Genomic DNA, 115343 nt, shown 5'->3' on the forward strand with positions numbered 1-115343 from the left:
ATCAGGGTTCGTACGGCGGCCAGCCGCTGGTGGGCATTAGTGGGCGTGGCGGCGGGCAGCCGCGCTACGTCGGTTTTCAGGAAGGCCGTTTGGCCGAGCTCATGCCCGAATTCCTCGTGCCGTAGCAGCAGGGCGTCGATATGCTCCCAGGTGTCAGTGATGCCATTGCGGGCGTGGTCGGCCAGTTCAAAGCTCAGCTCGTCCACGTAGTCGGCGGTGGTGGTCATGTAAGGCTCGCGGCGCAGGGCAGGTACGTTCTGCATGGCCCAGCGGTAGCGTGGCAGCAGCCCCTGCTCGTCGGCCCGCTCTTCGATGGCCAGCGGCTGGGTGCGCTGCACAAACATCTTGTAGTTAAACCGATGCGGAATCACGGCGCGGTACTCACTCCAGCGCGTCGGGATGCTGGTCTGAAACTGCCAGCCCCGAAACCGTATCACGTAATCCGACAGCAGCGAATAGCTGAACTCAATCACCGAGCCCTCGCGCACGTTGGGCAGCGCAAATTTGTAGAGCGAATACTGGTCGGTCACCTTCTCCAGAAACGCGCTGCTGGCCACCAGCTTGTCCTGCGTCACTTTGCCCGCTACCAGGTTGTAGGTCAGGCCGCGCAGCTCCGTCACTTGCTCGGTTTGGCCGGGCATGCCGTGCCGGAGCAGCACTTCTACCTTCGCCCAGTCGAAGCCCGCTTTTTTCAGAATCTTGATGCGCGTAATCCGGTCGAAGCGCAGCTGTACTTTCTGGGCATCCTCGCGCACGATGCTGCTTTTGCCGTAGTTGCACAGTATCACCGCCGCCGCGGCCGTATCGGCCGCGAAGGGGGCTGCCGTGAGGTACTGGGGCTCCAACTGACCGAAGGTAATGGGGTCGGGCTGGGCCTGGGTAGGGTGGGCGAGGAAGAAACTGAACAGAACCCAGAGGGCAGTCTGAAAGAAGCGTAAGCAGGGCAAAGCGGTAGAAGTGAAGTTCTGATGAATCTTCAAAGTTACGGAATGCCCACGGTGGCCCACGCCTACCTTCGGATATAGCCCGCGAGTCTGTCAGCCCTTATACGGCGCAATTTGGCTTACAAAGCTCGCGCTACATCGCGCCGTAGCGCCAGCAAATAACCCAGCGCCAGCACCACGCAGCCCAGGCTCATGCCGTGCACCCAAGGCAGCCGGGCCGGGTGGTTGTCGAAAATCCAGCCCGCCAGCAGCGCGCCCAGCCCGATGCCTACTTCCAGGGCAATGTACATGGTGGCCACGCCGCGCCCCCGGTGCTCGGGGTGGCTCAGGTCGATGGTCCAGGCGTAGAGCGTGGGCGAGTTGAGCCCCGTGCCCAGCCCAAAAATCACCGCCGCCGCCAGAAACACCGGCACCGACGGCGACCACACCAGCAGCGCCAGCCCCAGGCCCAGTACGGCCGTGCTCCAGCGCAGCACCGGCACCCGCCCGTGGGTGTCGGAAGCACGGCCCGCCACCAGCCGCACCGCCAGCGACGCCACCGTGTAGCAGATGTAAAACAGGCCCTTGCCTTCGCCGGTGAGGCCCAGCAGGCGGCTTTGGTCGGGCACCACCGTCAGCAGCGCGCCGTAGGGGAAGAGGTTGAGCAGCGTCACCACGGCCGGGGCCGTCACGCGGGGTTCCAGCACCTCCTTCCACTTCAGCTTCAGCAGCCCCCAGTGGAAGCGCTGCCGCTGCGCCACGGGCAGCGTTTCGGTGAGCGTGCCCTGCACCAACAGCGACAGCAGCGCCGCCCCGCTGGAGCAGTAAAACATGGTATTCAGCGAGAAATGCGTGGCTACCCACGAGCCGAAGGCCGGCCCCACGGCCATGCCCAGGCTGCCCGTCACGCCCAGCAGGCCCATGGCCTCGCCGCGCCGCTCCACCGGCACAATGTCGGCAATGAAGGCCGCCGTGCCCGTGGGCTTAAACCCCGTGCTGAAGCCGTGCAGCAGCCGCAGCCCCAGAAACCCCGTGACCGTGAGGGCCCAGGGATAGAAAAACCCGCACACAAAGCACACCAGCGAGCCAAACACCATCACCGGAATGCGCCCCACGGTATCGGCCAGCTTCCCCGAAAATGGCCGCGACAAGCCCGCCGTGAGCGTAAACAAGGCAATAATAAACCCCTTGTAGTCGGCCCCGTGCAGCGGCTGCCCGCTCCAGCCCGTGCCGCCCAGGCGGCTGAGGTGGTCGGGGAGCTCGGGCAGTAAGAGGTTGAAGCTAAGGAAAAACAGAAAGGACGACAAACACATCAGCCAGAAGCCTAATGTGTACGTGCGGGCAGGGGGAGTCGGCATGAGTGCCGCAAAGGTCGGGAGGAAGTGGGGTTGGTGTAGCTTGAAAAGCTCCCGTTGCTCCCGAAACAGCTGGTACGGCGCTTGTATGCTAGCGAATGCTTTAGTTGCCTACTTCGCAACCGCCTCCCGCGCCGCCTTAGCCGCCCCGGGCTGCGCGCGGGGCTTCCGGTGCGTTACGGCCCAGATAACAATGCCGATAACCACGCCAATGAGAAGGGCTCGGAAAATGGGGGAGTTTGTATTCATCAGGTTAAGTCAGTTGGGGCTGCCGCGTAGCAGGGGGACTTTTTTACCATGCTGGTTTTGTGTTGACTAACGGCTTTAGTGCAGTTCCGTTCGGTACCAGCTGGCTATTCCATTAGGGAATGAAAGAGGAGAAGGCAGGTACTGATAAGGGCTTTGCAGCGTCAGGCGGTGGTCGGTGAGTTCGGTGATGGTGTAGGGCATCGGACCGGCAGAGCCCTGCCAGCGCAATACAGTGTATCACCTTGCTGGCGACAGGGGGGTGATGCTGTTCACATTGCCTGCGGTGTCGGTGTAGCTCATGGTGGAATCCGCAATGACCGTAGCGGCGCCGGGCCTCGACGCGAACGTAGTCCGGTCGATATAGACGTAATCGCGGCTGTAGTAACGTTCCTCCGAGCCCTCATTGGTCCAGCGTCCTTGCAGGGTGGTGGCAGCAGCGACCGGCTTGGGGTCGTTGCTGCTCGAACACCCCGAGGCGGCAAGAGCGAAGCCCGCAACCAGAACGTATTGTAAGCGGAAGGCCATGTAAACAGGTTAATTAGGGCGTTGGCACCCGCTCCCCCGCGCTGGAGGATTCAGGCGCTGCAGCGGTAGTTAAAAGTCACTTGGGTCTTTGCCTTTAGCCTGCAGGGCGGCGTCGAGGCTGGCGATTTCGGCTTGCACCTGCTGGTCAACCTTGGCCAGGGTGGCGGCCCAGGCCTTCTTGCTGAAGCCGGGGATGGGCGCGGCGGGGTCGAGCGGGAAACGGGTGACGTCGCGGGAACTGACGCCCTTGAGCGACAAGTCCGTGAGCACGTATTTGTAGCGGCCGTCCTTGAGGTAGAGACTCAGGGTTTGCTCAAGCAGCATGGTAGATGGCTGGGGCACACCGAGCATGGCCATGCCCACGTTGGGAGCCGCGAGCGTTACTACCATAAAGCCTTTGGCGACAAGCTTGCCTTGCTCGGCGTCCTTAAGCTGCACGGCGTCGTTGGCCGACTGGTAGGTTCTGGCCATCCACTCCAAGCCCCGGGCGTAGAGCTGGGCTTTCGTGGCACCGGGCGCTTCAACTACGCCGGTGTAGGTGACGGCCCGGGTATCGGGGTCGACGGGCAGCACTGGAACGGACGCATCGGCCTTTGCCTTTTGGGCCCGGGCGATGGGAGCGGCCAGGAGCAGCACCCCGATAAGTAGAGCATGCTTCATTTATTCAGTGGTTTAGCCTCCCGCGCCGGCGGCTTCAGGGGCTTCGGTGGGGAGTGGTGAGCGGGCATCTTGCGGCTGGCAAATGCTGCTGACAGCTCCGCCCGAGGAAGCGGCGTGCGGGCAGCCTGCGGCCGGCTGGCGGCGGGAGGCGTTGGGGCTTTGGGGGGTGGTGCGGCCGGCCCAGCACATGAAGAGCAGCAGGAGGAAGCCAAGGCCAAACAAGAGCTTGTTCATAGAAAAATTAATGAGCTGCACCCACCGGCTCCTCACCGGTTCAGGTATCCCCGCACATCCACCGCCAGCACGCCCACGGCGAGCACGGCGTTACGCAGCCGGGTTTCGGTGCAGTTCAGGGTGTGGCACCAGTAATTGACCTCGTTGGTGGAGAGGACGTTTACGCGGGCGGGGTCGGCGGGGGGGGGAGTGGTGTGGGGGCTGGACATGGTAGAAAGATAATGAGAAAGCCGCGGGAGCGGCAGCCCCGGCTTCGGGCGCCCTATCCTGATTTTGACTTTGAGTAAGGTAAAAGCTTAGAGCCGGGCGCCCTGCGGTGGCGGCTTACTTCGCGGGCGTTTCGTTTTTCGCCAGGTAGGCGGCCGTCAATTTCAGGGTGCCCTTGTAGGCCTCGTACAGCTGGGTCGAAGCAACTACGCGGTTGTTGTAGCTCTGCATTTCCTTGTCGATGCTGCGCACGGCGGCTTTCACTTCGCTCCGGAGGGCTTTTTGGTCGCTGGCTGGGTTGGCCACGGCCCTTGCTGCCAGGGCGTTAAATGCGCGCACGGCTTCGGCCAGCTGGGCGCCGGCCGCCAGCTTGTCGGCCTGCGCGGCGGCGCCGATGAGCTGGGTGGCCGTGGCCTGGTCGAAGGTGTCGTTGGCCAGCATCTCGTCGAGCCGGCCGATAGCAAAGGGGGCAGGCACCGGCGTGGCCCCGGCAAGGTCGTAGCCCAGCAGCTCGCCCGTGAGCGTGGCCAGCGCATTGCTGTGTGCCACTAGCTTACCGCGCAGCTGCGGGCCATCCTGCTGGCTCCACCAGGAACTGCTCTGCAGCTCCTGGCTGATGTTGTGCAGGTCTTCGAGGCCTTTCAGCGGCAGCGTCTGGGCCTGCAGGGCGCTGGTTATCTGGCCCGGCAGAAACACATCCTGGTAGTTTTTCACCGTGAGCCGGGTGAGCTGCCGGGCGTCTTCTTTTTGCTGGGCGGCCGCCTGCTGGGCATCGGCAGCGGGCTGCTCCAGGCGCTTGCGCTGTTGGGTCTCGCTCAGCTGCGCCACCTGTTCGGTGGCTTTCTGCTCGGCCAGGCGCTGCAGGTTCTGGTCGGCGGCCAGCTGCTGCAGGCTGCGGCGGCGCTGCAGGGCTTGTTGTTGGCGGGCCGCCATCTGCCACATCATCTGGCTTTGCTGCATCTGCTGCATGCGCGCCTGGTGCTGCTGCTGAGTCATCTGGTGGTAGCTCTGCGCCATCTGCATTTGCTGGGCCTGCTGTTTTTGAAACTGCTGGTGCGCCTGCTGCTGCGACTGCCGCTGCGCCTGCAAGCTATTATTGAGGTAGCTATTGTTGGGGGCAGGCGTGTAGAGGGGCCGGGTCGGGGTGGGGCTGTTCATGGGGCGATACTGCGCAACAGCCGACAGCGGCAGCAAAAGCAATAGAAGTAGCGAGTGCTTCATAATAATAAGGGGGGCGGGGTTACTGGCCGCAGCTGCAAAAATACGCAGTAGATTTTCCGCAACTCGCGGCGGCAGCTTCGTTTTCAGGCCATAAGAATGAGCGCGGCCAGCATCAGCCGCCGCTGGCCTGGGTGAGGTAGCTGGCCGTGGCCTGCAGCAGGCTCTGCTGCACCTGCAGCAGGCTACCGGCAGTGATAATGCGGGCGTTGTAGCGCTCCATTTCCTGGTTTGCAATCCGCACGCTCTCGCGTATTTCCTGCTGCCGGTTTTGCTGGGTTTCGGCGGCCGGCGGGGTAGTGGCCAGCGCCGCCACCTGGGCATTGAGCGACTGGAGGGCGGCTACCAGCGGCCCACTAGCGGCCAGCTTATCGGCTTGGTTGGCGCTGAGCAGCAGCTGGTCGGCCACCGACTGGTCGAAATAGCCCCGCGCCATGGGCACCTCGAAGCTGCTGGTGGCCAGCGGCAGCGGCGCCGGGGCTGGCAGGGTAATGTCGTAGCCCAGTAGCTCGCTGGCGAGCGTGGTCAGGGTTTGGCTGTGCGCCGCCAGGGCTGCGGGCGGCTTGCTCCACTCGGCTTTGCTTTGCAGGGCTTTGGTGGCCGCGTTCCAGTCCTGCTGCGCCCGGGCCGACAGCATCCGCGAGCGCAGAGCGCTGGTCAGGCGGCCGGGCAGGTACACCTCCCGGTAGTTTTCGACCAGCAGCTGGGTGAGCTGCTGCATATCCTGCCGCAGCTGCACCGTGGCCAGCTGCTCATCCTGGGCGGGGGCGGCCAGCCGCTTGCGCTGCTGCTCCCGCACGAGCTGGGTGTGCCGGGCGGCGGCTTGCTGCTCGGCCTCGGCCTGCCGCTTCTGCGCGGCGGCAATTTCCGGCGCCGACTGGCGGCGCAACGCCAGCTGCTGCTGCGTGGCTTCCTGCTGCAGCTGGGCCGGCTGCGGCTGGCTGGGGCGCCGGGCGCTGGCCGGGCGCTGCAGCTGCTTTTCCATCATTCGGCGCTGAAATTCCCGCTCGGGGTAGTTGCGCTGCTGCTGCTGCACGCGGAAGTTATAGTTGGACTGAGAGGTCGTCGGGCGCGGGTTGAAGGTGCTCGACTGCGCCATCACGGGCAGCGGCAGGGCCAGCAGGAGGAGTAGGGAAAGTTTCATAGGCACTACAGATTCTACCCCTAAGTAAGGTGAAAGTTGGAAATCAGGCCCCAAACCAAGGGTCGCCGTCACGCCCCGGCCGGCCGCAGGCCGGCTTCAGTCCCGCAACCAGACCGCGCCCCGCAGCGTCAGAAAATAGCAAGCCACCACGCCCAGCGCATTGTAGGGCATCGACAGTAGCAGTATCAACCAGCCGATTAGCAAGCCATCCCCGGCGCCGATGAGCAGTACGGCCGGCCAGTTGGCGGGGAAATAGCCGGCCTGCATATCGTGCAGGTGCCACAGCGCCCCGCCCACCGGCGAGCTCAGCAGCACCGTACCCACCACCAGCAGGGCCGTGGCCCCGAGGCGCCGCCCCAGCGGCTGCCGGGCAATGGCCGGGGCGTGGCGGGCCGCCAGCAGGCCGTAGCAAAAGCAGCACACCGCAATGTAAGGCAGCGGGTGCCGGTCGTGGTAATCCAGCATCCGGTACCAGCTCCCGAATACCCGGTGGCCGGGCAGCAGCGCCCGCAGCAGGAAGTAGCCGGCCGTGGCCAGCGCCAGGCTGCTCAGCCAGAAGAACAATAGGCGCCGGCCGAACGCGCCAGTGGCGGCGCTCATTCGCCGGCGGCCCAGGCGCGGGCGGCCGTCAGGTCGTCGAAGCGGCGGATTTCGTAGCTGATGGCCGGCATCGCCCGCTCATACATGCCCGCAATAGTGCGGCGGTTTAGGGCATCCTCCGATTCGAGCAGGGCGAAGCGGCGCAGTCCCAGGTTTTCGAGCACCAGCAGCACTTCGTCGTGGGTCCATTCCAGGTCGCGGGGGCGCACGGCGCCCAGCTGGCGGTCGTCGGCAATCCAGCCCAGCACGCGGTGCTGGCGGGCAATTTCAACGGCTTGCTCGATGGCCGACCGGAAATCGGCGCTGGGGGCAAAGCCCAGCCAGTGCGTTTCGAGAGTCGGGATGGGGCCTTCGTGGAGGTTCACCTCCAGGTAAGGAAACGAAAGAACGGTGCGCATGAGGACAAAGGGTGTTACTGAGCTTGTATGGCCCAGGTTCGGGCATCGTCGGCCGAGGTGAACGTTTGGCTGAGAATAGCGGTGTCCGGGATGATTTCGGATAAAAAAGACTTGATACCCATGCGGTTCATGGCATCCTGTGAGTCGATGACGGCTAGCCGGCGCACCCCCAGCTGGTCGAGGGGTGTCATCACGTTGGGCCCCATCCATTCGTAGTCTTTGGTGCGCAGGGCGCGCAGCAGGCGGTTGTCGGCAATGTAGGCTTTCACCTGATACTGCCGGGCCAGGCGCAGCACTTCGAGCAGCGAGGCCCGCAGCGTGTCGCTGTTCACAAAATCCAGCCACTGCACTTCCAGGGTATTGTGGCTGGGGCCGGAATGGAGAAATACGTTGATAAGGGGAGCCGAGAAAACCTTCTCCATAGTGTGGGATAATAGAAAGATAGTGCGATGCTTACGGCGGGTGGCCGGGCACCGTTATGGCTGTAAAGCTAGGCAAGAAAGAGTATCCGTTATACTGCCAAAACGGCTACTTGCCGGTTTCGGTCCCAAGTTTGGCGCTGCGAACCGTGAGCGGTACTCCGCCCATCTTGCACCAATTTCCTGCGATGTCCTGGATTTCTTCCCTCATCACCGCCATCCAAACCCGCCGCCGCAAGCGCCGCCAACCCGACGCCACCCAGGTGAGCGTGCGCGAGCGGGTGAATGCCCTGCGCCATCTGCCCGCCTTTTTGCGGCTGGTGTGGGCTACCAGCCCGGCCCTCACCCTCGGCAATGCGGCCCTGCGCCTGTTGCGCGCCGGCCTGCCGCTGGCCACGCTCTACGTGGCCAAGCTCATTCTCGACGCCGTGGTGGACCTCACCCAGCTGCCGCCCGAGCAGCGCCAGCTCGGGCCGGTGCTGGGGCTGGTGGCGCTGGAGTTCGGCCTCGCCATTCTGGCCGATGCCCTGGGCCGCACCGTGGCCCTGCTCGACAGCCTGCTCGGCGACCTCTTCGCCAACCGCACCTCGGTGCAGCTCATGCAACACGCCGCCGAGCTCGACCTCGACCAGTTCGAAGACAGCGCCTTCTACGACAAGCTCGAACGCGCCCGGCGCCAGACGCTCTCGCGTACCGTGCTGCTGAGTCAGGTACTAAGCCAGGCGCAGGACGTCATCACGATGGTGCTGCTGGCCGTGGGGCTCGTCGCCTTCAACCCCTGGCTGCTGCTGCTCCTGCTGCTGGCCGTGGTGCCCGCCTTCCTGGGCGAGTCGCACTTCAACGAGCGCAGCTACTCGCTGGTGCACTCCTGGACGCCCGAGCGCCGCGAGCTCGATTACCTGCGCCAGACCGGTGCCAGTGACGAAACGGCCAAGGAAGTCAAGATTTTTGGGCTGTCCGATTTTCTGATTGAGCGGTTTCGGGAGCTGTCCGAGAATTTCTACCGCCAAAACAAAGTGCTGGCGCTGCGCCGCGCCGGCTGGGGTACGCTCTTCGCCGCCGTGGGCGCGGCCGGCTACTACGGCGCTTATGTGTTCATCATCACCCAAGCCATGCACAGGCACATCTCGGTGGGCCAGCTGACTTTTCTGGCCGGCTCCTTCGCCCGCATGCGCAGCCTGCTCGAAGGCATTCTGAGCCGCTTCAGCTCGGTGGCCGACGGGGCCTTGTATTTGCAGGATTTCTTCGATTTCTTTGCCCTGCGGCCGCGCATCATCCGGCCCGTCGAGGGCGTGCCGGTGCGGCCCTTTCCCCGGCCCATACGGCTGGGCTTCGAGTTTGAGAACGTCGGGTTTCAGTATAAAAATGGTACAAAATGGGCCATTCGCAACCTGTCGTTCACGCTGCGAGCGGGCGAAAAGCTGGCCCTGGTGGGCGAAAACGGCGCCGGTAAAACCACGCTGGTCAAGCTGCTGGCCCGCCTCTACGACCCCGCCGAAGGCCGCATCCTGCTCGATGGTCACGACCTGCGCGAGTACGACCCCGCCGAGCTGCGCCAGGAAATCGGCGTCATCTTCCAGGATTTTGTGCGCTTCCAGCTGCCCGCCGGCCAGAACCTGGCCGTGGGCCGCATCAGCGAGCGCAACAACCAGGCCCGCATCGAGGACGCCGCCCACCAGAGCCTGGCCGATGCCGTCATCGCCAAGCTGCCACTGGGTTACGAGCAGATGATTGGCCGCCGCTTCAACGGCGGCGTGGACCTGAGCGGCGGCGAGTGGCAGAAAATTGCTCTCGGCCGCGCCTACATGCGCGACGCCCAGCTACTCATCCTCGACGAGCCCACCGCCGCCCTTGACGCCCGCGCCGAATACGAAGTTTTCCAGCGCTTCAACGAGCTGACGCAGGGCAAAACGGCCGTGCTCATCAGCCACCGTTTCAGCACCGTGCGCATGGCCGACCGCATCCTGGTGATTGAAAACGGGCAGTTTGTGGAAATCGGCTCGCACGAAGAATTACTGTCCAAGGGCGGACGCTATGCAGAATTATTTCAGCTGCAGGCGGCTGGATACCAATAGTGACGGGCCTGGTTTGGGCAACCGGTCGGACGCCCCAGGCGCCTGACCGGTTGAGCTTTTGCGCCATTACAGCTAAACTTCGTAAATTCAGACCGGTAAAAGCCGGGCGGAGCACAAAAGGGTAACCTGACCCCGCGAGGCAACTACAATCCGATTGACTTCCGATTGGCGTAGTAGTACTGGGCGCCGCAAATACCGCCCTCCGGATGCTGGAAACGGGTTTTTGCTTGAAAAGAAGTATGATTTTTTACGGCCGATGTAACTGCAAGCCGCTAACATTGGTATTATTAGCTCTGATTTAACCGCTGCGCATTCCTATGAAGAACCCATTACGCTTACTCGGTTTCACGTTGTTATTGCCCGTGCTCGGCGGCTGCTTCACGCTGCACGAGTCGCGCATCGAGTCGGACTACAGCTACAGCGGCGATTTCCGCTACTACAAAACCTACGATTTTATGCGCGAGCCCAGCCAGGCCGGCGACACCACGCACCTGTCGGCCATGCTGCGCGAAGCCATCAACACGCGCCTGCGGCAGCAGGGCTACCACCCCGCCACCCGCCGCCCCGATTTGCTAATCAGCTACCGCCTGTTTGAAGGCACGATGCGGATGCGTGGCTACGACCAGCCAGATATCCAGGACTGGGTGGCCAACGGCGTGGTGCAGAAAGAAGACGCCGACGAAAACAGCGAGCACGAAAGCTACCACCCCACGCGGGTGCTGCTTACCAATGGCACCCTCTTAATCACGCTGGTCGATGCCCGCAGCCAGCGCGCCGTCTGGAACGGCTACGCCTCGGGCGTGGAGGTGCCCGACAACGCCCTGGCCGAAGTGGTGATGCGCCGCTCGGTGCGCTCCATTTTCGACCGGTACCGGGTGTTTACCCAAGGATTTCTGGTTAACCCGGATGAGCGGCAGTAAAATAATGATTAGTGGTTAATGATTAGTGGTTAATGTCGTTCAAAAAGCGTAATTCACCACTCACCATTCACCATTAAATTTCGCACCCCAATCAACTCCGCCGCTACGCTAATGGCAATTTCCTCCGGAGTGCGGCTATTAATGGCCACACCAATAGGCCCGCGCAGGCGTTCCAGCGCCTCCTCCGCAAAGCCTGCCTCCCGCAAAACCCGGCGCAGCTCGGCTAGCTTGGCGGCGCTGCCCATCACGCCGAGGTAGCGGCAGGGGCGGCCGAGTAACTGACGCAATACCAAGGCATCGCTACGGTAGCCCACGGTCATCACCACCACGTACTGGTGCGGGTTTTCGGGAATTTCAACCAGGATGTTATCGTAGCTGATGCGCCGCCGGTGGTGGGCATAAATATTGGCGTCCAGCGTAGGCAGGTCGGCGCGGTCGTCGAGCACGGTGAGCTCGAAATCGAGCTGGGCCAGCACCCGCGAGAGGGCCAGGCTGACGTGGCCGCCGCCCACTAGCGTGAGCTGGTCGCGCAAACCCAGCCGTTCGCGGTAGCGCCAACTGGGGCCGGGCGCGTAGTCGTAGAAACCGGAAAACCCCGCCGGGCTAGTCTGGCGCAGGCCGGCGGCGCTGAGCTCGAAAGCGCCGGGCGAGTGCGTTTGCAAGGCCTGCTCAATGGCCATTACCGTGAACAAATCCAGCGTCGTGAGCGGCAGCAGCAGCACTTCCTGCTCGCCCGAGCACATCATGCCCGAGCGGTCGGCCGGCGCCTCCCGCCGGTGAATCTGCGGGCGCAGCAGGGGCGTTACCTCGGCATTCAGCAGGCGCTGGCGGGCCAGCTCCACCCACTTGTGCTCCATGATGCCGCCGCCGATGGAGCCGGCTATGGCGTTGGCCGTCACGGCCATCTTGAAGCCCTGGCGGCCGGGGCTGCTGCCCTCGCTGCGCACCACGCACAGCAGGGCCACGGGCACGCCCGCGCCGAGGCTGGCAGCGGCCAGGGTCCAGACGGGCAGGTCGCGGGAGTGGGCAGGCATTTTTTTTAATTAATAATTATTAATTAAAAATTATTAATTTTTTGCGCCCTGCTCAATCCAGCACCGAAGGATGTCGCGCTCCTCCTGCGTCATCTCGGTTTTGTTGTTCTGTGGCATCGTTTTCGTTACCACCACGCGCTGCATGATTTTGTCCTTGAGACGAATGATGTCATCGGGCGAGTCGTAGACCACGCCGTTGGGCGCGGTCTTGAATATGTCGTCGGTGGGCTTGGCGGAGTGGCAGCGCACGCAGCGGGCCTGCACGATTTGGTTTACCTGGGCCATGCTGACTTGCTGGGTGCAGGCCGGGGCGCCGGCAGTGTCGTTTTTGGGAGCCGTGACGAAGGCCACCGCCAGCAGCAAGCCCACCGAGGCGGGCAGTACCCAGGTGCTGGGCAGGTGCTTTTCGCGCAGGTTGAGCCAGTGCTTCATGCCGGCCGTGCCCAGCGTGATGGCCGCCAGCACCAACCAGGGCTGACTGTGGCTGAAGGTGCTGGGAAAGTGGTTGCTGACCATCACGAACAGCACCGGCAGCGTGAAATAGTTGTTGTGCAGCGAGCGCAGCAGGGCGTTTTTGCCCAGCGTCGGGTCGAGCGGCTGGCCCAGGGTGGCGGCCTTCACCATGGCCTTCTGGGCCGGGATGATGGTGAAGAATACGTTGCCCACCATGAGCGTACCCAGCATGGCGCCGAAGTGAATGTAGGCCGCCCGGGCGCTGAATACCTGGCAGTAGAAATACGCAAAGCCGGTGGCTACCAGCAGCCCGAAAGCCGCAAACCACAGCCCTTTGCGGGCAAACTCAGTCTTGCACAGCGCATCGTACACCAGCCAGGCCACCACAAACGAGCCCACGCCAATGCCCACGCCCGTGAGCGGCGCCATGGCCAGCACCTTAGGGTCGATAAGCATAGAGCTGGCGTTGAAGTAGTACACCACGAATAGCAGGCTGAAACCCGACAGCCAGGTGAAGTAGGCTTCGTACTTAAACCAGTGCAGGCTCTTGGGTATCTCTTTGGGGGCCAGCTTATACTTCTCCAAATAATAAAAGCCGCCGCCGTGCACGGCCCAGAGGTTGCCGGCCAGCTCGTCGCGCACGTTGTCGGTGCGGTTGAGGGCGTTTTCGAGGAAGACGAAGTAGAACGAGGCACCAATCCAGGCGATGCCGAAGGTGATGTGCATCAGGCGCACCACGATGTTGAGCCACTCCATGAGGTGGCCTTCCCAGGGCGTGCCGCGCAGGTACACGTAGCCCACGCCCAGCACGTAGAACACCGTGAGCAGGATGAGAACGTAGCTGAAACCCTGCACCGTGAAGCTGCCGTCGCCGAGCGGGGCGCCGCCCGGGCGGCTGCGGGCGAAGCGCTGCAGGGCGTAAATGATGCCCACGAGCAGCCCGAGAACGACCAGCAGCAGGCAGGGAATTAGAAAGGAAAGCATGGCTGAAATAGGAAGCGGCGGGGTGGGAGCGTGCAAGAACCAAAGAGTTTCCTGACTTTTGCAATCTTTTCCAAAAGCCGGCCGCCCCAATTGGAGCGGAAAAAGGCCACCAAGTTAGCGCTAAAACCCGTCGTTTATGTCTGCTTTCGCTTTGCGCAGCCGCCAAGTGGTGTTTCCCGATGGCGTGCGCGCCGCCACTTTGCTGCTTGATAATGGCCGCATTGCCGAAGTGCTGCCCTACGAAGCCGAGCTGGCCTGCCCGGGGCAGGACGTGGGCGCGCGCGCCATCCTGCCCGGCGTTATCGACCCGCACGTGCACCTCAACGAGCCCGGCCGCACCCACTGGGAGGGCTTCGACACGGGCACCCGCGCCGCGCTGGCCGGCGGCCTCACCACGCTCGTGGACATGCCGCTGAACTCGGCTCCGGTGACGACCTCGGTAGCCAGTTTAGAAATAAAGCGCGCCGCCACCGCCGGCCAATTGCACACCAACGTGGGCTTCTGGGGCGGTATCGTGCCCGGCAACGCGGGTGAGGTGGAAGGCCTGATTGCGGCCGGCGTGCTGGGCTTTAAAGCCTTCCTGACGCACTCCGGCATCGACGATTTTCCCAACGCCACCGAGGCCGACCTGCGCCAGGTGATGCCGCTGCTGGCCCGCCACGGCCTGCCGCTGCTGGTGCACTGCGAACTGAGCCAGGACGACGACTGGGCCGCCCGCTGCGATTCGCGCCAGTACCCGAATTACCTGGCTTCGCGCCCCAAAAGCTGGGAAGACGAGGCTATTGCCCTCATGATTCGCCTCTGCGCCGAAACTGGCTGCCGCACGCACATCGTGCACCTATCGTCGGCCAATTCCATTGCGCCCATCGCCGCTGCCCGGGCCCGGGGCCTGCCGCTGACGGTGGAAACCGGACAGCACTACCTGTTTTTCAACGCCGAGGAAATAGGCGAGGGCCAAACGCAGTTCAAGTGTGCGCCGCCCATCCGCGAGCGGGCGAATAACGAGCAGCTCTGGCAGGCGCTGGAAAGCGGCCTCATCGACTTCGTGGCCACCGACCACTCGCCCGCGCCGCCCGACCTCAAGCAGCTCGCCAGCGGCGACTTTGCCACGGCCTGGGGCGGCATCGCCTCGCTGCAGCTGGCCCTGCCGGTGCTGTGGACGGCCGCCCACCGGCGCGGCGCCACGCTGCCCGACCTGGCCCGCTGGCTGAGCGCGAACCCAGCCAAACTTATCGGCTTTGAAGGCCGAAAAGGCCAGATTGCCCCCGGCTACGATGCCGATTTGCTGGTGCTGGATGCCGAACAGGAGTTCGTGGTGCAGGAAGCCGATTTGCACCACCGCCATAAGGTGTCGCCCTATCTCGGGCAGACCCTGCGCGGCGTGGTGGAGCAGACCTTTCTGCGCGGGCAGGAAACGTACCGGCGGCCGGAGTTTCGACAATTAAACCAGGGTGAATTGCTATAGAAAAGGTGCTGGGTGTTTGGTATTAGGTGTTGGGCTTTAAATCTTCCCAATACCAAACACCGAAAACCAAATACCCAACACCCAAATACCAAAAACCAGACACCAAACCCCGCGCCAGCCACTCATGACCCCATACCTTTCCCGCGCCACCCAGGTCCTGCAGCGTATCAACGAGCTGGCCGCCATCAGCGAAGACGCCGATGGCGTGACGCGCACCTTTGGCACCCCGGCCTTCGTGGCGGGGCGCGACCTCGTGCAAAGCTGGATGAACGACGCGGGCCTAACGACGCGCATCGACAGCATCGGTAACCTGCGCGGGCGCTGGCCCAGCACCCAGCCCGGCGCCAAAACCTTCGTCATCGCCTCGCACATCGATACGGTGGTGAATGCCGGTAAATTCGACGGGCCGCTGGGGGTGCTGCTGGGGTTGGACGTGCTGGAAAACCTCGTCCGGCAGCCGGCGGCGCTGCCGTTTCACGTCGAGCTCATTGCCTTCAGCGACGAGGAAGGCGTGCGCTTCCACACCACTTACCTGGGCAGCAAGGTGCTGGCCGGCTCCTTCGATACCAGTTGGCTGAGCCGCACCGACGCCGCCGGCATCCCGCTGGCGCAGGCCATTGCCGAGGCGGGCGGCAACCCTGCCCAACTGGCCGCCGATGCCCTGCCCGCCGAGGAGTGGCTGGGCTACTTCGAAGCCCACATCGAGCAGGGCCCGGTGCTGTGGGAAAGCGGCCAGCCGGTGGCACTGGTGACGGCCATTGCCGGCCAGCAGCGCGTGGAGTTAGCTTGGCGCGGCATGGCCGGCCACGCCGGCACCGTGCCCATGACCATGCGCCAGGATGCCCTGGCCGCCGCCGCCGAGTTTGTGCTGACCGTGGAGCAGTTTGGGCGTGAGCACCACGAAACCATTGTGGCGACGGTAGGCAAGTTGCAGGTGACGCACGCGGCCAGCAACGTCATCCCCGGCGAGGTGACGTGCAGCCTCGACCTGCGCAGTGCTGACGCGGCGCGCCTCGCGGCGGCTTATGAAGCGCTGCGGGAAACGGCCGCCGCCATTGCCGAACGACGCACGATTGGCCTCACCTGGAACCTGGTGCAGCACACCGCGCCCGTTACCTGCGATGCGGGCCTGAACCAGCACCTGCACCAGGCCATTACCGGGGCCGGGCACGAGGTGGTGGCGCTAGTGAGCGGCGCGGGGCACGATGCGGTGCCCATTTCGGCGGTGGCGCCGGCTACGATGCTGTTCGTGCGCTGCTACAAGGGCATCAGCCACAATCCGCTGGAAAACGCGGAAGTGGCCGATATTGCGGCGGCTATTGCCGTCAGCGAACGGTTTCTGTTTTCATTGTAAAGATAAAAGCACGTCATCCTGAGCCGCAGCGCAGCGGAGGCGAAAGGACCTCGCCCGCGCCGGTTGCGACACTAAATTCTGACCGTTTGCACGATTCCGTTTAACGAAGCGAGTGAGGTCCTTTCGCCGCTGCGCGGCTCAGGATGACGTTCTTTCTCCATAATTCTATTACCCCCACCCACCCTATGCTTCTCCCTTCCGCTACCCGCTCCGTTGTGCGGGCCAACCACGCCATCATTGCCCCCGATGGCTACATCAACAGCAACGTGCCCGGCTGGACCGGCTGCACCACCAACGTCATCATCAACGAGCAGATGGGCGCCCGCCTGGCCCAAACCCTCGTCACCCTCACCGCGGCTGGGCAGCTCACGGGCCGCACCGAGGCCGGGCAGATTTTCTTCTACGTGGTGAAGGGCCGCGTGCAGGCCAAAGTAGGCGGCGAGGAAAAAACGCTGGAAACCGGCCAGTTCGTGTACGTGCCCGTCGGCGGCGAGGACTATAAGTTCAGCCAGCCCGAGGCGGGCACCCAGCTTCTCACCTTCCACAAAGTGTATGAGCCGCTGGCGGGCCACGCCGCACCGGGCGTGGTGTGGGGCGAAAAGGACGACCGCAAAGCCCCCGTGTACATGAACGACGAGGCCCTGCGCATCCAGGAGCTGCTGCCGAACGAGCTGGGCTTCGACATGGCCGTGAACATCTTCACCTACGACCGCGGCGGTAGCCTGCCGATGGTCGAAACCCACATTATGGAGCACGGGCTGCTGTACCTGCAGGGCCAGGCCATTTATATGCTCGATAACCAGTGGTACCCGGTGCAGGCCGGCGACTCTATCTGGATGGCGCCGTACTGCCAGCAGTGGGCGGCCTCGCTGGGCAAGGAGCCCTCGGTGTACATTTATTACAAGAACGTGAACCGGTTTTTTACGACGGTGTAACCCCACCCCCCGGCCCCCTCCCCTTCGGGAGAGGGGGAGCCTGACGATAAACAGAATAAACTTGACCGCACACGACCGGCTCCCCCTCTCCCGAAGGGGAGGGGGCCGGGGGGTGGGGTGAACGAAACCATGACCCTAGAACAACTCAACGCCCTCCCCACCCCCCAGCTCGCCGAGGCCCTGCGCCAGTGCTGCGGCGCCGAAGCCTGGGTGCAGGGAATGCTCGCCAAATTTCCCGTGCCCGACGCCGATACGCTGATGGACGACGCCAAAACCGTGTGGTTTGCCCTGCCGGAAGACGACTGGCGCGAGGCCTTCCGGCACCACCCCAAAATCGGGCAGGACGTGGAATCGCTGCGCCGGAAATTTGCCAGCACCGCCCAGTGGGCCGCCGGCGAGCAAAGCGGCGTGCAGGCCGCTTCGGAGGAAACCCTGCAGGCCCTGGCCGCCGGCAACACGGAGTACGAGCAGAAGTTTGGCTACATCTTCATCGTCTTTGCCACCGGCAAAACGGCCGAGGAGATGCTGGCCCTGCTGCAGGCCCGGCTGCTGAACAAGTCCGAAGACGAAATTCGCGAAGCTGCCACCGAGCAGGATAAAATCACCCGGCTACGGCTGGAAAAACTACTTGCCCCATGAGCCAGATTACCACCCATATTCTCGACACCAGCCTGGGCCGCCCCGCCGCGGGCGTGCAGGTGCTGCTGCTGCAAGCCACCGACACCGGCTGGCAGGACCTCGCCAGCGGCGTGACCAACGCCGACGGCCGCATCAGCGACCTGCTGCCGCCCACTACGCAGCTCGCGGTAGGCATCTACAAGCTGGCCTTCGTGGTGCAGGAGTACTTCGAGCGGCAGAGCGTGAAAGCATTTTACCCGGTGGTGGAAATCTGCTTTGCGGTGACGGCCGCCGAGCACTACCACGTGCCGCTGCTGCTGAATCCGTTCGGGTATTCGACGTACCGGGGCTCGTGAAGTGGTAGTACGAAACGAAGTTCGGCGAAGCCAATTCCCCGCAGGGGTTCGTACTACCACTCTGACGTTGTTGTAACTGCGCGAACGACAAAGTGGTAGTACGAACCCCTGCGGGGAATTCGTACTACCACATCCCATTCTAATTTCCAAAACTCCCACATGACCCTCAGCCTCCCTTCCACCGAAACCGCCCGCCTACTCGACCAGCTCGGCCAGGCCAACCTGCGCTTTCAGCAAACTTACCCCGGCGACAAGCCCGACCGCCAGCCCGTGCACACCGTGTACGGCGGCGCGAACCTCTTCAAGGCCGATACCTGCGTGAAGATGGGCGACATTGCCCTCAACAACCTGCGCACCTACGCCCCCAACTTCGTGGAGCTGGCCCGCGTGCTGCGCCTCGAAGGCCACGAGCACCTGCCCACCAGCATCGCCGACATTGAGGCCCTCACCGCCAGGCTCGATGCCCTGAGCCCGGCCGAGCGCAAGGGCGAAACCGCCTGGCTGGCTTACTCCGTCTACAATAAAATCGTGCAGAAGCTGCAGCGTGAGCCCGTCGAGGATTTCCGCGTCGACTTCGAGGATGGCTTCGGCAACCGGCCCGATGCCGAGGAGGACGAAACCGCCGTGCGCGCCGCCAAGGAAGTGGCCAAGGGCATGCAGCAGGGCACCCTGTCGCCCTTCATCGGCATTCGCATCAAGCCGTTTACCGAAGACCTCAAGCAGCGCGGCGTGCGCACGCTCGACATCTTCCTAAGCACGCTGCTGGGCGAAACCGGCGGCAAACTGCCCGCCAACTTCGTGGTGATGCTGCCCAAGGTGACCATCCCCGAGCAGATGACGACGATGGTGCGCCTGTTTGAGCTGCTGGAGAAGGCCAATGGCCTCGCGCCCGGCACGCTGCGGATGGAAACGATGGTCGAAGCCACGCAAATCATCATGGACGATGAGGGGCGCAACCCGCTCATGCGCATCATCCGGGCCAGCGAGGGGCGCTGCGTGGCGGCCCACTTCGGCACCTACGATTACACGGCCTCCTGCGGCATCACGGCGCGCTACCAGACCATGGCCCACCCGGTGTGCGACTTCGCCCACCACATGACCAAGGTGGCGCTGGGCGGCACCGGCATTTTCCTGAGCGACGGCGCCACCAACGTGATGCCCATCGGCCCGCACCGGGGCGACAACCTCACGTTTGCCCAGCTGCGCGAGAACCAGGAATCGGTGCACAACGCCTGGCGGCAGGCCTTCCACCACACCACGCACTCGCTCATTAACGGCCTCTACCAGGGCTGGGACCTCAACCCCGCCCAGCTGCCGATGCGCTACGCCGCCACCTACGCCTTCTTCCTGAGCTCCTACGACGAGGCCGTGCACCGCCTGCGCACCTTCGTGGAGCGGGCCGCCATCAGCACCCTCACCGGCGACATCTTCGACGACGCCGCCACCGGCCAGGGCCTGCTCAATTTCTTCCTCAAGGCGCTGAACTGCGGCGCTATATCGGAGGAAGAAATCGAAGCCACCGGCCTCACCCGCGACGAAATCAATACCCGCTCCTTCTACCGCATCCTCGAAGGGCGGCGCGGGCGCTAAGGCGGTGCCATTAATAAGCCGCGAAGCGGCGGCACGTTGGTAGTTTGAACAGGTGCAATGGGGAAGGAGCCGCGAAGCGGCGGCACCAAGGCCCTACGCCGGGTGCCGCCGCTTCGCGGCTCTGTTCACCAAAACATGATTTACTACCAACGTGCCGCCGCTTCGCGGCTTATTAGCGGTCTGAACCAGGCAAGGCCCCGGATTATTCAACCATTAAAAAAGCCCTTGTCCGCAACTGTGCGGGCAAGGGCTTTTCCGTAATCATCGGTGGGGCTAGGCGCTGGGCGGCGTCTCGTCGTCGTCCTTCGGGGCCTGGCTGGCGGGGTGCCGCACAAAGAGGCTGGTCAGGGTTTCATCCTGCTCCACGAAGTGGTCGTAGCCGCGGGCGCAGTAGCTGCTGCAGGTCGTGTTCAGGGCGTTGTAGGCCAGCACGCGGGTGCGTGTGCCTTTCAGGGCAGCGGTTTCGGCGGCCGTCACGGCCGCTTCCTTCTTAAACAGGTCGTCGTAGAGGGGCTGCAGGGCGGTGAGCCGCTCCTTGCTGAACCCTTCGGCTTTGGCCTGGGCATCATCGACGTAGGGGGCACCGGCGCCGGGCACGGTCAGCAATAGGTTGAGCACCTGGGTCACGGTCTTGCGCGACACCTCGCCCACCTGCAGGCCCCGGTACTCGGCAGATTCGTCGCCGAAGGCCCGGCTCAGGGGCTTGGCGGCGCGGCGCAGGCCGGTGCGGGCGGCTTCGAGGGCCGCGTCGCGCTTGTCCACGGCTGCCGATACCAGGCCCGAGAGGTTAACTTCGGTCGGCAACTGCCGGAAGGCCAGCGTGTCAGCCCGAAACTGCTTAATCATATCGGCCGTCATGCCTTCGCCTTCGAGGGCGTCGAGGTAGGCTTCGAGATGGTCGGCGCGCAGGTCGCAGTCGGCGGCCAGGTCGGCATCGGAGAAGGTGCCGTTGCGGACGGGTTCTTTGTTTTTCATCAGAAAAGAGAGTAAGGTGAGAAAATAGGCAGTCCGGCCGGTGAGCTGACAGCGTAGTTCGCACCCCCTCAACGGCTTGATGGCGCTAAAAGTATGGCAAATAATTTAAATGGCAAGCCTGTTGGAGCGGTATGCTGCAAAAAAAAAATGTTGCTCATTCAAAACAGCTTATCCAAGCCTGTTTTTTGGTGCGGCAGGCCCGTTTTTCTCACCATCGTAAGCCGGGCTACTCCTCCGTAGTCTGCCGACTGTCGTCCGTAGGCCAACGACTCCGCCCTGTACCCTGCCGACCCCCAGACATACCCTATCGACCCATCACCGAACCCTTGCGGTCATCATCCGAACCCTTGCGAACCTCGATTGCAGGCTTTCGATACCCGTCTGAACCCTTTCGATACCCGTTTGAAGGGATTGAGTCGGAAAACTATTGTATTATGACGGTATTTTTGAACCTGCGGGCCACTTTCGGGGCTGGCCGCGCTGGGAGCGGGTAGCCGCATGGGCGTGGCAGGCCCCTGAGAGCAACAAGTGCATCGGCTGTGCCTATCCCTTTTGGCGTTAGGACATTAGTTCTTTTCCAGCTTCTGAACGAAGAAATGCAAGGCTCTCATCGCATTGATACAATGCTGGCCCCAGTGAGCCGAGAAATCATGGTTGAAGCCCCAGACAGCATTTTCCTGGCTATCGGCAGTTTGCAAATCGAAAACCCTTAAGGAGTATTGCAAGTCTTTGTAGATGTCGCCCAAGTCGTCCAGCAAGTCATAGCAAACGGGCGGTTCGTCCGTCATGTCGGTTGGGTCGAATACGTTCCAATAGTACCTATTGTCGCCTACTTTCTCAGCTACAATAACCAGAATAGCCTGGAGGTCAATTTTCGCTACCTCGTAGTCGACGTTGCTTTGTAAGTCAATCCAGTCCAGCCGTAGCGCGGCCGCATACAGGACAGCCAGCACCTGCTGCATCTCCGGCAAAAAAGCTTCGGGAGCCACTGGCTGCGGCGCTTCGATAAGCGCACAGTAACGCCGCGCCAGCACTATAAACTGCCGGAGCTTTTCCGTACCAATTGCTTCGGCTATTGGAATGCATTTCATAAGCAAAAGCTAGTCAGCTAAAATTTTACTAGCCATCACAAACTCCGGGTACAGCCCCAGCAGCACCCGCTCGGGCGTCATCGGGGCCACGAAGGGCAGCGCCGTGCCGGGCCGGAAAGCCCGCACCGCGTCGCGCAGGGCGAAGTAGGCGCCGATGCCGTACATCAGCGGCGGCTCGCCCACGGCCTTGGAGCGCAACACGGCGTTGGGGTGGCCGGGCGTGTCGAGAAAATGCACGTCGAGCACGGCCGGGGCGGCGTAGAGGTCGGGGATTTTGTAGGAGTTGAGCGAGTTGCTGAGCAGGCGGCCCTCGGCGCTGTAGGCCACTTCCTCCAGCGTCATCCAGCCGATGCCCTGCACGGCGCCGCCCTCAATCTGGCCCCGGTCGATAACCTCGTTGAAGCTCTGGCCGAAATCGTGGGCAATGCGCAGGGCATCCACGGTGTAGGTGCCGCGCAGGCAGTCGACGGTGACGGTGGTGAGGGCCGTGCCATACACGTGGTAGGCGAAGGGCTGGCCCTGGTTCACGACGGGGTCGAAGTGCAGGCCGGGGGTGGCGTAGTGGGCGTTTTCGGTGAGGGCCACGCGCTGCCAGAAGGCCGACGACACCAGCTTTTCCCAGTTCGTATCGGCCGGAATGCCGGCAGCCAGCACCTGCTCGTCGCGGATTTCGAGGCCCTCGTAGTTGAGCGTGTAGGCGGTGCTGGCGTGGCGCAGCAGCCGCTCGCGCAGGGCGGCGCAGGCCATTTCGGTGGCCTTGCCGTTGAGGTCGGCGGTGGCGCTGGCGGCGCTGGGGGAGGTGTTGGCTACCCGGGTGGTGTTGGTAGTTTCGATTTTGATACGGTTAATCGAAATGCCCAGCGTGCGGGCGGCCACCTGCGCAATTTTGGTATTCACGCCCTGGCCCATTTCCACCGCCCCCGTGCTGATGCCCACCGAGCCGTCGGAGTAGATGTGCACCAGCGCCCGGGTCTGGTTCATGGGCGTCTTGGTGAAGCTGATGCCGAAGCAAATCGGCATCACGGCCAGGCCTTTTTTCTTTAACTTATTGGCTTTGTTAAAAGCGTCCACCTCGGCCCGCAAACCGGCCAAATCATAGAGCGTGGCGGCCGTGTCCCAGGCCTGCTCGGCGTGGCAGCCTTCGGTGCGCTGGCGGTAGGAGAACTGGTCGCCCTCGCGCAGCAGGTTGCGCCGCTGGATGTCGGCGGCCGGCACGCCCAATTCCTCCGCCGCCTTCGCAATAGCCGCTTCAATCACAAACATTCCCTGCGGCCCGCCGAAGCCCCGGAAGGCCGTATTGGGCGGCAAATTAGTGCGGCAGCTGAAGGCCGTGGCCGTCACGTTGGGAATGAAATAGGCGTTGGTAGCGTGGAAGAGCGTGCGCTCCATCACGGCCGGCGACAGGTCGGCGGCGGCGCCCGCGTTTTGGTAAAAGGTGGCCTCGTAGGCCACGATTTTCAGGTCGGCGTCGAGGCCGATTTTGAAGTCGGACGAGTAGGGGTGGCGCTTGCCGGTCATGCGCATGTCGGCGTGGCGGTCGAGCACCAGCTTCACCGGCTTGCGCGTCACGAAGGCCCCCAGCGCGGCCAGCGCGCCCCAAGGCGTGGCCTGGTCTTCCTTGCCCCCGAAGCCTCCCCCGAGGCGGGTCACGTCTACCTCCACCTGGTGCATGCCCAGGCCCAGCACCACGGCCGTGTGGCGCTGCACAGCCGTGGGACCCTGCGTGGAGGAAATCATCCGCACCCCGCCCATCTCGGTCGGGAAAGCGTAGGCGCCCTGCGTTTCGATGTACAAGTGCTCCTGCCCGCCGCTCTCGGCCACGCCCTCAAAGACGTGGGCGCAGGTGGCAAACGCGGCCGCCGAGTCACCCAGCTTAAAGGTGCGCGGCGGCACAATCAGCTCGCCCAGCGCCGCCGCCTGGCGCGGGTCAGTGATGATGGGCAGCGGCGTAATGTCGGCGGTAATCAGCGCCCGCGCCGCCAGCGCCTGGGCCTCACTGCGGGCCAGAATCAAGGCCACCGGCTGGCCCCGGAAATGGACGTGGCCCTCGGCCAGCAGCGGCTCGTCGGGCACGATGCCACCGATTTGGTTGGTGCCGGGAATGTCGGCGGCCGTGAGCACGCGCACCACGCCGGGCGCCGCCAGGGCGGCGGTTACGTCGAGCCCGTGGAGCACGCCGTGGGCCAGCGGGCTCTCAAACACGGCCGCGTAGAGCGTACCCTGCTGCACGGGCACATCGTCGAGGTACTGCGATTCGCCGCGCACGTGGCGCTGGGGGTCGAGGTGGTTCATGGTATTGGACCGCCTCCTGCGTCAACCTCACCCCCTGACCCCCTCTCCAATAAAAGAGGGGGCACCGGTCCTGCGCGGTGTAAAATCGTCAGGCCCCCCCTCTTTTTTGGAGAGGGGGCCGGGGGGTGAGGTTGACGCGGAAGGCGGCGTATAAAGTTAAACTAATTCAATTTCCAGCCCCGCCTGCAGCAAGTGGGCCGTCAGCAGCTGCCGCAGCAGCAGGCGCTTATACTCTGCCGAGCCGCGTACGTCGGCAATCGGGCTGATTTCACTTTGCATCACTTCATTGGCCCCCCCCAGCGTGTCGGCCGACACCTCGCGGCCCGCCAGAAACGCGCTGGTGCGGCGCAGCAGCAGCGGCACCGGCCCCACGCCGCCGGCCGAAACGCGGGCTTCTTGGATAATGCCGTTTTCGACCCGAAGCCAAGCCGCCGAGTTCACGCTGGCAATGTCGAGGTACTGGCGCTTGGACACTTTTTCGAAGTGAAAAACCTCGCCGGGCAAGGGGGCCGGGAAGCTGATTTCGGTGAGCTGCTCGCCGGGGGCTTTGGCCAGCTGCTTGTAGCCAGTGTAAAAATCATGCAGCGGCAGGCGGCGCGCGGCGCCGGCCGCATCGGTCAGCGTCAGCTCGGCGCCCAGGGCCAGAAACATAATGGTGAGGTCGCCGATGGGCGAGGCATTGACGAAGTTGCCCGCCACGGTGCCCATGTTGCGGATGGGCGTGCTCGATACCAGCTTCAGGAAGTCTTCCCAGCCCGGCAGCAGTCCGCGCAGCAGCTCCGATTCGAGCAAATGCGTGGCCGTGGTGGCCGCGCCCAGCACCACGCGCCCGCCCGCTTCCTGCCGGATGCCGCGCCGGCTGCGCTGGTCAAATACCAGTTGCACGGGCTGCGCCCGCACCTCGGCCAAGCGCTGCACCAGCAGGTCGGTGCCTCCTCCTAGCAGGGTGGGAGGGGAAGAGGGTGGGAGGGGAGAAATTTCGGCTTGCAGGACAGCCAGCTGGGCGGGCATTTTCTGAAAATACTCGGGTACAAACTGCTGCTTGCTGAGCCAGGCCAGAGCGTTGGTGGCGGGGCGCCCGGCTAGCTGCTGGCCGAGGGCTTCGGCGGCGCGCTCCAGGCTTTTGTAGCCGGTGCAGCGGCAGATGTTGCCGTCCATGGCGGCGCGGGTGTTGTGCGGCGTGGCGGGCTGCTGGCCCAGGCTGTGGCCGGTAAGGGCCATCACGAAGCCCACCGTGCAGAAGCCGCACTGCGAGCCGCCCTCGGCCACAATGGCCTGCTGCACCGGCGTGAGCTGCCCGCTGGCCTGGTTGATGCCTTCCACCGTCACGACGTGCTTGCCCTGGGCATTGCCGAGCGGGGTGCAGCAGCTGGTCATGCTCTGGTAATTTACCGTCTGGCCATCGGCGGCCAGCTCGCCCACCAGCACGGTGCAGGCCCCGCAGTCGCCCTCGCGGCAGCCGATTTTAGTGCCGGTAAGGTGCTGGTCGTAGCGCACGAAATCGAGCAGGGCGCTGCCGGGCGCGGCAGCGGTCTGAATGAGCTCGTTGTTGAGGTAAAAGGATATCATGGTTGGTACTATATTAAATAGAACGTGTCATGCTGAGCAGAATGCTCAGCATGACACGTTCTAATACTCGGTTTTGCCTTCCAGTTCCGTCCAGGCCCGGAAGCCGGCCAGCGCCTCGTCGCGCAGCAGCTGCGTCATGGGCAGCTGGCGTTTTTCCATTGGCTGGTCCAGCTCTTCGTAGATAAACTGGTCGTCGAAGCCGATGGCGGCCGCGTCGGCCTTGGTGTTGCCGTAGAACACCCGGCGCGGGCGGGCCCAGTAGATGGCGCCCAGGCACATCGGGCAGGGCTCGCAGCTGGTGTAGATGTCGCAGCCGTCGAGCTGGAAGGTGCCCAGCGCGGCGCAGGCCTTGCGAATGGCATCGACCTCGGCGTGGCAGGTAGGGTCGTGGGTGCTGGTCACCTGGTTGAAGCCGCGGGCAATAATCTGCCCGTCTTTCACCACCACCGCGCCGAAAGGCCCGCCGGAACCGGCACGCATCTGCTCGATGGAGAGGCGAATAGCTTCGCGCATGAAGTAGGGGTTGGGAGCTTCCATAAGGGGGTTAGTAGAATAGCGGATGAGTGGGGGAAAGAGTGAAGATACCAGAAAGTATTGAAATCAGAACGTCAGTAGAACGTCATCCTGAGCGCAGCGAAAGGACCTCGCCCGCTTCGTTGTGGTAGCAACTCCAATCGTTCAGTCGAGAAGAAATTACCATCACAATGAAGCGGGCGAGGTCCTTTCGGCTACGCCTCAGGATGACGTTCTGCTGACGTTCTATGCTTATCGTACTACCACTGCGCCGGCAGGCGGAACTGCACGCCCAGTGAGGGCACCACCGTGAGCCCGCTCAGCGAAGTGCTCTGGCCATTGAGCAGGGCGTAGTCGCCGTAGTTCTGATAGAAAATGGAGAGGGCGGGCACAAAGTACACGTAGCGGTAGCCCAGCTTCAGGTTCACGAAGCCGCCGAAGGAGGAATAGTTGCGGCGCTGGTTGGGCAGGGCGGGCAGCAGCTCGCCGTTGTCGTTGTAAATATTGCCCGGGGCGAAGCCGTAGCGCACCCAGCTGTGGGCGTACACCAGGCCGTAGCTGAAGGCGCCGGCCTCTTCCTCGGCCCCGAAGGAATGGCTGACGGTGAGTGGAATAATGAGGTCGTTGCGGCTGGCCGAGAAGTTGAGTACCGAGTTGATGTTGTCGAGAAAGCCGAAGCCAGGCAGCTTGGCCCGCTGGGTGGCAAACTGCAGGCCCACGCTGGCGTAGGTGGTGCCGGTGGCGGCGCCGCGCCCGGGGTTTTCGGGCGTACCGGTGGGGCCGAGCAGCTGGTACTGCGCATCGAAAACGTGCGAACCGAAGGCGTATTTGTAGCCCACGTCGAGGCGGGGCAGGGCGCCGTAGCGGACGAAAAAGTCGGCATTGGCCTGCACGGGGTCGAGCAGGTAGGCCAGGGCGGCGGCCTGCAGGTTCTTGATACTGCTGTCGTAGCGCACCGAGTCGCCGGCCGAGGAGGAGCTGGCGGCGGCCTGGGCGGCGTCTTTCAGGGCGGTGCCGGCCTTGGCCAGCGGGGCGGTGGCAATATTGTAGCCTTGGTTGTAGCCGGCCCGAAACTCGTGCAGCGGCGTTACTTTGCCGCTGGTGGTGATGGCGCGGGGCGCGGCGCAGCTTGCCAGCAGCAACAGGCCGGTGGCGGGCAGAAAAGCAAAGCGAAAGACGGCGAAGCGGGGCGAAATCATACGAAACTAAAAATCGGCTGTGCAGGCCAGAAAACGAAAATCGGGCCGAAATAGCCGGAACCCGTGGCAGCGGGGCGGTGTCTGACCAGCAGGAATGCGCCGGAGCAGCCTAATTTGCGGACCTTCCGAGCTTGCTGGAAACCCCGCAGCCCCGGCCCGCATCAGTACGGCGAACTTGCCGGTTGCCGCTGACTTTTTTCCTTGAACATGCTGCGTTTTATCCTGCTTTTACTGAGTTTCTGGAACTGGCAGCCGGCCGCCGCGCCCAAAGCCACGGTGTACGTATTTTTGGCCGATACCTGCCCCATCAGCTAGGCCGTGACGCTGCCGCTGCGCCAGCTGCACGAGCAGTATGCGGCGCGGGGCGTGAAGTTTGTGGGCGTGTTTCCGGCCGCCGATATCAGCCCGGTGGCCATCGGCAAATTTGCCAAAACCTATCAGGTTCCCTTCACTTTGCAGGCCGACCCCGGGCAGCAGCTCACGCGGCGCTGGCACGCCACCGTCACGCCCGAGGCGGTGGTGGTGGCGGCCGATGGGCGCCGGGTACTCTATCAGGGCCGGCTCGATGATTCGTACGCGGGCCTGGGCCAGCGCCGCACCGTAGTGACGCACCACGAGCTGGCCGATGCGCTGGCGGCCGTGGTGGCGGGCCGGCCGGTGGCAGTGCCCAAAACGGAGCCGGTGGGCTGCTTCATCGAGGCGCGGGTTTTAAAATAAGATGGTTGTCAGTTGGTTGCTGCTGGCTGTTGGGAAGGGTGAAGCGGCGTAATAGCCTTTCACTGCTACCTTGCCGGGCAACTGAAAAACGAATAACTGACAACGAAAAAATGAACATTCTCTACGGCGTGCCGGGCGAGGGCATGGGCCACGCCACGCGCAGCAAGGTGGTAATCGAACACTTACTGGCCCAGGGCCACGATGTGTACGTGGTGAGCAGCAGCCGCGCCTACACTATGCTGGCGGCCGCCTTTCCGGGCCGGGTGCACGAAATCCACGGCTTCCACATCGCCTATAAGGGACTGACGGTAAGCAAGAGCCGCACCACCAAGCTGACCTTGCGCAACGCGCCCGAAGACCTGAAGGTAAACTTCGCTCAGTACCGCGAGCTGCTGCGCAGCTTCGAGCCCGAGGTGGTGATTTCCGACTTTGAGTCTTTCACCTACCTCTTTGCCAAGGTGCACGGCCTGCCCGTCATCAGCATCGACAACATGCAGGTGCTCAACCGCACCGCGCTGAACGTGCCCATTCCGGAAGACGAGCAGAGCAATTTCCGGCTGGCCAAAAACATTGTGAAGCTGAAGCTGCCGCGCAGCCGTCACTATTTCATTACCAGTTTCTTCCCGGTGCCTGTTCGGAAGAAGCGCACCACGCTGGTGCCGCCCATCATCCGGCCCGAAATCCTGGCGGCCCAGCCCAGCGCCGGTAGTCACGTGCTGGTGTACCAGACTTCGACCAACCAGCAAAACCTGGTGGAAATTCTGCAGCAGCTGCCTGAGCAGGAATTTCGCGTCTACGGCTTCAACCGCGAGGAAGACCACGGCAACGTGCAGCTGCGCGCCTTCAGCGAGGCCGGGTTTATTGCCGATTTGGCCAGCGCCCGCGCCATCGTGACGAACGGCGGCTTTTCGCTGATTTCGGAGGCCGTGTACTTGCACAAGCCGGTGTGCGCGGTGCCCATTCCGGGGCAGTTTGAGCAGTGGCTCAATGCGGCCGAGATTGAGAAAATGGGTTACGGGCGGCATTTTGAAGCCATCACGGCGGAGAATCTGCGGGCGTTTTTGGGCGAGCTGGCGGGGTTTGACGCGGCGCTGAAGGAGTATGAGCAGCAGGGCAATGAGGTGCTGTTTGGGAAGTTGGAAAAGGAATTGGGAAGGGTAGAAAAGGAGTAGGTTGGGTGTTTGGTGTTTGGTGTTTGGTGTTTGGTGTTTGGTGTTTGGTGTTTGGTGTTTGGTGTTTGGTGTTTGGTGTTTGGTGTTGGGTGTTGGGTGTTGGGTGTTGGGTGTTGGGTGTTGGGTGTTGGGTGTTGGGTGTTGGGTGTTGGGTGTTGGGTAAATGTTATCCGAATACCTAAAACCAAACACCCAATACCCAACACCGAGTATGTTGCAGCCGCATTCACCTTCCGGCTCGTAGAACTCCCTATGCCCTCTCGCCTCCTTATCCTTGCTGTTTTGCTGCTGGCCGCCTGCGCCCGCACGCCCCACGCCAGCCGCCCCGCCATCAATAAATACGCCGATGCCACGCTGCGCCAAATCGGCACGGCGCAGGACGAGCGCAACGCCACGGCCCTGCTGCCTTTCCTGAACAACCCCAATCCCATTTACCGCCGCGAGGCCGCGCTGGCCTTCGCCTCGGTGCAGGAAAAAGTGACTTCGCCCTTCCTGCTGCCGCTGCTGCGCGATGCCGACGCCAGCGTGCGCCGCGCCGCCGCCTACGCCCTGGGCCAGACCGGCGACAGCACTGCCGTCGACTCGCTGCGGGTGCGCGTGGTGCTGGAGCCCGACGGCCAAGTGCGCCGCTACGTGCAGGAGGCGCTGGGCCGCTGCGTCACGCGCCGCACGCTGCCCGAGCTCTGGCGCGTGGAAGTGCTGACCGACACCGCCCGCGCCGCCGCCCAGGCCTGGGGCCTGCAGCGCGCTGCCATTCGCGGCCTGGCTTCGGCCGAAAGCATCCGGCGCGCGGTGCTGCTGCTGAATGCCGAAAAGCCGTTGCCCGACCGGGCGCGGCTGGCCGCTGTGGTGGCGCTGGCCCGCACGCCCAAAGCCCTGAATATGGACCTGAGCCGGCTGGCAGGGGCGGCTTTGCTGCGCCTCGTGGCCAAGGAAAAATACTACGCGGTGCGCGCGGCGGCGGCGGCGGCGCTAGGCAAAGTGGTGGACGCGCCGCCGCTGGGCGGCGGCCTGACCGTGCCCGATTTCAAGGACGAAACTCAGCTGAAAGCCATTGCCACGCTGCTGCGCCTGGCTACCAAGGATGCCGACTACCGCGTGCGGGTGACGGCCCTGCGGGCCCTGTCCTGGGTGGGGCGGCACTATGCCACCAGCCGGCCCGCCGTCTTCGGCGCCCTCGATGACAGCCGCGAGCCAGTGGCCCTGACGGCGGCCGAGTGGCTGCTGGCCCATGCCAGAGGCGAAACCGGCGCCGACTTAGCGCAACAGGCCCAGCGCCTGAAATTCTGGCGGGTGCGGGCCACGCTGCTGGCGGCTGCGCTCAAAACGGCCAGCCCGGCCAGTCGGCCCAGCTTGGCCGCCTCGGTGCAAACGCGCTACGCGGCGCTGCCCGCCAGAGCGGTGTATGAGCGCGGCGCCCTGCTGCTGGCGCTGGCCGAAGTGCCGACGGCGGCCACCTTCTCTTTTCTGGAGCAGGAGCGCACCCAAGCTGGGCAGTCGCCGGTGGTGGCCGGCTACGCCCTGACGGCGCAAGTGGCGCTCCGTCGGCAGGCGGATTTTCCGGCAGCGCTGGCGGGTGACTTTGCCACGGCCATGCGCGGCGCCCTGGCCAGCGGCGACGTCAACCAAATCGGCCTCGCCGCCGAGGCGCTGGCCGATGCCAAGCTTTACCCCGAAGCGAAAGCCGAAGACCTGGCTGCCCTGCACGACGCCCAAGCCAAGCTGCAGCTACCCCGCGACATCGAAGCCTGGCAGGGCCTGCAAACGGCCCTCGACCGGCTGGAAAAGGCCGCCAAGCCCATGCCCGCGCCCCTCGGCACGGCGCAGCAGCACCCCATCGACTGGGCGCTGGTGCAGCAGATTCCGCAGAACCAGCCGGTGCGGCTGCGCACCACGCAGGGTGACATCGTGCTGGAATTGAAGGTGAACGAGGCGCCCGGCTCGGTGGCGAATTTCGTGAGCCTGGCGCGTCAGCATTTTTACGACAGCCTGTACTTCCACCGCGTGGTGCCCAACTTCGTGGCCCAGGGCGGCGACCCGCGCGGCGACGGCAGCGGCAGCGCGCCCTACACGCTGCGCTCCGAGTTTGGCGAGCTGCGCTACCAGGAGGGCAGCCTGGGGCTGGCCTCGGCGGGCAAGGATACCGAGAGCTGTCAGTTCTTCATCACCCACGGCCCTACGCCGCATTTGGATGGGCGCTACACCATTTTTGCGCAGGTGGTGAAAGGGCTGGACGTGGTGCACCGGCTCGAAATCGGCGACCGGATACTGGGGGTGGAGCTGCTGCAGCTGCCGTAGAGCCTTGGGCGCGCCGCGTGGGGTAGCCGGAGGGGGGTAAATGCAGGTTTTAAATAATGAGGCCCTATTCTGTCAGAATAGCAGAATATGGTAGAAAGATTTGGGATTTTGCCGGGAAACCAGGCAATAGGATGAGAAGTTTTATTCAGTGGGTTAGTGCAGGGTGAGGTGGAGGAAGGCCGAATAACATTTGCGGCTAAATCCTTGTTTAGCGTGGCTAAAAATGCAGCGCGGTGTAAAAAAGGTGGGAGTAACGGATAATTTTCAAGAGGTTTTCGGAAGAGTTGAAAAATCGCAGAATTTCAACGACATTTGGACCTTTGACAGATTACACCTCTTACACACACCTTACCAATGACCAAACTTCTTACTGCACTCCGGCGGATGCTGCTGGCCCTGGCCCTGGCCCTGGGCACGGGCTATACTTCGCTGGCGCAAGTAGTGCCGCAGCCGCTGGCCCTGACGGGCTTCAACGCTGACATTGTAGCCAATGGCACCGGGCAGACGGCCGCCAGCGCCTCGGCCAGCGATGCCGATGGCGGGGGCAACTACTTCCCGTCGGTGGATTACACGACGAGCGGCGCCCCCGGCTTTTTTCACCCCACGATGGGGCTACCGTTCGGACAGGGCTTTTTGAGCACCGGCACGCCCAACGTGCGGTTTAACCTGGCGGGTTACGGCGGCAATAATGCGTTGCGCCTCACGGGCACTACCTCGGGCACGCTCACACTGGCCACGCCCACCGCCGCCAACACCTTGTACGTGCTGGCAACGGGCGGGGGAGTAGGCAATGCCCCGGCTAACAACCTGCGCCTCACGGTGAATTTTGCCAACGGTAGCTCGCAGGTGTTCGCGCGGATTGTACCCGACTGGTATTCGGTCAACGTGCCATCTTACCATACCACGACAGCTTACACGCTGAATACCCGCGTCAACACCGGCAACAGCTTCGACGTGGTGAGCAGCAACCCGAAGCTGTTTCAGCTGGTGCTGCCCATCGACCCGGCGGCCGCCGGCGGCAGCGCAGTAACGAGCATCCTGGCCGAAAAGCTGGTAGCCGCCGGCATTATCCAGGTGATGGCCGTGAGCGCGGCCAGCGGCGCCTACACGCCGGTGCCGCTGACGCTGCCGGCCGCCACCACCCCCACGGCCACCAGCGCCACGGGCCAGGATGTGGTAGCTAACGGCACCAGCCAGGCCTCGCCCAACAACTCGGCCGTCGACATCGACGGGGCCGGGTATTTCCTGGTGGCGTCCAACTACACCAAGTCGCAGACGACCACACCCACCACCGTGACGCAGGGCCTGCCGCTGAACGGCACCATCCCGAGCTTGAGCGTGCCCGGCCTAACGTACCAGCTGCGGCCCTACACGGGTGTGAACGCGCTCCAGATACGGGGCGCCGCCACCGGCACCCTGACGTTTGCCACGCCCACCTCGGCCACCGAGGTGTACGTGCTGGCCAATACGGTCATCACGTCCGGCTCGGCGGGGGCGGGCACCATGGTCGTCAATTTCTCGGACGGCTCTTCGCACTCTTTTTCGCCGACGTTTTATAACTGGTTTGCGACGACAGGCATCGCGGCCCCGACCTACATCGGCTACAGCCCCAATGCCCGCGTGCAGGGCTACACCACGGTGGGTGGCACCGCCAACACCACCAATATCATTCAGAGCTATATCAACACCTCGACCGGGGCCGCCGTCAACACGCCCAACCTGTTCGAGTTTCGGCTGGCGCTGAGCCCTGGCGAATACAGCAAAACCGTCACGGGCGTGACGGTGACCGGCCTGAGCAACAGTATTGTGACCTTGCTGGCCGCCAGCGTAAACCCCGGCAACCCCAGCACCTGCGCCCTGAGCAGCGGCAGCCTGAGCGTGACGGCCAACTCGGCCACGGCCTGCGCCGCCACCAGCCTCAACCTGGTGCTGACCGGCGTGCCGGTGCAGCTGGGCTACACCTACCAGTGGCAATACCAGAAAGTGAGCGGCGGCTCGTGGGCCAATATCCCCACCACGGCCAGCCCCGGCGAACCCGTGACGACGAATTCCACCAGCGCTTCCTGCACCCTCACCAACCAGACGGCCGCCACCAAGTACCGCTGCGTGGTGACCTGCGCCAGTGGCGCCAGTGCCACTTCGGGCGAGCTGACCGTGGGCCAGACCGACTTCATCAACTGCTATTGCAACCCGCCCCAGGCCAGCAACAACAGTGGCTGCGCGACCTACGGTACCGTCACGGCAGTGAGCATCGGCAATGGCAGTGGCTTGACGCACACTGGCATTACCTGCCCGACTGCGCCGTACAACTCGTTTGGCATGGTGCCTGCCACCACGGCCACCGGCACCATCACGCAGGGCACGGCCTACCCCCTGACGGTGACCGTATCGAACGCCTCGCGGGTAGCGGCCTGGCTGGATGCCAACCAGAACGGCACGTTTGAAGCCAGTGAGTACATCACGTCGGCCACGGCGTCGGCCGCCGGCAACGTGACGCTGACTATTCCGGCCGGGCTTACCACGAGCGCGGCGCTGGGCAGCACCAAGCTGCGCATTCGCACCGAGCAAAATACCGCTACGGTACTAAACAACGCCGCCAATGCCTGCTCCACAACGGTGTATGGCGAAACCCTGGACTACGTGGTGACCGTGGCCGTGGGCACGGCCTGTGCGGGCACGCCGCCGGCCACCACCGCTACGGCTTCCACCACCGGCGTATGCGGCGGCGTGGGCTTCACGCTGAACGCCACCGGCGTAGTAGCCGGCACCACCGGCCTGAGCTACCAGTGGCAGAGCAGCCCGGCCGGCGCCAATACCTTCACCAACCTGGGCAGCGCGCAGGCCGATGCCAGCTACGCGGTGAGCAGCCTCGCGGCCTCGACCGACTACCGGCTGATTGTGACCTGTACGGCCAGCGCCGAATCGACGACCTCCAGCGCGGTAACTGTGGCCCGCAACTACCTGAACTGCTACTGCAACGTAATAAGCACCGGCACCGGTGAATACATCAAGGGCGTGACCTTCCCCGGCACCTCGGGCTTCACCAACACCACCGGCGCCAACTCGACCAACGGCTACGGCGACTTCACCGGCAATGCCGCGCTGACGACCACCCTCAACCAGGGCGCCACCTACCTCAACGGGGTCAGCATCACGGCGCGCGTGAACAGCAACGGCGCGCAGGGCGGCATGTGGATTGACTACAACCACAGCGGCACCTTCGAGACTACCGAATACATCTCCCTCGGCGGGGCCAACTTGCCGAGCCGCGACGAAACCCTGGCCACCACGCTGACGGTGCCCAACTCGGCCCTGACCGGCCCGACCCGCGTGCGGGTGCGCTGGCGCAATGGCACTATTGGCGCTGGCGAGGCCTGCGTCACGAACACGGCCGCGGGCTGCGTCAACGGCTGCGTGTGGTACGGCGAAACCGAGGACTACCTCATCACCATTGCGGCCCCGGCTACCTGCACGGCGCCGCCCAGCAGTGTGGTGGCAGCGGCGAGCACGGCCAATGCCTGCGCCAACTCGTCGTTTACGCTGTCCACCAGCAGCATTCCGACCACCATCGGCGGCTACACCTTTCAGTGGCAGAGCAGCCCGGCCGGTGCCGGCACGTTCACCAACATCAGCGGCGCCACCACCCAAACCTACACGGTGAACAACCAGGCCACCGCCACCGATTACCAGCTCGTGGTGAGCTGCCAGTTCGGCGGCACGCCCGTCACGTCCAACATCGTGGCCGTGGGGCAGAATGCATTCGACCAGTGCTACTGCGCCGTTTCGCACACCAGCGGCTGCACCAACTACGGCTCGATTTCCAACGTGAGCATCGGCACGCTCAACAACACCTCGGGCTGCACGGCCGCCCCGGGCTACGTGGTGTACCCAGTGGGCACGGCCACGACTAACCTCAACGCCGGCACCAGCGCCACCCTGACGCTAACCATTGCCAACCCCGGCTCCGGCTACCGCTACGCGGTGTGGATTGACTTCAACCAGAACGGCACCTTCGAGAACTCGGAGTATGTGGCCAATAGTCTCAACAGCACGACGGGCCTGCGCACGGCTACTATAGTAATTCCGGCCGGAGCCCTGGCCGGCCCCACCCGCATGCGGGTGCGGACCAAGGCGGGCATTGCGGGCTACGGCGACTTTGGGGACGGCGACGCCTGCTCGGCGCAGTTCGACGGCGAAACCGAGGATTACACGGTGACCATTGTGGCGCCCACGCCCTGCGCGGGCACGCCGCCCACGGCCACGGCTGCGGCCAGCGCAAGCACCGTCTGCACCACCAGCCCGTTTACCCTCACGGCCAGCTACGCCGGTAACATTACCGGGCTGAGCTTCCAGTGGCAGAGCCGCACGGGCACCAATGCCTTTGCCAACATCAGCGGCGCTACGGCCCTCACGTACGCCGTGACCAGCCAGGCCACAACTACTGACTACCGCTTTGTAATAACCTGCGCCAACGGCGGCCTGACTTCAACTTCCAACGAAGTAAGCGTCGTCAGCAACTTCATGATTTGCTACTGCAAGCCGCCGGCGCAGTCGAACATCGGCAGCGGCGAATACCTGACCAACGTGACGCTGGGTACCATCAACAACAGCAGCACGAACCCGGCTACCACGCCCGTGGGCTACAGCGACTACACCGTGAGCCCCACGGCCACCCAGACCACCTCGCTGAGCCGCGGGGGCACGTACACCATCTCGGTAAGCGCCCAGAACAACCGGCAGAACTCGCAGGCGCTGTTCTGGATTGACTACAACCACAACGGGGCCTTCGACGGCGTGCCGGAATATTACGTGGTGGGCACCGGCCCGTCGGCCACCACCGGCTACCCGCGGCAGGAAACGTTCACCCGCCAGTTCACGGTGCCCGGCACGGCGCTGCTGGGGCCCACCCACCTGCGCGTGCGCTGGCACAACGATAACACTTCGACCAACCCCTGCGCCACCGACTGGTACGGCGAAACGGAGGAGTATATTGTTGATATCAACGCCGACCTAGTGGTAAGCACCACGGCCGACATCCCAGCCGGTAGCTACAGCAGCATCACCGTGACCGGCCCCACCGGCAACGCCACCCTCACCGGGGCCGTGGCCGTGAGCGGCGCCGTGACCGTGCAGAGCGGCGCCGCCCTCAACGACAACTGCAACGTGCTGAGCGGCACCGGCAGCTTCACGGCTGCCGCCGGCTCGACGCTGCGCGTGTGCAATACCGCCGGCATCAGCGCCAGCGGCGCCACCGGCGCCGTGCAGGTAACGGGCACCCGCTTGTTCAGCGACGATGCCAGCTACGAATACAACGGCACCGCCGCCCAGGTAACCGGTACCGGCCTGCCCGTCAGCGTGCTCAACCTCACGGTGAACAATGCCACCGGCGCGACCCTGACGCAAAGCACCAGCATCGAGCGGATGCTGACCCTAACCAACGGCAACCTGCGCCTCGGCAGCAGCAACCTCACGCTGCTCTCCGACGCCAGCGGCACGGCCATGGTGGTGAACACCAACGGCGTGGTGCAGAACAATGGCAGCGGGGTGGCCATCATGCAGCGCTCGGCCACGCCCAGCACCAGCTACAGCGGCCCGGGCTACCGCCACTACAGCTCGCCGATGACGGCCACGCCGTTGAGTGAGCTGGGCACGAATACCTTCGTGCCCTTCGTGAACCCGGCTTACAACGCCCTGCCCACGCCCTCGCTGCCGCTGGCGCAGTTCCCCAACGTGTTCGATTACCAGGAAAGCCGCCTGACGGCCACCTACCCGGGCTTCGATATCGGCTGGCACTCGCCCAGCGCCACCAGCGAGGTGCTGACGCCCGGCAAAGGCTACACCGTCAACCTCGCTCCGCAACTGGTAGACCTGAGCGGCAGCCTCAACAGCGGCCCCGTTAACACCGGCGCGCTGACCACCGGCGCCACCGCCAACTCGGGCTGGCAGCTGCTCGGCAACCCCTACCCGGCGCCCCTCGACTGGAACCTGGTGACGGCCGCCAGCGCCGTGCCCACCGGCATGGATGCCGCCGTGTACATCTTCGAGCCCAGCAGCCAATACGGTGGTTTCTACCGCTCCTACGTGAACAACGCGGGCACGGGCGGCTTCACCGGCATCATGTCGGCCATGCAGGGCTTCTTCGTGCGCACCTCACAAAACCTGCCGGCAGGCTTCAGTTTCCAGAATGCCTACCGCCTGACCAGCTACGCCAACCCGGCCTTCTACCGCACGGCCGATACGCGCCCGATGCTGCGCCTGGCCCTGGGCGGCACCGCCGTGAATGGCAGCGACGAAACCGTGGTGTATCTGGAAAGCGGCGCCACCGCCACCGGCCTCGATAAGGATTTCGACGCCGCCAAAATCAGCAATCCCAGCGGCTTGAGCGTGGCCACGCGCCCGGCCGGCACCACCGAAGCCTTGGCCATCAACGGCCTGCCGCTGACGTCCGCCACCGTCGAAACCCGCCTGCCGCTGACGCTGCAGGTGCCCGCCGCCGGCAGCTACCGCTTCGATGTGACGGCCCTGGCCCACTTCGACGCCGGCACCGCCGTGCTGCTGCTCGACCACCAGCTGAACACCCGCACCGACCTGCGCCAGGTGACGAGCTACGCCTTCAGCGCCGCGCAGGCCGGGGTGCTCAATGGCCGCTTCGAACTGCTGCTGGGCCGCCCGGGCAGCGTGACGGCGACGGCCGCCGCGCTGGCTTCGCCGTTCAGCGTGTGGCCCAACCCGGCCACCGGCAAAGCGGCGTTGCACGTGGCGCTCGACGCCCCGGCCACCTCGGCCAAGCTCACGCTGCGCACGCTGCTGGGCCAGGAAATTGCCACGCAAACCTTTGGCGGTAGCAGCACCGCGCTGCCCACCGTCGGGCTGGCGGCCGGCACTTACCTGCTTACGGTGCAGGTGGCTGGCCAGGCCACGGCCACGCGCCGCGTGGTGGTGGAATAAGCGCCCGGCCTGGTGTGAGATATCCCTCGCGCCGGGCTGCGGCCGTACTTGAAAATGAGTTGAAAAGCCGTTTCCGAAATGTCGGGAACGGCTTTTTTCTTGCCCGCCGGCCGGAACACCAGCGCGCTAATCATGGTTAAACCAGCTCACGTAGCTGGTAGCCTTTGCGGTTTTTTGTTTTTCTGTGGTGTTTGGGAATGCTGGCCGGGCGGGCAGCAGGGCAGGAGGGAAGCTGGCAGCCGGCCGGGGCGGCAGTTGGTTATCCGCGCACGCTGCTGACGGCGGCGGAGCTGCCGGCGGTGCGGGCGGCGCTGGCGGCCCCGGTCGCGGCGAACCTCTACGCGGGCCTGTATGCCGAAACCGCCGCCGCCCCGCCCACCGACAACAGCTCGACGAGCGGCCGGCGGGCGCGGGCCACGTTTGCGAAGAATGCGGCCTTTGTGGCGCTGCTAAACCGGCGGCCGGCCGCCGGTGGCGCGCCCGAAACCTTGCCGCCGGCCGAGCGCGACAGCCTGCGGGCCCGCGTAACCCGGCTGCTGGCCACCCTCAACCCACAGGTCGAGCCCTTCATTACGCCCCCGGCCACAAGCTCTTACGACCAGTGGCAGTGGCGCTCGAAGGAGCTCATGGACTACCTCACGGCCTACGACCTGCTGCGCGGAGCCGGCGCGCCGGCCGAAGCGCTGGCGGCGGGGCAGGCGCGGCTGCAGGCCTTCGCCGGCAACCTGCAGCGGGCGGCTACCGCGCCCTACCTCAACATCAGCAGCTTCACGTTTTTTGGTCAAATCAAAAACAACCACGCCCTGATGACGGCCGCCGCGCTGGGTTTGGCCGCCGTGGTGCTGAACGAGACTGGCAGCGCCGACGCCGCGCAACAGCCCCAAGCCTGGCTCAACACCGGCCTCTACCACCTCGACAACGTGCTGTGGGAAGACGCCCGACGGCAGTCGGACCCCGCGGCCGTGGCGGGCTACGCCGAGGGGCCATACTACTTTAAGTACGCCTTTCTGAACTGTTTGCCCTTTTTTCGGGCGCTGGGTAACTTCCTGCCCGATACCACGCTGAGCTGCACCGTGGGTGCCACCACGCGCCGCATCCGCCACCCGTTTCACGACCCGCGCTACGACCGGCTTTACGAGTGGATAACGACCATCATGATGCCTGACGGGCGCTTCCCGGCCCTCGAAGACTCCTACATCGACATGGGCATGCCCGAGTTGGCCCTCACCGGCAAGTCGCAGTACCTGCGCCCGCTGGCCCTGAGCAAGCTGGAAACCAGTCAGCTCAACACCCTTACCAGGCAGCTGCGCGACCTGACCGTGGATATGCGCGCCGCCTACCTGGCCGCCAACCTGCCGCCCGGCCCACCGGCTTCCCCGGCGCTGCTCACGGCCCTGCCCGCCAGCGGCAACCTGGTGTTTCGCTCGGGCGCCGACTCGCTGGCCACCTACCTGCACCTCTACGGCAAAAGCGGCGCCGCCCAGGCCAACGCGGGCGGCCACAGCCAGGCCGATGCCAGCAGCTTCGTGCTGCACGCCTACGGCCAGCTGCTGGCCCTCGACCCCGGCTACCTGAGCTACGCCAGCCGCGGCACCGTGGGCCAGGCCCCCAACCACAACCTGGTGCTGGTGGACGGTGCCGGCCCGGCCATCGGCACCGCCGGCAGTGCCAACGATGCGCCGGCCACCGTGCAGGCGCTGGCGCACACCCCCGGCCTGGCCTACGGCGAAGTGCAGACGACCTACCAGGGCACCCAGCTCAGCCGCCGGGCTTTGGCCGTACGCGGGCAATACTTCGTGCTGCACGACGTGCTGACGGCCCCCACCGCCCACGCCTACACTTGGCAGCTGCACGGCTACGGCACCGCCGACGCGCCTACGGCCGCCACCGGCCATTTCACGCCTCGTTTCGAGCAGGAAGAAGGGCTGTGGCAGAAAAACGGCGTGAGCCTGCTGGCCCACGTGGCCACGCCGGCCGACTCGCTGGGCCGCACCACGTTCGCCGCCGCCGCCCGCCCCCACGAGCTGACTTACAACACGCCCGAAAACCATACCGCCCTGCTCGTGGAGCGGCAGGGTGAGGCCCAGACGCAGTTTCTGGCGGCGCTGTATCCGTTTGTCGGGGCCGCGCCGCATATCCGCAGCCACCGGCTAGCGGGGGCGGCCGGGCTGGCCGTGCGCAGTGCCACGCACCATGATATGCTGCTGGCGCAATCGGCCAATACCTTGCTAACGGTGAGCGACTCACTGCTGACGGCACCCCTGCGCACCGACGGCCGGCTGCTGCTCTATTCCATTACCACGGCCGGCGAGTTTGCCCAGCTATTTATGGAGCAGGGCACGGTGCTGCGCCACGGCGAGCACCCGGTAGCCCGCGCCGCCGAGCGGGTGACGCTGGGCTGGGAGCGCCGCACCGCCACGCAATATGCCGGCTACGTCAGCGGCGCCACCACGCTCACCCTGGCTTTGCCCCAGACACCCGAAAGCGTGGCGGGACCGGCCGTGAGCAGCTTCGCCTACGATGCCGCCACCCACCAGCTGGCGCTGGTGCTGACGGCGGCCACCAGCTTCACTATCACCACGCTGCCCGCCGGTGCCCTGCCCGTGACCCTGACGCAGCTGACGGCCCGGCGGCAGCCCGGCCGCGTGCTGCTCAGCTGGCAAACGGCCTCCGAAAGCCAGAACCGGGGCTTTGAAATACAGCGGGCGACCGGGCCGGCGCAGGAGTTCGGGCGCCTGGGCTTTGTGGCGGGCGCGGGCACCGTGGCGCGGCCTTCAGCCTACACTTTTGCGGATGCGCAGCCGCCGGCCGCCACGGCGTATTACCGCCTGCGCCAGCTCGATGCAAATGGCGCGGCCAGCTATTCGCCGGTGGTGGCCGTGGGGCCCACGCCGGCGGCCGCGCCCCTGCTGCGGGCCTGGCCGATACCCGCCAGCAAGGTGCTGCACGTCGAGTACGCGGGCGCTGCGACAGTAGGACAGTTGTGCCTGCTCAATAGCCTGGGGCAGGTGGTGCGCCAGCAGCCGCTCGTGGCGCAGGGACAGCTGGAGCTTAGCGGGTTGGCCCCGGGCGTGTACCAGCTGCGGGCGCGGGGTGGCGCCAGCCAGCCGGCGGCGGTGCGGGTGGTGGTAGCGCCTTAATGGTGCCATAAGCCCCGGCCATGTCCGGGCCATTCGTAGCTTAGAGCCATGAATTCTGCCCCATACATCTTTATCAAATTCTTCACCTTTGTTGCGGCTGGTGCCATGCTCGTCTGGCGCGCTACACGCCGCAGAAGCTGAGGCGAGTAGAGCATTAAAACGCCTCGGCCAAGCCACAGGTGCCGGACAAAAGCAGAGTCCTACAGCAGTTCCTGCAAAATGCGCAGAAACTCGCCCACGTGGTAGCCATCGGCCAGCCCGTGGTGCACGTGCACCGACACCGGCAGGCGCAGCCCCTCGCCCTCGGTGTAGAGCTTGCCGAAGGATATTTTCGGGCAGCTGTCGCCTCCGCGGAAGCTGCGGGCATGCGACAAGCCCGTGAACTGCACCCACGGCAGCGCCGAACAGTGCAGCACGTCGGGCCTGGCGGTGGTGTCCGACAAACCCAGGCCGCCCAGGGCCTGCACCCGCGCGATTTCGTGCCGGGCCAGCGGCACAAACTCGGCCAGCGCCGCCCGAAACTCGATGAAGCCGAAGCCAAAGGTGTGGTCGGGCCGGCCGATGGTGGGGGAGACGTGCACCTCGTCGTAGCACACCACCTGGCCGTTTTCGGCGCGGTAGCGAAACTCGGGCACGCGGTTGGCCGCCGCCGCCGTGGCGTGCAGGTAATACAGGTAAAACGACACGCCCAGGCGCCGGGCCTCGGCGTGGGCGCGGGTGCAGTCGAGGCTGGTGGTGAGGCCCCAGAAAGGCTCGTCAAACTGCGAGAAAAAGGCAAAATGCTCCCGGCGCGGCCAGGTGGCGAGGTCAATCAGCTGCTTCATACGGCCCGCAAGTTCGGTACCTTTGGGCGGCTTTTTACGCCGCCGCCGCCATGCCCACGCCCCAGCTCATTGCCTTCGACGCCGACGACACCCTCTGGCCCAATCAGCCGCACTTCGACCACGTGGAGGCGGAGTTTATGCGCATTCTGGCGCCGTATGGCGCGGCGGCGGCCATCAACGCCCGTCTCTACGACGTGCAGCGGCAAAACATGCAGCTCTTTGGCTACGGCGCCAAGTCGTTTATGCTGTCGATGATTGAAACGGCCATCCAGCTCACCGACGGGGCTGTGCGCGGCCACGAGCTGCAGCAGCTCATCGAGCTAGGCAAACGCCTGCTCGACTTTCCCATCGAGCCGCTGCCCGGGGTGGTCGACATCCTGACCGAGCTGCGGCGGCGCGGCCACACGCTGATGGTGCTCACCAAGGGCGACCTCTTCGACCAAGAAAGCAAGCTGGCCCGCTCGGGCCTGGGCGAGTTTTTCGACCACGTCGAAATCGTGAGCGAGAAAAACGAGACTACCTACCGCCGCCTGCTGGCCCGCTACGCCCTGCCGCCCGAGGCTTTCGTGATGATTGGCAACTCGTTGAAGTCGGACGTGCTGCCGGTGGCGCGGCTGGGCGCCTGCGCCGTTCACATTCCCTACCACGTGACCTGGCTGCTGGAGCAGGTGGCCGAAGCCGACTTAGTGGGGGTGAGCTTCCACACCGCCCCGACCATGGACGACGTACTGGCCTACTTATCAGCTAGCCACGCAGCATAGCCAAATGGCAGCTTTGTTGCTGATTCGGCAGGCTTCAATCGTGCCCGAAAGCAGACTTGCGAATTTGCTGCCGCAAATAATGACAATCTGCTAAAGCAGGAAAAGTGCAATTTCAGAAAGGGCCGAATGCGCTGCAAAAGTCGCGCCGGATTTGTCGCGGGCTTGTGCCGTAAATCTTCGTCGGGACGCTTGTAAAGCAGGCTTTAAAAGGCCCTGGTTGCGTTTTAAAGCCTGCTTGGAACCGATGGCTGACCTGAGGCCGGCATTTTTGGCGAAAAAATACGTGTGTGGAAGCGGTACACAGACGCCAACGCTTTTGCAGGGTTTGTGTGAAGATAATCTTTTGATTAATAATATGTTGTTTCGAAATATGAAAAAGGTGTTTTGCGGAAGTGTTGTGCGGTAGGTGCAGAATATGGGGGAGTGGGCCGAGTCGGGGGCGAACATTGGTTTTGTTCAAAAGTTAAAAGGCCATACATTGCGAAACGCTCGCTACCGAACACCTCCACTACCTATTCTATACCGCATGAAAAAAAAACTTACTCATTTCTTGAAGCTGGCGCTGGGTGCGCTGAGTTTGGGCACGCCGCTAGGGGCGCAGGCCGCGCTGGTACCCGTACCGGTTACGGGCTTCAACCAGGACGTAATTGCCAACGGCACCAGTGTAGCGGCCCCGGCCGTCAGCACCTATGATGTGGACGGCTCCAACGGCGGCGGCTACTGCCTGATGGTGAACGGCGGCTACAGCAACCCCAGCAACGTGGCCGCTACCCGCGGGCTGCCGGTTTCGGGCATCCTAAACAGCGCCTCGGTACCCGGCCTGAGCTTCCAGATGGCCTCGTACTCGGCCGCTAACTCGCTGCGTATTCCGGCCACCGGCTTGGCGGGCGTCGGCTCGGGCACGCTGACGCTGGCGGCGCCCACGAAGGCGGCCGACATCTACCTGCTGTATACCGGCGGGGGCGGCACTGGCGCCAACGCGGCCACCGCTACCGTAACGGTTACGTTTACCGATGCGACCACGCAGGTGTTTGCCGGGCAGTCGCTGGCCGACTGGTACACCACTCTCGCCACCGACGCGCTGGGCGGCACGGGCCGCGTGGCGCGCACTGCAGCCAGCGGTGTCGAGAACAACGCCACGAACCCCCGCCTGCACCAGCTGAAGCTGACGCTGCGCAACGATAATATGGCGAAGGACATTGCCAGCATTACCGTAGCCAAAACCAGCACCGCCAACTGCGCCGTCAACGTGTTTGCCGTGAGCGTGAATACCCCCACGCTGTGCGCCGCCGCTCCCACGGGCGGCACCACCGCATCGACCGCCACCAACGTGTGCACCAATGGCTCGGTAACGCTGTCGCTGAGCGGGGCTACCTCGGCCCCGGGCGTAGGCGTGCAGTGGCAGTCGTTCATTTCGGGCGGGGCCGGCTGGCTGGATATCGCGGGCGCCAACGACCCCACCTACGTCGTGACCGGGCAAACCGCCACGACGGATTACCGCGCCGTGCTGACCTGCATCCCTACCAGCCAGTCGGCCACTTCGACGGCCGTGACGGTGACGCAAAACCCCTTCTATAACTGTTACTGCACCCCCACCAGCACGGGGGGCAACGAGTACATCCGCAGCGTGAGCGTGAACGGCGCCAGTGGCTTCACCAATGCTACCAACGCCAACTCGACTAACGGCTACGGCGACTTCACCACGAATACCGCGCTGACGACCACCCTCAACAAGGGTGGCAACTACCCGCTCAGTGTCATTGTGCAGGCCAACAACAACGGCTCGCAGGGCGGCTACTGGATTGACTACGACCAGAACGGAACCTTTGACAGCGGCGAATACACCGAATTTGGCCGCAGCAACCTGACCGGCCAGCCCGTGACGTTCAACAGCTTTCTGACTGTTCCGAATACTTCGGCCGTGCGTATCGGCGTCACCCGGATGCGGGTGCGCTGGCGGAATGGCGCCGTGGCGGCTACCGACGCCTGCACCAGCGGCGCCACCAGCTGGTACGGCGAAACCGAAGACTACCTCGTCACCATTGGCGCGCCGACGGTCTGCACGGGCACGCCGCCCCGCGTGACGGCCGTGGCCAGCCAGACGGCGGTGTGCTCCAACACGCCCATCAGCCTGACGGTGACGGGCCTGTCGGCGGCCAGCGGCTTCACCTTTCAGTGGCAAAGCAGCCCGACGGGCGCCAACACCTACACCAACCTGGGCGGGGTGCAGACCACGCCTACTTATACCGTAGCCAGCCAGACTGCCGCTACCGACTACCGCCTGGTGGTAACCTGCACGGGCTCGGGCTTGTCGCGCACCGGCACGGAGGTGACGGTCAATCAAAACAACTTCCTGAATTGCTACTGCACGCCCACGCACAGCACCGGCTGCGGCACCTACGCCGGCCTGCTACGCGTGGCCATTCCGGGTAGCGGGCTCGACCACGCCACCACCTGCGCCGGCACACCCTATTACTCCAACGTGCCGACCACCACGGCCTCGGGCACGCTGAGCCTGGGCAACACCTATACGATGTCGGTGACGCTGGGCCGCTACGCCAAGGCCGGCATGTGGATTGACTATGACCGCAGTGGCACTTTCGAGGCCAGCGAGTACCTGGTGATTGGCTCGAACTCGGGCAACACCACCGGCAGCACCGCCACGGTAACGCCCTCGCTCACCATTCCGAGCACGGCCCTGACCGGGCCTACCCGAATGCGCGTGCGCACGCAGTATTTCTTTGCCTCGACCACCTATCCGCTTACGGCAACCGACGCCTGCACGGGCTTCATCTACGGCGAGACGGAAGACTACACCATCAACCTGGTGACGCCCACCCCCTGCGCCGGCGTACCCGCCGCCAGCACGGCCACCGCGTCGGCCTCGGCGGTGTGCTCTACAGCCACGTTTACCCTGAGCCTGACGGGCATCGACCCCGCCCTGACGGGCCTGAGCTACCAGTGGCAGCGCCGCCCCGCCGGCAGCGGCACCTACACCAACCTGGGCACCGCCCAAACCACGCCCTTCTACTCGGTAACCGGCCTGATGGCCGACACCGAGTACCGCGCCGTAGTGACCTGCACCAACGGCGGCGCCAGCAGCACCTCCAGCGCCGTGCGGGTAAACAACGGCTACCTCAGCTGCTACTGCATCCCGCTGAGCGGCTCGGCCGGCGAGTACATCACCAACGTGACCATGCCGGGCGTGAGCGGCTTCTCGAGCAGCAGCACCAACACCAGCAGCTCGCCCGCCGGCTTCAACGACTATACCAACAACGCCAGCCTGACGACCACGGTATACCGCGGGGTGCCTTATGTGAACGGTATCAACCTGACGGTGAAGTCGAACAATACGAACTCGCAGGGCGGCATGTGGATTGACTACGACCACAGCGGCACCTTCGAGGCCAGCGAAAACGTCTTCATCGTCAACTCCAGCGCTACTACGCTGGTAAGCTTCCTGCAGGACCTGACAGTGCCGCTGGCGGCCCAGTTGGGCCCCACGCGGGTGCGGGTGCGCTGGCGCAACGGCACCTTCAGCAACACGCCGGCCAACCTGGCGGCGGCGCCCTGCTTGTCGGGCACCACCACCTGGTACGGCGAAACCGAGGACTACCTCATCACCATTGCCGATGCACCCACCTGCACGGCTCCGCCGCTCACCGTGATGGCCACTGCCAGCACGAGCAGCGCCTGCGCCAACGGCTCGTTTACGCTCTCGACCAACAGCGTATCGACCACGCTGGGCGGCTTTACCTTCCAGTGGCAGAGCCGGCCGGCCGGCTCCACGGGCTTCTTCACCGACATTAACGGGGCCACCACCAACCCCTACACCGTGACCGGCCAGACGGCCGCTACCGAATACCAGCTGATTGTGACCTGCGAATTTGGCGGCAGCCCCACCGCCTCCAATGAAGTGACCGTGGGCCAGAGCAGCTTCGACCAGTGCTACTGCGCCACGAGCTCGACCAACGGCTGCGCGACCTACGGCGCAATCACCAATGTGCGCATCGGCTCGATTGACAACACGACGACCTGCGCGGGCACCACTTACACGCTAGTTGCCCCCGCTGCCACCACTACCACCAACCTCGACATGGGCCTCAGCACCCCGCTGACGCTGACCATCGGCGGTACCAACAGCTACCGCTACGCCGTGTGGATTGACTTCGACCATAATGGCACCTTCGACGCCTCCGAATACCTCGCCAACAGCACGCCCATCAGCACCCGCCCGCTGACGGTCAGCCTGGCAATTCCGGCGGCCTCGGCCTCGGTGCTGGCCGGCCCTACGCGCATGCGCATCCGCACCAACTCGGGCATTGCCGGCTACCCGAACTTCAGCGCCACCGACGCCTGCAACGTGACCTACGACGGCGAAACTGAAGACTACACCGTGACCCTGGTGCCTCAGACGCCCTGCGCCGGCACGCCGGCTGCTCCGGTGGCCTCGGCCAGCGCCACCACCGTCTGCACGGGCACATCGTTCACGCTCTCGGCCACCAACCCAGGCAACCCCATCGGCCTGGCGTACCAGTGGCAGAGCAGCCCGGCGGGTGCCGGCACGTTCACCAACATTAGCGGGGCCACCACCAACCCCTACACCGTGAGCAGCCAAACGGCTGCCACCGATTACCAGCTGGTGGTTACCTGCACGGCCAGCAGTCAGTCGTCGGTTGCTAACATCATCAGCGTGGCCCAGAACAGCTTTATCAGCTGCTACTGCACGCCGGTAGCCACCGGCATTGGCACCGATGGCGTCACGCGCGTAGTGCTCACGGCGCCCGACGGCACCCTCACCAATTCCTCGTCAGCTACCAACGTCGCGCCCTACTACACCGATTACGCCTCGGTGCAGACGGCGGGCACGCTGCCCATTCCCACGCTCTACCTGAGCGGCACGGCTACCCTGGCCGTGACAATGGGCACGGACGGCACCCAGTACAGCGGTGCCTGGGTTGACTTCGACCACAGTGGCACCTTCGACAGCAACGAATTCTTCACGGCCGGCACCAGCGCTGGCTCGGGTGGTACCTCGACCTTCACCATCACCGTGCCGGCCGACGCCCTGACGGGCCAGACCAAAATCCGCGTCCGCGGCGGCAACGACGTGGTGCTGTTGAGCACGCAGGCCTGCACTGCCGCCAGCAGCTCCAGCAACTACGGCGAAATAGAAGATTACCTGGTGAGCATCGCCCTGCCGGTGCCCTGCACCGCCACCCCGCCCACCACCACGGCCGCCGCCTCGGTCAGCTCGGCCTGTGCGAGTGCCTCGTTCACGCTGAGTGCTACGGGTGTTGCGGCCGGTACCACGGGCCTGACGTACCAGTGGCAGAGCAGCCCGGCCGGGGCCAATACCTTCGCCGCGCTGAGCGGGGCCACGACCAACCCCTTCTCCATGAGCAGCCAGGCGGCGGCTACCGACTACCGGCTGGTGGTAACCTGCACGGCCAGCGGCCAGTCCTCGACCTCGAACACGGTGAGCGTCGCCCAGTCGGCCCTGGCCGACTGCTACTGCAAGCCCACCAGCTCGTCGCTGGACGAATACTTCACCAACGTGACCGTGGGCAGCATCAACAACACGACCGGTAACTCGGTAGCTTCCCCGATTTCGGGTTACGCCGACTACACCGTGAGCCCCACAGCCACCCAGACCACCGCCCTGATGCGCGGCAACACCTACACCATCACGGTGACGGCCCGCGATAACCGTATCAACTCGCAGGCGCTGCTGTACATCGACTTCAACAGAAACGGCGTTTTCGAGCAGACGACGCCGGAGTACAAGGTGATTGGCAACGGCCCGACCAGCGGCTCTTTCCCGCAGACGCTCACGTTCAGCACCACCTTCACGGTGCCCACCGCGGCGCCGATGGGCCTGACCCGCCTGCGCGTGCGCTGGCACAACGACAACAACTCTTCCGACCCCTGCGCCCTGGGCTGGAACGGGGAAACCGAGGATTACACGGTTAATATCATCGACGCCGACCTGATTGTGAGCACGACGCTGCCAATTCCGGCGGGTGCTTACAACAGCATCACCATCACCGGCACGGGCAATGGCACGCTGGCCGGCGCTACCTCGGTAGCAGCCGGGCTGACGGTGGAGCCGGGCGGCAGCTTTGCCGATGGCTGCCAGGTGCTGAGCGGGGTGGGCGGCTTCACGGCCAATGCCGGCTCGACGCTGCGCATCTGCAACCCGGCGGGCATCAGCGCCAGCGGCGCCACCGGCGCCGTGCAGGTGACGGGCCCGCGTTCGTTCAGCCCCAACGCCAGCTACGAATACAACGGCACCGCCAGCCAGGTAACCGGCGATGGCCTGCCCACCACCGTGCGCAACCTGATGGTGAACAACGCCGCCCACGTAGGCCTGAGCCAGGCCACCGCCGTGCGCCGGATGCTGACCCTGGCCAATGGCGACCTCAACCTGGGCGCCAGCAACCTGACCCTGATTTCGGTGGATACGATGACGGCGATGGTGGTGAACAGCGGCAGCGGCCGGGTGCAGAACAATGGCAGCGGGGTGGCGATTATGCAGCGCGCGGCCACGCCGAGCACGAGCTACAGCGGCCCGGGCTACCGCCACTACAGCTCGCCGATGACGGCCACGCCGCTGAGTGAGCTGGGTACGAACACGTTCTTCCCCCTGGTGAACCCGGCCTACAACGCCCTGCCGACGCCCTCGCTGCCGCTGGCGCAGTTCCCCAACGTGTTCGATTACCAGGAAAGCCGCCTGACGGCCACCTACCCGGGCTTCGATATCGGCTGGCACTCGCCCAGCGCCACCAGCGACGTGCTGACGCCCGGTAAAGGCTACACCGTGAACATCGCCCCGCAACTGGTGGACCTCTCGGGCGTGCTCAACACCGGCCCCGTGAACACCGGCGCCCTCAGCCACAGCGGCACCGCCAACTCGGGCTGGCAGCTGCTCGGCAACCCCTACCCGGCGCCCCTCAACTGGAGCCAGGTGAGCGGGCTGCCCGCGGGCATTGATGCTTCGGTGTACGTGTTTGAGCCCAACTCGCAATACGGCGGCTTCTACCGCTCCTTCGTGAACGGCATGGGCACCAATAGTTTCGATGGCATGCTGCCGGCCATGCAGGCCTTCTTCGTGCGCACCACGCAGCCCGTGCCGGCCGGTTTCAGCTTCCAGAACGCGCACCGCGTGACCAGCTACACCAACCCAGCCTTCCACCGCACCACGGCCGACCAGCGCCCGGTGCTACGCCTGGCCCTGGGCGGCTTGGCCAGCAATGGCACCGACGAAACCATCGTGTACCTGCAGGCCGGCGCCACCGCCACTGGCACCGACGCCGCCTTCGACGCAGCCAAACTACCCAACTCCAGCGGCCTGAGCGTAGCCACGCAGCTGGCCGGCCCGGGCAATGGTCCGTTGGCCATCAGTGGCCTGCCGACGACGGCCGCCACCGTCGAAACCCGCCTGCCGCTGACGCTGCAGGTGCCCGCCGCCGGCAGCTACCGCTTCGATGTGACGGCCCTGGCCCACTTCGACGCCGGCACCGCCGTGCTGCTGCTCGACCACCAGCTGAACACCCGCACCGACCTGCGCCAGGTGACGAGCTACGCCTTCACGGCCGCGCAGGCCGGGGCGCTCAATGGCCGCTTCGAGCTGCTGCTGGGCCGCCCGGGCAGCGTGACGGGCACGGCCGCCGCGCTGGCCTCGCCGTTCAGCGTATGGCCCAACCCGGCCAGCGGCAAAGCGGCGTTGCACGTGGCGCTCGACGCCCCGGCCACGAAAGCCACCCTCACGCTACGCACCGTGCTGGGCCAGGTGGTTGCCACCCAGACCTTCGGCGGGAATGCGGCCACGCTGCCCACCACCGGGCTGGCGGCCGGCACTTACCTGCTCACGGTGCAGGTGGCCGGCCAGGCGCCCGCCACCCGACGCGTGGTGGTCGAATAAGCCTGGAAGGGGCGGGAAAGCAATTTCCCGCCCCTTTTTTTCGGGCTGCTGCCGAGCCTGGTGTTCTGAACCCCGCGAGCAGTAGCGGCCTTATTTCCAAAAGCCTGCGCGCAAGCCCCGCCAGCGGCCGGCAAAAAGCGGGTTCAGCGCAGAATATTTCTGAGTGAAAGGCTGATTATGCCTTTGAAATTAAGTAAATTGCTTGCTCAAACCTACACCTCATTTTTCCTCTTTTCACCACCCCAACATTCCAATCACTCCAAAAAACTTTAACTCACATTTATTGCATGAAAGGTAATCTTACCAAAATGATGGGCCTGGCGCTAAGCGCCCTGGGCCTGACGACGGCAGCCGAGGCCTACACGCCCGTCGTCGTCACCGGCTTCAACCACGACGTGGTGGCTAATAATGCTACCGGCTCGGCTACTACGTCGACTACGACGGGCCTCGATGGGGCCGGCTACGTGTTTATGGACGCCGTGTATAACCCCGCCGGCACCTCGAAACTGCCGGCTAACGGCATCATCAACAGCGCTGCCACGCCGGGCCTGATGTTCCAGCTGGCCTCGTATACCGGCAACAACGACCTGCGCATACCCGCCACTGGCGGTGGCCAGACGGCCGGCGCCGGCAGTGGCACCTTCACGCTGGCTACGCCGCAGGCGGCTGGCGAAGTCTACTTCCTGGCGACCTCGGGCGACGCCGCTACTAACGTGAACGTGACGGTGACCTTCAGCGACAACACGACCCAGGCGTTTACGGGCCTGACCGTGAACGACTGGTTTGGGGGCACGCCGTTTGCCGCTACCGGCCTGGGCCGGGTGCAGCGCACCGTGGACAACCGCGAAAACATTGTGGATAACCCGCGCATGTACCAGCGCCTGCTGACGATAAGCACGGCCAACGTGAACAAGCTGATTCAAAGCATCACGTTCAACAAAACCAACACGCCCGGCGTGCTCAACGTGTTTGCCGTGACCCTGAACCCCGTGTGCTCCGGCACGCCGGCCGGCGGCACGCCCACGGCCAGCGTACCCAGCGCCTGCACCACCACGCCCATCACCCTGAACCTGCCCGGCTCGTCGCCCCAGATTGGCATCAGCTATCAGTGGCAGAGCAGCCCGGCCGGGGCCAACACCTTCACTAACCTGGGTGCCTCGCAGACTACCCCCACCTATACCGGTGCCACCCAGACGGCCGCCACCGACTACCGCGTGACGGTGACCTGCGCCGGCAGCGGCCTCTCGACCACGTCGGGCATCGTTTCGGTAGCCCAGAGCACCTTCATCAACTGCTACTGCACGCCCACCGGCGGCAACTGCACCAACGAGTGGGTGCGCGGCGTGACCATCGGCACGCTGGCAAACACTGCTACTACCTGCACCACCGGCGGCTACATCGACTACAGCGCCAACACGGCCCTGACCACCCTGCTGGCCCCCGGCGCCAGCTACCCCCTCACGGTGGATGTGCGCCTCAATGCTGCCAACAGCCAGGTGGGTGCCTGGATTGACTTCAACCGCAACGGTACCTTCGAAGCCAGCGAATACACTGCCGTGGGCACCGGCCCGGCCACCGGCTTCCAGCAGCTGAACACCTCGTTCACGGCTACCATCGTGGTGCCGGGCAACGCTTCGTCGGGCACCACCCGCATGCGCATCCGCTCGACCAACGGCGCCCTGACGGCTGCCCAGGCCTGCACCAACGCCCTGGTGGGCGAAACCGAAGACTACCTCATCACCCTGGCGGCGCCGGTGCCCTGCGCTGGTACGCCGGTGGCGGGCACGGCCACCTCGTCCATCGCGGCGGCCTGCCCCAACACGCCCTTCACCCTCGACGTGACCGGCCTCGTGCCCGGCGTGAGCGGCCTTACCTTCCAGTGGCAGAGCAGCCCGGCCGGAGCTAATACCTTCACCGACATCGCTGGCGCCACCACGCAAACCTACACCGTGGCCAACCAAACGGCCGGCACCGACTACCGCCTGCGCGTAAGCTGCGCCGCCGCTACTGCCTCGGCCAACTCGACGGTGGTGACGGTAACCCGGGCTGCCTTCTCGGCCTGCTACTGCGTGCCCACTTACGTGAGCGGCGGCACCGGCGACATCATCCGCGAAGTGAGCCTGAACAACATGACCAGCAACACGGCCGCCGCCAGCAACGTGGCGCCGTTCTACCACGACTACTCGTCGCGCCAGCCCGCTACGCTGCCCATCCCCGACATCACCACCGGCACCACGGCCACGGTAAACGTGGCTTTCGGCCCCGAGGCGGTGCAGTTCAGCGCCCTTTGGATTGACTTCGACCACAGTGGCGTATTCGAAGCCAACGAATTCTTCTCGCTGAACACCGACGCGGGCAGCGCCGGCACGGCGGCCATCTCGGTAGTGGTGCCCACTACGGCCCAGGCCGGCCTGACCAAAATGCGCATCCGCGGCGGCGACGATGCCGTGCTGCTGCCCACCATGGCCTGCGGCGCCAGCGCCTCCGACTATGGCGAGGCGGAAGACTATACGGTGAACGTATTGCTGGGCACCGGCACCCGCGCCGGCCACCAGGCCGTAGCCCTGACGGCCTTCCCGAACCCGGCTACTTCGGTGCTCACGGTGCAGGTAGCCACGGCGGCAGCCCAGGCCACCGCCCAGCTCACCGACCTCACCGGCCGCGTGCTGCAAACGGCGGCCGTCGCCAACCAGAAAGCCACGTTCTCGCTGAGCAATCTGGCCGCCGGCATCTACCTAGTGCGCTACAGCGACGCCAGCCACAGCCAGACTATCAAGGTAACCAAGCAATAAGCCGCCTGGCTGATGCTTGAATAAAAAATCCCCCGGCCGTGAGGTCGGGGGATTTTTTATTACCAAAAAGGCTGCTGGCGCGCGTCTCTGACGCGTGCCGACTGGCTTCGAGCCTCTGGCTCGTTATCTCGAACGACTCCCTGAGCGATTCCCTACTAAGGAGACAATCAAGCTATTCGGTATACGTCAAATCGTTTGAGATGTCGTTCAACCAGCGAGCCAGAGGCTCGAACCCAGTCGGCACGCGTCAGAGACGCGCGCCCGCGGTATTCATTCAATCGCACAAAAAAGCCCCTCCGTGCCTGGCACGGAGGGGCTTTCTCATTCGCAGGCCGGGGCCTTACTCAATCACAATGCGGCGGTGCAGGGTGGTGCCATCGGCAATGGCTACCTCCAGGTCGTACACGCCTTCGGCGAGCTTGCCCAGCTCCAGGGGCTGCACGGTGGTTTTCACGGTTCCCATATCCCGGGTCCACACGCGGCGGCCGAGGGCGTCGCGCACGTTCAGGCGCACATCGTGGCGGGCGGGCAGGTTCAGGTCGAGGGTGAAGCGGCCGTCCTGGCTGGGGTTGGGGTACACGTCGAACACCGTAAGCAGGGCCGGGTTGCCGGTGGCCGAGGGGTTGCCGGCCACGCGGAAGTTCAGGGTGTACTCGCAGCCGAAGTCGCCGCTGAAGTTGCGGAAGGTGGCGCCGGTGCGGGCGTCGTTGAGGCGCATAGTGCCAGTGCCGGCCTGGGGCGAGGCCCACCAGTCGAAGCCGTCGCAGCCCAGGTCGGTTACGCGCAGGGCGTAGCAGCCGGGTTGCAGGCGCAGGGTGTCGTTATAAGTAGTGTTGGCGTTCGAGTTGACGCGCTGCTTTACCACATTACCAGCCACATCGAACACCTGCCAGCTGGTTTCGCTCGCTAAGGTATTCGTGACGGCGTTGTTGGTGCGCATGGCTACCACGAAGCTGGCCGGCAGCACGGCCGTCGCGTTGAATTTGACGCTCAGCGTATCGTTGTAGGCGTTGGAGTCGCGGGCGCCGTTGGGCTGGGCAATCCAGGCCTTGAAGCGGCCGGCCGCGCCGTTTTGCACCGCCGAAAGGATAGGCAGCACCACCAGCGTATCGCGGCCGTAGGCCAGACTGCCGGTCCAGGCGTAGGTTTGCACGGCGCCGCGGCCCTGCACCCGGTAAGAGATGTTGGCGGCCGTCAGCGTGGTGCTGCCCAGGTTGCGGATGCGCACTTTGGGACCGCCGCAGCTGGGGTTGTCGCGGAAGTAGTTTTCGTTGTTGTTGGGCGAGATGATTTCCTCCATCGCCGCGTCGTTGCGGAAGTTGATGGGGCCGGCCGTCACGAGCTGGCTGGTCCAGATGTAGTTGGCCCGGGCCGCGCCCTGGCGGGTTACCGTGCCCGTGTAGGCCTGCATGTTGATGTCGACGGTGAACGGGCTGCCGGGCGTGAGCAGCGGCGTAAGCGCGTGCCGGAGCGGTTTTACCACGGCGCCGGGGCACCAGTTGCCGCGGTCATACACCCAGGTGCCGGTTTGCGGATACACCTGGTTGCGACCGCAGTCGTTGCGCCAGAGCTGGGTCGTCGAGCGCAGGGTGCCGTTCACGAGCACCCGGTAATATTTGTTGCAGAACTCGGCGCAGTTGGCATCGTCGAAGCCGTGGCCCGACACCAGGTTTTTCAGCGTGGTGGTGCCGGTGCTGGGCGCCGTGAAGGTGCGGGCCGGCATGTGGTTGTCGATGGGGTCGGCGGCGTCGCCGTAGTTATAGGTGCCATCGTACACGTTGCGCACGTCGATGGGGTCCTGCGGCGGGGTGCCTTCGATGTATTCGAGCACCAGCGTCAGCGTGAAGCCCCAGGAATACCCCTGGTAGTCGAACTGAAACGGCTGGTTGCCATTCAGCACCGGGGTGTAGTCGGTCACGTCCACCACGTAGTCGTGCTTTTTGTTCAGGGCCAGCCAGTCGGTGGCGTAGGGCGTCATGATGCGGGCAATTTCCAGCGGGTCGTGGGCCGGGGGGCGCACCAGCACGCGGGTGGTGTAGTCCCAGGAGCCGCAATACTGGCTGCCGGGCGTGCAGGCGTAGCGGCCCAGGATGTAGTGCAGCAGTACTTTACGGTAGCGCGTGCCCGCGCCGGGCAAGATGGCCGTCGTGTCGTAGAGGCCATTGCGGGAGAGCTTGCGCTGGTTCCAGATAGTGACGCGGGTGGTGTCGCCGGGGGCGGCTAGGCTGCGTTCGGGCAGGGCCAGCACCGCAAACAGGAGCAGGAGGAGAAATTGTAATTTTTTGGGCATGGGGTGGAGGGGTAAATGGTGGTTCAAGTTACGCACGAAAGCCCGTTTATCGGGCATAAATCAGCTATTTTCGCTGATAACTGTAGTCGGCCGGTCTTGTTCGGACTGCTGCGGTTGGGTGGGCCGATTAGGAGTAGAACCGGAAAATAGCCCGGACGCGGCGGCAGCCCGGCGCCAAAACCTTCCCCGCGCCAGGCAGTTATTTGCAGTGGCTGCCGTGCCGTAGTCGTTGCCTTCCCGTTGCCCCAGCCCATGCCTCCCGAAACCGAACTCTTTGTTGCCCAGCTGGCCCACGCCCACGCCACCGTGCGGGCGCAGCTGCCCGGCGCCGCCCTTTGCGCCCTGGCCGACGACCTGCTGGCCCTGCTGTTTCCTGAACGGGCCGAGCGCCCCCTGCCCACCGCCGACGCCGTGGCCGCCGACCTGCACCACTTCCGCACCGCCCTCACCGGCCTGCTGCGGGCCGTGCCCGACTTGCCCACCGCCGCCGCCGAGCTGGCCACCGAATTCACCCACCGTCTGCCAGCCCTGCGCGAAGCCCTCATCCGCGACGCCACCGCCATCCAAGCCTCCGACCCGGCCGCCGGCGACCGCGCCGAGGTCGTCAGCTCATACCCCGGCTTCTATGCCACGGCCATGTACCGCATTGCCCACGCGCTGTACCTGCGCGGGGTGCCCCGCCTGCCGCGCCTGCTCAGCGAGTATGCCCATCAGCGTACCGGCATCGACATTCACCCCGGCGCCACCATCGGCGCGGCCTTCTGCATCGACCACGGCACCGGCATCGTCATCGGCGAAACGGCCGTCATTGGGGCCAACGTGCAGATTTACCAGGGTGTCACGCTCGGCGCGCTCAGCGTCACGAAGGGCCTGCAGGGCCAGAAGCGCCACCCCACCATCGAAGACCACGTCGTGATTTACGCCGGGGCTACCATTCTGGGCGGCAGCACCGTGGTGGGCACCCGCAGCATCATCGGGGGCAACGTGTGGCTGACGGAAAGCGTACCATCGCACTCGCGCGTCTACCACCGCGCCCAGATTCACATTTCGCGTGCCGAAGACCCCGCCAGCGCGCTGATGTTCTCCATTTAAGGCAGTGGCAATGTGTAGAAGAACTTCATCCTGAGCGACGAAGGAGCGAAAGGACCTCGCCCGCGCCGCCCGCAGCAGTAATTCAATACCTTTCAACGAAAAGAAGTTGCCACCACAACGAAGCGGGCGAGGTCCTTTCGCCTTCGCTGCGCTGCGGCTCAGGATGACGTTCTTTTCTCCTGACGTTCTTTTTTAACATTCCTTCATGAAAGCCAATACCATTCTCGACACCATCGGCAACACGCCGCTACTCCGCCTCAACCGCCTCTTCGCCGCCACCCGCCCCGATGTGGAAGTGTGGGTGAAGCTCGAGCGCCAGAACCCCGGCGGCAGCATCAAAGACCGCATCGCCCTCTCCATGATTGAGGAGGCCGAAAAGGCCGGCCAGCTCACCAAAGGCTCTATCATCGTGGAGCCTACCTCCGGCAATACCGGCGTGGGCCTGGCCCTGGTAGCTGCCGTGAAGGGCTACCAGCTTACCCTGGTGATGCCCGAAAGCATGAGCATCGAGCGCCGCCGCCTCATGGCCGCCTACGGCGCCAAGCTGGAGCTCACGCCCCGCGAAAAAGGCATGAAGGGCGCCATCGAGCGGGCCCGCGAAATCGTGGACAGCACGCCCGGCGCCTGGCTGCCCATGCAGTTCTCCAACCCTGCCAACCTCAAGGCCCACGCCGAGCACACGGCCCTCGAAATTCTGGCCGATGCGCCCGAAGGCTTCGACTTTCACATCACCGGGGTGGGCACCGGCGGCCACATCACGGCCGTGACGGAGGTGCTGAAGCCGAAATTCCCGAACATGAAAACCTTCGCCGTGGAGCCCGAGGCCTCGCCCGTCATCAGCGGCGGGGCGCCGGGGCCGCACCCCATCCAGGGTATCGGCGCGGGCTTCATCCCCGACAACCTGCACACCAATATTCTCGACGGCGTCATTCAGGTGAACCAGCAGGAGGCCTACGACTACGCCCGCCGCGCCGCCCGGGAGGAGGGGCTGTTCGTGGGCGTGTCGTCCGGCGCTTCGCTGGCCGCCATCGCCAAGAAGCTGCCCGACATGCCGCAGGGCAGCCGCGTGCTCACCTTCAGCTACGATACCGGCGAGCGGTATCTGTCGGTGGAAGGGCTGTTTGTGTAAGGTGCGGGCACCGCAGAACGACATTCGGCCGGTCGTCGCCACCAGTGGCGATGACCGGCCGAATGTTTTTTAACGACCCGCCACCGGTGGCGGAAGTATTCCCGGAACACTGGGTGCGCTATTCCACCCGCGTCGCCCGCAGGTAGTCGAGCATGGCCTGGTTCACGGCGCCGTTCATGTTCTCATTGGCGGGCTCGAAGTTCAGCTGGAAAGTGTGCGTGCCCGGCGCCAGGCGCACCAGTACCGGGTTCGAGAAGCCCCAGTTCGACCACTCGCCGACGCCACGCTGGGGCAGCACCACGGTGCCCACCTGCTGCTCGCCCAGCCGCAGGGTGCGAATGGCGCACTTATTCTCGGTGTTGACGGGGCCATTGCCGTTGGCGTAGCGAAAGTCCAGCGCGTAGGTGCCGGCCTCTGCAATCTTCACCGGGATAGTGAGGCGGCGGTTCTGGGTGCTACTGATTTCGATAAAGCCCGCGCCGGTGAAGCCCTGGTAGGGCAGGGGCGATTTGGGGGTCATGGCTTCCAGCGGCACTTGCACCGTCGTCGGTTTGCCGATTATCAGTGGCTCACTGGCAAAGGACTCAACGCCTTGCGCATTCACGGCCATCACCTGGTAGTGCCCGCGGTCGGCGGGCAGGTCGAGGGGCCAGCTGTTATTATCGAAAGGGGTGGAGGGCTTGCCGTTTTTCAGGATGAGGTAGCTGGTGGCCCCGGCGCACGGCGGCCACACCAGCCGGTCGCCCTGCACTTGCACAACGGGAGTTTCCGGGGTCACAATGTTGGCGACCCGGTTCACTATCTGCTCGGCCGGGGCGGTGTTCGTCAGCACAATCTGCACCTGGTGCCGCCCCGTGAGCGAGGCCGGCATGGCCGCCCCGGCCAGCGGCTGGCCATCCAGGGTGATGGTTTTGATTGCGTGGCCGAAGCCCGTCATGGCCACGTCCAGCACCGCGCCCCGGTAGCGGAAGTTCGTGAGCTTGCGCGTGCCCTGCAGGGCCTGCGGCACGAAGGGCCGGAACACCAGCTGCTCAGCCTCAAACTGCATGCCGAACAGCACCTTATACACCAGCCCCAGGCTGCCCGAGAGGCTCCAAAGCATGTTGGAGGAATTGACCTGCGTACCGGCGTAGTCGCCGTTTTCGGCCACGAAGTTCTCCTTGTTGGTCAGAAACAGCGCCGCCGGGCGGTAGATGGCCGCGATGCTCTCCATCACCGAGTTCTCGTTGCCGGTTTGGGCTGCCGCCAGGGCCCAGTAGCTCTGCACAAAGGGCCACACCGCATTGTTGTGGTAGGGCGGAATGCCCGGAATCTGCGGGTAGATGCAGGGCGCGCCAAAGGCCACGGTGGGCGTCATTTGCACCACGGTTTTGGCCCGCTCCGCATCGGCCACGCCGAAGAGTACGCACAGCGCCTCGCCCAGGGTTTCCGACCTGGGCGACAGCGTCTGGTGCGCCCGGCCGTAGCGGTACTGGGCGTAGTAGCCCTGGCCTTCCTGCCACAGGTAGCGGTTGATGCCCTGCTGAATCTGGGTGGCCGCCTGGCGGTGGCGCGTGGCTACGGCCGCCTCGCCCAGCCGCTCGGCCATGCTGGCCAGCACCACGTTGGCCTGGTAATGTACGGCGTTGGTGCCCAGGTTTTCGCTCTGGTAAATATCAGCCGGCTGCATCCAGCGCGGGTAGGTTTGCTCGCGCCAGTCGAGGAACGACGACTCGCCGCGCACCAGACCGGTCACAGGGTCGTAGGCATTTTGCGCATCATCTTCCAGCGACTTTTTGATAACCGGGTACACCGTCCGCAGCCAGTTTTCGTCGCCCGTCACCTTGTAGATTTCCCAGGCCGCCACGGCCCAAATCGTGCGGTCGGTAGAGCAGGGGTAGGCCCCGCCGGTGCCCGTATCCTGGATGATGCGGCCGTTGGCACTCACCTTGCGCAGCAGGCTGGTCATGGCCACTTTGGGCTGCAAGGCCGCCTGCGCCAGAATGATGGAGTAGCTGATGTCGCGCGTCCACACGCCCGCCCACTCCTTGCCGGTGCGGAAGGTGCCGTCGGGCTCCACGGCGCGGCGGGCTTCCTCCAGGGCCAGGTTGTAGAGCGCGTCGGAGAGCGGGTAGTCGGACGAATACTGCGGCAGGTCGTCGGTATTGAGGCTCTTTTTCCACTCCGTGGCGGTGGTTTTGGCATCGGCCGGCGCGTTCAGCGTCAGCGTAATTTCGTAGATGCCGTCGCCGTCGGCATCCTTGAGCTCAAACTCCGGCTTGTGGTAGAGGTTGTCGAAATCCCAGCTCAGCGGCGCGGGCATGCCGGCCACGAACACGCCCTTGAAATCCTGCCGGAAGATTTTATCGCCCTTATAAGTAGTAAAAAATCCCTGCTCCTTAAAGGCCTTGAGCACGGTCCGCATGTCGAGCCGGATGCGCAGCGGCTGGTTGGCGGCCAGGTAGGTATTGGCCGGCATGGGCGTTTTGTCGACGTACTGCTGGCCGAACACGAGGAGCGGCGTTTCGGCCGTGGTGCTGCCGGCGCGGGGCAGGGCCAGCACCTTGTGGTCCTGGCCGGGCGCCATCTCGTTGTCCTGCCCGTTGAGGGCAAACTTGAAGGTGATTTCCGGGCTTTGAAACGCGTTGGCCGGGCTGCGGTAATTGGATTTGAGCTCGGTAGGGGAGAGGGCTTTGGCCTCGAACTGACCCTGCACCACCCGGTCGGGGTAGAGCGTGTAGGCGTCCGATTTCCAGATAGGGCGGCTGGCGTCGAGCATAGGTCGGGCATCAAGTACAGGTTTTTGCGTCTGACAAGTGCTGAGCCCCAGGCCCAGGGCCAGCCAGCCGGCGGCAACGATGTTGTTCATGGTTGCAAAGGTAGGGGCTCTGGTAAAGGAGTTAAAAGTTGAGAGTTAAAAGTTAAAAAGCGGGCCAGTACTGGTTTTTAACTTTTAACTCTCAACTTTTAACTTTTACTTGCCGCATGAAGTCGCCCGCGCTGCCTATTCTCGCCCTCGAAGCCTTCGCGCCCGACCCGCACCACCAGCCGCCCTACTACATCCAGCGGCTCGAAGCGCACCTCGCGCAGTTTCCGGCCGTGAGCAAGCCCCACGCCCACAGCTTCTATTTGCTGCTCTACGTCACCCGGGGCCACGGCACCCACACGATAGATGCCCACACCCACGACCTGCGGCCGGGCAGCCTCTTTTTCCTGGCGCCCGGCCAGGCCCACGCCTGGCAGCTCTCGGCCGATGCCCAGGGCTACATCGTCTTCTTCAGTGCCGCCTTCTACCAGCGGCAGTACCCGGCCGCCCGCCTCGCCGCCTACCCGTTTTTCGACCCCGCTCAGCGGCCCGCGCTCTACCTGCCGCCGGCAGATAATGCAATCGGGCCGCTATTCGCCAGTATGCTGGCCGAAAAACGACGGGCCGCGCCCAATGAGTACGAAGTCGTCGGCGCCTATTTGTTTCTGACCCTGGAGCTGGCCGCCCGCGCCTACGCGCCCGCCGCCGCCCCGCCGCCAGCTCACGCACAGGAGCAGGTGCGGGCCTTCGCCCAGTTGCTCGACCAGCACTTCCGTCAGCACAAAACCGTGCGCTTCTACGCCCAGCAGCTGCACCTCACCCCCAACCACCTCAACGCCGTGTGCCGCCGCCTGCTGGCCAAAACCGCCAGCGACCTCATCCACGCCCGCGTCATCGCCGAGGCCCAGCGCCTGCTGCGCCACTCCGCCCAAACCGTGGGCCAGGTCGCCGATGCCCTCGGCTTCGACGATGCTTCCTACTTCACCCGCTACTTCCGCAAGTACGTCGGCCAAACGCCCGAAGCCTTCCGGCAGGCGCCCGATAATCGTTGATTTGTCCCGCATCTGCCCGCAGATGCCTCTTAAAAAACAGGGCTACTGAATCGAACTTTGTATCAGTTATTCAGCCCTGTCAATCATGTCCCAACCCACGTCTTCCACCCTGGCCCTGCTCGACCTCCGCTGCCCCCGCTGCCACCAGGGCAAGCTGTTTTCGCACCCCGCCTACCACCTCACCAAATTCGCCCACATGCCCGAAAGCTGCCCCGTGTGCCAGCAGGCCTTCGAGCCCGAGCCGGGCTTCTACTTCGGCGCCATGTTCGTGAGCTACGCGTTTTCGGTGGCCATTTTCGCCATCACCAGCGTGCTGCTCTACTACCTGGCCGGCGACCCGGCGCTGTGGGTTTACATCGTGGTGGTGGGCGCGGCCGCTACCGCCTGCACGCCGCTGGCCCTGCGCTACTCCCGGGCCCTGATGCTGTACTGGTTTGGCGGCGTCAGCTACCGGCCGGAGCTGGCGAAGTAATGCCGCCTGTCATCCTGAGCGCAGCGAAGGACCTTATCACACCAGAACGATTGAGTAACTGCTTCGTTCTGATGTAATAAGGTCCTTTGCTGCGCTCAGGATGACAGATGATTGCAGCATGCCAGTAAAACAAAACAGGCCGCCTCGGTTACCCGGAGCGGCCTGTTTGTCTTCATTCACACCTTCAAGTGGAGAATATCGGAGTCGAACCGATGACCTCTTGCATGCCATGCAAGCGCTCTAGCCAGCTGAGCTAATCCCCCTTGTAGTTGGTTACCGCGGCGCCAGTTGCGATTTGGTTCTGCAAAAGTACGGCGAGTTTTGGGTTTTACAAACACTGGCCGCAAAAATTCTGCCTGGAATCCGCAAGCTCCAAAAAGTCAGTCAGAAAAAAAGCGGGCGGGAACTGCGTCCCGCCCGCTTTTCCGGAGTCTGGCTAAGCCGGGGGGCTTAGTTGAAGGAGTAGCGCACGCCCAGCTGCATCTGCCAGCGCGAGGCAAATGCACTCACGTCGTAAGCCTGCTGCACTTTGGGGAAGGAAATAACCGGCTGCCCATTCTGGAAGCGCTCGACGCGCGCCAGCTGGAACGACTGGTTATTGACGAAGTACTGACGGCCCCAGTCGTTGTTGAGCAGGTTGCCGAAGTTGATGACGTCGAGCGTGATTTGCAGTGAGTTGGTTTTGCCACCGGCCTCGAAGTTGATATCCTGAGCCAGGCGCACGTCCACTTTGTGGGTGAAGGGTGTGCGGGCGCCGTTGCGTTCGGCGTAGTTGCCGCGGTTGGCCTTCAGGTAGTCGTCGCTCTCGATGAAGTTGTTGAGGTCGGTCCAGATTTGGTCTACCGTGCGGGTGTCGCCGCTGCCGGGGGCCAGCAGGATTTCGCTCTGGTTACGCGGGATGTAGAACAGGTCGTTGCTGAAGGCACCATCGTTATTCAGGTCGCTCCCGCCCAGGCCGTAGAGGTAGGTGAAGGGCGTGCCCGACTGGCCCTCATACACGGCCGAGATGGTGGTAGCGAGGCGCTTGTTGGCGTAGCGGAAGGTGTAGCCGCCGGTGGCGATGATGCGGTGACGCACGTCGAAAGCCGAGTAGCTAAGGGTAGGGTCGTTGGGGCTGCCGTACACCTGGTTGAATTCCCAGTTTGACAGGGCGGTGCTGCTCAGGCCGCTGTTCAGGTCGCGGGCTACGCCGTAGGTGTAGGCCACCGAGGCGTTGAGGCCGAAATCAAACAGCTTCTGCGCCTGGCCAGTGAGGGTGTAGCGGTAGCCTTTGCTGGTGTTTTCGAGCAGCAGTACGTTGGTGTAGTCGGGGTCTACGCGGCGGGCAGCCGTGGTGGCGGCATACACCACGCGCTGGTCGGGGCCGGCGAGGCGGCCGGTGGGAGCCGTCAGGTTGATGTCCTTGTACAGTACGTCGTTGAGCGTCTTAGTGTAGATGCCTTCCAAGGTGATGAGCACGTCGCCGGGGACGCGGAAGTCGGTGGCAATGTTGGTGCGCCACACTTGCGGCAGCTTAAAATCCTTGCGCATCACGTTGATTTCGGTGGTCTTGACCAGGCCGGTGCTGTAGGCAGTTGCGAACTGGCTGGGGTCAGTTTCAAATGGCAGCACAGGAATAGCAGTTGAAGGTCGCACATCAATGGTGCCGAGCTGCAGACCATTGTTGATAAAGCTGTTGGAAACCCATACGAAGGGCGTGCGGCCGTTGAAGATGCCGCTGCCGCCGCGCAGCTGCACGCGGCTGTTTTCCTTGTCGGGGTTCCAGTTGAAGCCCAGGCGGGGGGCAAACAGCACCTGACCGTTGGGCACGTTCGAGGTGCTGATGTCGCTGCCGAAGGTTTCGGCCACGCCGGGGTTGTTGCCCGGCTTGTCGGGGAATACGGGGATGTCGATGCGGGCCCCCAGGGTCAGGCGCAGGTTTTCGACGGGCGTATATTCATCCTGGGCGTAGAAACCCAGCTGGATAGCATTGAACTCGGCGCGGGGCAGCGTGCCATCGGGCAGCAGCGAGTAGGAGGCGCGCACGCGTTGCGGGCGCGGGCCGGCGGCCAGGCCGGGCACGGTGTTGCCGTTGGGCAGAATGTTGCCGTAGAAGCTGGTGTTGGCACCCGTAGTGGGCGCATACAGCGAACCAAAGTCAAACCGGCCGTTGAAGTTGTTGACGAACAGGTTGTCGAAGCGGAAGAACTCGTTGTGCGTGCCCAGCGTCACGGTGTGCTTGCCGAAAGTGGCGGTCACGTTGTCGGTCAGCTCGAAGATGTCCTGGTCGAGGCTGTTGGCGGCCGAGCTGCGCTCCGTACCAATCTGGTACTGGCGGCCGCTCTGCGTGAAGTTGGCCTGCGGGAACAGCTCGCCCGGCGTGCTGCGCTTGTCGTTGATGCGCGAGTAGCCCAGAATCAGGTCGTTGGAGACGCGGCCGAAGCGGCTGATGAGCTGCAGCACCGTGCTGTTGGTGGTGTTGTTGAACTCGTAAGCGTTGTTGCCGAAGCGGAACAGGTTCGACGAGCGGGTGATGTTGTCGTCGAACGCCTGCACGTAGTTGTGGCGCAGCGTCAGCTGGTTCTTGTCGTTGATGTTCCAGTCGAGACGGCCGAAAATCTTGTTGCTCTCAGTCCGGCGAATCACCTCGTTGGTCGAGCCGGCGTCGTAGCCGAGGGTCTGGGCAAAGCGGGCTACCGAGTCGACCTCGCTCTGGCGGAACAGCGAGCTGCTGCTGCCGGGCGAAAACTGCAGCGGCTCGCTGCGGCGCGACAGCTCGGCGTTGGCGAAGAAGAACAGCTTGTTTTTCACCACCGCGCCGCCGATGCGGAAACCCGCCTGGTAGTTCGAAAACTCGTCGGCTTTCACGCGGGGCTCGGTCACGCTTTTGCCCACGATGCTCTGGTTGGTGCCGAAGCCGTAGATGCTGGCCGAGAGGTCGTTGGTGCCCGAACGCGTTACGGCGTTGATGCCGCCGCCGGTGAAGTTGCCCAGTTTCACGTCGTAGGGAGCCACGACCACCTGAATTTCCTGCAAAGCGTCGAGGGCGATGGGCTGGGTGCCCGCCTGGCCGCCCGGCGTGCCGCTGCCGGCGAGGCCGAACACGTCGTTGTTCACGGCGCCGTCGATGGTGATGTTGTTGTAGCGGTTGTTGCCGCCGCCTACGCTGGTGCCACCGCCGGGAGGGCTCGACGACTGCGGCGTGAGGCGCGTAAAGTCCTGCAGGCTACGGCTGATGGTGGGCAGGTTCTGAATCTGCTCGCGCGTGACGGTGGTGGCGGCGCCGGTGCGGCCGGCGTTAATCACCGGGTCGCGGCGGCCGGTCACGGTCACGCCGCTCAGCTCGGTGGTGGCTTCGGTCAGGCCCACGTCGAGGCGCAGGTTCTGGCCCAGCGTCAGGTACACGTTGTCGCGTACAATGTCCTGGTAGCCCACGAAGGTGATTTTCACCGTGTAAGGCCCGCCTACGCGCATGCCTTGGATGTTGAAGCGGCCGTCGGCGTTGGTCGAGACGCCGTAGTTGGTGCCGGTGGGCGTGTGCGTGGCCAGCACGGTGGCGCCGGGCAGGGCCGCGCCGGTTTTGTCGCTGATAAGGCCGTTCATGGCGGCCGTGGTAGAGCCCTGGCTCCAGCCCAGGCGGGCCGAGAGCAGGAGCACAAACACCAGCAGGAAGTGGCGTAAAAGTGAGTGTCTCATAAAATGGATTTTGGTGAGGAAAATGGAGAATGGTAGAAAACGGGGCAAAGGTACGATTGGCAAAGAGGCGGGTGTATTACCGCAATTTTACCATTCTTAATGCCTGGAGCTAATTGATTTATTAATAGGAAGTGTCGCTTCTTAAAATTAAAAGCGCGGCCGCACCGCCCGGATGAAGCGGCTCAAATAGTAATCCGACTCGAAGTTGGTTTCGACTACGCCCAGCGAGGTGGAGGCGTGAATGAAGTCCACGCCCTCCTCATCGGCCACGGTCACCATGCCCACGTGGGTGATGGTGCGGCTGCCCGGCGAAGCGCCGAAAAAGAGAAGGTCGCCCGGCTTGAGCTCGGTCGGTTTGATGGGTTCGCCCCACACGGCCTGCTCGTTGGAGGAGCGGGGAATGGTAACGCCCGCCTCGGCAAAGGACAGCTGCAGCAGCCCCGAGCAGTCGAGCCCCAGTCGCGTGGTGCCCCCGAAGAGGTAGGGTGTGCCCTGGTAGCCGCGGGCGGCCTCAATCACGGTGGCCAGGGTGCCAGTGGCGTTGCCCACGCGGGCCACCCGCTTGGTAACCACCTTGGTGGTGCTGCTGCCGGCGCTGCCCGAGCTGCCACTGGGGGAGGTGGTTTTCACCTTCGACTTCACCACCGGGCGGGTGGCGGGGCGGCTGCCGGTCTTTTTGATGCGCACCATCTCGCGGGCCGAGCGGTACTTGCCGTCACGGTAGTTGAGCTTGCGGGCGCAGCTGCCCAGCAGGGTGCTGGCAATGAGCAGTATGGCGAGGGCAGGGGCGGGGCGGCGCCAGGCGGCGGCCAGAGCGAAGAAGCGCATAAGCAGGAGGCTGGGGGCCGGCTCGGTCGCTACCAGAATGGTGGCGTTCGGAGTGGGCCGTATCTTCGTCACAACGCTTGGCATCGCCACAAATATACTTCCGGCGGCCCGGCTTCTTCTTTTTGCTATGGCATTCAATCAACTCACTCCCGAATTAGTCGTTGCCTTTGAAGGTGTTGTGGGGCCGGCGAACGTCCTTACGGCCCAGCGCGTCGAAACCGATGTATACGCCGATTACGGCCGCGACCACACCGAGGATTTGGAATTTGCGCCCGACGTGGTGCTGCGCCCCGGCACCGCAGAGGAGGTGGCCGCCATCATGGGCCTGTGCCACGCGGCCGGGGTGCCCGTCACGGCCCGGGGCGCGGGCACCGGCCTCAGCGGCGGGGCGCTGCCCATCCACCACGGCGTGGTGTTGAGCACCGAGCGGCTCAACCGCATTCTGCAGATTGACGAGCGCAACCTGCAGGCCACCGTGGAGCCCGGCGTGATTAACGAGGTGTTTCAGAACGCGGTGAAGGAAGTCGGCTTGTTCTATCCGCCCGACCCGGCCAGCAAGGGCTCCTGCACCCTGGGCGGCAACCTGGCCCACAGCAGCGGCGGCCCCCGCGCCGTGAAATACGGCACCACCAAAGACTACGTGCTGAACCTGCAGGTGGCCCTGCCCACCGGCGAGCTTATCTGGACGGCCGCCAACACCCTCAAAAATAGCACCGGCTACAATCTCACCCAGCTCATGGTGGGCTCGGAGGGCACACTGGGCATCATCACCAAGGTGGTGTTTCGCCTGCTGCCCTACCCGCAGCAGAACGTGCTGATGCTGGTGCCCTTCCGGCAGGAAGCCCAGGCGGCCGAGGCGGTATCGGCGGTGTTTCGGGCGGGCATCATTCCTTCGGCGATGGAGTTTATGGAGCGCGAGGCCATTGCCTGGTCGTCGAATTACCTCAACATCCCGCTGACGCTGCCCGAGGAAATCCGCGCCCACCTGCTCATCGAGCTCGACGGGCAGGACCTCGACCAACTGTACAAGGAGGCCGAGCAGGTGTATGCCGTGCTGGAGAACTACGACGTGGACGAAATCCTGCTGGCCGACACTGCCGCCCAGAAGGACGACCTCTGGAAAATCCGGCGCAACATCGGCAACTCGGTGCGCTACAACTCGGTGTATAAGGAAGAAGACACCGTGGTGCCCCGCGCCGAGCTGCCCACGTTGCTGAAGGGCGTGAAGGAAATAGGGGCCCGCTACGGCTTCAAGAGCGTGTGCTACGGCCACGCCGGCGACGGTAACCTGCACGTCAACATCATCCGCGGCGAGCTCACCGACGAGCAGTGGAACGTGGGCCTGCGCCAGCCCATCTCCGAGATTTTTGAGCTCTGCGTGCAGCTCGGCGGCACCATCTCGGGCGAGCACGGCATCGGGCTGGTGCAGAAGCCCTACATCGGCATCGCTCTCAAGGAAGCGAATCTGAACCTCATGCGCGGCATCAAGGCCGTGTTCGACCCGAAGGGGATTCTCAACCCGGGCAAGATATTCTAGGGCCTGATGCCGCCGGCTGGCAACGTGCCGCCAGCGCCTTCATTCCAACAACCAAAAACGCCCGGTCGCTATTCAGCGGCCGGGCGTTTTTGGTAAGGAAACGTCGATGCCTACTCCACCACCAGCCGGCGCGAGACGGCGCCGCAGCGCAGCACGTACACGCCCGCCGGCAGGCCGGCCAGGTCTACCGTGGTTTCGGCGGCGTGGGCGGGCACGGCGAAGGCGCGCACCGGGCGGCCCAGGGCGTCGAACAGCCGGGCGGGGCGGGCCGCCGGGGCGGCGGGCAGGCGCAGGATGGCGCGGTGGTGGGCCGGATTGGGGTACACATCAAGGGCCGGGGCGGCGGGCAGGGCGGGCTGGGCGGCCAGCAGGGTGTTGGTGAGGCGGGCCAGGCTCACGCGCTGCTGACCGTTGACGGTCACGAAGCTGCCAGCGAGCAACAGCTTGCCGTCGGTGGGCTGCACCGTGATGCTGAGCACGCCGGTGCCGGCGAAGTAGCCCGCCTGGGTGGTGATGGTGGCGAAGGAAGTATCGAGGCTGCCGTCGGCGTTGAGGCGCTTAATCTGGTAGAGGCGCAGGGTAGGGTGCAGCTGCGTGACCAGCAGGCGCCCGTCGGGCTGCAGGGTGATAGTGCCGTTCAGGGCCGCCGTAAAGCTGGGGTCGGGCGTACCGTTGGCCTGCAGGCGCACCAGACCATTGGGCGCGGCCACGCCCTGGAAGCTGGTGAAGCTGCCCGACACCAGCAGCTGACCCGATGGCAGCAGCGTGAGCCACATCGCGGCGGGCTGGGTAATCAAGCCATTCGTGCCAAAGCCCGTATCGAGCGAGCCATCGGCGTTGAGACGGGCCAGGAAGCCGCTGGTATTGCTGCTCCAGCGCAGCAGCAGCTTGCCGTCGGGCTGCACGGCTACCATTTCGATGAAGTAGGACGAGCCGCCGGCCCAGGGGGTGGCGGGCACGAACGACGGGTCGACGGCGCCGGAGGGCAGCACGCGGGCCAGGCCCGGCCGGGGCAGGCCGCCGGCCTCGGTAAAGTAGCCGCTTATCAGCCAGCGGCCGTTGGGAGCCGGCAGCAGCTGGCTGCTCAGGGGCGCCGTTAAAAAGCCCGTAATCAGCACGGTCGGGGTGAAGGACGGGTCGAGGGTGCCCGTGGGCAAGTGCCGTTGCAGCAAGCCCTGCGGGCTGCTGTAGCTCTCGAGCACCATGATACTGCCATCGGGCTGGGGGTAGCGGCTGCCGCTGCTACTGATACCGATGGCCGAATGCAGGCTGCCATCGGCATTGAGGCGCACCACGCTGCCGGCGGCTATGGGCGTGCCATTGAGCTTGTCGAAGTCGGCCTCCGCCAGCAATTGCCCGTTGGCCTGTGGCACGATAGTGCCAAAGTAGCCGCGCTTGGCATACACCGGGTGGTAGCTGGCATCGAGGCCACCGCTGCCGTTGAGCCGCGCCAGCCCGGTGCGGGGCACGCCGTGCAGGCTGGTGAAGGCGCCGCCGGCCAGGTAGGTGCTGCCGGGCAGCTCGATGATGTCATACACGGTTTCGGCAGTGCCGGGGCCGGGGCCGAAGTTGAAGTCGGGGATGCCGCTGCTGCTCAGGCGCACGATGCCGCCGCGCACCAGCCCGCCGTAGCGCGTAAACCGGCCCACCACGAGAATGCTGTCGAGCGGCGACACCCGCAGGTGCATCACGATGCCGCCCGTCGAGAGGGTGCCGGGCTGAAACAGGGGGTCGGCGGCACCGCTGGCCGTCAGGCGCACCACGCTGCCGGTGGTGGTGGCATTGAACTGCGTAAACTGGCCGCCCACCAGCAGCATGCCGTTGGTTTGGCGGGCCACGGCGCGCACCGGGCCGTTGCAGCCAGTGCCGGTGTTGAAGCTGGCATCGGTGCTGCCGTCGGCGTGGAGGCGGGCCAGGTTGTTGACGGTGATGCCGCGCAGCTGCGAAAACGACCCGCCGATGACCAGCTTGCCATCGGGCTGCACCACGATGACTTCGATGCTGGGCGAAGTTCCGCCCTGCGCCATGTCGGCGGCCGTGAGCTGGAAGCTGGTATCCAAGGTGCCGTTGGCGTTAAGGCGCACCACGGGGGCCACCGGCACACCGTTGTAGGTGGTCAGGCTGCCGCCCACCAGCACCTTGCCGTCGGGCTGCACGGCCACGCTGCGCAAGTTGCTGCCCCCACGCCGGTGAAAAACCCGTCGCCGCCGGCGTTGAAGCTCGGGTCGAGCGTGCCGTCGGTGTTCAGCCGCACAATGCCACCCTGCAACACTCCATCATAGAGCATGCTCTGCCCCACGGCAATGATTTTGCCGCCGGGCTGGATTGCCAGGGCCGTGGCGTAATTATCAATCATGCCCGTGCCGGCCTGAGTACGGAAGCTGGGGTCGGGGGTGCCGTCGGCATGGAGGCGCCGCACGGTATTGGTAATCGCACCGTCGAGGTAGTCGTAGGCGCCCGACACCACAATCCTGCCATCGGGCTGCACGGCCATGGCGCGGGTGATATAATTGAATGACGTGAAGTTACGCACGGGCTCCTGGAGCCGAAACGTGGGGTCCAGCACCTGGGCCGGGGCCGCCGGGGCCAGCAACGTCAGCAGCAAAGCCAGGCCGGCCAGCCGCCGGCGGAAGGGTAGGGGTAGCATCATAAAGAAAGGGATGATATAAAAGTCATCGGCGCTCGCTAAAACCAAGGCTCCAACGGGCGCAGCTGCTACAAAGATAGGTGCTTAGAACAAGCCTTACTCCAGCACCAGCTTGCGGCTGGCCCCGGCGCCACGCAGCACGTAGAGCCCGGCGGGCAGGCCCGCCACGTCGAGCCGGGCGGAGGTGGCGCCGGCCGGCACGACGTAGTGCCGCACGGGGCGGCCCAGCGCATCGAGCAGGACGAAGGCCTGCGGGGCCGCAGCGGCCGGCAAGGTGAGGATAACAGCCGAATGGGCCGGGTTGGGGGCCAACTGCAGCAGGGAGGAGGCGGCCGCTTGCATACTGGTGATGACGGGCAGTGCCAACCGGCCGAGCAGTGGCTGCGTGAAGTTGCCGGGGCTGGGCAGCGTAAACGGCCCCAACTGCGCGGGGCCCCGCGCCGAACCGGCCACGCTGAGCGTACCAGTGGAGCCGAGGGCGCTGGCGTACAGTCGCTCGGTGCCGGTGCCAGCGCTCACCACCGCGCCCCAGTGCAGCGTGCCCCGGCCCGAAAAGGCCAGCAGCAGCCCATTGGAAGCGTTCGGGGTAATGCTTTGGAAGAACTGCCCGCGCACCATGAGGCCGCCCGTGAGGTAGCCCACCACGTACACCGTGCCCCGGCCGTCGGTACTCAGGCTGGTGAGGTGCGTGGTCGGCGAGAACGTCGTGTCGTCATACTGCCAGCCCGTGGTGCCCGGCGCGCCGTACTGCGCCAGCAGCGTGCGGGCGTAGAAGTTGGGGTAGGAGCGGGACGTTTCCGAAAGCACACAAACGGTGCCCGGCGCCGGCGCCACCAGGTCGGTCACGCTGCTCGTGGCGTTGAGGAGGCCGGGCACGGCCGTTGCGGGGCGCTGCGCCCATTGCAACACCCCGGCGCTCGTGTAGCGGGCCAGCACTATCTCGGCGCCCGGGCTGCTGGCCGGCAGCAGTGTGCCTTCCAGGCGAACGGCCCCGGGCGCATCGGCTGCCAGGTAGCAGTCGCCTGCCGGGTCGCAGGCCAAGGCTACGTGCAGCAGGCGGGCGGTGGTTTCGGCGCTGCGCGCCCAGCGCAGCACGGGCGTACCGGTGTGCAGGTTGCCCAGCCGGGCCAGCATCAAGCCGTAGCCGTTGGGGGCCGTTGGGCTGAAGGTGGTGCCGGCTAGGTCAGCCGCGCCCTCGTAGCAGCCGCTGAATACCAGCTCGCCGGTAGCGTCGAGGGCCAGACCCGTGCCGTAGGCGTGGTGGCTGGCGCTACTGCCCTCCGGCGCCAGCCGCAGGCCCCACAGCACGTTGCCCAGTGCGTCGAGCTTCAGCACGAAGCCATTGCTGCGCCCGGCGGCAGCGGATGGGGCAGCAGGGTCGGCCAGTACGTAGCTGCCCAGCGTCAGGGAGTTGGCGAAGCTGCCTGCTAGGTAGAGGTTGCCCGCCGCATCGGTGACCATGCGCTGCACTCCCACGCCCACAAACGGACTTTGGAGGTGCCGCGCCCACTGCAGGGCGCCGCCGGGCGTGTACTTCACCAGGAAGCCGCTGTTGGGCACGCTGGTAAAGAACGGCGAAGCAACCAGGGTGAGCTGCGCCGAAAAGCGGCCGTACGCGTAGGTGTTGCCGGCGGCATCCTGCTGTACCTGGTGGGCTTCGTTATTGGTTACGTAGCCCCCCGTATTGCTGCCGCGCGTGGCCCACTGCCAGGCGGGCACGGTGGTTTGGGCCCGGGCCGCTGGTAGCACACCAACGGCCACTGCGATAGAACCAGCGGCCACGGCCGCAACACGGGCAAGCGTCGAAAACATGACAGAGAAAGGAGTAAGAGCCAAGTCTAAAGCTACAGCCTCGGGGGGCCTACTCCAGCACCAGCTTGCGGCTGGCCCCGGCGCCACGCAGCACGTACAGCCCGGCGGGCAGGCCTGCCACGTCGAGGCGGGCGGTGGTGGCGCCGGCCGGCACGGCGTAGTGCCGCACGGGGCGGCCCAGCGCATCGAGCAGGACGAAGGCCTGCGGCGTAGGGGCGGCCGGCAGGTTGAGCAGGGCTGGGCCGTGGACGGGGTTGGGGGTTACTTGCAGGAGAGAGGCTGCCGCTGGCTGCGTGCCCGTCAGCGTGGCCACGCCGAAACGGCCCAGCAGCATCTCGAAGCCGCTGCCGGTGGCCGGGAGCGTAAAGGAGCCCAGCTGCGCGGCATCGCGGGCAGTGCCCAGGGCGTGTACCCGGCCCGAAGGCGCCACGGCTATATCCATCAAGGATTCGAGGCCGCTGCCACTGCTCACCGCCGCCCCACCCCGGAGCGTGCCCTGGCCGGTGTATACCAGCAGGTACGCATCCATGGAGGCGGGCGTGGCGGCCGTGAGCGTAGTGGCGCCCAACTGGTAGGTGCCGCTGAGCGCGCCGGCCAGGTACAGGGTGCCAGCGGCATCGCTGCGCAGGCTGGAAAAGCCCAGGTTGGCGCTGGGAGTGGGTAGCTCCTGGCTCCAGCGGGGCGTGCCCTGGGCCGCATATTGCGCCAGCAGCCAGGTGGCAGACGGGCTGGAACCCGTTGCACGGTACCCGGCCAGCAGGGTGGCGTTGCCCGCCGCATCCACGCCCACGCCCACCAGCGTGACGTCGTACGGCGCGGGGGCGGCGGCCGGCGTGGGTGGGCGCACGGCCCACTGGGGCACGCCGGCGGCGTTGGCCTTCACGAGCAAGGGCGCGCGCGAGCCGCCGGTGTCCGGCAGCAGGGTGCTGCCCCAGCGCACCTCCCCGTTGGCGGTGGTGCCCAGCAGCACGCCGCCCGCCCCATCGAAGCGCAGCACGCTCTTGATGGGCGCGCCGGCCGCCTCCAGCAAGGTCACCCATTGCGCCGGGCCCAGGGCGGCACCCGGGTTGGGGAAGTAGGCGATGAATTGCGCTCCGTAGGTAATGGGGTCGATGGTGAGGAGGTGGCCGCCAATCTCGGCGGTGTCCAGCAGCCAGCCGCTCACGGCCAGGTTGCCGGCCGCGTCCACGGCCAGGCCGTTGCAAACCACCGAGCCGTCGGCGGGCGCGGCCGCGCCCCCCAGGCGCGCCAGCCACTGGGGCGTGCCCTGCGCGTCGAGCTTGGCCACGAAGCCGGTGATGAAGACGGGGCTGCTCAGCGAGAGGGCGCCCACCTGCAGGTTGCCGTAGAACCTGCCCACAAAGTACACGTTGCCCGCCGCATCGGTGGCCACGTCGTAGATGTTGACTTCGCGGGACGGGCTGCTGGGCTGGCACACCCAGGCCACCTGCCCGGCGGGCGTGTATTTCACCACGTAGCCCGTGGTGGGGTGCGGGGCGGTAAGGGTGGTGCTACCCAGCGTGAGGGTGCCCGTCAGGGAGCCCACCGCGTAGGTATTGCCGGCCGCATCGGCCTGCACGGAGAGGCCCACGTTGCTGGCCGTGCTGGCCCCGCTGCTGGCCCCACGCGCGGCCCAGTCCCAGGTGGCCGTGGGCGTTTGGGCGTGGGCATCGGGCCGCGCAGTGGCCAGCAGCACGAGCAAGCCGGCCGCCCCGGCAGCCAAACGAGTAAGCATCGAAAACATATCAGGGAATGGAGTAAAAGTCAGCCCCAAAGCTACGGCCTCGGGCACCTACTCTACCACCAGCTTGCGGCTGGCTCCGGCGCCGCGCAGCACGTAGAGGCCAGCGGGCAGGCCCGCCACGTTAAGCCGGGCGGTGGTGGCGCCGGCGGGCACAGTGTAGTGGCGCACCGGGCGGCCCAAGGCATCGAGCAGGGCGAAGGCCTGCGGGGTGGGGGCGGCCGGCAGGGTGAGCAGAGCCATGTTATGGGCGGGGTTGGGGGCTAGGTGCAAGGCAGAAGCCGTCGCTAGCTGTGTTGCCGTTACGACATTTACGCGCAAGCGGCCAGTCAACCATTCATTATTAGAGGCAGTAGCGGGCAGGGAGAAGGAGCCCAGGCGGGCATCGCCGGTAGCGTAGCCCGCCACATGCAGCTGGTCGGGCGCACTGGCCGCCACTGCCACCAGCAGCTCCTGTCCCAGGCCGGAGCTAACGACCTGCCCCCAGCGCGGGCTGCCCTGCGCGGTGAAGGAAAGCAGCATCCCATCGCGGGTGGCCGGCGTGGTACTGCTAAGCGACAGCCCGCCCAGCGTAGCGCTGCCCTGCACGCTGCCGCACACGTAAAGGTTGCCGCTGGCATCGGCCGCCAGCCCCTGAAAAACCCCCTCGTACTGCGACACCGTGGTCGTATAAGACCACCCGGGCGTGCCCGGAGGCCGGAGCTTTACCAGCTGCGCGGCGGTAGTCGTACTGGGCGCAAAAGCCGACGCCCGCAGCAGCATACTCACCCCGGTAGTATCGGCCACCATGGCGCAGGGAAACAGGTGGACGGCCGCTACGCCAGTAGGCAGCGGATTAGCCAGTTGCCGGGCCCACTGCACGGTGCCGCTGGCGTCGTATTGCAGCACGGCCATGACGACGCCCGCCGCCACCCCCGGCAGCGTGAAGGCCCCAAAGGTCATGGGGCGGCTGAGGATGGCGCTGGCATAGAGCTCGCCCGTGGGCCCGAAAGCAGCGTCCGCCAGCCGGTCGTTGCTTAGCCCGGCCGCCGTTCGCACCCATTGCACGGTGGGGGCGGCGCTGCTGGTATTCGCCAGGCGGGCCACGTAGTAGAAGGTGTCGTTGGCTGCATTGCCCGGCAGAGGCACCCCGGCCAGCTCCACGTTGCCCTGATAGTATCCCGTGACGGCCACGTTGCCGGCCGCATCCACGGCCAGCCCTTCGCAGGAGGCATGAAAGATGCTCTGCGGCTGGGTGCCTCCGAGGCGCAGCGCCCACTGCACCATGCCCTGTGCATCGAGCTTCAGCACGAAGCCATTCGGTTGGCCAATGTTGCCGGGCATGACCAACGGGTCGGTCAGGGTCACGGCGCCTATCGTCAGGTTCTGGTAGAATTCCCCCGTCAGGTAGCTGTTGCCCGCCCCGTCGAGGGCCAGTCGTGTCGGGTACACCGTTCCGGCCGTGCTGCTGAGCCGCTGCGCCCAGCTCATAGTGCCGGCGGGGGTGTACTTGGCTACGCAGCCACTATACACGCCCGTGGACGCCAGCGTGGTGCTGCCCAAAGCCATTGTGCCCGAAAAGGTGCCCGCCACCACCGTGTTGCCCGCCGCGTCCGCTGCGATGAGATAAGCGGAGTTGTCCGTATTGTTAGTCCCGCTGCTGCTGCCGCGCGCGGCCCACTGCCAGGTGGCCGTAGTCGTTTGGGCCCGGGCCGCCGGTGGCAGCCCGCTAAGCAGTATAAAAAAGAAGGCAGCTGATACTGTACGGTAGATGACCTGGGAGAACATATCGTAAACAAGAATACCCACAAAAGTAAGTCTCAACCCGGAAGCGACTGTTCTCCACCGGCCCCCGGCCTACTCCAGCACCAGCTTGCGGCTGGCCCCGGCGCCACGCAGCACGTAGAGCCCGGCGGGCAGGCCCGCCACGTTGAGCTGGGCGGTGGTGGCGCCGGCGGGCACAGTGTAGTGCCGCACGGGGCGGGCTAGCGCATCGAGCAGGGCCAGAGGCTGCGGTATCGGGGCGGCCGGCAGCGTAAGCAGGGCCGTGCCGTGCGCGGGATTGGGGGCCAGCAGCAGCGCCGAGGCGCTGGCCGGTTGCGCGGCCGTCGTCGTGCGCAACTGCAGGCGGCCTATCAGCAGCTGGTAGGCCGTGCTGGTGGCGGGCAAGGCGATGGGACCGAGCTGCGCATCGCCCCGCGCGGCTCCGGCAACGTGCACGGTTTCGGGGGGGCTCACCGCCAGACTGCTGATGACTTCGACCCCCGCGCCGTTGCTGATGGGCAAGCCGTACCGTAAGCTGCCCTGCGGCGTAAAGGAAAGCAGATAGGCATCGGTGGCCGTGGAGGGGCTGCTACTGAGGGCTGCCCCACCCAGGGTGAAAGACGTATCGAAGCCGCCTGCCACGTACAGGTTGGCTGCCGCATCGAGGGCGAGGCTGCCGATGCCGGTGGCGCTGCTGCTGCCCACCGTGGTGTGCTGCCAGCCGGCCGCTCCCTGCGCCGAATACTGCGCCAGCAGCAGGCCGCGCTGGTAGTTGGGGGCGGACGCGCTGGCATGGGTGGCTACATACACGGCGCCGGTGGCGGGGGCGGCCACATCCGCCACGTTGGTCAGCGTGGCCGTGCCGGCGGGCAGCACCTCGGGCAGGCGCACGGCCCACTGGGCCGTGCCGCTGGCATCGTACTTCACCAGCATGCTTTGCCAGGCAGTGCCCGTGCCCGGCAGCGCGTGTCCACCGAATGTCATGCCCCCCGTGTTGCTCAGCGCCGCATACACGTCGCCCGCCGCATCCAGCGCCAGGGCCGTATCGAAGCGAATCTGGGGGGCCTCGGCGGTGCGCACCCAGGCCAGCGTGGGGCTGGCGGTGCCCGTGGCAGTCAGGCGCGCTACGTAGAAGTAGGCCTGGAAGCCGGAGCTGACCGGTACCGCCTGCCCGGCCACGCTGACGGTGCCACTCAGGTACCCGGCAATGGTGACAGTGCCGCTGGCATCCACCGCCAGCCCATTGCAGGTGGCCCCGCCGCCAAAGGCATTGGGCACTGGCCCGATGCGGGCGGCCCACACCACGCTGCCCTGTGGGTCGAGCTTGGCCACAAAGCCGTTGGGGCCGCCGGCACCGCCCGGGATATTGTTAGGGTCGGGCAGCACGTACGAGCCAATCGTCAGCTCATCTTCAAACACGCCCGTCAGGTACACATTACCCGCGCCATCGGTGGCGACGCGGTACATATACAGGCCGCCGCTGGGGCTGCCCAGCTGGCGCACCCAGGCCACGCTGCCGGCAGGCGTATACTTGGCCAGGTAGCCGCCCATGGTGGTAGGGCTGGCCAGGGTGAAGGCGCCCAGGGCCAGGGTGGTGGTGAAGTGGCCCAGCACATATGTGTTGCCGGCCGCATCTACGCATAGCCGGTTGGCCTGGCTTTGGGCTGCGGGTGCCCCCGGGCTGGCGCCGCGCACGGCCCATTGCCAGGCAGGGGTGGGCGCTTGCGCCCGGGCCGTCGGCAACAGCCCCACGATGAGAAAAAAGCAGCAGGCCACTCCGGCAACCAAGCGGGTAAACGTTGAGAATATCATCGAAAACAGAATAGGAGTCAGCCCCAAAGCTACGCTGCCCCCGGCCTACTCCAGCACCAGCTTGCGGCTGGCCCCGGCCCCACGCAGCACGTAGAGGCCGGCGGGCAGGCCCGCCACGTCGAGGCGGGCGGTGGTGGCGCCGGCCGGCACGGCGTAGTGCCGCACGGGGCGGCCCAGCGCATCGAGCAGAGCGAAGGCCTGCGGGGTGGGGGCGGCCGGCAGCGTAAGCAGGGCGAAGTCGTGGGCCGGATTGGGGGCCAGCAGCAGGGCGGCAGCGGAAGCGGCGGTCGAAGTAGCAAGGGGCAGCATTTGAAAATGCCCTGTCCAGACTTCACCGGTAGTGCTGGCAGTGGGCAGCACAAAAGGCCCGAGCGAGAGGGCCGCATCAGAGCCCCCCACCACGTAGAGGTCGTCGACCCCGGCAGCACACAGGCCGACAACATGGTCGGCCCCGGGGCCGGCGGCCACGGGTAGCGCCCAGCGCCCGCCCCCTTGCGGCGTGAAGGAAAACACCACCCCATCGGTGCTGGCCGGGGTGGTGCCGGTCACGCTGAGGTTGCCCAGTACGGAGGTGCCCTGCAGGTAGCCCCCGGCATACACGTTGCCGCTGGCATCGGTGACCACGCTGCGCAGCCCCAATGAGCCATTGGTAGTGGGCAGACTGTGCAGCCAGCGCAGTGCTCCCAGCTCCGAGTAAGCCAGCAGCTGCGTGGTGGCCTCGTACACCGGTGTGTACACCACCTCGGTGTGCAGCAAATAGAGGCCCCCGGTAGGGGGAGCGGCCAGTGCAGTCGGAATGCCAAAGGGCTGGGCACCGGCTGGCAGCACTGCCGGCAGCTGCCGGGCCCACTGCACCGCGCCAGCGGCATTGTACTGCACCAGCGCAGTGGCCATGCGCGCGCCACCACCCGGCAGCGTGGTGCTACCAAAGGTGGCACTGTTATAAATAGCCGTGCTCAGGTAAAGGTGGCCGGCTGCGTCGAAGGCCAGACCGGGCGTGGTGCGGTAGGGGGTGCCCGACGCCATGCGCACCCAGCCCACGGTGGGGGTGGCGCTGGCCGTATTGGTGAGGCGAATGACGAATAGGTTGCTGAAGTCCGTGGCCAGCGTCGATACAATTGCTCCGCTCAGCGCTAGGCCGTTGACGTAGCTGCCGGCAATGGCCAGGTTATCGGCCGCGTCGATGGCCAGCGCCAGGCAGGGTGCCGCGCCGCTGGTAGCGCCGGGCTGCGGCCCAAGGGCAATGGCCCACTGCACCACGCCCTGCGCGCTGAGTTTGGCCACGAAGCCCATTTCCTCAGTGCTGTTGCTGGGCAGGCTGGCAGGGGCAGTCAAGGTAGTAGTGCCAATAGTCAGCGCCTGCACAAAGCCGCCGGCCAGATACAAGTTGCCCGCCCGGTCGACGACGCAGTTGGTGGGGCCCGCGTAGAAGTTGGGACTACGCAGTACCTGGGCCCATACCACGCGGCCGGCGGCATTGTAGCGGGCCACGTAAGACGCATATCCACCGCCGGCCGCGAGCACTACCCCGTCGAGGGTCAGCTCCTCGGCAAAAACGCCGGTGATATAGCTGTTGCCGGCCGCATCAGCCTGCACCCGATGCCCCCCCGACTCGCTGAAAATGGCCCCCGTATTGCTACCGCGACTGGCCCAGTCCCAGCGGATGGCAGGAGCTTGGGCCCGGGCCGCTGGCGGCCCTGTAAGTACTAGCAGCAGTAGCCAGGCGGCCAGCGAAAGCAAGTAAGTAAAGCGTAGTATCATAAAGGAAGATGAAACTCCTTCAAAGTTAGGTCGCCACCCGCATATCGCCCCTGCTTGCACAAAAACGGCGGCCGGACTCCGCCCGACCGCCGCTTCTTTCTGCAGGCCCGGGCCTTACTGCACGCGCCGCACGAGCACCGGCGTCCAGAGGGCATTGCTGGTGTTGCTGGCGCCGTTGAGAGCCGCAATCTTCACGCGCAGCTGGGCGCCGCTGGGCAGCCCCGCGAAGAGCTGCTCGATGGAGGAGCCGAAGCACACCTCCCAGTGCTTCTCGTCGAGGGTGGGGTCGATGGTGAAGCGGGCCAGAAAGAGCGTGGTATTGGCCGGGCGGCCCACCCGGCTGCTGATGGAGCCGGCCTGGGTGCCGTCGAGCAGCACGAAGTTGGTTATCGCGGCCGGGGTCTGCCTGGCCTTGGGCTCGGCGGCAAGGTCGAGCGAGGTGCTGAGCAGCGCCGCCAGGTTGCCGGGCTGCTGGCGGTTGCACTCGGCGGCCAGCAGGCCCATCTGCACGCGCACGGCCTGCCGCAGCAGGTCGCGCTCCTCCGTGAGGGAGGGCGTCAGAAAGGCGTGCTCGGCTACGTGTACGTCGTAGCTTTCCACGGCCCGCCCCAGGTCGTTGACCATGGTAGGGCCGGTGGGGAAATACTCGTTGCTGGTAAACGAGGTAACCGCTTTGTGGGCCCGGGGGCTCACCTGGTCGGCCGGCAGCTTGTCGAAGCTGGTGTTGAGTTTAGGTTTACGCATGCTTAAAAGCAGAAAGGTGATAGGAAAACAACACGTGCGCGCCCCGGCGGCTAACCCGGGCGCCCCTGCCGCCGGCCGCCGGGCAGCCATGCCGGGGCTAGGGAAGGGCCGGGCGGCTGGCTACCCCGCCCCGACAATGCAAAGGTGTGCCCTCGCCCGCCCGGAAAAAATACCTACATGTGGGTGATTTTTCGGAAGCCGGCCGGCGCCCGCCCCCGAAAGGGGAGCCACTAGCTGCTTGTGGCTTACATTCGCCACTGCATCCCCCGAAAGTTCTGTTCACTCCTAATGCCTCCCCATGAATCTGCTCGTTTTCGGGCAGCAGGGCGAAGCCGTGGACCTTCGGGCCGAAGCACCCACGGCGGCACCCCTGCTCACCCCCGCCTTGCTGCAGGCGCTGTGCCAGCAGTGCCCCCTGCCCCTGGTGGCCGTGGCCGACCTGGCCGACGGCCAGCCGCCGCAGTGCTTCGGCACGGCCCTGGCCGCGGTGCCGGCCCTGGCCCCCGGCCCCTTCGATGCGGCGGCCCTGCACGCCGCCCTGCATCCCGCCGATGCCCCACTGCTGGCCTGCGCCCGCGCCTGGGCCAGCCAGTTTGTGCAGCAGCACCCCGCCATCGACCCCGCCACGCAGCTCTGCTGCCGCCTGCGGCTGCTGGGGCCGGGGTGCGCAGCGTGGCCAGTGCTGCACTGCGTGCCCCTGGCCACGCTGCGCACCCCCGACGGCACCGGGCCGTGGGTATCCTACTTTCAGCGCCTCGACCTTGGCTGGTCCGACACCGGCTTTCGCTTTGGCTTCGCCGCTGCCGGCTTCTGGCCCTGGCTCCGCCGCCTGCTGAAAGCCACCAAGCAGCTCTACCTCACGCCCCGCGAAGACCAGGTGCTCCGCTTGCTGTTGGAGGGCTTCAGCAATGCCCGCATAGCGGCCCGCCTGCACATCGAACACAGCACCGTGCTCACGCATCACCGCAACCTGTTGGGTAAGGCGCCCGGCGGCCAGCTGCCGGCCCTGGCCTGGCTGCTCGAAGCCTAGGCCCGCCTCCGCCCGGCGCCCGGCCCGCTTCCGGCAGCGGGCGCCGGTAGCGCCCCGGAGCTTGCCAAGCAAGCCGGCGCCGCCGCCGACTGCTCAGCAACAGCCGCCGTCGGCTAGCCGGCAACTGCCGGCTAGCGTTTGGCAATTGTCAGCTAGCTTTTGGTGATTGCCGGCTAGCGTTTGACAATTGCCGGCTAGCGTTTGGCAATTGCCGGCTAGCTCTTGGCAATTGCCGGCTAGCGTTTGGCAATTGCCGGCTGGCAGTTAGCAATTGCCGGCTGGCAGTTAGCAATTGCCGGCTGGCAGTTGGCAATTGCCGGCTGGCAGTTGGTGATTGCCATCTAGCGTTTGGCAATTGCCGGCTAGCACTTGGCAATTGCCAAACGCTAGCCGGCAATCACCAACTGCCAGAAGGCAACCGCTGGAAGCACGAAGCAAAACGCCCCCCTGCCGGGGGCGGCAGGGGGGCGTTTACAGGCAGCGGGCGAGGCTTAGCGCAGCACCACGCGGGTGGTGAGGGGCGCCTGCCCCGGCACGCACACGCTCAGGGCGTACACGCCGGCGGCCAGCGTGCTGGCATCGACCTCCGTGCTGAGGCCGGCGGCGGGCAGCGCCAAGGGCTGGCTGAGCACCGTCTGACCGAGGCTGTTGGTGAGCACCAGGGTGCCGGCGGCCGCCGTGGCGCGAGCGGGCAGCGTGAGGCTGAAGCGGCCCTTGGCGGGATTGGGGTACACGGCCAGGCCGGCGGCACGGGCGGCGGCCGAGTGGCTGCCGGCCACGATGCTGCTGGCGCCAAACTGCAGGCTGAAGCGGCCCGTGACGATACCCGTAGTGGCGGCGGCCCCCGTCAGCGAGAAGGTGTAGCTGGGCTGGCGGCGCAAGTCGATGCGCTGGCCGGTGGCCGCGTCGAGCAGCCACACGCCGCCCGGCACGCTACTCAGGTTGCGCAGCTCGGCCGCCGCGAGGGTGTAGCTGGTGCCGAGCACCGGCACGCGCACGCCCAGGGGCACCACCGTGGCCTGGAGCAGCCCGGCCGGCGACAGGCCGTTGATGGCCAGCAGCCCGTCGGCCGCTTCCGAGTACAGCGACAGCCCGGTGGGGTTCATGATTTTCTCGGCGTCGAACTCGGCGTCGATAGCTGGCGTGGCGCCCGATTCGAAGTACACGAAGGCATCGTCGGTGGGGGCGTTGCCGCCGCTCAGCGTGAGGTGCAGCACCGGGCGCAGGTCGGCGGCAGCGCGCCGGAAGGTGGTCTGCGGGCCGTAGGTGGTCACGCGGTGCGTATTGCGCAGCGTGAGCGTGCCGGCGCTCTGCCCGGCGGCCACCCGCACGAAGAAGCCCTGCGCGCTGGGAATCTCGGGGTTGCCCACCCCGATGCCGTTGGTGTAGGAGCGGTAGGAGCCGGCGTACTGCCCGCTGCTCTCATACACGTACATGGCGGCCATCACGCCCGGGCGGCTGCCGGCCGTCACCAGGCTCCAGTTGAGGGGCGCGGCGTAGGGGTTGCCCACGAAGGCCCAGCCGGCCTCGGTGGCTGGGCCGCGGCTCAGGTTCAGCACCACGTTGCCGGTGTTCAGCGTGCCCCGGAAATCGACGAGGGCCGTGGCGGGCAGGTTCACGGTGTAGCCGCGGCCCACGCCCATGAGGGTAGCGGCGCTGGCCGGCGTAAACCAGCCTTTATCGAAGGCCGTCATGTCGTTCACGGCCGTGGCCAGGCGGGCCTGGTCGTAGGCATACACGGTGGGGAAGGGCAGCACGGTGCCCGGCGAGGCGGCCGTGTTGTAGCCCCCGCCCACGGTGGGGTTCCAGCCGCTCACGCCCAGGTCGGCCACGGTGGTGCTGGCCACCGGCGACGAATAGTGGCGGTAGCCCAGGCCTGTATTGGCGCCCGGCGTGAGGTAGCGCTGCACGGTGGCAGTGCCCGTCACGTTGCCCGTGCCTTCGTGGTGTACCAGGGCGGTGCCGGTGGCGGTCGAGAGGAGCGTGAGGGCGTTGCCGCCGGTCACGAGGTTGCCGGTGGTAAGGCGCAGCACCTGCGCCACGCTCAGCGGGGCCTGCATGGTCAGGTTCTGAGCGTTGTTCACGGTGAGGCCACGCACGCGGGTGGGCAGGCCGTCGCCGCCCACCTGCGTCGACACGCCGTCGTAGATATAGGTAGCGTCGGAGCTGTAGGAGCGGGCGCCCGACACGCGCACCGCGCCGATGTTGTCGGTGAGGGTGATGCCCGCCGCATCGCAGATGCCGAGCGCGCCGCCGGCCGCCAGCGTGAAACTGCCGTTGCCGGTGATGGCGTGGCAGTTGGCCATGAGCGTGCCGCCGTTCTGAATGGTCAGCGTGCCCGCCACGTTGAGCGGGGCCGTGAGGTAGGCCGTGCCCGCGCCGCCCGTGGCGGGGCCGGTCACGGTCACGTTGCGGTAGGCGCCGCCGGCCACGGTCTGGTAGCTGCTCACCACGAGGTCGGGCAGGCTGCCGCAGGTGGCCGTCAGGCTGAATTCGCCCCGCCCGCCGGCGTAGCCGGTCACGTACACATAGTAGTTGGTGCCCGCCACGGTGGGGAAAGTCACCAGCGACATGGTGGCGTCGCCGAGCTGGCCGCAGCCGTCGTCGTCCGACGCCACAATGTTCAGGTTGCCGCAGCTGCCGGTCAGCACGAAGAGCTGGGCATCGTAGCGCAACGCGCTGCTGCACATGTTGAGCGTGATGGGCGTGCCCGTGCCCGTGATGCGGTAAAACACCCCGCCCGACTCGGGCCATATCTCATCGCCGTTGAACGAGGTGCCGGTGGGGTCGTTCGTATTGGTGCTGCCCAGGGTCGAGCCGGTCACGGTAGCGCCGCAGGCCAGCTGCGGGGTGTTCGAGCCGGCGCACTGGTCGTTGGGCGGCACCGTGCCGAAGTACAGCTGCGCCGGCGGGCTGGCCGGGGTGCTGCCGCAGCTGCCCGTCACGGTAGCCACGTAGGCCGCCCCCGGCACCAGCCCGTTGATGTTCACGGGCGAGGAAGTGGCGCTCAGCGTCTGGGTGACGGGGCCGCCGGCCGGGCCGTAGCTCACGGTGTAGCTGGTGTTGCCCAGGCCCGCGTCAAAGGTCAGGCTGGCCGAGGTGCCGGTCACGTTCTGGGCCGTCAGGTTGGTGGGGTTGGCGCAGGCCGGGGCCGCCGCCAGCTCGGCCACCAGGTAGGTCATGGTGGTGGTGTTATTGGCGATGTAGTTGTTGGGTGGCCCGCCGTAGGTCGTTTGCTGAATCAGGAAGAAAGCCCCCGAGCGCGGCGGCGTTTCGCCGAGCGAGCCCACCGGAAAGTACTGGTTGTTGTCGATAAGCGCCCCGATGAGGAAATCGCCCTGCACCGTCACCGGCGTGAGCAGCGGCAGGCGCTTGTAGCCCCCCAGGTCGGCCTGCTGAATGGTGTATTGCGCCGAGCGGGCCAGAATCGAGCCGTTGGCACTCATCACCACCAGCGTCAGGGGCTGTCCCACGTTCACGGCATAGTTCGGCACTTGCGCCGAGATGGCCGTCACCCGGGCCGCCCCGTTCGAGGTCAGCTTCACGCCCATGATGCCGTCCTGGCCGTTGTCGGGCAGCTTATAGCCGTAGGTAGCAATAGCCCCGGAGCTCGTGTAGGCGAAGGTATTGGCCGTAATCTGGGCAATACCTTCCCTCAGGTTGTTGCTCGAGTACGTATCCGTAGGCAGGTACACCGTCACGTCGTCGTAGCCCTGCACTGTCGGCGCATAGGTGTCGAAAATCACCGTAGTAGACGCCCCCACCGCCAGCGAGGGCACCGTCTTCACGTTCAGGAAGAAGTTAGCGCCCGTCACGTCCAGCGTCACCGGCAGGTTAAAAATCGTCTGCGTGCCCGTGTTGGTGATGCGCGCCTGCACGGCGTGCCGGCCCAGCCCCGCCGGCACCTGCCCTTGCACAAACACCGCATCCACCGACGCATCAATGTAGGCCAGCGCCGGCGTGGCGCTCAGCAAGCCCAGTCCGGTGGCCACCGCCCCCAGGCAGCCCATCCGCCGGAGCAACTTTCCAAGTGTAAAAACTGCCATAGAAACCAAAAAGAGTAAAAAGGAAAATGAGTTGAATACCAAACAACCCCGCAAAGTAACAGCATCATCCTCCTTTCTCCCAAATCCGGCTGCTACTTTTCTGTTCCTAACCGCTTTTCCAGCCCTGGCAGCCCCTTTTCAGCCGCAACGGCCCCGCCCCCGCACCCCCGCAAAAAGGGCCGGTCCCTTGCGGAACCGGCCCCTGGTGCTGGCGTTCGTGTTGCCGTTGGCGGCCGCGGCCTACTGCTGGCCCTTCAGCTTGTCCTCGCCTCCGTAGGGCGCCCCGGCGGTGATGTCGCCGCGCAGGCCGCCGTGGTCGGCCGGGGTCGGGGCGTTGGTGTTGGCATCGGTGGCCACGGCGTTGGTGGGGGCGCCGTGGCCGCCCTCCTTGCCCAGGCCGGTTACCTCGGCCGCCCGGGCCACGTAGCGCTGCTTGGCTTCCTCCTCGGGCAGGCCCTTGTACTGGTTCCACGAGTCCCACTGGCCCTGCGAGAGACCGGCGGGGCCGTTCGCCTTATCGGCTTCGTCGGCGCTTACTTCGCCGCTCTGCATGTTCACGTCGCCCTCGGTGGCCTGCTTGTAGAGGCCGTAAAGCTCGGTCATGTGCTGGGGGGCCGTGTCGGCGGGCAGGTTGTTCACCCGCTCCACGGCGGCTTCAAATTGCTCGTTCAGGTTCATCGGAAAGAAAGAATAAGAGGTGGGAAGAAAGACGCTAAAAACCGGCAGGAAGGAAGCAAACCCCGGCAGCAAGCAGCTGCCGACGCGCTAAAAAGCGCTGAATTCCTCCAAATTCCAGCCTCCTGCAATACCCATCTGCGGGGCGTTAGGTTACGGGGGTGTAACTTTGCCGGCTACTATGTGCGGAATTACCGGAGTCTTTGCCTTTACCGAAACAGGCCGCCAGTCGCTGGCGGGCCTGCAAGCATCTACCGATGCCATCATTCGTCGTGGTCCCGATTCGCAGGGCCACTTCGTGTACGACCAGTGCGGGCTCGGCTTCCGGCGCCTAGCTATCCTCGACCTCTCGGCCGACGGCAACCAGCCCATGACCGACGCCGCCCAGCGTTACACCATCGTCTTCAACGGCGAAATCTTCAACTTCCGCGAGCTGCGGGCGAAGCTGGTTAAGAAGGGCTACAAGTTCCACTCGCAGACCGATACCGAGGTCATCCTCAACCTCTACATCTCCGAAGGCCGCTCGTTCATTAAGAAGCTCAACGGCTTCTTCGGTCTCGCTATCTTCGACAAGGAAGAGAACTCGCTGTTCATTGCCCGCGACCGGTACGGCGTCAAGCCCCTGCTAGTGTACCGCGACGAGGACAAGCTGTTCTTCGCTTCGGAGATGAAGTCCATCATGGCCCTGGGCGTGCCCCGCAAGCTCGACTACGCGGCCCTGAGCCACTATCTGCAGCTCAACTACATCCCCGGCCCGGCCACCATCTTCAAGGGGGTGAAGAAGCTGCTGCCCGGGCACTACCTCTACATCAAGGATGGCAAGGTGGTGAAGAAGCGCTGGTACAAAATTCCCTACGACCCGAAGAAGGTTGACAAGCAGAAGCTCGACTACGAGCAGCAGCAAAAGAAGCTGGTGACCCTGATGGACGACGCCGTGCAGCGCCGCCTCGTGGCCGACGTGCCGCTGGGCGCTTTCCTCAGCGGCGGCATCGACTCCAGCGTCATCACGGCCCTGGCCGCCCGCCACACGCCCCACCTCAACACCTTCAGCATCGGCTACAAAGACGAGCCGTTCTTCGACGAAACGAAGTACGCCAACCTCGTGGCCGCCCGGCACAAGACCAATCACACCGTCTTCTCGCTGACCAACGACGACCTCTACGAGCATCTGCACTCGATGCTCGACTACCTCGACGAGCCCTTCGCCGACTCCTCGGCGCTCGCCGTGTACATCCTCAGCCAGCGCACCCGCCAGCAGGTGACCGTGGCGTTGAGCGGCGACGGCGCCGACGAAATCTTCGGCGGCTACAACAAGCACATGGCCGAGTTCCAGGTGCGCCAGGGCGGCTTCAAGGCCGAAGCGGTGACGGGCCTCAACTTCCTGTGGGACATTCTGCCCAAGTCGCGCAGCTCGTTCTTCGGCAACAAGGTGCGCCAGCTGCAGCGCTTCTCGCGCGGCATGCTCTCGGGTGTGAAGGACCGCTACTGGGACTGGGCCAGCTTCGCCTCGGAGAAAGATGCCCGCGGCCTGCTCAGCGCCGATAGCCGCCGCAAAATCGGCAAGAAAGCTGCCGACAAGCGCCGCAAAGACATCTTAGAAAACATCCACGCCGACGGCGACCTCAACGAGGTGCTGCTCACCGATATGACGCTGGTGCTGCCCTACGACATGCTCACCAAGGTGGATATGATGAGCATGGCTAACTCCCTGGAAGTGCGCACCCCCTTCCTCGACTATCACGTCGTGGATTTCGCCTTCTCGCTGCCCGTCAGCAGCAAGGTGGACGGCAAGATGAAAAAGAAAATCGTGCAGGACGCCTTCCGCTCCGAACTGCCCGTCGAGCTCTACGACCGTCCCAAGCACGGCTTCGAAGTGCCGCTGCTCAAGTGGTTCCGCGGCGAGCTGCGCCCGCTCATCGAAAACGACTTGCTGGCCGACGACTTCGTGGCCGCACAGGGCATCTTCGACGTCGACGCCGTGCGCGCCCTCAAAACGCAACTCTTTTCGCGCAGCCCCGGCGACGTGCACGCCCGCATCTGGGCCCTCATCGTGTTCCAGACCTGGTGGAAGCAATACATGGCCGCCTGATGCAGCAGCCGCCCCGGCCGCGTACCTTTGCGGGGCGTGGGCCGGTGGCCGCCCTTTCCAATCAAATCACAAAACATCTCTGTTAAAACAACTTCTATGAAAATAGCAGTAGTAGGCACCGGCTACGTCGGGCTGGTTACGGGCACCTGTTTTGCCGAAGTCGGCATCGACGTGACCTGCATCGACATCGACGAGCGCAAAATCGCCAATCTTCACCAGGGCATCCTGCCCATCTACGAGCCCGGCCTCGAAGAAATGGTGAGCCGCAACGTGGAGAAGGGCCGCCTGCACTTCTCGACCAACCTCGGCGAGGCCATCCAAGGCTGCGACGTGGCCTTCATTGCCGTGGGCACCCCTCCCGGCGAAGACGGCTCGGCCGACCTGAAGTACGTGCTGGCCGTGGCCCGCGGCATCGGCGAGCACATGAACGGCTACGGTGTTATCGTGACCAAGAGCACCGTGCCCGTGGGCACCGCCGCCAAGGTGCGCGCCGAAATCGAAAAAGCCCTCGACAAGCGCGGGGCCAACATCGAGTTCGACGTGGCTTCCAACCCCGAATTCCTGAAAGAAGGCGCCGCCATCGACGACTTCCTCAAGCCCGACCGCATCGTGGTGGGCGTGGCTTCGGAGCGTGCCGAGGACGTGATGCGCAAACTCTACAAGCCCTTCCTGCTCAACGGCCACCCGATTATCTTCATGGATATTCCCTCGGCCGAGATGACGAAATACGCCGCCAACTCGATGCTGGCGACCAAAATCTCGTTCATGAACGACGTGGCCAACCTCTGCGAAATCATGGGGGCCGACGTGAACAAAGTGCGCCAGGGCATCGGCTCCGACGCCCGCATCGGCACCAAGTTCATCTACCCCGGCATTGGCTACGGCGGCTCCTGCTTCCCCAAAGACGTGAAGGCGCTGATTAAAACCGCCGCCGAAAACGGCTACGACATGCAGGTGCTGCGCGCCGTGGAAAGCGTGAACGACGCCCAGAAATCGGTGCTGTTCGACAAGCTGAGCAACCACTTCGCCGGCGAGCTGCGCGGCCTCAAAATCGCCGTGTGGGGCCTGAGCTTCAAGCCCAAAACCGATGACATGCGCGAAGCTCCCTCGCTGGTTATCATCGAGAAGCTGCTCGCCGCCGGCTGCACCGTGACGGCCTACGACCCCGTGGCCATGAAGGAAGCCGAGCACACCCTGGGCGACTCCATCACCTACGCCAAGGACGAGTTTGAAGCCCTCATCGACGCCGACGCCCTTCTCGTCGTGACCGAGTGGCCCGACTTCCGCTCGCCCAACTTTGAGGTGGTAGCGCGCCTGATGAAGCAGAAAAACATCTTCGACGGCCGCAACATCTACGACGCTGCCGAAATGAAAGCTGCCGGTTTCGCCTACCACTGCATCGGTGTGCGCACCGCGCACAAGGAGCCGGTTCAGGCTTAACTCGCACACTATCTGTCATCCTGAGCGCAGCGAAGGACCTTATCACGGCTGCACCCTACAGGAGTATTACTAAATTGAGCGGCGCGGACGTGATAAGGTCCTTCGCTGCGCTCAGGATGACAACCATTTATGTCTGAAGAAAAAAAACGTATCCTGATAACCGGCGGCGCCGGTTTCCTGGGGTCCCACCTCTGCGACCGGTTTCTGACCGAGGGCTACCACGTCATCGCCATGGACAACCTGGTGACGGGCAACCTGGCCAACATCGAGCACCTGTTTAAGCGTGAGGATTTCGAGTTTCACCACCACGACGTGAGTAAGTTCGTGTTCGTGCCCGGCAAGCTTGATTACATCCTGCACTTCGCCTCGCCAGCCTCGCCGATTGACTATCTCAAGATTCCGATTCAGACTCTGAAAGTGGGTTCGCTCGGTACGCACAACCTGCTGGGCCTGGCCCGCGTGAAAGGTGCCCGCATGCTGATTGCCAGCACTTCGGAAGTGTACGGTGACCCCGAAATCCACCCGCAGGTTGAAACCTATTTTGGCAACGTGAACCCCGTGGGCCCGCGCGGCTGCTACGACGAAGCCAAGCGTTTCCAGGAAGCCATCACGATGGCCTACCACAACCACCACGGCCTCGAAACCCGCATCATCCGTATTTTCAACACCTACGGCCCGCGCATGCGTCTCGACGACGGCCGCGTGCTGCCGGCGTTCCTCTCGCAGGCCTTGCGCGGCGAGAACCTGACGGTGTTCGGCGACGGCTCGCAGACCCGCTCGTTCTGCTACGTGGACGACCTCGTGGAAGGCATCTACCGCCTGCTGCTCAGCGACTATCACCTGCCCGTGAACATCGGCAACCCGGCCGAAATCACCATCAAGCAGTTCGGCGAGGAAATTGCCAAACTGACGGGTGTGGAGTTCAAGCCGACCTACCAGGCGCTGCCCGAAAACGACCCCATGAAGCGCAAGCCGGACATCACCAAGGCCAAGGAAATCCTAGGCTGGGAGCCCAAGGTAGACCGCGCCGAAGGCCTGCGCCGCACGCTCGAATACTTCAAGGAGCACGTTAAGTAAGCCCCGGCCGCCGGCCGCTGCTGTTTCCGAGGCACCCCGTTCTGCTCTGCCCGAGCGGGGCGGGGTGCCTCGCTGTTTAAGAGTGGCGGCCCTACTTTTACACTTTCACTACCGCCCCCATGCCCGATTTGGCCCGTCCGTTTCTGATTGAGTTTCCCAAGCTCGGCGCGCCCGAAATCGGCTACATCTCGGTGGCGGAAAATGCCGGCGACCTGCTGCCCTTCGCCGTGCAGCGCGTGTTCTGGACCTACTACACGCCCGAAAGCATCGTGCGCGGGCGGCACGCGCACCACCGCACGGCGCAGGTGCTCATCGCCGCCACCGGGCGCATCACCGTCACCACCGAAGTAGCCGGCGAGCCCATCGAAACCTTCCGGCTCGAAAACCCGCGGGTGGGGCTGTACGTGCCGCCCTATTGCTGGCATACCATGCAGTATTCGCACACGGCCGTGCAGCTGGTGCTGGCTTCGCAGCCCTACGACGAAGCCGACTACATTCGGGACTACGACCAGCTGCGGGCACTGTGGCGGCAATAATGAAAGCGGCCCCCGAATTGCTGGCCGCCCGGGCAGCCGAACTAGCCTTTTTGTCGCCCTACCACTTTCTGCGCGAGTTGCCGGCCGCGGCCCGGGAGCAGTTCGGCGGGGCAGCCCTGGCGGATTTTGGAGCTGATGCTGCTGAAGAAGTGCTGCCGATGGCGGACACCTCCGGCCAGTGGCTGCTGCGCCGCCTGCCCTGGGATTCGGCGTTTTTCGAAATTCCGACCTGCCGTCTGGTAACGGGCTTATTTACCGGAGAGACGCCGCCGGCTGCCCTGCAAACCGCTGCTGCTGCTCTGCGCAGCCAGCTGGCCCAGCAGGGGTGCTTCTACGCCTTCAGCGTGGTGCCCGCCGAGGATATCCGCCTGCTCCAGGCGCTGAGCGGTGCCGGTTGGCAGCTCATCGAAACGCGGCTGCATTACTACCATCCGGCGGTAGCCGAGGCGGCCGCACCGCGCTGGCCCGTGCGCCCCGCCCGGGCCGATGAGGCCGCGCTGCTGGGCCGGGTGGCCGCTGCCGCCCGCAACCCCTTCGACCGCTTCCACGCCGACCCGTGGATTGGTGCCGAACGCGCCGACGCGCTGCTAGCCCGCTACGCCGAAGCTGCCACCACCGGCGCCCTGGCCGACGTGGTGCTGGTGCCTGCTGAGCCTGGCTTGCCCATCGATTCGTTTCTAGCAATTTCTGATTTGCAGGTTGACACCCAAAAGCTGGGCGTACCGCTCTCGCGGGTGCTGCTCGCGGCCGTGGGCCCGGCCAACCGGGGCTGGCACCGCCGCCTGCTGAGCGAAACCCTGCACCGTGCCCGCACCCTGGGTCAGCGCTACGTGCTGATGACCACGCAGGCCACCAACCGGGCAGTCGTTCACAACGCCGAGGCGCTGGGCTTCCGGCTGGGGGCTACCAGTCACGTGCTGGCCTGCCATTTATCTTTGCCGGAGTGAGCGATTTTATTCCTTTTCTCTCCCTGGCCCCGCAGCACGAGCCGTTGCGGGCCGAGGTGCTGGCCGCCGTGGCCCGCGTTTACGATTCGAACTGGCTGGTGCTGGGGGAGGAGGTAGCCGCTTTCGAGCGCGAATACGCTGCCTTCAGCCAAGTGACTTACTGCGTGGGTGTTGCCAATGGATTGGATGCAATGGTGCTGGCCCTGCGGGCGCTGGGCGTCGGGCCGGGCGATGAAGTTATCGTGCCTTCCAATACCTATATCGCCACCTGGCTGGCCGTGACGCAGGTGGGCGCCACACCGGTGCCCGTGGAGCCCGACCCCGCCACGGCCAACCTCGACCCGGACCGCCTGCCGGCTGCGCTCACGCCCCGCACCCGGGCCATCATACCGGTGCATCTCTACGGTCAGGCCTGCCGCATGCCCGAAATCATGGCCTTTGCCCGGCAGCATGGCCTATGGGTGGTGGAAGACAATGCCCAGGCCCACGGCGCGGCCTTCGCCGGCCAGCTCACCGGCAGCTTCGGCCACCTCAATGCCACCAGCTTCTACCCCGGCAAAAACCTAGGTGCCCTCGGCGATGCCGGCGCCCTGACCACTGCCGATGCCGCGCTGGCCCAGCAGCTGCGGGTGCTGCGCAACTACGGCTCGCAAGAGAAATATCACAACGAAGTGGTGGGCTACAACTCCCGCCTCGACGAGCTACAGGCGGCCGTGCTGCGCACCAAGCTGCCGCAGCTGCCACGCTGGACGGCCCAGCGCCAGCAGCTGGCTGCCTGGTACAACCACTACTTGGCCGATATTCCCGGCCTGCACCGACCGCGCACAGCCTCCGGCGCCACCCACGTTTACCACCTCTACGTGGTGCGCCACGCCCGGCGCGATGCCCTGCAACGGTACCTGACGCAGCATGGTATCGGTACACTTATCCATTATCCCATCCCGCCGCACCGGCAGCCGGCCTACGCGCCGCTGGCGTTGCCAGCCGGGGCATTTCCTATTGCCGAGGAGCTGGCGGCCACCAGCCTCAGCCTGCCGCTGTGGCCGGGCATGAGCGAGGCCCAGGTAGCCACGGTAGCCGGCGCCATTCGCGAATTTGCGGCATCAGCAGGGTAGGGGCGCCGGGAAATGCGGCCGCTAATCAAGCCGCGCCTCTACTTTTGATTGGTTTTTATTCGCCCCCGCGCTCCATGCCTACGCTGTCAGTTATCGTGCCCTGCTACTTCAACGAGGAGAATATCCCCGTGACGGTGCGCGAGCTGCTGGCTAACGAAGCGGCTTTTCCGCCGGAAGTCACGGTGGAGTATGTGTTCGTCAATGACGGCTCGGGCGATGATACGCTGGGCGCCCTGCGCCGGGCGCAGCAGCAGTACCCGGGCCGCATTCGCGTGGTCGATTTGGCGGGTAACGTAGGTTCCTACAACGCCATTGTGGCGGGTATGGCCCACGCCACCGGCGACTGTATGGCCGTGATAACCGCCGATTTGCAGGACCCGCCCGAGCTGCTGCCCCGCATGTATGCTTATTGGCAGCAGGGCATCAAGCTCGTCATCGGCAACCGGCAGGACCGCGAGGAAACCGGCCTGGCCCAGGCCCTGGCGCGGCTCTTTCACTGGCTGATGCGGCGGCTGGCCCTGCGTAACATCCCGCCCGGCGGCTTCGATTTTGTGCTCTTCGACCGGCAGGTGGCCACCGAGGTGCTCAAGTTGCACGAGCGCAACTCCAACGTTTTCTACCTGATGCTTTGGCTGGGCTTTGCCTACGTCAACATTCCCTACACCCGCCGCCGCCGCCAGCTGGGCCGCTCGCGCTGGACGCTTTCCAAGAAAGTCAAATTGCTGATTGACTCGCTACTGGCTTTCTCGTTCGTCCCCATTCGGGCCATCTCGGCGCTGGGGCTGGGGCTGGGGCTGGTGGCGCTGCTCTACGGCTGCTATATCATCGCCCTCAAGCTGTTCGGTAGCAACGAGCCCGCTGGCTGGTCGGCCCTAATGGTGGTGCTGCTGTTCGTGTCGGCCTTTCAGATGGTGGCGCTGGGCATCATCGGCGAATACGTGTGGCGCGGGCTCGATGCGGCCCGCAAGCGCCCGCTTTACGTGGTGCGCGAGGTCTGGGATAAGTGATGGTTAAGTGATACTATTTGTAAAAAATTTAGCAGTATCATGATTTTGCCGGCTGTTTCGGCCTGCGGGGTTACCTTTGTGGTCCGCGTGCCTTGTGGAACGCCGCCTCAAACAGCCTTTATCGATGGAGAAAAATGACAGAATATACGTTGCCGGTCACCGCGGAATGGTGGGGTCGGCAATGGTGCGGCGGTTGAAAAAGGCTGGCTTTACGAACCTGATGGTGCGCACCTCGCAGGAGCTGGACTTGCGCGACCAAGTAGCCGTGCGCGCTTTCTTCGCCGAAACGCGCCCGCAACACGTGATACTGGCCGCTGCGCTGGTAGGGGGCATCCACGCCAACAATACCTACCGCGCCGATTTTATCTACTCCAACCTGATGATTCAGTGTAATGTGATTCAGCAGGCGCATGAATCCGGCGTGGAAAAGCTGCTGCTGCTGGGCTCCTCGTGCATCTATCCGAAGATGGCCCCGCAGCCTATCAGCGAGCAATACTTGCTGACGGGACTGCTGGAGCCCACCAACGAGCCCTACGCCATTGCCAAGATTGCGGGAGTGAAAATGTGCGACGCGTACCGGGCCCAGCATGGTTCGAACTTCATTTCGGCCATGCCTACTAACCTCTACGGCCCCAACGATAACTACGACCTCAACAACTCGCACGTACTGCCGGCGCTGATTCGCAAGTTTCACGACGCCCAGCTGCAACAGCTGCCGGAGGTAGAAGTGTGGGGCACCGGCAAGCCCATGCGCGAGTTTATGCACGTCGACGACCTGGCCGATGCCTGCTACTTCCTGCTGCAGCACTATAACGAGCCCGGCCCCATCAACGTGGGCACCGGCACCGATGTGAGCATCGGCGAGCTGGCTCACCTGGTGGCTGAAGTGGTCGGCTACCAGGGCACCATCCGCTTTAATACGGATATGCCCGACGGTACTCCGCGCAAACTAATGGATAGCAGCAAGCTGGCTGCGCTAGGATGGCAGGCGCGCACCGATTTGGCAACTGGCCTGCGCCACGTCTACCAGGATTTTCTGGCGGGCGCCGGCAAGAACCTGCAACCCGCTTAAACAGTGCCCTTGTCGCCGCTGGCTTCTTTCATGACCCCTTTGCTCAAAGCTACTCTTTTCGTGAGGCCCGATGCGGCGCTGCTGAACAACGGCGTGTTTTCGGGCGCGCCGCTGCATGGCATGAAAAGCGACATGTACCAGTTCATTGCGCTGCGCCACGAGCTGCGTCGGCACGGCATCGAGCTGGCTACGCAGGATATTCATCCCCCGCAGGAATCGGCACTGGTGCTGGTGCTCGACCAGGTAGAGGCGTTTCAGGACTTCCAGCGCCCTGCTACCTGCCTGGCCCTGTGCCTGATGCTGTCGGAACCACCCACGTATTACCCCACCAACTGGGACAAGGCCCGGCATCAGGTATTTGACCGCATCCTGACGTACGACGTCCAGCTGATAGATGACGTGCGCTATTTCCGGTACCATTACGCCATTGATTTCGAGGACTACCCGGCGTTTCAGCCCGTCAGCGAAGCCGAGTTTGCGGAGCGTAAGCTGTGCATGCTGGCGGCGGCCTCGTTTGCCGTGCTGCCGCCACCGCCGGGTTCCCGCTCCCTGCTCTACGAGCGCTACAACACGCTACGCTGGTTTTCCAACCAGCAGCCCACCCACCTCGATTTCTACAGCCGGGGCGTGCATCCCGACACCTACGCCAGCTTCCGGGGCGCGGGGCTGCTGAAGCGCTGGCTGCCGCAGTTTGTGCTGCGGGCTATTGTGCACGGTCGCAAGCGCATCTTCGACCGCGTCTACCGGGGCAGCATTCCGCCGCTCGAAAAGATTGAGTACGTGCGGCGCTATAAGTTTGCCATTGCCTACGAAAACACCGAAGGCCTGAATGGCTACCTGACCGAGAAGCTTTTTGACTGCCTGGCGGCGGCTACCGTGCCGGTGTATCTGGGCGACCAGCTCGCGCCCGACCTGGTACCGCCGGACTGCTACATCGACCGGCGCCAGTTTGCCACGCACGAAGAGCTGTACCAGTACCTCGCCACCATGCCGTATGCCCGCTATGCCGAATACGTGGCAGCCATTCAGCGCTTTATGAAGCAAGTGCCGCAAGGCATCCTTTCTACTGCTTACAACACCCGGCTGCTAACTGATGCACTGCTGGGTGCGCTGCCGAAAGCACTTCGGCCCGTTTCCCAACCCTCGATTTCTCTTTCCCATGGCTGATATTTCATCGCTGCCGGCCCTGACCGGAAATCAGGTCCCGCCCGGTGGGCAGTTCCTGCCCTTGTTCAATACCTTCGTTCATCCCTCGGCGCAACAGCGCGTGAGTGAGGTGCTTGCCAGTACGTTTCTGAGTGAGGGCAAGCTGGTTAAGCAGTTTGAAGGCCAGCTGACGGCCGAGTTGGGGATGCTGCATCCGGCGGCCCTCAATTCGGGTACCAGCGCCCTGCACCTAGCGCTGGAGGTGGCCGGCGTTGGTGCCGGCGACGAAGTCATTCTGTCCCCGCAAACCTTCATTGCCTCGGCCATCACCGTGGTGCAGGTGGGTGCCCGGCCGGTATTTGCCGATATTCAGTACGAAAACGGTAATATCGACCCGGCCGACGTGGAGCACCGCATTACCCCGCGCACCAAAGCCATTATGGCCGTGCACTGGGGCGGCTATCCCTGCGACATGGCTGAGCTGCATGCCATTGCACAGCGCCACAATCTGGTCGTTATCGAAGATGCCGCCCATGCTCCCGGAGCTACCTACCAGGGCCAGCCCATCGGCGCCATCTCCGACTATACCTGCTTCTCCTTCCAGGCTATTAAGCACCTGACTACCGGCGATGGTGGCGCGCTCTGCGCCCGCGACCCCGAGAAAGCGCGTGAGGTGTTTCGCCGCCGCTGGTTCGGCATCGACCGGGCCAATTCGCCGATGAACGAAGTAGGCGAGCGGGAATATGACCTCACCGACGTGGGGTATAAATACCACCTGAGCGACTACGCCGCCGCGCTCGGCTTGGCCAACCTCAACGGCTTTCACGACCGCATGGCCGTGCGCCGCCAGCGGGTGCAGCAATACCGCGATGGTCTGGCGGCGGTGGCGGGCCTCACGCTGTTTCAGCATCAGACCGACCGCGAAAGCGCCCATTGGCTGTTCGGCTTTCACGTCGAAAACCGCCTGGACTTTATCCGGGCCCTTAAGGCCAGGGGCGTAGGGGCTTCCGTGGTGCACGATGGCATCGACAACAACACCCTCTTCGGCGGCAAGCGCCCCGAGCTGACCCAGCAGCGCCGCTTCGACGAAACGCAGATTCACATTCCGCTCCACGATGCGCTGACGGCTGAGCAGGCCGGCTATATCGTGGACGTAATCAAGCAAGGATGGTAAGCAGCACAATGAAAATTATTGTTTTTGGCCATACCGGCTTTGCCGGGCGCAACGTAACTGACGAGCTTAGTCGCCACAATGTCAGTTTTGTAGGCGCTTCGCTCAGTACGGGGCTCGACCTGCGCGACCCCGCTGCCACGGCGGCTTTTCTGCGCGAGCATCAACCCACGCATATCATCAACTGCGCGGCCCACGTGGGCAGCCTCAATTATGTGACTGAGCAGGCGGCTACGGTAGTGGCCGACAACTCGCGCATGATTCTGGGAATGTACGAGGCCGTGGCGCAGGAATGCCCGCAGGTGTTGGTTATTAATCCAATTGCCAATTGCGCCTACCCGGCCACCGCCGATATTTTTCGGGAAGACGAGTGGTGGAACGGTCACCTGCACCGCTCGGTACTGAGCTACGGTACCAGCCGCCGCCTGCTGTGGGCCGCTGCCGAGTGCTTCCAGTTGCAGTACGGCGTGCGGAGCATTCACCTGCTCACGCCCAACATGTACGGGCCCTACGACTCGACCGACCCCAACAAAGCTCACGCTCTGAATGCGTTGATTTCCAAGTTTGTGAAAGCTGAGCATACCGGCCAGGCCGAGCTGCCGGTGTGGGGTACGGGCGTGGCCATCCGCGAGTGGCTTTACGCACCCGACTTTGCCCGCCTGGTGTGGGACGTGCTCCAAAACCCCGACCGTGAGGGCCTCACTCAACCCACCAACCTGGCCCAGAACGACGGCCTGAGCGTGAAGGAGCTGGTGGGCATCATCCAGGAAAAATTTGACTACTGCGGCAAGCTGGTGTGGGACCCTTCGAAGCCCGACGGTGCTCCCAAAAAAGTGATGGATGACAAGAAATTTCGCCAGGTATTCCCAGCGTTTGAATTCACCGATTTCCGCGTCGGTATCGCCGAAACGGTGAAGTATTACGAGTCCGTTTACCCCTACTAACATGGCCACCGACCCTTCCCCGCTTCGCTCGGCCCAATACGACACTGCACTGTTACAAAGCTGTGGCGATGACGTATTCATCAGCGCCAATGTCGAGATTCGCCGGCCGCATCTGGTGCGCGTGGGCAGCCACGTCGCCATCGACTCGGGCGTGTACCTGACCACGGCGGCCGAAATCGGCGACTACACGCACCTCTCGCCTTACCTCACCATCATTGGCGGGGCGCAGAGTACGCTGGTGGTGGAGGATTTCGTGACCATCGCGGCCGGCAGCCGCCTCATCTGCGGCTCCGACCGCTTCATGGGCGACGGTTTTACGAGCGTGACGGCTCCCGAGGAGTTTCGTGATACCGTGGACTTTGGCACTATCCGCTGCTCGCGCTTCTCGGGCATCGGCACCAACGTCGTTATCATGCCCGACGTGACGATAGGGGAGGGCTGCGTCATCGGCGCCTGCTCGCTGGTAACCAAGGACACCGAACCCTGGACGGTGTACGTGGGCGTGCCAGCCCGGCCGGTGAAAGTCCGCCCCCGCGAAAAAATGCTTGAATACGCCAAAAAACTTGGCTACTAGATAGCAAACAGCAGTAGTTTGCCCATCTGTTTTCTTACTTTTCCTGAATGTATACGCTTTCTTACGTCCTTACCACTTACAACAAGCTACCTTACCTCAAGCAGGTAGTGGCCCGGCTTATTGCCGAGCGGCAGCCCGACGAGGAAATCGTAGTGTGCGATGGCGGCAGCAACGACGGTACGCCGGATTACCTACGGGAGCTATACGAAGCTGGTAAAATTCAGCAGTTTGTGTCGGAGCGCGACAAAGGCGAGGCCCACGGCTTCAACAAAGCCATGCTACGCGCCCGGGGCGAGCTGATAAAGCTCGTGACTGACGACGATGCGTTCTGTTACCCGGCCATCCGCGAGGCCAAGGCCTTCATGCTGGCCAACCCGAGCGTGGACGTGCTGTCGGGCAATACCGGTCTGATTCAGCTCGAAAACTTAGGTGAAGCCAGCCTTTACGACGACGTGGCCGACAACTTCCGCCGTTGGCTGGCCCACAAGGAAGTGGTATGGATGATTGGCCTGCCGCTGATTATCCGGCGCACTTCGCTGGCGCTCACGGGCTTGTTCAATACCGGCGTGGTGCAGGTCGATACCGAGTTTACCTACCGCATTACCAGCCTCAAGGGCATCAGCATTGCTTGGAGCACGGCCATGCTTAGCGTGCGCCTCGAAAATCCCCAGAGTAATTTCCGAGTGATGAACCAGGGCAAGGCAGTCAATGCCAGTACCGAGGAAGCCAACCGGATGCGCTACTATTACGACAAGCAGTACGGCAACGACCTCGGCAGCTTGCTGCGCCAGCGCGTACCCTACGCCGAGTGGCTGAAAAAGCCGCTGCGTCCGCTCAAGCGGGCCTTGTTTAGCGGCTTGAGCATGAAGCAATACGAAGGCAACTTGAAAATGCCGACTACCTACGCGGCCCCAGCGGGCGGCGTAGCCCCGGCCGATGCGCTGCAAACGGCATTTGACGTAGCCGACGAACTGATGCGCAGCTACAATGCCGCGCATCCCACCGAATTTTTGTTTCAGGAGCAGCAGCTGACTAAGGCGCTGAGCTAATTTTGTTAATAAACTCATTGCGGCCTGCTTAACGGCCGTTTTACTATTCTCACACGTATGAAAGTTGCGCTCATCACCGGCATCACCGGCCAAGACGGGGCTTACCTCACCGAGTTTTTGCTGGAAAAAGGCTATGAGGTTCACGGTATCAAGCGGCGCTCGTCGCTGTTCAATACCGACCGTATCGACCACCTCATTACCGACGAGCACGGCCACAAAAACCCGCGCCTCACCAACCACTACGGCGACCTGACCGACTCGACCAACTTGATTCGCATCATTCAGGAAGTGCAGCCCGACGAGATTTATAACCTCGGCGCCATGTCGCACGTGAAGGTGTCGTTCGACGCGCCCGAGTATGTAGCTGATGTGGACGGCGTTGGTACCCTGCGTATTCTGGAAGCCGTGCGCCTGCTGGGCCTCACCAAGAAAACCAAGATTTACCAGGCCAGCACCTCCGAGCTCTACGGTCTGGTGCAGGAAGTGCCGCAGCGCGAAACCACGCCCTTCTACCCCCGCTCGCCCTATGCCGTGGCCAAGCTCTACGGCTACTGGATTACGGTGAACTACCGCGAGGCCTACGGCATGTTTGCCTGCAACGGCATCCTGTTTAACCACGAAAGTCCGCTGCGCGGCGAAACCTTCGTGACCCGCAAAATCACCCGCGGCGTGTCGCAGATTGCCCTGGGCATGCGCGACGACATCGCCCTCGGCAACCTCGACGCCAAGCGCGACTGGGGCCATGCCAAGGACTACGTGCAGGCTATGTGGCTGATTCTGCAGCAGGATACGCCGGAAGACTTCGTCATCGCCACCGGCGTGACGACTACCGTGCGCGACTTCGTGCGCATGTCCTTTGCCGAAATTGGCGTGGAGCTGGCCTTCGAAGGCGAGGGCGTGGACGAAGTGGGCCGCGTGGCTGCCTGCACCAACCCGGAGTACCAGCTTGCCATCGGCCAGACCGTGGTGCGCGTCGACCCCACCTATTTCCGTCCCACCGAAGTGGAGCTGCTCATCGGCGACCCCACCAAGTGCAAGGAAAAACTGAAGTGGGAGCCCAGCTACGACCTGCCCGCCCTGGTGAAGGACATGATGCAGGCCGACCTGAGCCTCTTCAAGCGCGATGCGTACTTGCTGAAAGGTGGCCACAAAGTGCTGAATTACCACGAGTAAGGCGGCGGGCCGCCCTGGCGGCCCCCAATACCAACCGGCCTCGTGGCAGTGCCACGGGGCCGAACTTGTATTCTCGCGGCGCCCCCGAAACCGGGCCGCCGCGCATTTAAGGCTGTACTGTTCATTTTCTATGTCGTTATGGACGAAACTGGCCGGGTTGTCCAACAACGCGGTATTTCGCAAAGCAGTAGTCGGCTTTTCGGGCTCGGCAGCCATCACGGCAGCCGGTATGTTGCTGTCGCCGGTTATTTCGCGCCTGTACCGGCCCACCGATTATGGTGAGTACGCGGTGTTCAGTATTCTGCTGGGCAACCTGTCGATTGTATCGAGTCTCAACTATCTGGGCGCCTTGCTATTGCCTAAGCGGCATGAGCGGTTTGTGGCCCTCACCCAGCTTTCGCTGTGGCTGAGTCTCATTGTTTCGGTCAGCTTCCTGGTGCTACTGTGGTTCTTTGAAGACAGCATTCTGACGTTCTTCGACATCCATAGCATCGGCTCGATGGTGTTCTGGATTCCGTTTATTCTGCTGGCCTCGGTGTTGATGTCGTGCCTGCATTCACTGAGTATTCGTGAAAACCAATACTCGGTGAAAGCGGTATCCGACGTCAGCGCCAACATGACCGGCAAGGGCTACAATATCGCGCACGCGCTGTGGTTTGGTCCGTCGCCCATTGGCTTCATTATCGGCGACTTGCTGAACCGGGCGGTGGCAATTGGGACGGTCGTATTCCGCCTGCCGTCGCGGCTGACCTTGCAGATGCTGCGCCCGCTGCCGCTACGGCTACTGGTGAAGACGGCCCTCTTCTACCGGCGCTTCCCGCTGCAGGTACTGCCGTCTACCTACCTCAATATCTTCTCGTCGCAGCTGCCGATACTCATGCTCAAGAGGTACTGCGACTCGGCGCAGGTAGGGTCTTTTGCATTCGCTACCAGCATGATGGAGCTGCCGATTTCGCTGCTGGGCGGGGCGCTGTCGCCGGTGGTGATGCGCGATGCCGTGCAGGCCCACCACGACGGTGGCATAGAGCAGCTGGCAAAATTCTGCTCGGGCTATTTCCGGCGCATTTTCCTGGGGTTGGCCATTCCTTTCGCCGGGGTCGCCATCTTCGGCGATTTGATTTTCCCCACCGTATTTGGCGGGCAGTGGAAAACCGCAGGCGTGGTAGCCTGTTTGCTAGCCGGATACTACGCTTTCCGGCTAAACTATTACATTTTTGTGGCTGTGTACACGGTCATTCACAAGCAGATTTACGATTTGCTGTTCAACATTGTGCTGCTGGTGGCCCGGTTTGCGGCCATCTATTTCGTGGTGCAAAGTCACGGCTTTTTGTACGCCGTGGGAGCTTACAGCGCCGTGAGCTTGGTGCTGACGGCCCTCAACAGCTACGTGCTGCTGGGCACACTAGGCATCCGCTCGTGGAAGGTGGCGCTGGAGCAGTTCAGCTATTTTGCGGCCTTGCTGGGCGTGCTCTACCTGGCCCGCCTGGGGCTGAATAACTGGCTGCACCTCGGCTAAGCAACTGACTATGAAAGCAGCGCTGCGCACCACTCTGAAGAAGTCTGCCGATGCCGTGATACGGACCATCGGCGGCCTGCTACCCAAGCAGCTGGTAGCCGGGCGCGAACCCATGGCCCCGGCCGTGCTGCCGTTTCAGCTGCCGCTGCCGCGCAATGCGGCGCAGCTGCCACCGGCCTATCTGGCGCAGTTCGACAACGAGCGCAGCCTGCCCGAGCGGTACTTTTTCCATCTGCGCAACGTGCAAGTGTCGTGGCACGGCGTAGTGTTTCAGAACCTGCAGATGTTCCGGCCCAGCGTGTTACCGGCCTCGGTTGAAGCCGAATTCAAGGGCAGCTTCCTGCTACGGCAGTGGTGGAAGCGCCGCGCCCGCCCCCTGCCCGCAAACGAAGTGGTGGGGCTGGCTTACGGCCCCTGGGCGGTGGGCAACTACTACCACTGGATAGTGGACACGCTGCCGCGCCTGCTGCTGCTGCAACGACAGTACCCGGGCTGCCGGCTGCTGATGCCCGCCGGCCTGCCCGTCTACGCCGCCAAAACCGCCGCCATGTTCGGCTTTGAGCGGCAGCTGCTGGTGCAGCCCGGCGAAATAGTGACGGTGCCTCAGCTGGTGATGCCCGACTACGCCGCCCACCCCGGCTACCAGGACCCCGCCCTGATGCGCGAAGTGCGCGAAACCGTGTGGCGCGCCGTGGGGGCCCGGCCCCGGCCGCCGGGCCAGCCCGGCCGCCGCGTGTACGTGTCGCGGGCGCGGCAGCGCATCCGGCGCCTGCTCAACGAGGCCGCCATCGAGCCCCTGCTCCGGCAGTACGGCTTCGAAACAGTGTATTTCGAAACCCTGTCGTTTGAAGAGCAGGTGCAGCTGCTGCTTGAAACCGACGTGCTGGTGGGCATTCACGGCGCCGGGCTCACCAACACCCTTTTTATGCGCCCCAATACCACGGTGGTGGAGTTCATGAGCGACAGCTCCTGCAACCCCTGCTACTACCACCTGGCCAGCGGCCTGGGCCTGAACTACAACTGCCTCCCCAGCCGTAGCGCCGAGCAGGGCGCCGCCGCTCACAACAATTCCGACCTGACGGTTGACGCCAGCCAGCTGGCGCAGCTTTTTACCACGCTTTTTCCTACTTCTTAATTTATTACGATGGGCCGCAATCTAATTCTGGGCATCAGCGACAACTACAATTATTTTCACCTGTCGCGGTTTTTTGAGTCCCTCTACAAAACCTCGTTCGACGGGCACGTGTGCCTGTTTGTGGGGCCCAACACGGGCGCCAACACCGTGCGCCAGCTGCAGAAGCTGGGTGTGGAAACCATCCTCTACAAGAAGGATTTCCCCTACATTTCGCAGCCGCACCCCGCCAATTTTCCGGCCCTGCCCGACCCGATTCACATCTACAACTTCCGGCATTTCCTGTACTACGACTACATTCTGAAGCACGAGCAGGACTTCGACAACGTGCTGCTGACCGACGTGCGCGACGTGGTGTTTCAGAAAGACCCCTTCGATTTTCCCATCGCGTCGCAGCTTTACGTGGCCATGGAAAGCCGCGACAAGCGCATCGGCTCCTGCCAGTACAACAGCAAGTGGGTGCTCAACGGCTACGGCCAGGAAAAACTCGATGAGCTGGCCGAGCAGATTGTGAGCTGCGCCGGCACCACCCTCGGCCCCATGGCCCAGATAAAGCGCTATCTGCACACGCTGCTCTCGGCCATTCTGGAGCTGAAAGACGCTTACGGCTGCGCCGACCAGGCCGTGCACAACGACCTGCTGCACAGCGGCCGTATCGCCCCCGTACGGCAGCTCTACAACGATGACACCCCCATTCTGACGGTGGGGGCCGAGTTCGAGTTCAAGCTCGACCCGCAGGGCTACCTGCTCGATGGCAAAGGGCACCGCGCCAACACCGTGCATCAGTACGACCGGCACCCGACCTTGCTGGCGGCCGTCGACAAGTACATTTTTACCAACCCCTTGCGCAAGAGTTACCTCAAGCTGCGCTACAAGCTGATGCCCTAGGTGCAGTAGCCGCTTTTTTATTTACTCCGCATTTTGCTGATGAATAGCACGTTTTTCAAATGGTTTAAGGCCTTACTGCTGCTGCTGACGGTTGTTAGCCTGGCGGTGTTTGGCTGGGCTGCCAATAAAGGCCTGGACGTCAGCGACGAATCGTTCTATCTGCTTAACTACCGGTACGCCGATACCTACCACGCCAGCTTTTCCAGCTTTCACCTCATCATCAATACGATGCTGGGTGGTCATGAATTCTCGATTGCGGGCTATCGAATAATCTACCTGTTCATCATGGCCCTGCAAACGGCCGTTTTCACCTACGGCTTCGGCAAATGGCTGGAAAGCGAAGTGGGGGGGCGGGTGCAGCGAATCACGGCGGGCGGGTATAGTATCATCTTCTGCTACTTTCTGTTAGCCACGTTTGCCATTTTTTCCTGGGCGCCCCGCACGCTGTCCTATAATGGCATTAACTCACTGGTTATCTATGCATCAGCCGGACTTTTGCTGTTTGCCCTCAGCAGGCCCAGCCGCGACCGGCTGGCGCTGCTGGCCCTGGTGCTGGCGGGCGTCCTGCTTCCCTTCGGGTTTTTCACCAAAATATCGGCGGCCGTGCTGTGCCTGGGCTGGCACGGACTGATGCTGCTGTTGGTACGACGCCCACGGGTAGGGGAGTTGCTGATTTTCATTGCGCTGCCGCTGGCGCTTGGCATTGGCGTAGGTACGCTGCTGTATTTCGGGACGGTGCAGTCGTATGCCGACTGGTGGCTCAATTTCAACCGCGAGATGAAGGTAATCGTGAAGGTGGGCTACGGGCCGGGCCAGATGGTGCGCCGCTACCTAGCTGATGCACTGCATGTTTTGCTGTTTGTGCTGTGGCCGGGCCTGCCCCTGCTGGGGGCCTGCGTGCTGCTGACCGGCAAGCGCACCAATGGTGCCCGCAAACCCTTGGCGCTATACGGTATCGCGGCCGTATTGCTGCTGGTCTTCGCCTGTTTGTGCGTGTACTACAACGTGTTCGACCATGCTTACCGCAATGCCGATGCTACCACCCGCCTGCTGTTCCTCTTTCTGGTGGCCGTTGCCATCGTGTGGTTCCGGCGCCAGTCGGCCACGCTTGCGCTTCGCTTCAGCGAAATCGTGGTGCTGATATGGTTGCTGGCATTGCCGGCCGTGGCGGCGTTTGGTACGGCCAATAGCTTGCTTACCAATGTGCTGAACGATATTGTTGCCTGGTTTGCCATTCTGTTGTTTTTTGCTTTCCGCCTGCTGTCGGCCTCCCGCCCGGAGGCGGCCGAAGGCGCGTTGCCGACGGCCCCGCTGCTGGCGCCCAATCAGCGGCGCGTGCTGTATGCCTTACTGATGCTGCCGGCGCTCTACGTCTTCGAGCAAGCCATGTGGGGCAGTATATTCCGCCCCTATATGCTGCCGGATAATTTGTTAACTCAAACCGAACAGCTGAAAGCGCCCGGCGTTCGGGGTAAATTCTACGTCGATGCCCGGTTCCGCACCTTCGTAGCCGAGCTGTACGCGACCCTGCAGCGCGGTGGCTATCAGCATGGGCAAAGTATTGTGGCGCTGAATGATATGCCTGGATTGGTGTATCTGATGAACGGCTGGTCGCCGAATGCACCGTGGTACTTCTCGTTTGCGTTTGAGCGTAACATCCACGCGCTGTCGCTGAATCCGGCCAACATAAAGGGCTCTTACCTGCTGCTGAACAAAGCACTTTCGAGCCAGGAGCAGCAGGAGCTGCAGGCACACGGGCTCAACTATCCCACGGGCTACCAGCTGCTGGGCCAGCTTGCCAACCCCTACAACGTGTTCAATGCCGACCAGACCACCGTTTGGGTGTATGCGCCGGTTGAGCGGCGCTGAGTAAGCCGGGCCGCGGTCGTGCTTACCGCTCGTTTATTTTGAATTTTAGTCGATTCAGCCAGCTACTTCGTTGTAAGTCTTCTGGTTGATTAATAATATGCCATGCAGCCGTATTTTTCAATTGTCGTCCCTACCTACAACCGGGCCGACCTCATTGGCCTGACTCTGCAGTCGGTACAAAATCAGGAGTTTACCGATTGGGAGCTACTGATAGTAGACGACGGCAGCAAAGACAATACGGCCGCCGTGGTGCAGCCCTACCTGGCCGATGCGCGCGTGCAGTACCTGCCCAAGGAAAATGCCGAGCGTGGCGTGGCCCGCAACTACGGGCTGGCGCGGGCCACGGGCCGCTACGTCCTGTTTCTGGATTCGGATGACCGGCTGCATCCCAACCATTTGAGCACCCTGCATGCCGCCATTGCCGGCGCCCCAGCGCCGCCCGATTTTATTGCGACGAAATACGATTTCGACCGTGATGGCGAGCGTCGCCCCAGCGACCTGGCTCCATTGCCCGCCGGTCCGCTGGGCTTTGCCGACTTTCTGAATGGCAACGTTTTGGCCTGCAATGTGTGCGTGCGCCGCGCCAATCCCGAGCTCCGCCCTTTCGAAGAAGACCGGCGCTACGCGGCGGTGGAGGACTGGATGTTCATGCTGCAAAACACCCAGCACGGAGCCGTGGTGCAGCTCGTTGATGCCGTGACGCTGACCATGAACGACCACGACCAGCGCTCGATGCGGGCTGACAACCAGGGCCTCATCCGCCGCCTCGACCTGGCGGCGGGCTGGATGCAGCAGCACCTGCAGCTGAGCGCCGACCAGCGCCGCCGCCTGCTGGGACGCGTCTATTATCTTTGTGCCATTCATGCCTATGCCGATGGGCACCGCGCCCAGGCGCTGGCCTATGCCCGGCAAGCCGCGCCCGGGTTGAGCCTGAAAACGAGCGTACTGCTGTATGTGCGCTGCCTGCTGGGGCCACAGCTCATTGGCTTGTTAAAATAAGAGTGGCCCGGCCACGCCTATGCGTATTCTATTTCTGAGCTACTGGGGACTGCACGACGGCCTGACGACTTCCACCGTGTTTCCGCACCTGCGGCTGCTGCACCAGCGGCCCGATGTGGAAGCTATTCGGCTGATAACGATTGAGCGCGGCGCCGATGCCCAGGCCGAGCTGCCCTTCGACCCGGGTTTTCCCGCACCCAAAATCTCCTTTGAGCCCTTGCGCTCGCGGCCCAGCCGCAACGTGCTGCTCAATAAAATTGAGGACTTCACCCGTTTCCCGCAGGAAGTGGTGCGGCAGGTGCGCGAGTTTCGGCCCGACTTCATTCTGGCCCGCGGGGCGCCGGCCGGCGCCCTGGCCTACCTGGTGTGGCAGAAAACCCGGCTGCCGTTCTACGTCGAATCGTTCGAGCCGCACGCCGACTACATGCTGGAGTCGGGGGTGTGGCGCCGCTACGACCCGCGCTATCTGTTCCAGCGGCACTGGGAAAAACGCCAGAAGCAGCTGGCTGCCGGCCTTATGCCAGTGGCCGAAAACTACCGCCGCCAGCTCATCAGCGAGGGGGTGCCGGCTGGCCGCATTGCCACCGTGCCCTGCTCGGTAGATGCGGAGGCGTTTGCTTTCGACGAGGCTGCGCGGAGCCGCGTGCGCCGGCAGCTCGGCTTTGCGCCGGATAGCGTGGTGGGTATTTACGTGGGAAAATTCGGCAGCATTTATTATGATGAAGAGGCGTTTGCGGTGTTTCGGGCCGCCGCCGACCACTTTGGCCCGGCTTTCCGGCTGATTATTCTCACTCCCGACCCCCTGCCTGCCGTGCAGCGCAAGCTGGCGGCGGTGGGCCTCACCGGGCAGGCGTTTGTGACCAAGGCCGCGCATACGGAAGTGCCAAGTTACCTGTCGGCCGCCGACTTTGCCTTTGCTACCATCAAGCCCGCGCCCTGCCGGCTGTTCTGCTCCGCCATCAAAATCGGCGAATACTGGGCCAGCGGCCTGCCGGTGCTACTGCCGCCGGGCGTCGGCGACGACTCCGATATTGCCGAAGCCGAAGCCGGCGGCGCCGTATTCGACCTGAGCCAGCCCGCCAGCCTGCCCGCCAGCCTGTTGCGCCTCGAGGCCATGCTGCGCCAGCCCGGTTTGCGCGCGCAGGTGCAGCAGCTGGCCCTGCGCCACCGCAGCCTGGCGCAGGCCCAGACGGCCTACGAGACACTGCTACCCGCTTCGTAAGTCAAGCCTTTTTGTATCGTTGCCTAACTGTTTCTGTTTTGGGTACTTCCACTCCGCTTTTTTCTATTGTCAGTCCCGTGTACCGGGCCGAGGCACTGCTCGATGAGCTGGTGCGCCGCATTCAGGCCAGCGTAAGCCCACTGACGGAGCACTACGAAATTATTCTGGTGGACGACCGGGGGCCCGACAATTCCTGGCAGCGCATTGAGGAGCAGGCCGCCCGCGACCCCCGGGTGCGCGGTGTGCGGCTGTCGCGCAATTTTGGCCAGCACAAGGCCATTACCGCCGGGCTGGAGCAGGCCCGGGGCGAGTGGATTGTGGTAATGGACTGTGATTTACAGGACCAGCCCGAAGAAATTCCGGCCCTGTACCAGTATGCCATTCAGGAAAATTACGACCTGGTATTCGCTCGCCGCGTCGAGCGGCAGGACTCTTGGCTGAAGCGCATGGGCTCACGCCTGTTTTATCAGACTCTGTCGTACCTCACCGAAACCAAGCAGGACGCTGCCGTGGCCAATTTCGGTATCTATCACCGCAAAGTAGTGGCAGCTGTGCTGTCGATGCGCGAAAGCATCCGTTACTTCCCCACCATGGTGCGCTGGGTGGGCTTCCGGGCTGGCGGCCTGCCCGTGGCCCACGCCGAGCGCCCCGAAGGCAGCAGCAGCTACAACCTGAGCCGCCTGCTAAACCTGGCCCTCGACATCATTCTGGCCTACTCCGACAAGCCCCTGCGCCTGACGGTGAAGCTGGGGCTGGCCATTTCGGCCACGGCTTTCCTGTTTGTGCTCGTCACCCTAGTCCGCTACCTGCTGGGGCATACCTGGGAGCCAGGCTACGCCAGCCTTATTGTATCAGTCTGGCTTTTTGCTGGTTTGCTGCTTTCAGTGCTGGGCATGGTGGGCCTCTACATCGGCAAAACCTTCGAGCAGGTTAAAAATCGTCCCATCTACGTGGTCGATGTCCGGACGGACGCCGCGCCAGATTCTACGCTCACCTCATGATGCTGCCCACCATCCAGCCTCTGGGCTGGGACTCTGATTTTCTGGGCTTCTCGGTCGGGCGGCTGCTCACCGATGGCCTGTCGGAAGCGCAGATTGCCACGGCTGTTGCCGATGCGCGCCGGGCCGGCTTTCGCTTGCTTTACGCCGTAGCCAGCCCCGCCAATGCCGCGGCGGCCACGGCACTCCGGCAGGCCGGGGCCTTGCTGGCCGACCGCAAGGTAACCTTTGCCATGCCCGTGCTTACCGGGCCGGCGCCGGTAGCCGCCGCTATCAGCGCCACCACCGCATATAGCCCGCAGCTGGAGTCGCTGGCCTGGCAGAGCGGCGAGTATTCCCGCTTCCGGCTCGACCCGCGCCTGGCCCCGACGGTGTTTCGGGAAATGTACAGCCGCTGGCTGCACAACTCGCTGACGGGCAGTATTGCCCGGCAGGTACTGGTGTGGCGGGCGCCCACTGGCCACGAGCTCGGGCTGCTTACGCTGGGTGAAAAAAACGGCCGCGCCGATATCGGCCTGCTGGCCGTGGATGCCGCCGCCCGCGGCCAGCGTGTGGGCCAGCAGCTGGTGGCCGCCGCCGTGGCGCAGGCCGCCGCCTGGGGCTACGCCGAGTTGCAGGTGGTCACGCAGGGCGACAATGAGCCGGCCTGCCGGTTTTACGAAAAATGTGGCTTTCAGCTCGTTCAGGAAGAGCATATCTACCACTGCTGGCTCGACTAGCCATGGGTTGGGGGAAGATGCCTACCGCCCTGCTACCTTTGCGGTACTCAACTCAGCGTCCATGTTGCCTACTATTCCGTTTAATAAGCCCTATCTCTCCGGTCCCGAAACCCGCTACATCGAAGAAGCGGTACGCTCGGGGAAAATATCCGGGGATGGGGTTTTTACCAAAAAGTGCCACCAGTTTTTCGAGCAAAATCTGGGCTTTGCCAAAGTTCTGCTGACCACCAGCTGCACCGATGCGCTGGAAATGGCAGCCATTCTGCTTGATTTGCAGCCGGGTGACGAGGTAATTGTGCCGTCCTACACCTTCGTGAGTACGCCCAATGCTTTCGTGCTCCGTGGGGCCAAAATCGTCTTTGCCGATAGCACCGCCGAGAATCCCAACATCGACGCGAGCTCGCTCGAAAGCCTGGTGACGCCGCGTACGCGCGCTATTGTGCCGGTGCACTACGCCGGCATTGCCTGCGACATGGATGCTATTCAGGCCGTGGCTGCCCGGCACGGTCTGGCCGTGGTGGAGGATGCCGCCCAGGCTATCGACAGCTATTACAAAGGCCGCCCGCTGGGGAGCATTGGCGAGCTGGCCGCTTTCTCGTTTCACGAAACAAAGAACATCATTTCCGGCGAAGGTGGGCTACTGGCCATCAACGACCTGCAATATGCCCAGCGCGCCGAAATCATCCGTGAGAAAGGCACCAACCGGTCTTCGTTTTTCCGGGGCGAAGTCGATAAGTACGGCTGGGTTGACATCGGCTCCAGCTTCCTGCCATCCGATATTATCGCGGCCTTCCTGTGGGCTCAGCTGGAACACCTGGAAAGCATTCAGGGCCAGCGCAAGGCTATTTGGGAGCGGTATTATGCCGCTTTTGCCCCGCTCACTACGCAGGGTATCGGCCTGCCCCAGGTGCCCGACTATGCTACCAACAACGGGCACATGTTCTACCTGGTAACTCGCAGCCTGGAAGAGCGCACGGCCCTGATTGACCACCTGAAGCACCGCCAGATACTGCCGGTTTTCCACTACCTGTCGCTGCACAAAAGCCCATTTTACGCCAACAAGCACGACGGCCGCGCCCTGCCTTGGGCCGACCATTACACCGACTGCCTGGTGCGCCTGCCGCTGTATTACGAGCTGGATGAAAGCCTGCAACGCCGGGTAACCGACGGCGTGCTGGAGTTTTACGCAGGGCGCTAAGCAGGGCGCATGGCTAACATCCTCTTCATCGTTCCGTACCCGCCGGGCCGGGCGCCCTCGCAGCGCTTCCGCTTCGAGCAATACCTGACGGCGCTTACGGCGCAGGGCCATCGCTACCGCATGGCCCCATTTCTGAGCGAGGCCACCTGGGCTATTCTCTACAAGCCCGGGCACACCGTGGCCAAGGTGCTGGGCATTCTGGGCGGGCTGTGGCGGCGCTTGCTGCTGCTGTTTGCCGTGCCGGGCTACGACTTTATCTTCATCCACCGCGAGGCGGCGCCCATCGGGCCGCCGGTTTTTGAGTGGGTGATTGCCAAAGTGCTGCGCAAGAAAATTATCTACGATTTTGACGACGCCATCTGGATGAAGGACCCGGCTGGCGAGCAAACCTTTATTAGCCGCCTGAAATGGCAGCAGAAGGTGGGCAGCATCTGCCGCTGGGCTTATAAGGTGAGCTGCGGCAATACTTATCTGGCCGACTACGCCCGGCAGTTCAGCCAGAATGTAGTGGTGAACCCCACCACCCTCGATACCGACTTGCTGCACAACCAGGTGCGCGACCAGAAGCAGGCCGGCCCGCCCGTCATCGGCTGGACCGGCACCCATACTACTCTGCGTCACCTCGACTTGGTGTGGCCCGTGCTGGAACGGCTGGAGGCCGAAGGCCAGGAGTTTGTGTTTCATGTTATTTCCAACGAGCCGCCTACCCACACCGGTTTGCGCAGCCTGCGCTTCTCGCCCTGGCGCAAGCAAACCGAAATTGCCGATTTGCTGCAGTTCAACCTCGGGCTGATGCCCCTGGTTGATGACCCCTGGGCCCGGGGTAAATGTGCGTTTAAAGCCCTGCAATACATGTCGTTGGGTATGCCAGCGCTGGTGTCGCCGGTGGGCATGAACACCGAAGTGGTGCAGGAAGGCGTCAACGGTTTCGTGTGCGCTACCGACGATGAATGGTACCAGGCCCTGCGCCAGCTGCTGGCCAGCCAAGCCGAACGCAGCCGGCAGGGGGCGGCCGCTAGGCGCACCATTGTGGAGCGCTATTCAGTGGCGTCCAACACACAGAACTTTCTGCACCTGTTTCAGTAAACTGGCCGCTACGGTCCACCTTCCGCTTTAGCTCATGGCCAATTCCATTCCTACTCCCGAGCCGCCCGGTGCCCTCGTCATCTCCCTCGATTTTGAGATAAACTGGGGCGTACGCGACCAGCAAACCCTGGCGCAGTATGGTCCGCACCTGCTGGGTGTGCGGCAGGCCGTGCCGGCCATGCTGGAGCTGTTTGCCGAATACGGCCTGCACGCCACCTGGGCCACGGTGGGGCTGCTGTTTTTCCGCACCAAGGCTGAGCTACTAGCCCACCTGCCCGCCGTGCAGCCCCAGTACGCCGACCCCAACCTGTCGCCCTACCTGGCCCTCGACGCAGTAGGGGAGGATGAGGCCCACGACCCTTACCACTTCGGGCATTCGCTGATTCAGCAGATTGTAGCCACGCCGGGCCAGGAAATGGCCTCGCACACCTTTTGCCACTACTACTGCCTGGAGCGCGGCCAGACGCCCGAAGCCTTCCGGCACGATTTGCAGGCCTTCGTTCAGACGGCCGCCGAGCAGGGCCTGGAGCTGAAAAGCCTGGTTTTTCCGCGCAACCAGTATAATGTTAACTACCTGGAAGCATGTCAGGAAGCCGGTATCACCAGCTACCGGGGCAACGAGCAGTCGTGGATTTATAAGGAGCGCAGCGAAGAGCAGCAGGCCCTGTACAAGCGTGGTGCCCGCCTGCTCGATGCGTACGTCAACCTCTCGGGCCGCCACACGGCCAGCTGGGTCGATATGGGCCGCAGCTTTCCCTACAACATCCCCGCCAGCCGTTTCCTGCGGCCCTGGTCGGGGCGCTTCAAAGCCTTGGAAGGCTTGCGTTTGCGGCGCATTCTGAACGGGATGGAACAGGCTGCCAAACGCGGAGAGGTGTTTCACCTGTGGTGGCACCCGCATAACTTTGGCCAGAACCTGACCGAAAACATGGCGGTGCTGCGGCGCATTGCCGAGCATTTCCGGCGCCTGCAGGCCCGCTACGGTATGCAAAGCCTGAGCATGGCCGAAGTGGCCGACCGTCTTCACTCTCTATCTGCTTCCGTATGAGTGCTTCTGCCGAGTTTGCCGGTAAAAAAATCGTGCTCCTTGCCGGTCCCGGCGAGTCGACCGATATTCTGTTTCACGCCCTCGACGCCGAGTTTGGCGTCCACCGCATCATTGTCGAAACACCGGTGAGCCAGAAGCAGCTGCTGAAGCGCCGGGCCGAAAAGCTGGGCTGGCCCACCGTGCTGGGCCAGATTGCCTTCAAGCTGCTGATTTCCGGGCCGCTAGGCCGCACCTCGCAGCCGCGTTTGCGCGAGCTCAAGCAAGCGCATCACCTCAACGACCAGCCCCTGCCCGCCGACCGCACCATTTCCGTATCATCAGTAAATGCGCCGGAGTGCATTGCCAAGCTCCAGGAATTAAATCCTGACGTAGTGGTGGTTAATGGTACGCGCATCATTGCCAAGCGCGTACTCACCAGCGTGCCATGCCCGTTTGTCAATACCCACGCGGGCATCACACCGCTCTACCGCGGCGTACACGGCGGCTACTGGGCCCTGGCCAACGACGACGCCGCGCACTGCGGCGT

General features: G+C 64.2%; 83 protein-coding genes and 1 tRNA gene (2 of these 84 running past the window's edge). 48 read left to right on the forward strand and 36 right to left on the reverse strand.

The genetic code is table 11. The features are described 5' to 3' along the window. From Q5H93_RS05055 to Q5H93_RS05110, 12 genes are all read right to left on the reverse strand, one after another. Window positions 1-947: the start of a DUF3858 domain-containing protein gene (locus Q5H93_RS05055; RefSeq protein ID WP_305005410.1), read on the reverse strand. Its footprint begins 1018 nt before the window's first position; the window shows 947 of its 1965 coding nt (coding positions 1-947); the start codon lies at window positions 945-947; the stop codon falls past the left edge of the window. Window positions 948-1063: 116 nt separating this feature from the next. Continuing rightward, window positions 1064-2281, reverse strand: a complete 1218-nt coding sequence (locus tag Q5H93_RS05060) for an MFS transporter (RefSeq protein WP_305005411.1) — start codon at window positions 2279-2281, stop codon at window positions 1064-1066. A 321-nt stretch (window positions 2282-2602) separates the two neighbouring features. Next, window positions 2603-2728, reverse strand: coding sequence for a hypothetical protein (locus Q5H93_RS05065; protein WP_305005412.1), 126 nt, complete (start codon window positions 2726-2728; stop codon window positions 2603-2605). A 36-nt stretch (window positions 2729-2764) separates the two neighbouring features. Continuing rightward, a complete protein-coding gene (locus tag Q5H93_RS05070; RefSeq protein WP_305005413.1) occupies window positions 2765-3052 on the reverse strand; it encodes a hypothetical protein in 288 nt (95 codons plus the stop codon). A gap of 69 nt (window positions 3053-3121) precedes the next feature. Further along, window positions 3122-3712: a DUF4468 domain-containing protein gene (locus tag Q5H93_RS05075; protein WP_305005414.1), complete on the reverse strand. Its 591-nt coding sequence runs from the start codon at window positions 3710-3712 to the stop codon at window positions 3122-3124. Between the two features lie 12 nt (window positions 3713-3724). Beyond that, a complete protein-coding gene (locus Q5H93_RS05080; protein WP_305005415.1) occupies window positions 3725-3946 on the reverse strand; it encodes a hypothetical protein in 222 nt (73 codons plus the stop codon). A 32-nt stretch (window positions 3947-3978) separates the two neighbouring features. Further along, window positions 3979-4155 (reverse strand): DUF3606 domain-containing protein, encoded by a 177-nt coding sequence (locus Q5H93_RS05085; protein ID WP_305005416.1) that lies wholly within the window; start codon window positions 4153-4155, stop codon window positions 3979-3981. 115 nt (window positions 4156-4270) lie between these two features. Further along, window positions 4271-5374 (reverse strand): hypothetical protein, encoded by a 1104-nt coding sequence (locus Q5H93_RS05090; protein WP_305005417.1) that lies wholly within the window; start codon window positions 5372-5374, stop codon window positions 4271-4273. 112 nt (window positions 5375-5486) lie between these two features. Next, window positions 5487-6515, reverse strand: a complete 1029-nt coding sequence (locus tag Q5H93_RS05095; RefSeq protein WP_305005418.1) for a hypothetical protein — start codon at window positions 6513-6515, stop codon at window positions 5487-5489. A gap of 96 nt (window positions 6516-6611) precedes the next feature. After that, window positions 6612-7115: a hypothetical protein gene (locus tag Q5H93_RS05100; protein WP_305005419.1), complete on the reverse strand. Its 504-nt coding sequence runs from the start codon at window positions 7113-7115 to the stop codon at window positions 6612-6614. Continuing rightward, the gene (locus tag Q5H93_RS05105) at window positions 7112-7513 is read right to left on the reverse strand and encodes a hypothetical protein (RefSeq protein WP_305005420.1); all 402 of its coding nucleotides are present in this window, start codon (window positions 7511-7513) and stop codon (window positions 7112-7114) included. Before Q5H93_RS05105 ends, Q5H93_RS05100 begins: the two co-directional genes overlap by 4 nt. A 14-nt stretch (window positions 7514-7527) precedes the next feature. Next, complete coding sequence (locus Q5H93_RS05110; protein ID WP_305005421.1) at window positions 7528-7935, reverse strand: hypothetical protein; 408 nt, start codon at window positions 7933-7935, stop codon at window positions 7528-7530. 185 nt (window positions 7936-8120) lie between these two features. On the opposite strand from Q5H93_RS05110, the gene Q5H93_RS05115 reads away from it, so the two are divergent. Both Q5H93_RS05115 and Q5H93_RS05120 read left to right on the forward strand, forming a co-directional pair. Further along, entirely contained in the window at window positions 8121-10007 is a 1887-nt protein-coding gene (locus Q5H93_RS05115) for an ABC transporter ATP-binding protein (RefSeq protein WP_305005422.1), read from the forward strand. Between the two features lie 317 nt (window positions 10008-10324). Continuing rightward, complete coding sequence (locus Q5H93_RS05120; RefSeq protein ID WP_305005423.1) at window positions 10325-10927, forward strand: DUF4136 domain-containing protein; 603 nt, start codon at window positions 10325-10327, stop codon at window positions 10925-10927. Between the two features lie 53 nt (window positions 10928-10980). Here Q5H93_RS05120 and Q5H93_RS05125 read toward each other — a convergent pair whose 3' ends face one another. Further along, a complete protein-coding gene (locus tag Q5H93_RS05125; protein WP_305005424.1) occupies window positions 10981-11961 on the reverse strand; it encodes an XdhC family protein in 981 nt (326 codons plus the stop codon). Between the two features lie 33 nt (window positions 11962-11994). Further along, window positions 11995-13398, reverse strand: a complete 1404-nt coding sequence (locus Q5H93_RS05130; protein WP_305005425.1) for a urate hydroxylase PuuD — start codon at window positions 13396-13398, stop codon at window positions 11995-11997. A gap of 136 nt (window positions 13399-13534) precedes the next feature. Between Q5H93_RS05130 and allB the strand changes: the two genes are divergently transcribed. From allB to Q5H93_RS05160, 6 genes are all read left to right on the forward strand, one after another. Continuing rightward, complete coding sequence (gene allB, locus Q5H93_RS05135) at window positions 13535-14863, forward strand: allantoinase AllB (RefSeq protein WP_305005426.1); 1329 nt, start codon at window positions 13535-13537, stop codon at window positions 14861-14863. Between the two features lie 124 nt (window positions 14864-14987). Beyond that, window positions 14988-16217, forward strand: a complete 1230-nt coding sequence (locus tag Q5H93_RS05140) for an allantoate amidohydrolase (protein ID WP_305005427.1) — start codon at window positions 14988-14990, stop codon at window positions 16215-16217. 185 nt (window positions 16218-16402) lie between these two features. Next, on the forward strand, window positions 16403-17152 hold the full coding sequence (gene allE / locus Q5H93_RS05145; protein ID WP_305005428.1) for a (S)-ureidoglycine aminohydrolase: 750 nt from the start codon (window positions 16403-16405) through the stop codon (window positions 17150-17152). 129 nt (window positions 17153-17281) lie between these two features. Beyond that, window positions 17282-17791 carry a 2-oxo-4-hydroxy-4-carboxy-5-ureidoimidazoline decarboxylase gene (uraD, locus tag Q5H93_RS05150; protein ID WP_305005429.1) on the forward strand — a complete coding sequence of 170 codons (510 nt, stop codon included), beginning with the start codon at window positions 17282-17284 and terminating at the stop codon, window positions 17789-17791. Next, complete coding sequence (uraH, locus tag Q5H93_RS05155) at window positions 17788-18126, forward strand: hydroxyisourate hydrolase (protein ID WP_305005430.1); 339 nt, start codon at window positions 17788-17790, stop codon at window positions 18124-18126. The genes uraD and uraH overlap by 4 nt, the downstream gene beginning before the upstream one ends. 159 nt (window positions 18127-18285) lie before the next feature. Beyond that, window positions 18286-19716 (forward strand): DUF6986 family protein, encoded by a 1431-nt coding sequence (locus Q5H93_RS05160; protein WP_305005431.1) that lies wholly within the window; start codon window positions 18286-18288, stop codon window positions 19714-19716. 273 nt (window positions 19717-19989) lie between these two features. Here Q5H93_RS05160 and Q5H93_RS05165 read toward each other — a convergent pair whose 3' ends face one another. From Q5H93_RS05165 to Q5H93_RS05190, 6 genes are all read right to left on the reverse strand, one after another. Next, window positions 19990-20691 carry a hypothetical protein gene (locus tag Q5H93_RS05165; RefSeq protein ID WP_305005432.1) on the reverse strand — a complete coding sequence of 234 codons (702 nt, stop codon included), beginning with the start codon at window positions 20689-20691 and terminating at the stop codon, window positions 19990-19992. Window positions 20692-21257: 566 nt separating this feature from the next. Next, window positions 21258-21782, reverse strand: a complete 525-nt coding sequence (locus tag Q5H93_RS05170) for a DUF5063 domain-containing protein (protein ID WP_305005433.1) — start codon at window positions 21780-21782, stop codon at window positions 21258-21260. A gap of 9 nt (window positions 21783-21791) precedes the next feature. Next, window positions 21792-24074 carry a xanthine dehydrogenase molybdopterin binding subunit gene (locus tag Q5H93_RS05175; RefSeq protein ID WP_305005434.1) on the reverse strand — a complete coding sequence of 761 codons (2283 nt, stop codon included), beginning with the start codon at window positions 24072-24074 and terminating at the stop codon, window positions 21792-21794. A gap of 156 nt (window positions 24075-24230) precedes the next feature. Continuing rightward, window positions 24231-25643, reverse strand: a complete 1413-nt coding sequence (locus Q5H93_RS05180; RefSeq protein WP_305005435.1) for an FAD binding domain-containing protein — start codon at window positions 25641-25643, stop codon at window positions 24231-24233. 60 nt (window positions 25644-25703) lie between these two features. Further along, complete coding sequence (locus Q5H93_RS05185; RefSeq protein WP_305005436.1) at window positions 25704-26180, reverse strand: nucleoside deaminase; 477 nt, start codon at window positions 26178-26180, stop codon at window positions 25704-25706. 236 nt (window positions 26181-26416) lie between these two features. Then, the gene (locus Q5H93_RS05190; RefSeq protein ID WP_305005437.1) at window positions 26417-27355 is read right to left on the reverse strand and encodes a hypothetical protein; all 939 of its coding nucleotides are present in this window, start codon (window positions 27353-27355) and stop codon (window positions 26417-26419) included. Window positions 27356-27673: 318 nt separating this feature from the next. Between Q5H93_RS05190 and Q5H93_RS05195 the strand changes: the two genes are divergently transcribed. From Q5H93_RS05195 to Q5H93_RS05215, 5 genes are all read left to right on the forward strand, one after another. Then, window positions 27674-28072 (forward strand): redoxin family protein, encoded by a 399-nt coding sequence (locus tag Q5H93_RS05195; protein ID WP_305005438.1) that lies wholly within the window; start codon window positions 27674-27676, stop codon window positions 28070-28072. 110 nt (window positions 28073-28182) lie between these two features. Beyond that, the gene (locus Q5H93_RS05200) at window positions 28183-29244 is read left to right on the forward strand and encodes an MJ1255/VC2487 family glycosyltransferase (protein WP_305005439.1); all 1062 of its coding nucleotides are present in this window, start codon (window positions 28183-28185) and stop codon (window positions 29242-29244) included. A gap of 252 nt (window positions 29245-29496) precedes the next feature. Then, window positions 29497-31542 (forward strand): peptidylprolyl isomerase, encoded by a 2046-nt coding sequence (locus Q5H93_RS05205; RefSeq protein WP_305005440.1) that lies wholly within the window; start codon window positions 29497-29499, stop codon window positions 31540-31542. Window positions 31543-31896: 354 nt separating this feature from the next. Beyond that, the gene (locus tag Q5H93_RS05210; RefSeq protein ID WP_305005441.1) at window positions 31897-38490 is read left to right on the forward strand and encodes a GEVED domain-containing protein; all 6594 of its coding nucleotides are present in this window, start codon (window positions 31897-31899) and stop codon (window positions 38488-38490) included. 197 nt (window positions 38491-38687) lie between these two features. Further along, window positions 38688-41630, forward strand: coding sequence for a heparinase II/III domain-containing protein (locus Q5H93_RS05215; RefSeq protein ID WP_305005736.1), 2943 nt, complete (start codon window positions 38688-38690; stop codon window positions 41628-41630). Between the two features lie 200 nt (window positions 41631-41830). Here the strand turns inward: Q5H93_RS05215 and Q5H93_RS05220 are convergent, their stop codons facing one another. Then, window positions 41831-42454 carry a chloramphenicol acetyltransferase gene (locus Q5H93_RS05220; protein ID WP_305005442.1) on the reverse strand — a complete coding sequence of 208 codons (624 nt, stop codon included), beginning with the start codon at window positions 42452-42454 and terminating at the stop codon, window positions 41831-41833. A gap of 50 nt (window positions 42455-42504) precedes the next feature. Here Q5H93_RS05220 and Q5H93_RS05225 point away from each other — a divergent pair, with 50 nt between their 5' ends. The 3 genes from Q5H93_RS05225 (at window position 42505) to Q5H93_RS05235 (ending at window position 53931) form a co-directional block, all read left to right on the forward strand. Further along, entirely contained in the window at window positions 42505-43215 is a 711-nt protein-coding gene (locus tag Q5H93_RS05225) for an HAD family hydrolase (RefSeq protein WP_305005443.1), read from the forward strand. A gap of 526 nt (window positions 43216-43741) precedes the next feature. Next, a complete protein-coding gene (locus Q5H93_RS05230; protein ID WP_305005444.1) occupies window positions 43742-51139 on the forward strand; it encodes a GEVED domain-containing protein in 7398 nt (2465 codons plus the stop codon). Window positions 51140-51426: 287 nt separating this feature from the next. Then, window positions 51427-53931, forward strand: coding sequence for a GEVED domain-containing protein (locus Q5H93_RS05235; RefSeq protein WP_305005445.1), 2505 nt, complete (start codon window positions 51427-51429; stop codon window positions 53929-53931). 340 nt (window positions 53932-54271) lie between these two features. On the opposite strand, the gene Q5H93_RS05240 is transcribed toward Q5H93_RS05235, so the two are convergent. Then, window positions 54272-56221: a peptide-N-glycosidase F-related protein gene (locus tag Q5H93_RS05240; protein ID WP_305005446.1), complete on the reverse strand. Its 1950-nt coding sequence runs from the start codon at window positions 56219-56221 to the stop codon at window positions 54272-54274. 252 nt (window positions 56222-56473) lie between these two features. On the opposite strand from Q5H93_RS05240, the gene Q5H93_RS05245 reads away from it, so the two are divergent. Together Q5H93_RS05245 and cysK are read left to right on the forward strand one after the other, a co-directional pair. Further along, on the forward strand, window positions 56474-57313 hold the full coding sequence (locus Q5H93_RS05245) for a serine O-acetyltransferase (protein WP_305005447.1): 840 nt from the start codon (window positions 56474-56476) through the stop codon (window positions 57311-57313). A gap of 205 nt (window positions 57314-57518) precedes the next feature. Beyond that, complete coding sequence (gene cysK, locus Q5H93_RS05250; RefSeq protein WP_305005448.1) at window positions 57519-58442, forward strand: cysteine synthase A; 924 nt, start codon at window positions 57519-57521, stop codon at window positions 58440-58442. Between the two features lie 118 nt (window positions 58443-58560). Here cysK and Q5H93_RS05255 read toward each other — a convergent pair whose 3' ends face one another. Continuing rightward, window positions 58561-61290, reverse strand: a complete 2730-nt coding sequence (locus Q5H93_RS05255) for an MGH1-like glycoside hydrolase domain-containing protein (RefSeq protein WP_305005449.1) — start codon at window positions 61288-61290, stop codon at window positions 58561-58563. 116 nt (window positions 61291-61406) lie between these two features. Here Q5H93_RS05255 and Q5H93_RS05260 point away from each other — a divergent pair, with 116 nt between their 5' ends. Together Q5H93_RS05260 and Q5H93_RS05265 are read left to right on the forward strand one after the other, a co-directional pair. Continuing rightward, entirely contained in the window at window positions 61407-62279 is an 873-nt protein-coding gene (locus Q5H93_RS05260; protein ID WP_305005450.1) for a helix-turn-helix transcriptional regulator, read from the forward strand. A gap of 85 nt (window positions 62280-62364) precedes the next feature. Further along, entirely contained in the window at window positions 62365-62751 is a 387-nt protein-coding gene (locus Q5H93_RS05265) for a DUF983 domain-containing protein (RefSeq protein WP_305005451.1), read from the forward strand. Between the two features lie 189 nt (window positions 62752-62940). On the opposite strand, the gene Q5H93_RS05270 is transcribed toward Q5H93_RS05265, so the two are convergent. The 3 genes from Q5H93_RS05270 to Q5H93_RS05280 form a co-directional block, all read right to left on the reverse strand. Continuing rightward, a tRNA-Ala gene (locus Q5H93_RS05270) sits at window positions 62941-63014 on the reverse strand. 187 nt (window positions 63015-63201) lie between these two features. Next, on the reverse strand, window positions 63202-66426 hold the full coding sequence (locus tag Q5H93_RS05275; RefSeq protein ID WP_305005452.1) for a TonB-dependent receptor: 3225 nt from the start codon (window positions 66424-66426) through the stop codon (window positions 63202-63204). Between the two features lie 147 nt (window positions 66427-66573). Then, window positions 66574-67254, reverse strand: a complete 681-nt coding sequence (locus tag Q5H93_RS05280; protein WP_305005453.1) for a C40 family peptidase — start codon at window positions 67252-67254, stop codon at window positions 66574-66576. 127 nt (window positions 67255-67381) lie between these two features. Here Q5H93_RS05280 and Q5H93_RS05285 point away from each other — a divergent pair, with 127 nt between their 5' ends. Further along, window positions 67382-68791 (forward strand): FAD-binding oxidoreductase, encoded by a 1410-nt coding sequence (locus Q5H93_RS05285; RefSeq protein WP_305005454.1) that lies wholly within the window; start codon window positions 67382-67384, stop codon window positions 68789-68791. A 110-nt stretch (window positions 68792-68901) separates the two neighbouring features. Here Q5H93_RS05285 and Q5H93_RS05290 read toward each other — a convergent pair whose 3' ends face one another. The 8 genes from Q5H93_RS05290 to Q5H93_RS05325 all read right to left on the reverse strand — a co-directional run bounded on the left by Q5H93_RS05290 (window position 68902) and on the right by Q5H93_RS05325 (window position 81051). Then, window positions 68902-70953 carry a T9SS type A sorting domain-containing protein gene (locus Q5H93_RS05290; protein ID WP_305005455.1) on the reverse strand — a complete coding sequence of 684 codons (2052 nt, stop codon included), beginning with the start codon at window positions 70951-70953 and terminating at the stop codon, window positions 68902-68904. Beyond that, on the reverse strand, window positions 70908-71441 hold the full coding sequence (locus Q5H93_RS05295) for a hypothetical protein (RefSeq protein WP_305005456.1): 534 nt from the start codon (window positions 71439-71441) through the stop codon (window positions 70908-70910). The genes Q5H93_RS05290 and Q5H93_RS05295 overlap by 46 nt, the downstream gene beginning before the upstream one ends. Before the next feature lie 93 nt (window positions 71442-71534). Next, window positions 71535-73250: a T9SS type A sorting domain-containing protein gene (locus Q5H93_RS05300; protein WP_305005457.1), complete on the reverse strand. Its 1716-nt coding sequence runs from the start codon at window positions 73248-73250 to the stop codon at window positions 71535-71537. Between the two features lie 49 nt (window positions 73251-73299). Continuing rightward, window positions 73300-74985 carry a T9SS type A sorting domain-containing protein gene (locus Q5H93_RS05305; protein ID WP_305005458.1) on the reverse strand — a complete coding sequence of 562 codons (1686 nt, stop codon included), beginning with the start codon at window positions 74983-74985 and terminating at the stop codon, window positions 73300-73302. Window positions 74986-75042: 57 nt separating this feature from the next. Continuing rightward, entirely contained in the window at window positions 75043-76779 is a 1737-nt protein-coding gene (locus tag Q5H93_RS05310; protein WP_305005459.1) for a T9SS type A sorting domain-containing protein, read from the reverse strand. 48 nt (window positions 76780-76827) lie between these two features. Further along, window positions 76828-78546: an SBBP repeat-containing protein gene (locus tag Q5H93_RS05315; RefSeq protein ID WP_305005460.1), complete on the reverse strand. Its 1719-nt coding sequence runs from the start codon at window positions 78544-78546 to the stop codon at window positions 76828-76830. Window positions 78547-78591: 45 nt separating this feature from the next. After that, window positions 78592-80307 carry a T9SS type A sorting domain-containing protein gene (locus Q5H93_RS05320; protein WP_305005461.1) on the reverse strand — a complete coding sequence of 572 codons (1716 nt, stop codon included), beginning with the start codon at window positions 80305-80307 and terminating at the stop codon, window positions 78592-78594. 114 nt (window positions 80308-80421) lie between these two features. Beyond that, on the reverse strand, window positions 80422-81051 hold the full coding sequence (locus Q5H93_RS05325; protein WP_305005462.1) for a hypothetical protein: 630 nt from the start codon (window positions 81049-81051) through the stop codon (window positions 80422-80424). A gap of 298 nt (window positions 81052-81349) precedes the next feature. Here Q5H93_RS05325 and Q5H93_RS05330 point away from each other — a divergent pair, with 298 nt between their 5' ends. Continuing rightward, entirely contained in the window at window positions 81350-82081 is a 732-nt protein-coding gene (locus Q5H93_RS05330; RefSeq protein WP_305005463.1) for a response regulator transcription factor, read from the forward strand. 491 nt (window positions 82082-82572) lie between these two features. Here the strand turns inward: Q5H93_RS05330 and Q5H93_RS05335 are convergent, their stop codons facing one another. Together Q5H93_RS05335 and Q5H93_RS05340 are read right to left on the reverse strand one after the other, a co-directional pair. After that, the gene (locus Q5H93_RS05335) at window positions 82573-86127 is read right to left on the reverse strand and encodes a DUF8693 domain-containing protein (protein WP_305005464.1); all 3555 of its coding nucleotides are present in this window, start codon (window positions 86125-86127) and stop codon (window positions 82573-82575) included. A gap of 240 nt (window positions 86128-86367) precedes the next feature. Continuing rightward, complete coding sequence (locus Q5H93_RS05340; protein ID WP_305005465.1) at window positions 86368-86805, reverse strand: acyl-CoA-binding protein; 438 nt, start codon at window positions 86803-86805, stop codon at window positions 86368-86370. Window positions 86806-86983: 178 nt separating this feature from the next. On the opposite strand from Q5H93_RS05340, the gene asnB reads away from it, so the two are divergent. The 26 genes from asnB to Q5H93_RS05470 all read left to right on the forward strand — a co-directional run. Next, entirely contained in the window at window positions 86984-88891 is a 1908-nt protein-coding gene (gene asnB / locus Q5H93_RS05345; RefSeq protein ID WP_305005466.1) for an asparagine synthase (glutamine-hydrolyzing), read from the forward strand. Window positions 88892-88987: 96 nt separating this feature from the next. After that, window positions 88988-90331: a UDP-glucose dehydrogenase family protein gene (locus Q5H93_RS05350; RefSeq protein WP_305005467.1), complete on the forward strand. Its 1344-nt coding sequence runs from the start codon at window positions 88988-88990 to the stop codon at window positions 90329-90331. A 129-nt stretch (window positions 90332-90460) separates the two neighbouring features. Further along, window positions 90461-91408 (forward strand): UDP-glucuronic acid decarboxylase family protein, encoded by a 948-nt coding sequence (locus tag Q5H93_RS05355; protein ID WP_305005468.1) that lies wholly within the window; start codon window positions 90461-90463, stop codon window positions 91406-91408. 119 nt (window positions 91409-91527) lie between these two features. Further along, the gene (locus Q5H93_RS05360) at window positions 91528-91944 is read left to right on the forward strand and encodes a sugar 3,4-ketoisomerase (protein WP_305005469.1); all 417 of its coding nucleotides are present in this window, start codon (window positions 91528-91530) and stop codon (window positions 91942-91944) included. Further along, window positions 91944-92891, forward strand: a complete 948-nt coding sequence (locus Q5H93_RS05365; protein ID WP_305005470.1) for a GNAT family protein — start codon at window positions 91944-91946, stop codon at window positions 92889-92891. Before Q5H93_RS05360 ends, Q5H93_RS05365 begins: the two co-directional genes overlap by 1 nt. After that, window positions 92888-94006, forward strand: a complete 1119-nt coding sequence (locus tag Q5H93_RS05370) for a DegT/DnrJ/EryC1/StrS family aminotransferase (RefSeq protein WP_305005471.1) — start codon at window positions 92888-92890, stop codon at window positions 94004-94006. Before Q5H93_RS05365 ends, Q5H93_RS05370 begins: the two co-directional genes overlap by 4 nt. Window positions 94007-94080: 74 nt before the next feature. Beyond that, on the forward strand, window positions 94081-95013 hold the full coding sequence (locus Q5H93_RS05375) for a glycosyltransferase family 2 protein (RefSeq protein WP_305005472.1): 933 nt from the start codon (window positions 94081-94083) through the stop codon (window positions 95011-95013). A 124-nt stretch (window positions 95014-95137) separates the two neighbouring features. Then, window positions 95138-96085, forward strand: a complete 948-nt coding sequence (locus Q5H93_RS05380) for a GDP-L-fucose synthase family protein (protein WP_305005473.1) — start codon at window positions 95138-95140, stop codon at window positions 96083-96085. Window positions 96086-96115: 30 nt separating this feature from the next. Further along, window positions 96116-97252, forward strand: coding sequence for a glycosyltransferase family 10 domain-containing protein (locus tag Q5H93_RS05385; RefSeq protein WP_305005474.1), 1137 nt, complete (start codon window positions 96116-96118; stop codon window positions 97250-97252). Beyond that, the gene (locus tag Q5H93_RS05390; protein ID WP_305005475.1) at window positions 97245-98405 is read left to right on the forward strand and encodes a DegT/DnrJ/EryC1/StrS family aminotransferase; all 1161 of its coding nucleotides are present in this window, start codon (window positions 97245-97247) and stop codon (window positions 98403-98405) included. The genes Q5H93_RS05385 and Q5H93_RS05390 overlap by 8 nt, the downstream gene beginning before the upstream one ends. Before the next feature lie 8 nt (window positions 98406-98413). After that, entirely contained in the window at window positions 98414-99346 is a 933-nt protein-coding gene (locus Q5H93_RS05395; protein ID WP_305005476.1) for an NAD-dependent epimerase/dehydratase family protein, read from the forward strand. Window position 99347: 1 nt separating this feature from the next. Beyond that, window positions 99348-99920: an acyltransferase gene (locus Q5H93_RS05400; protein WP_305005477.1), complete on the forward strand. Its 573-nt coding sequence runs from the start codon at window positions 99348-99350 to the stop codon at window positions 99918-99920. Window positions 99921-99967: 47 nt separating this feature from the next. Next, window positions 99968-100969 (forward strand): glycosyltransferase, encoded by a 1002-nt coding sequence (locus Q5H93_RS05405; RefSeq protein WP_305005478.1) that lies wholly within the window; start codon window positions 99968-99970, stop codon window positions 100967-100969. Window positions 100970-101026: 57 nt separating this feature from the next. Next, window positions 101027-102142: a GDP-mannose 4,6-dehydratase gene (gene gmd / locus Q5H93_RS05410; protein WP_305005479.1), complete on the forward strand. Its 1116-nt coding sequence runs from the start codon at window positions 101027-101029 to the stop codon at window positions 102140-102142. Window positions 102143-102272: 130 nt separating this feature from the next. Continuing rightward, window positions 102273-103658, forward strand: a complete 1386-nt coding sequence (locus Q5H93_RS05415; protein ID WP_305005480.1) for a lipopolysaccharide biosynthesis protein — start codon at window positions 102273-102275, stop codon at window positions 103656-103658. A 10-nt stretch (window positions 103659-103668) separates the two neighbouring features. Then, window positions 103669-104793, forward strand: a complete 1125-nt coding sequence (locus Q5H93_RS05420) for a glycosyltransferase family 61 protein (protein WP_305005481.1) — start codon at window positions 103669-103671, stop codon at window positions 104791-104793. A 9-nt stretch (window positions 104794-104802) separates the two neighbouring features. Continuing rightward, the gene (locus tag Q5H93_RS05425) at window positions 104803-105678 is read left to right on the forward strand and encodes a hypothetical protein (protein ID WP_305005482.1); all 876 of its coding nucleotides are present in this window, start codon (window positions 104803-104805) and stop codon (window positions 105676-105678) included. Between the two features lie 39 nt (window positions 105679-105717). After that, window positions 105718-107547 carry a hypothetical protein gene (locus Q5H93_RS05430; protein WP_305005483.1) on the forward strand — a complete coding sequence of 610 codons (1830 nt, stop codon included), beginning with the start codon at window positions 105718-105720 and terminating at the stop codon, window positions 107545-107547. Between the two features lie 102 nt (window positions 107548-107649). Continuing rightward, window positions 107650-108546 carry a glycosyltransferase family 2 protein gene (locus Q5H93_RS05435; RefSeq protein ID WP_305005484.1) on the forward strand — a complete coding sequence of 299 codons (897 nt, stop codon included), beginning with the start codon at window positions 107650-107652 and terminating at the stop codon, window positions 108544-108546. 19 nt (window positions 108547-108565) lie between these two features. Then, window positions 108566-109768 carry a glycosyltransferase gene (locus Q5H93_RS05440; RefSeq protein WP_305005485.1) on the forward strand — a complete coding sequence of 401 codons (1203 nt, stop codon included), beginning with the start codon at window positions 108566-108568 and terminating at the stop codon, window positions 109766-109768. A gap of 38 nt (window positions 109769-109806) precedes the next feature. After that, on the forward strand, window positions 109807-110769 hold the full coding sequence (locus tag Q5H93_RS05445; RefSeq protein WP_305005486.1) for a glycosyltransferase family 2 protein: 963 nt from the start codon (window positions 109807-109809) through the stop codon (window positions 110767-110769). Then, entirely contained in the window at window positions 110766-111485 is a 720-nt protein-coding gene (locus Q5H93_RS05450; RefSeq protein ID WP_305005487.1) for a GNAT family N-acetyltransferase, read from the forward strand. The genes Q5H93_RS05445 and Q5H93_RS05450 overlap by 4 nt, the downstream gene beginning before the upstream one ends. A gap of 61 nt (window positions 111486-111546) precedes the next feature. Further along, window positions 111547-112683, forward strand: a complete 1137-nt coding sequence (rffA, locus tag Q5H93_RS05455; protein WP_305005488.1) for a dTDP-4-amino-4,6-dideoxygalactose transaminase — start codon at window positions 111547-111549, stop codon at window positions 112681-112683. A 9-nt stretch (window positions 112684-112692) separates the two neighbouring features. Next, window positions 112693-113769, forward strand: coding sequence for a glycosyltransferase family 4 protein (locus Q5H93_RS05460; RefSeq protein WP_305005489.1), 1077 nt, complete (start codon window positions 112693-112695; stop codon window positions 113767-113769). Between the two features lie 34 nt (window positions 113770-113803). Beyond that, window positions 113804-114817 (forward strand): polysaccharide deacetylase family protein, encoded by a 1014-nt coding sequence (locus Q5H93_RS05465; RefSeq protein ID WP_305005490.1) that lies wholly within the window; start codon window positions 113804-113806, stop codon window positions 114815-114817. Continuing rightward, window positions 114814-115343: the 5' portion of a formyl transferase gene (locus Q5H93_RS05470; protein WP_305005491.1), read on the forward strand. It continues 262 nt past the right edge of the window; only the first 530 of its 792 coding nucleotides appear in the window; it begins with the start codon at window positions 114814-114816; its stop codon lies off the right edge, out of view. Before Q5H93_RS05465 ends, Q5H93_RS05470 begins: the two co-directional genes overlap by 4 nt.

The sequence above is a fragment of the Hymenobacter aranciens genome (assembly GCF_030580865.1).
In the GTDB taxonomy this organism is placed as follows: domain Bacteria; phylum Bacteroidota; class Bacteroidia; order Cytophagales; family Hymenobacteraceae; genus Hymenobacter; species Hymenobacter aranciens.

Coding starts and splice junctions, on each gene's coding strand:
- Q5H93_RS05060 (WP_305005411.1), bottom strand. CDS start 2,281: ATGCCGACTCCCCCTGCCCGCACGTACACATTAGGCTTCTGGCTGATG.
- Q5H93_RS05065 (WP_305005412.1), bottom strand. CDS start 2,728: ATGCCCTACACCATCACCGAACTCACCGACCACCGCCTGACGCTGCAA.
- Q5H93_RS05070 (WP_305005413.1), bottom strand. CDS start 3,052: ATGGCCTTCCGCTTACAATACGTTCTGGTTGCGGGCTTCGCTCTTGCC.
- Q5H93_RS05075 (WP_305005414.1), bottom strand. CDS start 3,712: ATGAAGCATGCTCTACTTATCGGGGTGCTGCTCCTGGCCGCTCCCATC.
- Q5H93_RS05080 (WP_305005415.1), bottom strand. CDS start 3,946: ATGAACAAGCTCTTGTTTGGCCTTGGCTTCCTCCTGCTGCTCTTCATG.
- Q5H93_RS05085 (WP_305005416.1), bottom strand. CDS start 4,155: ATGTCCAGCCCCCACACCACTCCCCCCCCCGCCGACCCCGCCCGCGTA.
- Q5H93_RS05090 (WP_305005417.1), bottom strand. CDS start 5,374: ATGAAGCACTCGCTACTTCTATTGCTTTTGCTGCCGCTGTCGGCTGTT.
- Q5H93_RS05095 (WP_305005418.1), bottom strand. CDS start 6,515: ATGAAACTTTCCCTACTCCTCCTGCTGGCCCTGCCGCTGCCCGTGATG.
- Q5H93_RS05100 (WP_305005419.1), bottom strand. CDS start 7,115: ATGAGCGCCGCCACTGGCGCGTTCGGCCGGCGCCTATTGTTCTTCTGG.
- Q5H93_RS05105 (WP_305005420.1), bottom strand. CDS start 7,513: ATGCGCACCGTTCTTTCGTTTCCTTACCTGGAGGTGAACCTCCACGAA.
- Q5H93_RS05110 (WP_305005421.1), bottom strand. CDS start 7,935: ATGGAGAAGGTTTTCTCGGCTCCCCTTATCAACGTATTTCTCCATTCC.
- Q5H93_RS05115 (WP_305005422.1), top strand. CDS start 8,121: ATGTCCTGGATTTCTTCCCTCATCACCGCCATCCAAACCCGCCGCCGC.
- Q5H93_RS05120 (WP_305005423.1), top strand. CDS start 10,325: ATGAAGAACCCATTACGCTTACTCGGTTTCACGTTGTTATTGCCCGTG.
- Q5H93_RS05125 (WP_305005424.1), bottom strand. CDS start 11,961: ATGCCTGCCCACTCCCGCGACCTGCCCGTCTGGACCCTGGCCGCTGCC.
- Q5H93_RS05130 (WP_305005425.1), bottom strand. CDS start 13,398: ATGCTTTCCTTTCTAATTCCCTGCCTGCTGCTGGTCGTTCTCGGGCTG.
- allB (WP_305005426.1), top strand. CDS start 13,535: ATGTCTGCTTTCGCTTTGCGCAGCCGCCAAGTGGTGTTTCCCGATGGC.
- Q5H93_RS05140 (WP_305005427.1), top strand. CDS start 14,988: ATGACCCCATACCTTTCCCGCGCCACCCAGGTCCTGCAGCGTATCAAC.
- allE (WP_305005428.1), top strand. CDS start 16,403: ATGCTTCTCCCTTCCGCTACCCGCTCCGTTGTGCGGGCCAACCACGCC.
- uraD (WP_305005429.1), top strand. CDS start 17,282: ATGACCCTAGAACAACTCAACGCCCTCCCCACCCCCCAGCTCGCCGAG.
- uraH (WP_305005430.1), top strand. CDS start 17,788: ATGAGCCAGATTACCACCCATATTCTCGACACCAGCCTGGGCCGCCCC.
- Q5H93_RS05160 (WP_305005431.1), top strand. CDS start 18,286: ATGACCCTCAGCCTCCCTTCCACCGAAACCGCCCGCCTACTCGACCAG.
- Q5H93_RS05165 (WP_305005432.1), bottom strand. CDS start 20,691: ATGAAAAACAAAGAACCCGTCCGCAACGGCACCTTCTCCGATGCCGAC.
- Q5H93_RS05170 (WP_305005433.1), bottom strand. CDS start 21,782: ATGAAATGCATTCCAATAGCCGAAGCAATTGGTACGGAAAAGCTCCGG.
- Q5H93_RS05175 (WP_305005434.1), bottom strand. CDS start 24,074: ATGAACCACCTCGACCCCCAGCGCCACGTGCGCGGCGAATCGCAGTAC.
- Q5H93_RS05180 (WP_305005435.1), bottom strand. CDS start 25,643: ATGATATCCTTTTACCTCAACAACGAGCTCATTCAGACCGCTGCCGCG.
- Q5H93_RS05185 (WP_305005436.1), bottom strand. CDS start 26,180: ATGGAAGCTCCCAACCCCTACTTCATGCGCGAAGCTATTCGCCTCTCC.
- Q5H93_RS05190 (WP_305005437.1), bottom strand. CDS start 27,355: ATGATTTCGCCCCGCTTCGCCGTCTTTCGCTTTGCTTTTCTGCCCGCC.
- Q5H93_RS05200 (WP_305005439.1), top strand. CDS start 28,183: ATGAACATTCTCTACGGCGTGCCGGGCGAGGGCATGGGCCACGCCACG.
- Q5H93_RS05205 (WP_305005440.1), top strand. CDS start 29,497: ATGCCCTCTCGCCTCCTTATCCTTGCTGTTTTGCTGCTGGCCGCCTGC.
- Q5H93_RS05210 (WP_305005441.1), top strand. CDS start 31,897: ATGACCAAACTTCTTACTGCACTCCGGCGGATGCTGCTGGCCCTGGCC.
- Q5H93_RS05215 (WP_305005736.1), top strand. CDS start 38,688: ATGCTGGCCGGGCGGGCAGCAGGGCAGGAGGGAAGCTGGCAGCCGGCC.
- Q5H93_RS05220 (WP_305005442.1), bottom strand. CDS start 42,454: ATGAAGCAGCTGATTGACCTCGCCACCTGGCCGCGCCGGGAGCATTTT.
- Q5H93_RS05225 (WP_305005443.1), top strand. CDS start 42,505: ATGCCCACGCCCCAGCTCATTGCCTTCGACGCCGACGACACCCTCTGG.
- Q5H93_RS05230 (WP_305005444.1), top strand. CDS start 43,742: ATGAAAAAAAAACTTACTCATTTCTTGAAGCTGGCGCTGGGTGCGCTG.
- Q5H93_RS05235 (WP_305005445.1), top strand. CDS start 51,427: ATGAAAGGTAATCTTACCAAAATGATGGGCCTGGCGCTAAGCGCCCTG.
- Q5H93_RS05240 (WP_305005446.1), bottom strand. CDS start 56,221: ATGCCCAAAAAATTACAATTTCTCCTCCTGCTCCTGTTTGCGGTGCTG.
- Q5H93_RS05245 (WP_305005447.1), top strand. CDS start 56,474: ATGCCTCCCGAAACCGAACTCTTTGTTGCCCAGCTGGCCCACGCCCAC.
- cysK (WP_305005448.1), top strand. CDS start 57,519: ATGAAAGCCAATACCATTCTCGACACCATCGGCAACACGCCGCTACTC.
- Q5H93_RS05255 (WP_305005449.1), bottom strand. CDS start 61,290: ATGAACAACATCGTTGCCGCCGGCTGGCTGGCCCTGGGCCTGGGGCTC.
- Q5H93_RS05260 (WP_305005450.1), top strand. CDS start 61,407: ATGAAGTCGCCCGCGCTGCCTATTCTCGCCCTCGAAGCCTTCGCGCCC.
- Q5H93_RS05265 (WP_305005451.1), top strand. CDS start 62,365: ATGTCCCAACCCACGTCTTCCACCCTGGCCCTGCTCGACCTCCGCTGC.
- Q5H93_RS05275 (WP_305005452.1), bottom strand. CDS start 66,426: ATGAGACACTCACTTTTACGCCACTTCCTGCTGGTGTTTGTGCTCCTG.
- Q5H93_RS05280 (WP_305005453.1), bottom strand. CDS start 67,254: ATGCGCTTCTTCGCTCTGGCCGCCGCCTGGCGCCGCCCCGCCCCTGCC.
- Q5H93_RS05285 (WP_305005454.1), top strand. CDS start 67,382: ATGGCATTCAATCAACTCACTCCCGAATTAGTCGTTGCCTTTGAAGGT.
- Q5H93_RS05295 (WP_305005456.1), bottom strand. CDS start 71,441: ATGATGCTACCCCTACCCTTCCGCCGGCGGCTGGCCGGCCTGGCTTTG.
- Q5H93_RS05300 (WP_305005457.1), bottom strand. CDS start 73,250: ATGTTTTCGACGCTTGCCCGTGTTGCGGCCGTGGCCGCTGGTTCTATC.
- Q5H93_RS05305 (WP_305005458.1), bottom strand. CDS start 74,985: ATGCTTACTCGTTTGGCTGCCGGGGCGGCCGGCTTGCTCGTGCTGCTG.
- Q5H93_RS05315 (WP_305005460.1), bottom strand. CDS start 78,546: ATGATATTCTCAACGTTTACCCGCTTGGTTGCCGGAGTGGCCTGCTGC.
- Q5H93_RS05320 (WP_305005461.1), bottom strand. CDS start 80,307: ATGATACTACGCTTTACTTACTTGCTTTCGCTGGCCGCCTGGCTACTG.
- Q5H93_RS05325 (WP_305005462.1), bottom strand. CDS start 81,051: ATGCGTAAACCTAAACTCAACACCAGCTTCGACAAGCTGCCGGCCGAC.
- Q5H93_RS05330 (WP_305005463.1), top strand. CDS start 81,350: ATGAATCTGCTCGTTTTCGGGCAGCAGGGCGAAGCCGTGGACCTTCGG.
- Q5H93_RS05335 (WP_305005464.1), bottom strand. CDS start 86,127: ATGGCAGTTTTTACACTTGGAAAGTTGCTCCGGCGGATGGGCTGCCTG.
- Q5H93_RS05340 (WP_305005465.1), bottom strand. CDS start 86,805: ATGAACCTGAACGAGCAATTTGAAGCCGCCGTGGAGCGGGTGAACAAC.
- asnB (WP_305005466.1), top strand. CDS start 86,984: ATGTGCGGAATTACCGGAGTCTTTGCCTTTACCGAAACAGGCCGCCAG.
- Q5H93_RS05350 (WP_305005467.1), top strand. CDS start 88,988: ATGAAAATAGCAGTAGTAGGCACCGGCTACGTCGGGCTGGTTACGGGC.
- Q5H93_RS05355 (WP_305005468.1), top strand. CDS start 90,461: ATGTCTGAAGAAAAAAAACGTATCCTGATAACCGGCGGCGCCGGTTTC.
- Q5H93_RS05360 (WP_305005469.1), top strand. CDS start 91,528: ATGCCCGATTTGGCCCGTCCGTTTCTGATTGAGTTTCCCAAGCTCGGC.
- Q5H93_RS05365 (WP_305005470.1), top strand. CDS start 91,944: ATGAAAGCGGCCCCCGAATTGCTGGCCGCCCGGGCAGCCGAACTAGCC.
- Q5H93_RS05375 (WP_305005472.1), top strand. CDS start 94,081: ATGCCTACGCTGTCAGTTATCGTGCCCTGCTACTTCAACGAGGAGAAT.
- Q5H93_RS05380 (WP_305005473.1), top strand. CDS start 95,138: ATGGAGAAAAATGACAGAATATACGTTGCCGGTCACCGCGGAATGGTG.
- Q5H93_RS05385 (WP_305005474.1), top strand. CDS start 96,116: ATGACCCCTTTGCTCAAAGCTACTCTTTTCGTGAGGCCCGATGCGGCG.
- Q5H93_RS05390 (WP_305005475.1), top strand. CDS start 97,245: ATGGCTGATATTTCATCGCTGCCGGCCCTGACCGGAAATCAGGTCCCG.
- Q5H93_RS05395 (WP_305005476.1), top strand. CDS start 98,414: ATGAAAATTATTGTTTTTGGCCATACCGGCTTTGCCGGGCGCAACGTA.
- Q5H93_RS05400 (WP_305005477.1), top strand. CDS start 99,348: ATGGCCACCGACCCTTCCCCGCTTCGCTCGGCCCAATACGACACTGCA.
- Q5H93_RS05405 (WP_305005478.1), top strand. CDS start 99,968: ATGTATACGCTTTCTTACGTCCTTACCACTTACAACAAGCTACCTTAC.
- gmd (WP_305005479.1), top strand. CDS start 101,027: ATGAAAGTTGCGCTCATCACCGGCATCACCGGCCAAGACGGGGCTTAC.
- Q5H93_RS05415 (WP_305005480.1), top strand. CDS start 102,273: ATGTCGTTATGGACGAAACTGGCCGGGTTGTCCAACAACGCGGTATTT.
- Q5H93_RS05420 (WP_305005481.1), top strand. CDS start 103,669: ATGAAAGCAGCGCTGCGCACCACTCTGAAGAAGTCTGCCGATGCCGTG.
- Q5H93_RS05425 (WP_305005482.1), top strand. CDS start 104,803: ATGGGCCGCAATCTAATTCTGGGCATCAGCGACAACTACAATTATTTT.
- Q5H93_RS05430 (WP_305005483.1), top strand. CDS start 105,718: ATGAATAGCACGTTTTTCAAATGGTTTAAGGCCTTACTGCTGCTGCTG.
- Q5H93_RS05435 (WP_305005484.1), top strand. CDS start 107,650: ATGCAGCCGTATTTTTCAATTGTCGTCCCTACCTACAACCGGGCCGAC.
- Q5H93_RS05440 (WP_305005485.1), top strand. CDS start 108,566: ATGCGTATTCTATTTCTGAGCTACTGGGGACTGCACGACGGCCTGACG.
- Q5H93_RS05450 (WP_305005487.1), top strand. CDS start 110,766: ATGATGCTGCCCACCATCCAGCCTCTGGGCTGGGACTCTGATTTTCTG.
- rffA (WP_305005488.1), top strand. CDS start 111,547: ATGTTGCCTACTATTCCGTTTAATAAGCCCTATCTCTCCGGTCCCGAA.
- Q5H93_RS05460 (WP_305005489.1), top strand. CDS start 112,693: ATGGCTAACATCCTCTTCATCGTTCCGTACCCGCCGGGCCGGGCGCCC.
- Q5H93_RS05465 (WP_305005490.1), top strand. CDS start 113,804: ATGGCCAATTCCATTCCTACTCCCGAGCCGCCCGGTGCCCTCGTCATC.